This is a genomic window from Chryseobacterium sp. HNCC26DJ239, assembly GCF_057180445.1.
Genome location: NZ_JBXUGJ010000002.1, coordinates 1 through 115,343 on the forward strand (window position 1 = coordinate 1; position 115,343 = coordinate 115,343).

Consider the following 115,343-nt stretch of genomic DNA (forward strand, 5'->3'; position numbering starts at 1 on the left):
ATATGCTGATGGAATTCGTAAACTACGCCAAAAAGAATATGATAATGTCGACTTGTATAGTGATAGCGATGCTATTAAGGCCGAATTGCAAGAAAAACAAAAAGAAAAATTTATAGATTACTGTAATAGGTTGCTAAAGAAAAGACACGGCTCAAATAATAGTTCTGATTCAATTAGAACTAACTGGAGGTGTTTAATTGAATTTATTATAGAGTTTTCCGGAGATGATTTAAGATTTTCAAAAATTGATTTGAGTTTTGCTGATGATTTTAAGCTTTATCTTTTATCGGCGCCCTATCGCGGAAAAAAGAAAGGAATTCTTTCAAATAATAGTGCTGCAACGTACTTTTCTATTTTTAAGGCAATAGTTTCCCAAGCTTTTATTGATGGTTATTTTATAATTGACTTATCAGCAAAGATTAAAGGTATTGGAGAGCAAGAATCTTTCCGTGAACATCTCTCTTTGGAGGAACTTAATCTTTTAGTAAATACTCCTTGTGAAAATGATGAATTGAAAAGAGCATCTTTATTTTCTGCACTGACAGGGTTAAGACATTGTGATATTAAAAGGCTTAAGTGGAAAGAAATTGATGTTCAGTCAAATAGAATCAAAATTCAATTTAGACAAAAGAAAACAAAAGGAGTCGAGTATACACCGATTTCTGAACAAGCAATTCATTTATGCGGAACTCCGAGACTTCCCGAACAGCTAGTATTTGAAAATTTACAAGATAGCTCTTGGATTTCGAGACCTCTCGAAAAATGGGTCAAATCAGCTGGAATAACAAAGCATATAACTTTTCATTGCTTCAGACATACTTTTGCAACATTGCAGCTTTCTTTAGGAACAGACATTTATACAGTTAGTAAAATGCTTGGACACAGTAAAGTTACAACAACTCAAGTTTATGCTAAAGTAGTTGATGAACTGAAAAATGGAGCAGCTGGAGCTATTAAGCTGGATGAAAATATTTTAGAAGAAAACCAAGAAATTATACAAGCAAACTAATAAATATGAAAGTCAAAAATTTTGAATTAATATGTATGTATTTACCCATTATAGTGGTATGTATCCTTTTAGGAACTCAAGTTAGAACATATTTTATCGATAAAGGGTCCGATGAATTTACGGCAAATATCTTTTTTATAGTCGTGATTTTCGTAGGTGTTGTTATTTATTCAGGTCTAACATTGTTTTTGCATACTATCTATGAAATTATAAGCAGAATTATTACTAAAAGAAAAAATCTAGTTTTGGTTAATGAATTCTTTTCTGGACCTGTTACTATTGCTGATATTAAAGAAGATTTAAAATTTAAAGAAGTTGTAAAGTTCGATAATAAGCTTGAGATTGCATTAAGATATACAAAGGAGCAATTTGCGCTATACACATCTGTTAATGATTTAGAAAACCTATGCAGCTACATTACAAAGTATGCTAAGAAAGAAAAAATAGAAAATTTTAGCCCTGTAAGGGTTCACAAATTATCTAATATGGATTTGTATCATTTTGGCTGGAACATTTGGAAGCACTTTGATAGGCGAAATCAATATGAAGTAGCATTGTTTTTAAAAGAAGTTTTTCAACATTCACTAAAAGATGTTGAAACGGACTCAATTAAAAGTCATTTAAAAGATGATGATGAAAAAGGTATCATTAAAATAAAAAGAGATTTAAAATTTTAGTATAATAAATATCTTAACTCCTTGCATAGTCGTAGCGATTATTGAGCATTTACTAATATTTCTGAAGCTATCCATTTACGAACTTAAATGTCGGGAATATTTCAAAAAATTATAATACATTATTAATAGTTAAATTTTTTTAGAAGAAATTTTATCATAAATAGATTTTACATAAAATGAAGAATGTAGAGAATATTCCTTTTTTACTGCAACAAATTGAAGGTAAATTAAATTCGCTATCTATAGAACAGGATAAATTAGATAATCCTCTTTTTGATATAGAAGTGACCAAAAACGAAATCTTACGGATCGAAAGTGAAATTGACCCGATAAAGAAAGAACTTATATCTTATACTGATATTCAGAGGCAGAAAGAATTAATGAGGATTCGTCTAACAGAGTATATGGATGTACTCGGCAAAAATCACGATCTCCCTTTTTCAAAAAGTCAGGGGCGTATTGGAGAATTAAATTTTTATCTAAAGCCCCTTGTTGATATCAGAAGTATTTTGAACAACGATTTGACAACTGGTATCAGCGTTAATTTAGCCCTGACAAAAGATCCATCTGATGCAGTCTTTGATGCAGAATCATTTAGAGAAACTCTTTTTCAGCAAAGACATAGTATTATCCAAGCAAACAATATCTTTCAACTCTTTGAAGTGTGCAGAAATTTCCTTGAAAAGATAAAGATAAATTATAAGTAATTTTTTTATTGGATAATGTCTTCATTGTAATGGATTCGCCACTTCGGATTGTACTGAGGTGAAGTTAACTGATAGTCTAAGTAAAAATCATAATCACTATTCATTGCCAGAAATTTACTGTAAAACTCTTCTTTATAACCTGCATTATCCAAGTAGAATCCAATAGCTTGGTGATAAGGATATACAAATGATAATTTTTTATAATGATGATGTAATTTATCTGCGTCAATTAATTGCTTTACCATAGCAAATGCATTAAGGATATTTTTTGTTCCACCGGAATATAGTGGTCTTACAGTACAGTCTATAAGTGTCTTTTCAAGATTTGAAACTTTTACTCCATTAATGAAGGTTTCCATTGTAGTACTGCTTTGATTTTTAAGAAAGTAAAATGTTTTGTCTCTGAATTGCTTTATATTTTTTGTGACTCTCTGAGGTTTACTAAAAGCTAAATCTATATTTCCTTGAGTTAAGGTGTTTTTAGGACTGGAAATGCTATCGATCTCTTCTGATAAATAGATGGCGTTGTTTTCAATAGTACTTATTTGATGCATTATTAGTGCTGAATGGTGGCTAAAGTGTGTATATTTGTTATACGCATAAACCAAGTCAACAACTTCAGGATTGGAGTCATTGAAAATATATAAATCTTGTTCTAAGGTGTAATGTTTTTGAAGTATGTATTCGCTAATTTCTTTACTTAATTTTTTGAATTTGCGAAAACTCGAAATTTCCTGTACCAAATAATCAAATTCCTTTTTATTTAAAGCCTTTCTGTGAGGACTACCAGCAATATAAGCATCAACAATCTTTTCAAAATTCATTAGTACGTAGTATTATTTACTTATGTATACATAAGAAATAATACAAAGTTAGTCTTTTTTATTTGAAAAGTCAAATGGAGGAGATTTTTATTTAAAATGTCCGTTATTTCATACAAAATGTGTAATTTTGTATGAAATAACGGACATTATGAAAAAGAAACAAATAATTTTACCCAAGTATTTGGCTCTGCTGGAACAAATGGGAGAGAATATTAAACTTGCTCGAAAAAGAAGAAAATTAACTACAGAGCAGGTTTCAGAGAGAGCCGGAATTGTACGTTCAACACTACATCTTATTGAAAAAGGTGATCCAAGTGTGGCAATGGGATCATATTTTAATGTTTTGAGAGTATTGGGTCTTAGCGATGATATTTTAAAGCTTGGATCTGATGATGAATTTGGAAGAAAATTGCAAGATTTAGAATTACTGAAATAATATAATTAAATGAAATCTACTAAAGTTGACATATTTGTATATGCAGATTGGATTGACCTTCAAGGTCCTCATTTAATGGGGATTTTGTCAGCTCATCAGGGTAAAGGAAAAAAGTCCTTTAGTTTTGAATATGATAAAGAGTGGATTAAAAGTGCGGGTCAAAATTTAATAGATCCTGATCTTCAGTTGTTTGGAGGTCCACAATATCCAACCAATAAAGAAAATTTTGGTGTTTTTATGGATAGTATGCCTGATACTTGGGGAAGAACACTAATGAAAAGAAAATCTATTCAGGTAGCCAAAGAAACTGGAGAGAAAGAAAAGAAACTTTATGATCTGGATTATTTATTAGGAGTGTATGACCAAACAAGGATGGGTGCTCTGCGATTTAAGACTTCAATAGATGGAAATTTTTTAGATGATGATGAGAATAACCCTACACCACCCTGGTCATCATTAAGAGAGTTGGAGGCAGCCGTGAAAAGTTTTGAAAATGAAGATGAGCCTAAAATGAAAAGGTTATTAGCACTGCTTGTAGTTCCAGGATCTTCATTAGGGGGTGCAAGACCGAAAGCTAATGTTATGGATCAGGAAAAAAATTTATGGATTGCTAAATTTCCTTCAAAAAATGATACAATTGATAAGGCAGCGTGGGAATATCTGGCATACCGATTAGCTACTGATGCCGGAATTAATATGTCAGAAACAAAGATTCAAAAATTAAGTAACAGCTATCATACATTTTTCACCAAAAGATTTGATAGAACAAACTCCGGAAGAATTCATTTTTCGTCAGCTATGACTATGACAGGAAACAATGAAGAAAAATTAAGAGATTCAACTGCAAGTTACCTTGATATCGTTGATTTTATTACGAACTACGGTATTGATGTTAACAATAATTTGAAGGAATTATGGAGAAGAATCGTGTTTAGTATTTGTATATCAAACACAGATGATCACCTTAGAAATCACGGATTTATTTTAACCCCAAAAGGATGGATACTTTCACCAGCCTATGACATTAATCCGTCTGTGGATAAAGAAGGACTTGCTCTAAATATTGATACAGATAATAATGCTTTGGATCTTGAACTTGCTAAGGAAGTGGGCGCTCAATTTAGACTGAACGAAAATGAAATGGATGAAATCATTGAAAAAGTCATTTCGGTTGTAAGAGGATGGGAAAGTATTGCTAGCGAGATTGGAATACCCAGATCTGAACAAGAGCGTATGAGATCTGCATTTTTACCATTTGAAAATTAATCTTTTAAAATAATCTTAGTAAATAAATTTTAATTGATTAATACGTTTAGAATGAGCTATAAAAATTAAGTTTCAACAGTAGGTAAAAACTTATTGCTTAAAATGGGCTGGATTAAAAATTTCATACGGAGATTTTATCACTAAAGGTCTGGAACTTTGTGAAAATAAATAACAAGAATACTAAAGAATCAGTTTATCTTTTTTCTTGGTAATCCAATTTCATGTTCCTGTGGATAGGGATTTCGGTGAGTCATACTAACGTCTTCCCGTAGACTTCTTTCCATTTCTTTAGATTTTTCATCATCCATCGAATATCGCGGATCGGCAATCAAAGGCATTTTTGCCATTTTAGTAATGGTAATAGTAGGAAAATGATAATCTACTTCAACAGTTCCTAATAAAAGGTAGACTCCTCCTTCCTTAAAGGGAAATTGTTTTAAACTGTCGGGAAAATGTGCCGTGTCAAAATACTCACCTTCAGCATCGATCCATGTTCCGAAATACATATCGTCTTTCTTTCCAGGATGATTTCTCATCTTGATAGGAACGTGTTTCCTGGAAATTAAATATGCCAGCATTTTAACCTGTTTTTTATGATACTTCAAGAGATCTTTAACCAAAACGTGACCTCTGTATTTAGTCTTGAGTAAATCAAAGATCGAATAGGAAACTGGAAATCCTAAAATTTCAATTTCATCAAAAGCGTCTTCAAAAGGGTTTCTATCTATTGTCGGTAGCTTATAATCTTTTTGAGGTTCCTCAAATAATGATATGATCTTGCTTTTATATTGATTCTTTGAAAGTAGGAATCTTGCTTCAATTAAAAGTTCGTGTTTCTGCTTTCCGGTAAATCTGAAAGCCCCGACAAAAATTAATATCTGTAAAGTTTCAATACCAATGTTGACTCTTTTTATAAAATCTTCTAATGATCCGTAATCGCCGTTTTCTTTCCTTTCTTCCGGGATATTTACTTTGATAGAAGCTTCAAGTTTTTCAATATGCATTAGACCTAAGTACACATCTGTTCCATATAATGTTGTATGAAATTCGCTTAGGTTAATGCAGGGGTTATGAATTTTAGCACCTGACATCTTCGCCTCGTGTACATAAACTTCTGTTCGGTAAAAACCACCGCCATTATTAATAGCAGATACCATAAATTCGATAGGGTAATAGGCTTTCAGAAACAGACTCTGATAGCTCTCCACGGCATAAGAAGCAGAGTGTGCTTTACAAAAGGAGTAGCCGGCAAAAGATTCAATCTGTCGATATACTTCCTGAGAAAGCTGCTCAGGATGTCCTTTCCTTTTGCAGGATTCAAAGAAATCATCTTTTAATTTTTGTAAAGCTGAAAGTGATCGTCCTTTACCACTCATAGCTCTTCGAAGAACATCTCCATTAGCTGCAGAAACTCCACCAAAGTGCATCGCAATTTTAATGACATCTTCTTGATAAACCATAATGCCATAGGTTTCGCCTAATTCTTTTTCAAATACATCGTGGAAGTATTCAAATTGACCGGGATGATTGTGTCGGAAAATGTACTCCCGCATCATTCCACTCTGTGCAACTCCTGGACGAATAATTGATGATGCAGCAACCAATACTTTGTAATTATCACATTTTAATCTTCTCAAAAGTCCACGCATAGCTGGAGATTCAATGTAGAAACAACCAATGGTCTTTCCAATGCTCAAAAATTCATTGCACTTGACTTCATCCTTAGAGATTCTGGTATCTTCAATATCTACATTGATTCCCTTTTTTTCTTTAATTAGATTAACGGTATCTTTAATCGTTCCCAATCCTCTTTGTGAAAGAATGTCAAACTTTTCCAGACCAATATCCTCAGCTGTATGCATATCAAACTGAACAATTGGAAATTCTTTTGGAGGAAATTCTAAAACTGAATAATTTGTAATAGGTTCTTCGGAAATAAGAATCCCACAAGAATGCATACTTCTTTGATTGGGAAATCCAACTAACAACTGTTCATACTTATAAATCTCTTGAACAATTGAATTTTGATCGTGTAGTTCTCTCGGTTTTTTTGAAAGCTGATCTAGTTCATCTTTCGGCAGTCCAAAGACTTTTCCCAGTTCTCTGAATCTCGATTTTCTCTTGAACTCCACATTAGTTCCACAAAAAGCAACGTGATTTTTTCCATATTTATCAAAAATGTATTCCAAAATAGTGTCACGATTCTTCCAACTCCAATCGATGTCGAAGTCGGGAGGACTTTTACGGTTTAAGTTTAGAAAACGCTCAAAGTACAAATCTAGCTCTAGAGGACATATGTCGGAAATGCCTAAACAATAAGCTATAATACTGTTAGCGCCACTTCCTCTTCCGACGTGCATAAAACCCATACGCTTACTGTATTGAATAATATCCCAAGTAATCAAGAAGTAGCCGCAAAAATTAAGTTGATGAATAACTGTTAATTCTTTTTCAGCTCTCTCAATAGCCTGTCTGTTATTATCAGGATATCTATGAGATAAACCTTCATAAGCAAGCTGGGATAACAATTTAAAGTCATTTTCCTTGCTGTCAGTATAATATTTTTTATTCTTCGGGGTTTTAAATTCAAAATCAAAACTGCATTGACTGACGATAAATTTCGTGTTTTCAACGATTTCTGGGTAATGCTTAAACTGATCGAGAAGAGTTTTCTTACTCATAAACAACTCATCTTTTCTACAATAATCTTTTTCAGCCAGTTTTGTAAAAAGAATATTACCATCTATGGCTCGTAATATTTTATGAAGTTCGTATTCGTCATCAGTCTTAAACGTTACCGGATGAAGGATAACCATTTTATGAGTGAGGGATTTGAATTCAGAATTGATTAAAAGGTTTAACTCATCTTGTCTGATTCCGATAAACTCGTGTTCCAATAATATATCAGGTTTATTTTGTAAAGTATAAATCACAAAGCAGTTTTCTAATTGAGGATTAGATTTTGGAATTTCAATATTTTCACAATTATAATCGGTCAAAAGCCTGTTGACTTCAGCTATTCCTTTCGGGTTCTTCGCTAAGCATATATAATACTGCTCATTTTCAACTCTGACATCAACGCCTACAATAGGTTTAATGCCTTTATCTTCACACAGTTTATAAAACTGATAGATTCCCGTTACGGTATTGATATCAGTTAGCGCAAGAACTTTCAGCTTATAATCCATAGCCAGATCAACTAATTCTTCAACAGAAATAGTCCCATAACGAAGGCTATGATAGGTATGACAATTGAGGAACATAATTTTATTTATTGAGTCAAAAAACCGGAAGCCCTTCCAAGGCTTTTAGCACCAAAACGGTCTTTCATTTTATCCATGGTCTGATATAATGAGATCAGCTCTTCGGTATCTTCAAAAAGATTCATCTGATGGCTTCCGTGAACCAGTCCTGTAAACTTGACACCTACAAGACGAATTCTCATTCTTCGGGTATAAACTTTCTTGAAGAGTTCCAGAATATATTTCAGCAATGTGTGGTCTGCTGAGGTATAAGCCACCTTACATTGTTTAGTCTCTGTATCAAAGTTGGCATATCTTATTCTTACTGATACCGTTGAGGTCAGCCATTTTTCCTGTCTTAACTGGTAGCATAACTGTTCAACCATTCCGGAAAGAATACTTCTGATATTCGGAATATCGATGGTGTCTTCGGAAAAAGTTGTTTCAGTTGATATGGATTTACGCTCTGAATATTGAATCACAGGATTTAAATCAATGCCATTGGCTTTTTTCCATAACTCAGTTCCATTTTTTCCAATTAATTCCTGAAGCACATCCACTGGCATTTTAGCAAGTGTTTCAATCTTTCTTACACCTAATCTTGAAAGGAGTTCAAAGGTCACATCACCAACCATAGGAATCTTTCTGACGGATAAAGGATTTAAAAAAGGCTGTATTGCGAGCGGTTTTAATTCTAATTTACCGGCTGGCTTTGCTTCACCTGTTCCAATCTTTGAAACTGTTTTATTGGTAGACAATGCAAAACTAATAGGTAGACCTGTATTTTTCTTTACCGCTTCCGCAATTTCGGTTGTCCATTGATAGCAGCCGAAGAACTTATCCATGCCCGACAGATCAAGATAGAACTCGTCTACACTTGCTTTTTCCATAACAGGAACTTTTTCCTGAATGATTTCAGTCACCAAATGTGACATTTTGGAATAATACTCCATATCACCTTTGATAACCTGCGCTTCGGGACATAAGCGTAAAGCCATTCGCAAAGGCATCGCAGAACGAACCCCAAATTTCCTGGCTTCATAGGAACAAGATGCTACTACACCACGATCTCCGCCACCTATGATCACGGGCTGATTCTCCAATACAGAGTCTCTCAGCCGTTCACAGGAAACAAAGAATGTATCCAGATCCATATGTGCAATCGCTCGTTCCATTTGACAAAATTATCACGATTTGTAGCAAAAAATTGTATATTTGTTGCTATAATTTATAGCAATGTCAATTTTATCAGAAAACATGCGGTATTTAAGAGGTAAGCTCAATCTGTCTCAACAAAAGGTTGCCGATGATCTTTTAATTACCCGAGGCCGATATAGTAAGTATGAAGATGATGCCGCAGCGCCACCCCTTGATATTTTAGTGAAAATTTCAAGATATTATAATATCAGCATCGATTTACTTTTGACCATCAACGTCAGCAAATATTCGATTGATGAGATTATGGAGCTCCCTGACAATAGGATTGTTCTGCCTATCAGGGTTGATCAGGATGGAAACGATCAGATTGAGATTATTCCACAAAAAGCCTCTATGGGTTATCTGAACGGTTATGGAGATCCGGAATACATAGAAAGTTTGGAAACGATATCCTTACCTTTTTTAAAAGGTGGGAAGTTTAGAGCGTTTCCAGCGGACGGAGATTCTATGCCGCCTTATAAGAACGGAACTTATATTGTTGGAAAATATGTAGAAAATCTTTCTGATCTGAAAACGGACCGGACTTATATTTTCATCACCACTAATGATGGAATCAGTTACAAAAGATTCCAGTTTCATGAAGCAGACAGTATATGGGTAAAAGCTGACAATCAATTTTATGAGCCATATAAAATTCCATTATCTGAAATTAAAGAGATCTGGGAATTTGCCTGTAGTATCAATACGATAGAATATGGAGCTGATGAATTTGCAGAACGTAATATTCAAAACTTTATGACAGAGATCAAGACCGATATCAAACAGATTAAAGAAAAAATAGGAGATAAGAATTGAATTCATTTGAATAAAGCTCAAAAATAAGTTTCCTAACATTACTTCATAAAAAAAAATCTCCTAAGGGAAGCAAAAACACAAATGATGAAAAAAATCCCGTATAAACGGGCCAGATCAAATATAAATATTTTAATAGAAAATTGCAATGAGTCAGCTGAGTTTATTTGATACGGAAGAGTTTTATAAATTTCCAAAAGACCTTTTGGAATACAAGGAACATTTCCTGAGCAGCAAAGAAGCCGATGAATTGAAAGATATACTGCTGAAAACGACACCTTGGGAACAGCGAACTCAGAAGATGTATGATAAAACAGTTGTAACACCCCGCCTTACTGCTTGGTATGGAGGAAATGATAGCTCTTACGATTCAGACGGAAATGTTTCAGGAACTAATCCTTGGACTCCCGAGCTTTATACTTTAAAAGAAAGGATAGAAAAAGAATTTGGGTATCAGTTCAATGGTGTTTTATTAAACCTGTATCGTGATAATAATGATTCCGTGGCATGGCACAGAGATAAAGAAAGCCGCTATGGAAAACGACCTGTGATTGCATCAATCAGTTTAGGTCAAACCAGAAACTTTGATTTCAGAAAAAAAGACCATCATCAGAGCAAATACAGTTTGCCATTGCCTCACGGTTCGTTACTCATTATGAAAGGGGATTTACAGGAAAACTGGGAACATCGAATTGCTAAATCAACAGTAAAAATGAAAGAAAGGATTAATTTGACCTTTCGTTTAATTATTTAAATAAACTCTTACTTATCCAATTAACTTTTCCTATTTTAGAAAAAATAAGAAAGTATTAATAACCATTATTTTATGACTCAAAAAACACATCGGATTAGTTTTCATTTTTTCGATATCGGCGGCGGTGATGCTATTTTTATCAGATTTTTAGGAACAGATTCCCAATGGCATAATATACTTATTGATGGAGGATATGGTAAAGAGTACAAAAATTCTTTTGCCCCATTAATAAAAGAAATTTTGTCTTCTGGCGAACAAATTGAAAATTGGATTATCAGCCATATAGATCGCGACCATATCGGTGCCGTAAAAGGTTTTGTCGTGGACAAAAAAATTGAAAATAAACAAGACGCTGTAAAGAATTTTTTATTTAATCATTCTCCTGAGATGATAAAGGAATCTAATGGGAAAATCTCAGTCGGTGACGGGATTTTACTTAGGGATTTTTTAACTGCAAATAATCTTCTTACCACAGTGCCAATAAATACTGAAACATTACCAATTGAATGTTTTGGTTTTAAAATGACCATTCTTTCACCTACACCTGAAAAGGAAGCTGCTGCAACAGAATTGTGGAAAGAAGAAGAAAGTAATGGTAAAATTGGTAGAAAAGAAAATCAATCCGACCATAAAAAAATAATTGAAGAACTTACAGGGAATGAATTTAAACCGGATACAGATCCTGTTAATGGAAGCTCTATTGCTGTTCTTGCCGAGTTTGATAAGGTAAAAGTACTCTTATTAGCCGACAGTCATCCCTCTGATATAATTGACAGTTTAGATGCATTGGGGTATAATAAAGATCGGCCACTGCCCGTGAAGTTTATGCAATTATCACATCATGGCAGTAAAGCCAATACCTGCCCTAAATTGCTGGAAATAGTTCAGACCAATTGTTATGTGATAACTGGAAACGGTATCCATAACAGACATCCGGATAAAGAGACTATAGTTAGAATCATTACGAACGAGAGAAGAAATTCTGAAATTATCAAAATTCATTTTGCTTGTGATACTCAAGAATTGAGAAATATCTTTGAGGTCGATGACGACGCTTTTGAAAGATATACATTTGAATGTGATTATTCACAAATAGGACCTGACAGCTTAGAACTTTCGTACCTGCCCTTAACTCATAAAATATGAATGAAAATATACCACAGCTTTCTACAATCAAAATCAGATGTAACCACGAAATTGCTTCAGCAGTAATTTTCTACCCGAGTCCTGATGTTGATGACGTGTATGTCTTGACTGCAAAACATTGTTTAGAAGGTAAAAAGTTCGATAAAGAATATGTAAATACGGATATTAAACTTGAAGAGATTTTTAATCAGGAAACATCAGAATTTCATTCATACAATTTGACCGAAACAGATATTGTTATTGTGTCAGATGATGATGAGGATATGGCATTGTTGATTCTTTCTAAAAAGAATATTCTTCCACTTACAGGTAAACAATTTTTTTGTCAGGTAATTGATACTGATGAAATGGTGGAAGATTATCAAATTAGAGGGTATGCTAATTTTAATGATCAAGAGGCAGATCGATCTTTTCCTATGAAATTTATCGAAGATATCAAGAGCAATCGATATAAATTTACACTAAAGTCTGAAAATTCTCTCGATACATATTATCAACAGGCCTTGGAAAATGTTGAAGGATTGTCTGGAAGTGGCGCTTATTCTATCTTGTATGGAAAAACTTATTTTACAGGTATTATTCATACATACGAGGACGGTGGATTTTTTTTGGCGACCAAAGTTTTAGCATACAATAAGCTGATTCCATATCCTAAGTTCAGTCTGATCAATTCTATCAAACCGGAGACAGATAAAGATGTTCTCTTAAGTTATGAAGAAATGGAAAAAAATGAACAAACCACTAATTCTAGAACTAGAGAAAAAATCGGAGATTTTAATGTTCCTCGTGATAATATAGACCTCCTGCAATTGCTTAAAGAAAAGAATCTTGTAGTGGTTCATGGAAACCCGGGAGTTGGAAAATCGGCTTTGACAAAATCAGCTGTAAGTGATTTGAAAATGTCTGGAGATCGTAGTGTTTTAACTTTTACCGCTGAAAACCTGTATTGTGAAACAATTAGTGAAGCTTTGATAAAAGCCGGATGTAAAGTTAGTATCGAACAAATATTGGCAAGTCCTTTATCAAATAAGTATTTTTTAATTTGGATAGAAAGCTTTGAAAAACTAATAGAGTCAGGTAGCTCGGGAGCATTTAATGAACTACTTCAGATACTGGAAAAAAATAAAAATATAACTATAGTTTTAACAATAAGAGACTACTTATTACAGAAGTTTAAAATCGATTACTATTATGAGCTGCCAGAAAATATTGCTTATTTTCAAGTAGGTGAATTTAATGATGCTGAGGTTGAATTAATCGTTGAAAAAATTCCTGACTTACTGCCATTGATGGAAAATTCTAAGATTAAGCATCTTTTGAGAACTCCTTATTATCTTGATAAAGCTGTACGAATTATACCAGAACTATTAAGTGAGGAACACTTGGACGAGTTACAATTTAAAAGGTTAATGTGGAAATATATTGTTGAAGACAATCAATCACGACGAGGAACTGTTTTCTATGAGATTTGTCTTAAAAGATCTAGAGAAATGTCTCTTTTTACAACATATGAGAGCGATAACAGTGTGACTGCTGATCTTGTTAAAGATAATATTCTACAGTTGGATGATATGTCCGATACCAGTGCTTACAGTCCTTCTCACGACATATTGGAAGATTGGGCATTGATCAGATTTATAAGAAATCAAAAATCGGAGATTGCAAACTCAAAAGATTTTTTACTTTCGATAGAAAATACTCCCGCCATGAGAAGGGCATTCAGATTATGGATGGAAGAGTTTTATGAATATGAACCGGAAGCTTCCGTATATTTTATGCACGAGCTCTTAAGTGATGATACTTTGTCCCCTTCATGGAAAGATGAGCTACTGATTGTTTCACTTAGATCAAATCATTCCAAAGTACTACTGGATAGTTTAAAAGTACAGCTTCTTGAAGATGAAGCGAAATTGTTGGATCGCATAATCTATTTACTACAAACGAGTTGTAAAAAAATAGATCCTCAAAAAAGAAATTTTAATGATCTTCTGCCTATTGGCTCCGGATGGGATTATATAATTGATTTTATCAAAGCTAATATTAATGAAATTAAGCTGCAAAATTTTGAATTAAAACATTTGACTCTTATTGAATCATGGTCAAAACAGCTCCCTGAATTTAACCAAGGCATACTTCCATCTGGTGCAAAAAGCGCTGCTTTTCTGTTGGAAGATTTTATTTTTAGGTTGCAGGGTCGTTCAATTCAGAGGAGATTAGGCAGGAGATCTTCTGAATATTTAAAAAAATATATTAAAATTCTTTTTAAATTGACGGCAGCCGATCAGGAACTTATTGCTTCGATTATTCAAGCTTGCTTGATTCCTGAAACAGGTAATGAAAGATGGACTGATCCTGCTTTTCTACGAGAAATAAGAGCTTATATTACCGGAGGTGTTATTTCAGATCAAATTTGTCGCTTTTTCCCTGAAGAAGTTATTCAAATGGCTACTGAAGACTGGGCTCAAAAGGAAGAGAAATATGCACCGGGGAGTATTAATAGTATGCTTATTCGAGAGCCTAAAGTAAATGATTTTGGTTTAAATAAAGATTTAGAATATGATTATGGATTACCATCAGGTTATCAGACTTTTTTTTATTGGATGTTTTTGTATCACGGTGAAAAAGCTCTTGATTTCCTTATTCCATTTTTAAATGATGCTTTTGAAAAAAATTATGAAATTCTTCTGTCTTTAAAAAAGAGAGGGGTGGAAAGGATTGAGGTTGTTTTTGAAGATGGATCGTGTGGTGTATACTATGGGAATCCTGAGTACTGGTCTATGTACCGAGGATTTTCAATTTATGATAAGGTCTTAATATCAGTGCTGATGGCTTTGGAAAAGACTTTGTTAGAAATTGGGGATAAAAAAGATTTTTCAACAGCACGCATATTTTTAGACAGGTTGATAAGAGAGTCTAACAATATTGCCATTTTAGGAGTGGTCTGCAGCATTTTACAAGCATTTCCTAATTTAGTTGATGAAACTTCTGTCTCCTTATTAGGTGTCCCACTGTTTTTTAAGTGGGATTCTACAAGGTCTACTTCGGATATGATGAGAAGCAATGTCTATAATGACGAAGAATTCGAAAGAAAAGAACGAATTGCCGCAAATCAAAGAATTCATCGCAATAAGTATTATGTAGGTTTAGTTGGATTTGTGGCTGACTATATGTTTTATCAACGAGAGTATAATGAACTTTTATTCAAACAGGTCGACAGAATGTGGGAGAATGTCAAGGAAGATGATTGGCTTTTTAAAAAGTTTTTGTTTGATATGGATGCTAGAAAGTATGAATTTAAACATTTTAATCAAAAGGGATATGAAAATTATGTTCAGGTAGTTCCCGGATATGATGATACAATTAGAAATGTTGTAGAAAGTGGGAATGATTATACAGTTCCGACAGCTAATACGACTTGGGCAAGAAAAGTTTTCGAATACGAAGAAGTTGATGATCATAACTATGAAACTTGGAAAATAGGATATGAATTTATTTTGCAACTAGATGGTAGACGAGAAATTATGGTTTCTCCAGGTACTATGGCGTCTATTGCTCTTCGTGACTTTTCAAATCAACTTCAACCTGATGAAATTGCATGGTGTTGTGAAACTATTATCAATTTAGAAGCAAAAAAATTAGCGAAAACAGATCCATACGCTATTAATTTTGATTTATTGGATAATATACCTTCTCTTAAAGGATTATGCTATATTTTTAAAGTTGATATTGAGCAAGATTTAAAATTGAAGGTTAAAGAATTAATTTTCCGTTTACTTTTAAAGGGTCTTGACGCTAGGGAACGAATCGCTTTGCAGCACGCTATTTTACAGGAATTAGTATTATTTGAACCTGATTTTGTTTTAAACTGTTGGTATGGATTAGCAGAAGCCATCGTAATTCTAAAGGCACAAAATAAAGAAAGCGAGAGAAAGCGAATGTTATATCATCAAGGGAAATTAAGTGCTCGTGATTTTAATAAGTCGGAAGAAGACAATTGGTCGGAAGTACTAATTAATTCTGTTATCAAAGGAAGTATAAACATACCTGATGAAATTATCGTTTCATTAGACTTACATACTCAGTGGTACTTGGATGACATGCTTCGTATCATCCCATGGAATACGGCTCTTCCTGCTCACCACAAATTTATTCAGGATGTTCTGACACTACACACTGTTTTTTTAAATGATCCCAAATCAAGCATGCTGGATTTTTATGAAAGTAGACATGCATTTACTTTTTATTATCCACGATATCTGCTGAATCAGCCTACAGAATTATCATTACCTCTCTTAAAAAAAATACTTGATTCAAGTATAGAAACACCTGAAAAAAGTATCCCTGATGATTATTTAAAATTTATATATAAGTTAGTTGAAGAGTTTATTAGAGCAGCGATAGGTAGAATTCAACTCGAAAATTTCTGGATATTTTGGGAATTTTTGAAAGATTGGATGATCAATAACAGCAATGCGAGATTTCTACCAATTTTTCTTTTTGACATTGACTGGGTGGAGAGCTCTGAAAAATGGTCAGTATTGGATGGTAAAAGCTTATATTTCAAAGATTTTATAATTACTTTAGGATTTAACAGAATTAATTCATCGATAAAATTTTTAAGTGGCATTGCATTTTATAATTTTATGCCTAACTCAATATCATGGATTGTTCCCATGCTCCAAAGCCAAAATGCTGAACTGGTCGAGAACGATATTTTAGAAAAATTCGTTGAAAAAGCTTTTTATAAATATGGTGGTAAAATAAAAAGAGATAAAAATACTTTAGCTGACTTTCTATTTATTTTAGATTTTCTAGTCAAAAGAAGTTCTCCTAAAGCCTATATGTTACGAGAAGAATTACTTCAATTTAAATAATTAACATTTTGTCGTGAGATATTTTTGGGAAATATATTAATAAAATTGGAAAATAAATGAATACAGAAGATTTTATAAGATTGATTGAGGGTCAAACGGAAAGCCCTTCACTAGATTTTAAAGCAAACAGTCCTTGGGATTATAAGAAGCTAACAAAAGATATCTTGGCAATGTCAAATCTACCAGATGGAGGTCACATTGTAATTGGAATTGAGGAAAAGGATAATGAATTTATTAATGTAGGAGTTGACCAGAAAAATATTATCACTTACAAATATGATGAAATGCGAGATCAGGTTTCAAAATATGCAGAACCAATGGTAGATTTCAATGTCTATTTTCCGGAAGATAGAAACGAATTAAAATATGTGGTAATCAAGATCTTCTCTTTCAAAGAAATTCCAACTCTTTGTAAAAAAACTCTGGACGGAGAAATGAGAGCAAGTACTTTGTATTATAGAAATACAAATAAGAGACCTGAAAGCGCAGCCATATCAAATGTCAGCGATTTGCGAGATCTCATTGAGTTGGCAGCCGTTAGATTAATGCAACGCAGAAAAAGTTTTGGCTATACCATTCCCAATATTGACGCAGAAATATTTGACGCAGAAATAAAAGCTTTTCAGCAGACATCATCATATGAATTAATAAAATCGAAAGGCAATTGCGAAGTTTATATAACTCCTCTTCAAAAAGGTAATTTACATAGTCTTAAAAGATGTCTTGAAGTTGTCGAAAAAGCACAGGTAAAGGCGTCATGGTCATTGCCATTTATACCAAGAACGTTACACGAGGGTAGTTTAGTTACTGCTGAAAATTCTTACGAGGCTTTTTCCGATTTAGGAGCTCGAAAAGAACTGTGGAGAATGTATTTGTCAGAGAGTTTTTGCATGATTAACAGCTTTGTAGAAGACTGGCTAGAAGGTGATCATTTGAGAGGGGCTTGGGCATCAAAATTTCCTTCTGGTCAATACTTGTTTTATTATACAAGTATTATACATTATCTTACTCAACTATATGTTTTTATTGAACACTTAACAATAGAAGGATTATATAAAGAAGGTTTGAGTATTTCTATTATATTTAATGAGTTAAAAGATAGAAGATTACATTTGGACAGCGAGAATCACATGCCGCTTATGAAGATAAGAACGACAAAAACAGATAAAATCACTATTAATGAGGAATATTCACGATTAGAAATTCTGGAGGGAGGTATAAATATTTCAAGTTCTATAATTTTAAAAGTTTTAGATTACTTTAGTTTTTACCCTTCAAAAGAGTCAGTTTTACAGATTCAGAAACAGTTCTTAGAAAAAGGTTACTAAAGAAAATTACGTAAATTCAGTTCAATTTTAGAACCTATTTTAAGATGATTTTTTGAATATTTAATATGTACATCTATATTAAAGAAGTATTATAATTTGGAAAGACCAATATTGATATAAGAATTTAATATATTATTCATCTAAAAATCAAGTGTAAATTAATATATAATTTTGTTTTGAAAAAAATGAAAATTAGTTTACTGAAAAATTGAGTTAAAATTAAATTATGGTGGCAATATTATTTAAATGTACATATCTAATTTTATCTAAAAGCATCAGTTTTTTTCTATAATTATAAATGACTTAGATGTATTGTAGGTATTTTATTTTTTTGATTCGGCATAATCAAATGTATAATTTCCTTAAAATTTTAGGATAAAATATTTTTTTGGTAATTATATTTTATACATTTGCATTATGAAATTTGTAAGACTACTTTTCATCATCTATTTTGTGGCGTTATCCATAATGCCATGTCTAGATAGTGCAAATGCTCAGTCTTTTAAGCAAGATTTCAATTATTCTTTAAGTTCAAAGACACAAGAAGATTCACATTCGAAGGCAGATTCTTGTTCTCCATTTTGTTCTTGCAACTGTTGCAGAACCACGGTGGCATCTTATAAAATCGAACCAATTCTAGTTTTTTCAAGAATCGCTACTGCGTTTTTTTCTAAGAAAATCCATTTTCAGAAAAACGACTTCGCTTATTTGGTGTACGACCAAATCTGGCAACCGCCTAAAATATAATTTTTATTGATATGATGGAAGGATTCCCTTTCATCTAAATTGTCTTGGAAACTTTGCAATATCATTGCACTGTAATCCTATTCATCTTTGCATCATCTTTTAAATTCAGTTTTATACTGATTTTAACTTTGGGCAATCCAATAAAAATTAAATTCAATGTTAGATAAAATCATAAGATTTAGTATCAAGAACAAGATTGTCATTGGTATCATGACCTTGTTATTGATTATTTGGGGAGTTTGGAGCGCAACCAAACTGCCAATTGATGCTACACCGGATATTACCAATAATCAGGTGCAGATCATCACAGTATGTCCCACACTTGCTGGACAGGAAGTAGAACAACTTGTTACCTTCCCAATTGAACAAAGTATCGCAAATGTACCAGATATTGAGGAAACTAGGAGTATTTCTAGATTCGGTCTATCAGTGATTACAGTTGTTTTTAAAGAAGAGGTAGATATTTATTTTGCTCGCCAACTGGTTACTGAAAAATTAAAACAAGCAGAAGAAGAAATTCCCCAAGGTGTTGGAACTCCTGAACTTGCCCCTGTTAGTACTGGACTTGGAGAAGTTTATCAATATATCCTGCATCCCAAAAAAGGCAGTGAGAAAAAGTATGATGCTAAAGAACTGCGAACAATGCAGGACTGGATTGTGCGAAGACAGCTTAATGGAACACCTGGAGTTGCAGAGATCAACAGTTTTGGCGGTCAGTTAAAACAATACGAGGTCGCTGTAAATCCAGACAGATTAAGAGCGATGGGCGTAAGTATATCTGATATTTTTACCGCTCTCGAAAAAAATAATCAGAATACAGGAGGTGCTTATATTGATAAAAAGCCAAATGCATATTTTATCCGTGGAATCGGTTTGGTAACATCTTTAGAAGACGCAGGGAACATTGTAGTTAAAAATAATACGGGCAGTGTTCCAATCTTCATAAAAGATGTTGCTGAAGTGCGTCTGGGAAGTGCTGTGAGATATGGTGCAATGACTTTTAATGGTCAGGTCGATGCTGTGGGAGGTGTTGTTATGATGCTAAAGGGAGCCAACAGTAATGAAGTGGTGAACAGAATTAAAGAAAAGATACCAGTTATACAAAAATCTCTTCCTGCAGACGTTGTAATTGAACCTTATTTAGATAGAACCGACCTGGTTGGAAGAGCAATCGACACAGTAGAAAAAAACCTAATTGAAGGTGCACTCATTGTCATCTTCGTACTTGTTATCTTCTTGGGTAATTTAAGAGCAGGTTTAATTGTAGCATCAGCTATTCCATTATCATTACTGTTTGCATTAGGAATGATGAATGTGTTTGGTGTGAGTGCTAACCTGATGAGTTTAGGAGCGATTGATTTCGGGCTTATTGTTGATGGGGCAGTTATTATTGTGGAAGCTACCTTACATCATTTAGGCTTGAATAAATCAAAAAAAATGCTTACCCAAGCAGAAATGGATGAAGAAGTTTTTCTTTCTGCATCCAAAATCAGAAGTAGTGCAGCATTTGGAGAAATCATTATTCTAATTGTATACATTCCGATTTTAACATTGGTGGGAGTAGAAGGTAAAATGTTTACGCCTATGGCTAAAACTGTGGGATTTGCTATTTTGGGCGCTCTGATTTTATCATTGACTTATATTCCGATGATGAGTGCTTTATTCTTATCAAAAAAGATGAGCCACAAAGAAAATTTCTCTGATAAAATGATGAACAGAATTCAGAAAGTTTATCAGCCTTTATTGGAAAAAGCATTAAAAATAAAATATTGGCTGGTTGGAGGAACCGTAGCTCTCTTTGCTGTAGCAATATTTGTTTTTGGGAGAATGGGTGGTGAATTTATACCTCAGTTGCAGGAAGGCGATTTTGCATTCCACTGTATCCTTCCACAAGGAAGTTCCTTAAATCAAAGTATTGAAACTTCAATGCAGGCTTCAAGAATTATAAAACAGTTTGATGAGGTAAAAATGGTTGTTGGTAAAACTGGCGCTGCTGAAGTACCTACCGACCCAATGCCACCGGAAGCTACTGATATGATGGTTATCTTGAAACCTCAGAAAGAATGGAAAACAAAGAAAACGTATGACGAACTCGCTGATGAAATCTCAGAGAAATTAGAAGTGATTCCTGGAGTTTTCTTTGAAAAGAACCAACCTATCCAAATGCGTTTCAATGAGTTAATGACAGGTATTAGACAAGATGTTGCAGTTAAAATTTTTGGTGAAAACTTAGATTCTCTGGCAATTTATGCTGATAAGACTGCTAAGGTAATACAGTCTGTTAAAGGTTCTACATCTCCCCAAATTGAGCGTGTAAGCGGACTCCCTCAGATTAACGTAGAGTATGACAGAACCAGAATGGCCAATTACGGATTAAACATTGAAGACGTTAATAATGCAGTAAGTACAGCTTTTGCAGGTAAATCAGCAGGTCAGGTTTTTGAAAATGAAAGGAGGTTCGATCTGGTTGTAAGATTAGACAGTTTACACAGAACAAATATTGACGATGTTAGTAATCTAATGATTTCTACTGCCTCTGGAACGCAAATTCCACTCGCCCAGGTTGCTAATATTAGTTACAAATTAGGGCCTGCCCAAATCAGCCGCGAAGCGGGAAAAAGAAGGATTGTAATAGGTTTCAATGTGAAAGACCGTGATGTTGAAAGTGTAGTTAAGGACATACAATCAAAGCTCGATAAAGAAGTAAAACTTCCTGCAGGATATTATTTTACCTATGGAGGTCAATTTGAGAATCTTCAGGCAGCAAGTAAGAGATTAATGATTGCAGTTCCAGTATCGCTATTCTTAATCTTTATGCTGCTTTATTTTACATTTAATTCATTTAAGCAAGCCACTTTAATTTTTACGGCTATTCCTATGAGTGCGATTGGTGGTGTATTCGCATTATTATTGAGAGATATGCCATTCAGTATCAGTGCCGGAATTGGCTTTATTGCTTTATTTGGTGTTGCCGTTTTGAATGGAATTGTATTGATTGGAACATTTAATCAATTGGAAAAGGAAGGCGAGACCAATATTCTGAAAAGAGTAATGGAAGGTACAAAAACAAGATTAAGACCTGTTTTAATGACTGCAACAGTAGCTTCATTAGGATTTTTACCGATGGCTATTTCTACAGGTGCAGGAGCTGAAGTGCAAAAACCTTTGGCGACAGTTGTTATCGGAGGTTTGGTTACGGCGACTTTCTTAACATTATTTGTCTTACCAATGTTGTATATTATTTTTAATACCAAGATTAATTTAAAAAAGATCAATAACAAATCGGTAACCGCCATTGTGGTTTTAGGATTTTTATTTTTAGGACAGACTTTTAGTGCACAACAGGGAAGAACCATAACAGTCGAAGAAGCTACACGTACTGCTATTGAGAATAATCAATCAATCCGATCGAGAGATCTGGATATTAAAGCTACACAGGCATTGATTCCAACGTCCAAAGAGCTCCCGAAAATGAATGTGGATGCTCAATTGGGGCAGTATAACTCTAAGAAATTTGACCAATCATTTTCGATCTCCCAAACGATTCCATTTCCAACTTTGTTCAAAGCAAGAAAAGAGTTGATTGCGGAACAGATTAAAGGAAAGCAAATCAACAGGGAAGTTTCTATGAATGAATTAGCGAAACAGGTTCGAACGTATTATTATCAAATTGAGTATTTACAATTTAATAAATCCAAGCTTAGCAATCTGGATAGTTTATACAATGACTTTATCAGAGTTGCAACGGTTAGGTTTAAAGCCGGAGATATTAAAAAAATTGAAATCAATACAGCTGAAACACAGAGAGGGGAAATCAACTTATTGCTTAAACAGAATGAGGTTTATCTTACCAATGCCTATAAAAATTTAAAAACATTGCTAAATATTGAAGAGGATATTTCAGTTCCATTTGATCAGAACTATCATCCGCTACAAGCACAATATGTTTTAGACAGCAGTGCCATTGCACAGCATCCTACCGTAAAAGCTTTTTATCAGGAAATGCAGATTGCGGAAAAAAATAAGAAAGTTGAAAAATCTTTGGGACTTCCTGACTTTACCATCGGATATACTAATCAGTCATTGATAGGATTTCAAACCATCAACGGGATGGATCAGTATTTCAATGGAGGAAACAGGTTTCATTCGGCAACAATTGGTGTTTCTATTCCTTTGACATTTGGAGCTACGAAAGCAAGAATCCAGTCTTATGAATATCAGAGACAAATGGCAGAATCAAATGCAAAATTCCAGCAAAAGCAGCTTGAAGCGCAATTGCAAAATGCATTTAATCAATATCAGCAAAATGTTAATCAGTATGACTACTACGTTAATCAAGCGATTCCAAATGCTGAGAAAATTGCCAAAGCAGGACAATTAGGTTATAAAACAGGAGAAATTTCTTATGTAGAATATCTTTTTGCACTGCAGACTTCCACCAATATTCAGCTTAAATACCTGGAATCTATTCAACAGGTCAACGAATCTGTAGTTATCATTAATTCAATCATCAATAAATAGACAAATGAAAATCAAATATAGCATTGTATCTCTAGCCTTAATTTCTATTCTAGCGGTCAGCTGTGGAAAAAAAGATGCTCCGGCAGAAGGAGAAGAGAAACCAAAAACAGAACAGGCAGAAGAAAGTCACGAAGAAGCTCCGCAAACTATTGCGGAACTGACTGAAGAACAGATGAAATCTGTAGGAATCAGTCTTGGAACTTTAGAAATGAAAGATTTAGCCTCAACTATTAAGGCAAATGGTGTTCTTCGTGTACCCAATAACAGAAAGGCAACGGTCACTTCACTGTATGGAGGTGTCATTAAGACATTAACCGTTCAGATAGGAGATTATGTAAGACAGGGACAGGTTATTGCTACAATCAGTAACCCTGAATACATTCAGTTACAGGAACAATATCTGACTATTAACAGCAGAATAACTTATGCAGAGCAGGAATTCAGAAGGCAAAAGGAGCTTTTTGACAATGATGCCGGAGCAAAAAAGAATCTGCAAAGTTCTGATGCGGAGCTAAAAAGTTTAAGAACCCAGAGATCATCGTTACAAAGACAATTACAGCTAATGGGAATCAGTCCTGGGAAAGTAAGCAATGGAAACCTAAGATCAGGCTTGGTCATTACATCGCCAATCAGCGGAACAGTTAGTACGATTAATGCACAGATAGGAAGTTATGTTGATGTATCGTCACCGGTTTTGGAGATCATCGATAACAGCTCAATTCATTTGGATTTACAAGTCTTTGAAAGAGATCTTCCCAAAATGAAAGTTGGTCAGATTGTGCAGTTTAAGCTCACCAACAATCCGGAAGAAACCTTTAATGCAAAAGTGTACAGCATCGGATCATCTTTTGAAAATGAAAGTAAAACGATTTCAGTTCATGCAATGGTTACCGGGAACAAAGCTGGCTTGATTGACGGAATGAATATTACAGGAAATGTAAGCCTTGGAAATTCACAAACTCCCGCCGTTCCAAATGAAGCTATTGTAGAAGCCGATGGTAAATTCTATGTATTTGTACAAACTTCTAAAAAAGTGGAAGAGCACGCTGAAGAAAAAGGAGATGACGATCATGGTCACGGGCATGATGAAGGAGAGGCGGAACACGGTCACAAAAATGAAACCGAAGCAGGAAACCATGCAAAGGAGCAGGCTAAGAAAATGAATTTTGAAAAAATTGAAGTGGTAAAAGGGACTTCAGATATGGGTTACACAGCGATTACGCCTGTGAGTGCAATTGCACCTGATGCAAAAATTGTGGTAAAAGGCGCATTCTTCGTGAATGCTAAGCTTTCTAATGCAGGAGACCACGGACATTAATTAATCAATAATCAAGTGAAATCCTATCTTGATTTCACTTGATTTTAAAAATATTAGTTATGCCTTTAAAACAAGAATTAGAAACCCAGGGAAATTGGCTGTTCAGATACAGAAGTTTTTTGCCGATTATCGTTCTGGCGCTTGGCTTAGGAGTTTTTATCCAAAATGTTTTGCTGAAAAACGATAATGATTGTTCACTTTTCTTTGAGATGCTTTGTTTAGCTGTAAGCATTTTAGGTTTGATTATAAGAGTGTATACTGTTGGTTTTACTCCGCATAATACTTCAGGAAGAAATACAAAAGCAGGGCAGGTTGCAGATGAATTAAACACTACAGGTATTTACAGTACAACCAGAAATCCATTGTACTTAGGTAATTTTTTTATGTGGCTTGGGCTTGCGATGTTTACTGAAAATCTGTGGTTTGTAATTTCATTTGTGTTTTTTTATTGGGTCTATTATGAAAGGATTGTTTTTGCTGAAGAGCAATTTTTAGAAAGAAAATTTGGAGAGCAATATACTAAGTGGGCTGATAAAGTACCGGTTTTTATACCGAATTTATACCTTTTCAGAAATACTCATCTTAGCTTCAGTTTAAAAAAAGTTCTATTAAAAGAAAAAAACGGACTTTTTGCCATGTTTCTGATTTTTACTGTTTTTGAAATTACCGGAGAAATTATCCTAAGACATACGCATTATAATATGATTTTTATTGTAGGCTGTATTCTTACTATGATTCTATACATTATTTTAAAAGTAATAAAAAAACGTAAAACAATGTTGCAAAATAAATTTAGTCAATAATTAAAAAATCCTCAATTATGCTTTTAAACAAAAGAATTTCGGTTTGGTATTTTGTTAAACAGATTAAATTTCAGATCGTTTTGATTGTCAGCTTTGCTTTTCTAATAGGCTTTTTAGACGACATTGATTTTTTGAAAAAAATTACCATACCATTGAGTATTCCTGCACTTTTAGGAACTGCTGTCTCTTTACTTTTAGCATTCAGGACTGCACAATCTTATGAAAGATGGTGGGAAGCAAGAACCGTTTGGGGCGCTATTGTGAATGATTCAAGATCATTTATGAGATTAATAAAACAATTTTTCCCTAACTCAGAAAACGATACATCTGAGTTTGCAGAACGACATATCATCTGGCTGAATGCTTTAGGAGAAAGTTTAAGAAAAGTACCTTTTTCAATAAGAGTAAGAGAATACTTAGAATCGCAAAACATCAATGCTTTAAATATTCCCAATGCCCTTTTAGATAAACATTCTGATCACCTTAGGAAATTGGCAGAACAGGAGAATTTATCTGAATACAAATTGGTACAGATGAACGATATGGTCATCAGGTTTTGTGACAGTATGGGAAAATGTGAGCGTTTAAAAAATACTGTTTTCCCTCGTGCCTACAGCATTTTGCTGCATACATTGATTTACGTTTTTGCATTTCTTCTGCCATTTGGACTGGAAGACTCACAACTTGGTGTTGAGATTGCCACGACAATTATTGTACCTGTGATTTTTATAGCTATTGAGAAAACAGCAATCATAATGCAGGACCCCTTTGAAAATACACCGGTAGATACTCCAATGACATCATTAGCAAAAACAATTGAAATCAATCTTTTGCAAATGATCGGAGAGAAGAATGTACCAGTTAAAGAAGTGAGTACAAGCTATTATGAAATGTAGGCTTAATCTAATACAAATCTTAGTGTTATGAACGATCAGAATAAAAATATTTCGGCTTCTGCAAAACATAAAAGAAATCTTTTAATTGTCTTATGTTTAAGTGGCACTTATATGATTGCCGAAGTTATTGGCGGTTTAGCTACTAAAAGTCTTGCGCTACTTGCCGATGCAGCTCATATGCTTACTGATGTGGTCGGATTATTCCTTGCTTTTATAGCAATCAAAATTGGTGAAAGAAAAGCCGATGCACAGAAAACATTCGGCTATTACCGAACAGAAATTCTGGCGGCAGTAATCAATGCGGTAGTTCTGTTGGGAATTTCTGTATATGTATTGTTTGAAGCATGGCAAAGGTTCAAAAATCCCCCTGAAGTACAGAGCACAGCTATGATGATCGTTGCCGGAATAGGCTTGCTGGTGAATATTATCGGAATCATGATTATTAGAAAAGATTCAGGTGAAAGCCTAAATATGAAGGGTGCCTACTTTGAGGTTCTTTCTGACGCGCTTACCTCAGTAGGAGTAATGATTGCCGGAGTTATTATGTTGACGACAGGATGGTATTATGCTGATCCCCTTATTTCCGCTGTGATAGGGTTATTAATATTTCCGAGAACCTGGAAGCTCTTGAAAGAAGCTGTGAATGTTTTATTAGAAGGAACTCCAAAAGATGTCAATATAGAAGAGCTTAGAAATTCTTTGGAATCTGTAAAAGGAGTTATTAAACTTCATGATCTCCACGTTTGGTCATTGACTTCCGGCGTTAATGCGATGAGTTCCCACGTAGTAGCCGACCATCAGGAAGATCTCAATAAACTTTTGAAAAATTTGTCAGATAAAGCCACCTCTGAATTTAAAATTAGCCATACTACATTCCAAATTGAAACTGAAGGGCACCAAGAGGGGGAGGTTCATCTATAATAGCAGTTGTGCCATCTTGCATTAATAGATGAAATAAGTAAATGGGAAAATTTCTAAAACATCAAATAGACTATGAATTATAAAAATCTGGGTCTATTCAAGATGAATTACATACTTACGTATTTTTTTACGCAATTAATCATTTCAAATATTTAGATATATGAAATTAAAACAAAACTATTGGGGCAATTACACATTACTGGTTTATTCTTTTTTATTTTATCTGGTATCGTCTTTACTTCTCCGATTTGGATTTTTAGCAGTCAGTTTTCAAAAGGCTGATTTATCTCTGTTACCTATAATGAAAATTTTTCTTCTGGGATTTTTGTTTGACTTTGGAGTTGGATTATTCTTTCTGCTACCATACAGTTTTTATCTATTGATTTTTCCTCAGAAATACATAAGGTCTTTATTCAATAAAATTATTACCTACAGCACTTTTATTATTTTTCTTCTTATACATTTATTTTCATTTTTTGCCGAGGTTACATTTTGGCAGGAGTTTGAGAGCCGATTTAATTTTATTGCTGTAGATTATTTGGTATATACTTACGAAGTTATTAATAACATAAATGAGTCTTACCCTTTACCCGTTTTGATATCATCGATACTTCTGCTTATGACCTTAATATTTATTTTGTTTTACAAAAGCAAAATATTCTTTTTTTCATTTAACGGACAACATAAATTTTCGGTTAGACTAATTGTTTTTTTAGGATTTTTCTGCCTTACCATAATATACTCTTTGTTTATCAGTAATAGTTTAGCAGATAAAAGTGTCAATCGTTATCAAAATGAAATTTCTAAGGCAGGAATTTATTCGTTTTTCTCCGCCTATAAAAACAATGAAATCAATTACGATCATTTTTACAAACTAATTGATAACGAAAGCGCTTTTAAAATAGTTAGAACTGATTTGAACGATAATCAAAGATTTTTCTCAAATAACCTTTCTATAGAACGAAAAATATCCAGCAAACAAAATCTTATAAAGCCAAATGTTATAATGATAACAATGGAAAGTTTCAGCGCGGACTTTATGGGTACTTTCGGGAATAAACAAGGGCTTACTCCAAATTTAGATTCTTTAGCCGGCGGTGGCATTTTATTCTCACAAATGTATGCTACAGGAACCAGAACAGTGCGTGGAATGGAGGCTTTGTCGTTAGCTGTCCCACCAACGCCAGGCAACAGTATTGTCAGAAGAGAAGATAATGATCATCTTACAACTATAGGCTCAATTTTTAGTGCACAAGGTTACGATAACACATTTATTTATGGAGGAGATGGATATTTTGATAATATGAATAAATATTTTGGAAATAACGGATATGATATTATAGATAAGAAGAGAAATCCTTTGGCAAAAGAAAACTATCAGGCATTGAGGACGCCGATCAACCAGAAAGAAATTACGTTTGAAAATGCATGGGGGATTTGTGACGAAGATTTATACAATCAAGTGATTAAACAGGCAGACCAGAAATATAAACAAGGAAAATCTTTTTATGATTTTGTGATGACCACTTCCAATCACCGTCCGTTTACATATCCTGATGGCAAAATTGATATACCATCCGGTTCGGGTAGGGAAGGTGCAATAAAATATACAGATTATGCTATCGGACAATTCTTTAAAAAAGCTAGAAGTAAGCCGTGGTTTAAAAATACAGTATTTGTGATTGTAGCTGATCACTGCGCAAGTAGCGCAGGTAAAAATGAAATTGATATTTCCAAATATCATATCCCAGCAATGATTATAAATCTTCCGAACCAAAACTCTTTAAAAATTGAAAAAATGTGTTCACAAATTGATCTTTATCCAACTTTATTTGATTTAATGGGATGGAACTACAGAAGTAACCTTTATGGTAAGAATGTTTTGAGCGACAATTATATTCCTAGAATTTTTGTAAGTACCTATCAAAAGTTGGGATATATGGAAAACGATAAACTTGTGATATTGAGCCCTCAGCAGAAAGTGGAAGCTTATTTATATAATAAAACGCAAAATCAACAGATACCAAAGATTTTTTCTGATCAGTATATTAACAAGGTTGTCGCAAATTATCAAACTGCATATTATCTCTATAAAAATCAAGGTTTGAAACAAAAATAATCAAGTAATGTTAGATACAACATGGATATAAAATTTGAACTTATTCTTTCAGGCAAATTGCTGCTATCTATATTATTCGGCAGCATTATAGGTTATGAAAGAGAAGCAGCTCATAAAGATGCCGGTATACGAACGTTTGCTATTCTTTGCTTGGCATCTTGTCTTTTTGTTGCGGTTGCCTCTCATCTTACAGATGATAAATCAGCGATAGCCAGAATGCTTGCAGCAATTCCGGCAGGACTTGGATTTATAAGTGCTGGATTAGCATTAAAAGATAAATCAAGCAATATGCAGGGATTAACAACATCTACAGCACTATGGGCAGCGTCAGCTATTGGAGCGGCTCTTGCCTTAAATATGTTTTTATTGTCATTTTTAGCAACTGTTCTCACCCTTTTTGTATTAAGCCTGAATAAATTCAAATGGTATAAAAACTGGATTGCAAAGAAGGAGCAAAGTAAAAATTTAAAATAAAAAATTAAAAATCACTTAAAATATACTTCTATGAAACATCAACACACTTACGATGAGCAAGGTAACCAGCTTTGCTGTACGCCTCAGGAAGGCAAGATTTATAAGGATGCAGGAGCCAAAAAACTCATTGTTGAGGATAATGGCTGTTGTTCAACAAATGTAAAGAAAGAAGTACAGCATCATTCCGATGACGATGGACATAACCACGATCATGACAATAGTGATAAGAGTACTTTTCAGATGTTCCTTCCCGCAATAGTTTCATTGTTATTGCTTCTGTTGGGAATTGCGTTAGATAATTATTTTAAACCAGACTGGTTTAAAGATTGGATTCGTATTGTTTGGTATGCAGCAGCTTATGCCCCTGTCGGGCTTCCTGTTTTAAAAGAAGCTTTTGAAAGCATTAAGGATGGTGATGTTTTCTCTGAATTCTTTTTGATGAGTATCGCAACTATAGGAGCTTTTATAATTGGTGAATATCCTGAAGGTGTAGCTGTTATGTTATTTTATGCTGTAGGGGAAGTTTTTCAAACACTAGCAGTAACAAGAGCAAAAAGTAATATTAAAGCTCTTCTTGATCAAAGACCGGATGAGGTGACAATTATTGAAAATAACGAAACAAAAACTATTAAAGCTTCCAATGCAGAGATAGGGCAAACCATACAGTTAAAACCTGGAGAAAAACTTGCTTTGGATGGAGAGCTTATTTCAGATTCAGCATCTTTTAATACGGCAGCACTAACCGGCGAAAGTAAACCTGATACAAAAAATAAAGGAGAGACTGTTCTTGCAGGGATGATTAATATGAATAGTGTTGCTTTGGTAAAAATCAATACAGCTTATGAGGACAGTAAACTCAGTAAGATTTTAGAATTGGTTCAAAATGCGACTGCGCAGAAGGCACCTACGGAGCTGTTTATAAGAAGATTTGCAAGAGTTTATACTCCGATTGTTGTTGTGTTAGCAGTACTGATATGTCTTATTCCATATTTTTTTGTCGATAATTATATTTTTAGAGATTGGTTATACAGAGCTTTGATCTTTCTGGTAATTTCTTGTCCTTGTGCTTTAGTCATTTCAATTCCTTTAGGGTATTTTGGAGGTATTGGTGCAGCAAGTCGAAACGGAATTTTATTTAAAGGCAGTAATTTTCTAGATAAGATTGCCGAAATAAAAAATGTTGTGATGGATAAAACCGGTACTATGACGGAAGGAGTATTTAAAGTTCAGGAAGTCGATATTAAATCAGAATTTGATAAAAATGAAATCCTTAAGATGGTTAATGTTGTAGAGAGCAAGAGTACCCATCCTGTGGCAACTGCTATCCACGAATATGTTGGCGATTTGGATACATCAATTAATGTTGAGAATTCTGAGGAAATTGCAGGTCATGGTCTTAAAGCTGTAATCAACGGTAAGGATATACTCGTAGGGAATTTCAAGCTTATGGATAAGTTCAATATTCAATATGATGTTGATCCTTCAAAAATTGTTTACACCGTTATTGCAATTGCTTATGATAAAAAATTTGCAGGCTACATAACTATCGCTGATAGTATTAAAGACGATGCTAAAAAAACTTTAGAACTGTTACATAATTTAAATGTAAAGGCAACAATGCTTAGTGGTGACAAAACAAGCGTTGTAAAATATGTCGCAGAACAAATAGGAATTGACAACGCTTTCGGTGACCTTCTTCCTGAGGATAAAGTGAACAAGGTGAAAGAAATAAAATCCAAAAATGAGAGCGTTGCATTTGTTGGTGACGGTGTTAATGATGCCCCAGTGGTTGCTTTAAGTGATGTCGGTATTGCCATGGGCGGCTTAGGGAGTGATGCGACCATTGAGACTGCTGATGTCGTGATTCAAGATGATAAACCTTCAAAAATACCAATGGCTATTAACATTGGCAAAAAAACTAAAAGAATTGTCTGGCAGAACATCATTTTAGCATTTGTGGTCAAAGCAATTGTTTTAATTCTTGGAGCCGGAGGATTGGCAACAATGTGGGAAGCTGTTTTTGCAGATGTAGGTGTTGCATTGATTGCAATTCTAAATGCTGTACGCATCCAACGAATGAATTTCAAATAAAAATAACATAGCATTCTAATTTCACTAATCACTTAAGAAAAGTTCCAACAAATATCAATTAAAATAAAGTTCTCAAACCGAGAACAGGTTGTTTATTGAAAATATTCAACAAAACTATTTACTCTAATTTTTCAATTAATGCAATGATAATCAATATTATAAATAAGATTCCAGTTCTTTTTTTTATGCTAGTATGCAATTTGGCTTTAGCACAGGATAGCTTAACAGTAAGTGAAAAAATTGGGGATACGATTGCTGTCCAAAAACCTGAAAATAATTTTAGTTATAAGAGACTTATAGCCCCTACAAGTTTAATATCCATAGGAGCGATGAGTTTCGCTATTCCTAAAATGAAAGAATTTGATGCAGGAGTACGAAAAGAAGTAAAAGACCATAATCTTCATAATTCTACATTGGATAATTATACCCAATTCATACCTGCCGTGATGGTTTATGGATTTAATATTTCAGGTTTGAAAGGCAAGCATAATTTAAGAGAAAGAACAATTATTCTTGCAACATCGCAGCTAATATCGACAGCAATCGTAATACCTTCAAAATATTTAATTGGAGAAGAACGCCCAGATAAATCCAACAATATGTCTTTTCCGTCTGGGCATGCAGCAATTGCTTTTTCAACAGCGCAGTTTATGTATAGAGAATATAGAGACAGTAATTATTGGCTCAGTTTATCAGGATATCCATTTGCAATATTCACAAGTGTTTACAGAGTTATTAATAACAAACACTGGGTAACAGATGTAGTAGCGGGCGCTGGGGTAGGAATACTTTCAACCGAATTAGCTTATTGGCTATTTCCGAAAATCAATATGTTTTTATCAGCTAATAAAAACAAAAAATCTGTCTCTATGCTTGCCCCTCTTTATCAAAAGAATGGTCATAGCAATACTTTTGGGATTAATTATCAGATAACCTTCTAATTTAGAACATGGGATTTAAACGACGTTTTAGAAGAAAAATTATTCGAAGAGGTAAGCACAGGCTTACTTCTCAAGATCTTTTTTTTATTGTTGGCTGGCTTCTTTTTATGCTCCTTTTGGTAATTCATCAGGTATACAATTTTAATATCAAATATGTTAAGATTCATTCGCATCCTTCGGAAAAAACACACACTCATAATGACGGAAAATGACAAATTATCAACAAATTTTTTAAACCATAATATTAACCCTTTATTTAAATCAAAATGAAAAAACTTGTACTAACTCTTTTGGTAAGCCTTGTATTAAATTCTGTTTATGGACAGGCTCCGTCAAACTATTATGATGGCACTGCGGGATTATCAGGAGCTTCTTTAAAGTCAAAGTTGAAAACTATCATTACCAACGGCCACCAAGATAATGGCTATGGCAATTTGCTGACAGCTTTTCAAAGCACAGATAGGGATTATTTCTACGAAAATGATGGAACTGTAATGGATATGTATTCTGAAAATCCGACAGGAACAGATCCATATATTTATAATCATGGAGTCAAACAATGTGGAAATTATAGTGTTGAAGGAGACTGTTACAACCGAGAACATGTCGTACCGCAAAGTTTATTTAATCAGAATTTACCGATGAGATCTGATGTCCATTTTGTTACACCTACTGACGGAAAAGTCAACGGAATGCGATCAAATTATCCTTTTGGAAAAGTAGGATCAACCTCATTTACATCACTAAACGGTTCTAAACTGGGAAGTTCAGTATCTGCAGGTTATGCGGGGACTGTTTTTGAACCAATTGATGAGTTTAAAGGTGATATTGCCAGAATGATATTATATTTTGTAACCAGATACGAGACGCAGCTATCAGGTTTCAGCAGCGGAAACATATTAGGTAGTACAGCCTACCCTGGCTTACAGACATGGGAATTAAAACAATTACTCGAGTGGAATAATTTAGATCCTGTTTCTCCTTTTGAGATAGCAAGAAATAATGCGGCATTCACTTACCAAGGTAATAGAAATCCATACATCGATCGTCCTGAGTTCGTCGCTTTAATTTGGGGTGCTTATATGGGAGTTGCAGATGTAGATTTGTCAAAAAGTCTTGTGATCGTTCCTAATCCCGTAAAAGATAATAAGATTTATGTGTTAGGCGGAAAAAATCTAGGACAATATAAAATTGCTTTGATTTATAATATGACTGGTCAATTAGTACAGACAATTGAAAATCCATTTCAAAAAGATAATACAATTATTCTTACAGATCTTCCTAAGGGTATTTATATTTTGAAAACTGGCGATCTGAATACAAAGTTTATTATAAAATAAATCAATAAAAAAGATTATTTATAAAATACTGTTCTAAGTCAAAAAAATTATAATATTGGTTAGATTGTAAATTATAATATCTCCCATTAGTTGAGAAGGTTTTTATGTGTAAATATTTAATACATAAATAAAGAATAACTTTTTTGTACCATATTTGTACCATAAAAATATAACTATTTGATTTATAGTAGTTATTATATTAGAAGAAGTGAAATAAGACTTAATGAAGTCAATTTAAATAGAATCCCCGAGTGAAAACTTGGGGATTTTTTTTGACAAAAACACTACTCAACATCAGTATATCATTTTATAGTATGAAGAATGAAAAAGGAATCTACTCATTCTTATTTTACAGAACAAATACAGAGGCTTAATGCGACAAAAGATGTCGTGTTTTATTTTTCGTGGAAAAAATAATAATAAAAGCACAGATGGTTGTCTGCGCTGTAAAGTTTTTTGCCCAAAGTCGGGAGATTTTCGGAAATGGGATAAACGTAAGAAAATTTGTATAGGATTGACATTGCTCAAAGTCAGGAGACTTTTCGTAGCGGGTTTTACAAAGGTAAAAAATAACACAATTTTAGAAATTTGTTTTTAAAAGAAAAAGCCACACGAAGGGATTGACTTTGTCGAATTTCATTTCGTGCGGCAGCGAGCGGGATAGATGTAAGAAAATTTGTGTAGGATTGACATTGCTCAAAGTCAGGAGACTTTTCGTAGCGGAAGATCTATATTAAATTCATCATTATTCCGAATTTCGAAAATAAATATTGAGTATTCTCTTCTTATTCTTGTAATTTTGAATTGTGTACTGTTGTGTAATAATTAATTATTTTTACTAAAAATATTATTTTATGTAATTTAACTTAAATTTTGTTAATCTATTGATTTTTAAATTGTTAATTTACTATTGTGGATTCTTCTGTTAATTGAGTTTATCGTGTTTTTTAAATTTTTTCTTGAAAAAATTTGTTAACTAAAACTTTTGGTATGTTAATTGAATATGGTAGAACAGCAAGATATCTTAGAAGTACTTAATGTACTTTCTCCAAATTCTTACACGGGATCTTTGTATGATTCATTAAGAATTTCATTTTGATAATTACTCAACAAATAATAAACTATTATATGAAATCTACATTAGCAATTTTATCGCTTGCGATGGCGATACCTGCTGCAGTATGCGCACAGGATTCAACAGTACAGGATGTATCGTCTCAGTATCCTAATACATTTAGTTCAGGTTCTGCAAATGTGCAGAAGTTTACACAGTCTTCAAAGAGATTTAACGATTGGTCGCTTTCTGCGGGTGCGGGTGTACCTTTAATGCAATCTGCAGATTTAACTTCCATAAAAAACGGAAATGGAAAAGACCTTGTAGGATACTCTATGTATTTCAGTGTCGATAAAGCTATTACTCATGCTTTTGGTTTAAAATTACAATACGATAGAGGAGAAACTCGTCAAGGTTTTTTTAACACTAAAGATGCTGCTCCTGCAAATGCTGCAGCAACGCAGCAGGTGGGTGCAAGAACGCAGTATGATGCGATCTCAATTTTAGGAGATATTAATTTTTCTAATCTATTAAGAAGAGTAGATAACAAGTCTCCTTTCAGATGGGCACTTCACGGATATGCGGGTATTGGTACAATTGCTTACAGAGCTTATCAAAAAGACGAATTCGGACAAAGACTAATGACGGAGGTTAAGCCTTTTAAAGGTTTTGGTTCTTTCTTCGGACAAGCGGGTGCAGGTTTAAAATATAAAGTAAGCAGAAGAATTGATCTTGAAGGTAGAGTAATGTATGTTGTTACAACAGATGATCAATTTGATGGCGGAGGCGATCAGTACAGTGCAATTAATAGAAGAGAGGATCAGGTTTCTGATAATTTCTTTAATGCAACTTTAGGTTTGTCTTTAAAATTAGGAAAGCACGATTCTCACCTAATGTGGCATGATCCTTTACAAGAAATTTATTATAAGATGGATGTCTTAGCAGAGAAAAACCAAGATATTACAGTGTGCCAAAAAGGTGATCTAGATAACGATGGTGTTTGCGACGATTGGGACAGACAACTAGATACTCCTGCAGGAGCTAGAGTAGACGGTGCAGGTGTTGCTTTGGATGTAGATCTGGATGGGGTTATCGATCTTAATGATAAATGTGTAACCGTTCCTGGGCCGGTGGAAAATGAAGGTTGTCCACTGCAAGGACAAGGAAACGGTGGTACAGTTTCTGAGTCTGAAACTAAAATGGACGGTATCGAGTTCGATCTAAACTCAGACAGAATTCTACCATCAAATACACCTATTTTGAACAATGCGGTAAGCTACATTAATTCATCAGCAGGAACTTATACTGTGGTTGGAGCGACAGACACAAGAGGTTCTGAGCAATACAACCAGAATCTTTCTCAAAAAAGAGCAAGTAATGTAAAAGATTATTTAATCCAAAACGGAGTTCAAGCTTCAAAACTTGATGCAGTAGGAAGAGGTAAAAAAGATCTTAAATATCCAGAATGTGATCCGGCTTCTAAATGTCCGGAATGGAAAAACAGAGCAAATAGGAGAGTGTATTTTGAAGCAAAATAAATTACAAACTATCTAATTTTCGAAGGCAACCACAGTTTTGTGGTTGCTTTTTTTTATGTTTATTTTAAAGCTACCAATTTAAAATTTTTGGTGAGGTAAGTTTAGATTTTTGATCAATAAATAATGTTTTTTTAAAGGAATAAAATTTTTCAGCAAACTTAAAATCATGTAATGGATTTTTGAAAAAATGGATTAAATCTAAAAATACGCTCCCTTATTTTCTGAAAAAACGATTTCAAGAATCATACAAGTGGTATATTGTTTTATTGAGACAATTTAGCATTTACACTTTTGAAATTATAATCTTTAAATCTTAATGGAATTCCTATTTTATGTTAAGTATTGTTTAAGTTTATTTTAACAGAATTTTGTAATAGTTTAGAAAAAAGTAATCTTTGGGATTAAAAAAAGTGATGAAAGAGGGTTGGTTTTAAGATTTTTGTTAATGTTTTTAAGACTTTTTTGTATTTAATTTTTTGTGAAAAAGTTTCTTCTGATGCCTTTTGAACGGTTTTTTTAGAAATATAAAAATCCAGCAGGTAACCACAGGATAGGAGATTTTTTGGATAAACATACTTTTAGACAGAGCAGAATTAGTAATATGAGTGAAGCGATTAATTCCTGTTCAGAAATTAAATATTTGTTAAAGTAATGGTAGTTTTTTAAATTAAATAATAACCTGAAAATGAAGAAATCTATAGTAACTCTGGGTATATTGCTAAGTACCGCAAGTTTTGTCTTGGCGCAAGAAAAGCCAAAGACAGATCCTGTTAAAGCTCAGGATAGCATCAAATCAAATTCTAGCAAAAAAACTAAGGATATTGATGAGGTGGTAATTATCGCATATGGTAGCCAGAAAAAAGGAGAGGTTACCGGTTCTGTTGGTCGTGTAAATGCGGCAACATTTAAAGACCGTCCTATTGCAACTGTTGATCAGGCTTTAACTGGGCAAATTGCGGGTGTTAAGACAAGAGCAACCACAGGAAAACCGGGAGAACCACTTGAAATTAGAGTTCGTGGTACTGCATCTATTTCTGCAAGCAACTCACCTTTATATGTTGTAGATGGAATGGTTGTAGATGATATGGGAAATATCTCTTCTGATGATGTGCAATCGATTGAAGTACTAAAAGATGCTGCTTCTACTGCAATGTACGGATCTAGAGGTTCTAATGGAGTTGTAATTGTTACTACGAAAAGAGGAGCTTCTGGTAAACCGGCATTTACTTTTTCTCAATATTATGGAGTGCAGACTATTGAAAAGAAGCTAGATGTGATGACAAGTGCAGAATGGATGGATTTTGCGTCGGAAGCTATCAATAAAAGATGGGTTGCTTTAGCTCCTGGAAATTCGGCTTCAGATAGTTACGCCGTAAGAGCGAGTTATTTTAATTTGGCAAACAGTACAAACTATAATTTAGCCAATGTAAATTATATGGTAGACCCAAGATGGGGAACCAATCAAGTAGCAAATATAGATTGGCAAGATGCATTTTATCGCCCAGCTTCTATCCAAAATTATCAATTGGGAGTAAGGGGAGGAAGTAAAGGTTTAAAATATGCTATTTCTGCGGCTTACTTCGATCAGGAAGGTTTGGCCATTAATACAGGTTTTAGCAGATTCAACCTAAATGCTTCTATCGATGTAAATATCTCAGATAAATGGAAGGCGGGGATTTCATTAAAACCAAGTTATTCAAAAAGCTACGGTGCAACGGTAGATGGTAAGGATAATAATGCGCACAAAATGCTTTCTATGGTTCCTGTAGCAGAGCTTAGTGCAGGACTTTATACCAATTTTGGTAAAAATCTTAGATACAGATGGGCAGGATCCACCCAAAGTCCGATTGGGGTGATGGAAGAAACAACTAATGATACTGATGAATTCAGAATGTTGTCTAGCTTGTACATGTCTTATGATATTTTACCAAGTTTAAATTTCAAAATTTCTGGAGGAGCAACAAATAATTACAATATCAACACAGGATATACACCAACTTTCGACCTTATTACCAATGTTCCCGGACAGGTAAGTATTGGAAGCAGAAGAACCGTAAACTACAACCGATATCTTGGCGAAGCTCTATTTACGTATAAAAAATCTTTTGGAGCTCACAATATTAATGGGATTGCGGGTTACAGTGCAGAAAACTACAGAACAACCAATCAGTACAACAGAAATCAAGGCTTTGCTAATGATGATCTAAAAACTTTTTCTTTTACACAATCTAAATCTGTTTTAAATTCAGAATATACTGCTACAGAGTGGATGTTGGTTTCTATGTTTGGAAGAGTAAACTACAACTATAAAGAAAAATACATGTTGTCGGCAAGTGTGCGTAGAGATGGATCTTCAAGATTTGGATGGGATAATCTTTGGGGAACATTCTCTGCGTTTGGAGCGGGTTGGAAAATCGATAAAGAATCTTTCTTAGAAAACCAAAATTGGCTGAGCAATTTAAAACTAAGATACAGTTGGGGAGAAAACGGAAACAATTCAATTGGAGATTATAGAGCTTTCGGAACACTTGCAGGTGGAAATTATACTTTCGGTGGAGCGGTTTCAAACGGATATATTCCGAATACAATTCCTAACCCTAATTTAACTTGGGAAAAAACAGCTTCTTCAGACTTTGGGTTTGAATTAGGTTTGTTCAATAGAATAGATTTCAGCGCAGATTATTACATCAAAAAAACCAACGATTTATTATTGCAACAACCAATTCCTGCAGTTACAGGTTATACCACAATGTGGAGAAATGTAGGCTCTGTTCAAAATAAAGGTTTAGAACTAGATTTAAATACTAAAAACTTAACAGGAGCTTTTAAATGGAATACCAACGCGAATATTTCATTTAATGATAACAAAGTTTTAGCATTAGGTGCAGATAATGCTCCTATTTATACAGGTTTCAGTAATAGTACAAATATTATAAAAGTAGGAGAGCAACTTAATTCTTTCTATCTTTATGAAGCAATTGGAGTGCTTTCTACTGCAGATATTAATAATTCTAGTGTTGCAAAAACTACGGGTGCAATTGCGGGAGATGTAAAGTACAAGGATTACAATGGAGATGGCAAAATTGATGAAAACGACCGTCACATCATCGGAGGTCCAACTCCAAAATATTATTGGGGTATAACCAACACGTTCTCGTACAAAAACTTCGATATGTCTGTATTTTTCCAAGGTCAAAAAGGAGGATATAGCTACGCTTTATTAGGTAGAGCTATCGATAGAACAGGTATGGGAACGGTAACGAATGCAATGGGCAACTGGGCAAATCGTTGGAGGTCAGACGAAGATCCGGGAGATGGTAAAACACCAAGATTGGATGGTACAACAGGAAGTCTTTTGGATACAAGATGGTTGTACGACGCATCTTACATTCGTCTGAAAAATGTTACAGTAGGTTATAATTTCGATAAAGACCTTACGGATAAACTTAAAATTTCTAACCTTAGACTTTATGTGAGTTTAGAAAATGTTTGGAGAAAAGATAATTACTACGGTGGTTACAACCCAGAATCTGTACAGTCTGACGGAACCGATTACGGTGCTTATCCTAATGCGAAAGTGTATATGATGGGACTTAATTTTAACTTCTAAAATTTTTTTCAAAATGAAAACAATCAATCTTAAAAATAAATCAGTGCTGCCAATTAATTTTAAAACTGTTGGGAAGGCTTTAATTTTTGGAGCTTTAACTTTCGGAGCAATAAGTTGTGAAGATGATCTTAAACTAGAACCAGAAAATAATATCACTCAAACATCTTTTTACACCACAGAACTACAGATTCAGCAAGCAGTTACGGGAGTGTATTCTGCTATGGTAAATTCGTCTTCTAGAGGTGGTTTTGATCTTAACTATTATATGTTGGCTTCAGAGGTTCGTTCTAATAATTACACTGCAATTTCTCAAAATGGAGCAAGAGATTATTATGCGATCAACCGTTTTCAAGACAATTCTTCAACCGACGAGCTAGATATTCTTTGGGAAGATGCCTACCAAATGGTAACCTACGCCAATGTAATTTTAGAAAGAATAGACGCTGTGCCTTTTGCAGATAATGCTACAAAAGAGCAATATCGTGCAGAAACCAAATTTTTAAGAGCCTATGCATATTTCGAATTAATACGAGCTTTTGGTAAAGTTCCTTTGATCGATCATTCGGTTACACCAGAAGAAGCCGCAAAAATCCCTCGTACAGATCTTGCAACTTTATATAGTTTTATTACTTCTGAAATCGAAGCATCTGTAGCAGGTTTAAAAGATACTTACAACACAGCTAATAAAGGAAGGGTTACCAAAACGGCTGCTCACGCATTATTAGGGAGAATTTATCTTACAGGGTACGGTTATCCTCTAAATAACAGCTCTTATTTAGCTAAAGCAAAAACTCATTTAGCTGCAGTGATAGCAGTTGAAGGGCAATACGTAACCTTTGCGAGCAACTATGCAGATATGTTTAAAACGGCGAACGACAACAAGTACCATATTTTTGAAATTCAGCACGTAAGCGGAGGTCTTTCACAAGGTTCTTTCTTGCCTAGTTATGTTTCGCCAGGCTTTGGTACGGCAGATCCGCTGTACAATGCGCAGGGAAGTCTTTTCAGTTCATCAGAATTGGGAGTTTCAACTTCTCTCATTAATTCTTACGAAACAGGAGATTTAAGGAAAAATGCAACGATAAAAACTTCTTTCATCGCGACAAATGGGCAACCAGATAATGCAAATTATTTCATTAAATTCCGTGAAGGAGGCTTAACGCTTGCGAATAGATACGATTGGCCAATCAATTTCCCAATCATAAGATATGCAGATGTATTACTAATGTATGCCGAAGTTTTGAATTACGAAGGAAGCACAAGTCTTGCCGTTCCTTATCTTAACAGAATTCGTCAAAGAGCAGGTCTTGCTGCGTTGTCCACAACAATAACATCAGCTGAATTTACAACTGCGCTTCGAAGAGAAAGAAGATCTGAATTTGCAGGAGAAGGTATTTATTGGCATGATCTTGTAAGATGGAACATCGCGGTATCGGTTATTAACCAAGCGGCAGCAGCATTAAATTACAATTTTACCATCACCACCAATGACTATATATACCAAATTCCGCTTGCACAAATTCAGGTAGCGGGTTACGAGCAAAATCCTTAATCAAAATTTTGTCTTACATTCATAATGATAGTTCCCCGAGCGTAAGCGAGGGGAATTTTTTATTATATTTACCACTACTGAATTTAATAAATGTTAAAAATGAAAAAATTATTTCTCTTATTATTGATTGGGGTTTTTAGTTTATCCAATCTGAAAGCGCAAGAAAAAGCAGATGAGGTTTTGGCAAAAGCATTCTCACAAGCAAAAAAAGAACATAAAAAGGTTTTGCTGATTTTCCATGCTTCTTGGTGCGGTTGGTGTAAAAAAATGGATAAAAATATGCAAGTACCGGAAGTTGCTCCTTATTTTTCTAAAAATTTTGTAACGACACATCTTACGGTAATGGAAATGCCTGCCAAAAAGTCTTTAGAAAATCCTGGTGCAGACGAAATTCTTAAAAAATATGGAGGGAGTGAAGATCAAGGAATTCCATTTTTTGTAATTATAAATCCAAAAAACGAACAGATGGAAGAAAACTCTCTCAACGAAAAGAAAGAAAATCTTGGTTGCCCATCTTCCCCTGAAGAAGTAGATAGTTTCATTAAAAAACTGCAAAAAACCACCAAACTTGCAAAAGACGACGAGAAAAATATTCGAGAAGTTTTTACAGCTAAAAAATAAAACGAAGCGGCGCGAACCAAAGGTTCGCGCCGCTTCGTTTTATCAGGTTTTATTTACCAAAAAAGATTCTGTCTTGTCTTCTTTGCTCGTTGTATATCAATTGGAAATCAAGCGGCATATTCTGGTAAAGCTGCTTCCAATGGCTTATTTTACCGTGTTTTTTAAAGCTTTCAAAAGACCGTACGAATACATTTTCGATGATGTCTTTTACGTAACGATCTCCGTTTTTATAAATCATATCCATCAATTTTATGTGATGTGCAATGATGTTTATTTTCGATTCTTGAAGTAATGTCCTCAAGTAATTAATAGTTGTTTGGATAATCCCAGCGAAATTATTATTCACAGATAATTCATCTATCTCTTTTCGCAATCTAGGATAGAAAGTTTTTAAGTATTCTACTGCTATTTTCTGGTCTACAGAGGTTTTGTTCTCTTTCATTGTATTAAAAAATTTCAACTAAATTTCCTGAACCAAAAATGTACCAAAATTTATAAAATCATTGCCAAAACAAATACGGCAATTATGACAGCAATGTGCGTAAACAGGACTTCTTTGTCGTGTTTATAATGCTTGTATTTCAAAGACTTCCAACTCGAAATTCTTCTAGTTTTTGTGTTGTGGATTTTCATTTTTTTATATTTTAAAGTATTAAAATCTCTCTTTTTTATAAATAAATTATATTTGATGACTATAAATTTGTCTGGAATACGCATTTTTCAAGCCATCAGAAAGAGTTTCTATGACAACTTGTCTCTGCGTTAAGCCGCACTGCATCATATTTTGATCCAGCGAATACACAAAGACATTTTCGATGGCATATTTCAAAATAAGGTCGCCTTTAGAATAAATCTCATTCATTTTTTGAATGTACTTTATAAAAAGTGGAGTATTTCCCAATATGATCTGCTCCTTAATTTTAGACGTGAAAAGGCTGATTACGCTGTATGAGCTCACATTTTTTTCATTATTAATTTCTGTATGAAAGTTGGGAACAATTAAACTTAGTTCTTCAATAGCTGTTAAATAATTCATTTTAAAATTTTTATTCAGAATGGCTAATTACATTCCTTATTTTTAGTTTTTTATGTAAGTGTTTGTTTATGAATAATTTGTGTTGTTTTGGTTCGTTTTTTTTAAATATTCAATCCTTTCAAAATGAAAAATAAAGCATTTCACTTTGAAAAATATTTTCGCTTACATCTTCTGTTTTTTTTGTCTGTTTTAATCGTTAGATTAAATATCTTTGCACTCCTAAATATTTTTTATGTTTTCAAAAATCGTTGTACACAGAGTCGGAAATAAAATTAATGGCGAATCTTTAATTCTTTCTCAAGAAGAGCTTGAGCTGGAAGAAGGAATGGCAGAAATGCTTGAAAATTATTTTCTGGGTTCTTTTAAATCTGAAGAAACATTTCACTTTTACAGCGATACATATTTGGTAAACAACCCTGTCTACAGTGCAGTTTCAGAGATTTTTGATGACAAAAGCAAATTTCTTTGGGAGTCTGAAAATATTGCAAAACACCTTTTTGAATCTGCCGAAAACCCTAGAGTTCAAGGAGGAGAACTTTTCATTGTTTTCTTTGAAGACGAAAGAGAGGGCACAGAAAGAGTAGATAAAATAGGTATTTTTAAAACCGAAAAAAGAGATTCTTTCCTTAAAATTTTCCCTAAAAATGAATCTTTTGATATTGAAAAAGATCAAGGAATTTCTCTGTCTAAAATTGATAAAGCTGCCCTTATCTACAATAACGATAAAGAAACCGGCTATGTTTTGTCTGTGGTAGATAACAACAAAAATGGGGATATGTATTATTGGTTTGAAGATTTCTTGAAGGTAAAACAGCGTGATGATGAGTATTTCCACACACAAGAAGCCTTGTTGGTGTATAAAGATTATATTACCAAACAACTTCCACAGGAGTTTGAAGTTTCAAAAGCAGATCAGGCAGATTTTTTAAATAAATCAATCAATTTCTTTAAAGAAAAAGAAGAGTTTAAACTGGATGATTTTACCGCAGAAGTTTTGGGTGATGAGCATGTAATTGAAAGTTTTAATAATTTTAAGACTGATTATGAACAAGACATGCAGATTAATATTGCGGAAGAATTCCCGATAAGTGAAGCTGCAGTGAAGAAAACACAGAGACATTTTAAAAGTATTATTAAACTGGATAAAAACTTCCACATCTACATTCATGGAGATCGTCAAAAACTGGCACAAGGTGAAGATGAAAACGGAAAATATTACATGCTTTACTTCGAAAAAGAAGTATAAAAAGAGAAAGTTTTTCTTTATCGTTTAGTGAATTATAAAAAGTGGCTGCTTATGTATAATTTGCCATAATTTATTTTATGGTTAAATGTGGTATCTGTTTCTTAAAAATCTATTAATAAAAACTAAGCAATATTAAAATTTTAAGATAATTTACAAAATAGAATCTCAATCATATTTCTGAAACAACTTTAATAAGTATCTTTGGAAATTAATTTAGGATATGAATTTTGTTGAATGTCATGAAGAGCCCATCCACATACCTGGGCATATACAAAGTTTTGGTTACCTGATTGGCATTTGCACAGTTTCCGAAACCATCAACTTTTGCAGTCAAAACATTGGCGAAATCTTTAGTATAGACAATGCTCAAGAGCTTTTGGGTAAGAAATTGTCAGACTTTCCCGCTATTTTTAATATTCTTTCTACATCAGATATTTTCAAATTTTTGATAGATAATACCAAGCGCGAAAATGAGACCTATTTTGATAAAATTACATTAAAAGAAAAAAAATATCATTTCTCGCTGTTCAGAAACGGACAAAATATTTTCCTAGAATTTGAAAAAGTTATCAAAAATCCTCATAAAAGAATTACCAACAAGTATGATAACTTCTATGTAATTGAGGATGACTTGGGAATTTGGGATCAATTACTCAGTACACTTTCAAACATTATTAATTATGACAGAATCATGGTCTATAAATTTATGGAAGATGGTTCCGGAAAGGTTATTTCTGAGGTAAATAATGGTGTTTTGGAAAGCTACATCGGGTTGCATTATCCGGAGCAAGATATTCCCAGACAAGCAAGAGAGCTATATCTTAAAAAGAGAAAAAGAATTTTCAGCGATGTGTATTCAGAGCCGGTTCCTTTAATTAGTAAGATAGATTCTCCTATCAACCTTACTTATGCAGCAACAAGAGCTATGTCCCCAATTCATGGGCAATATATCAAAAATTCAGAGGCTTCTTCAAGCTTTAGTATTTCGATTATTATTGATGATAAGTTGTGGGGCTTGGTAACTTGCCAAAACAAAATAGCGAAACATATTGATCTAGAAGATAGAGTTCAGGCTGGTATTTTTACCGTTTTAGCTTCTAACGCGTATTCTTCATTCAAATCAAAAAAAGATCTTGAATATCGTCTAGATTTGGATGTGAAATTGAATTACTTAAAATCTGAATTTTTAAAATATAATACTCTTTTCGAAAGTCTTGCAGCTACCAAAAAAGAATTGAGGAATTTGCCTAAAGCAGACGGTTTTGTTATAATTTCAGACGGAGATAAAATCACAGACGGGAGTGTGCCTTCATGTGAAGTTACTCAAAAAATTGTAGACTGGGCTTATGAAAACAATGATAACAGCATTTTTATCAGCAACAGCTTCTTGAGAGACTATGGTAAAGAATTAGGATTGGACGATAAATGTGCAGGAATTATAATCTATTTTGTTGAAGGAAGTAAAAATGAAATTCTGATTTGGTTCCGAAAAGAATTTGACGAGCATATAGATTGGGCAGGAAATCCTGAGAAAAAAATTGATACTTTTACTCAAAATGGAGTAGATGTACAAATAGTTTCGCCGAGAAATTCTTTTCAGATTTTTAAAGAGAATATTAAAGGAAGTTCTAAAAGATGGAGTTCGAAAAGCGAAATTGCTGTAAAATCAATCAGAGACTTAATTTTAGAAACATCTCATAAGCAGTATATTACGATTAAAAAGCTTAACGATCAGCTTAAAAAAGTAAACGAGGAACTTGATAGTTTTTCATACACCATTTCGCACGATCTTGGTACACCGCTTACTGTAATGAAGCTGAATGCTCAAATGCTTTTGAAAAGTTTAAATGAAGAAGCAGAAAAAGAGAAGAAAAAAATTCAGTCGATTATCTCGGAAATTGATAATATGGCTGAAATGATGCAGAATGTACTGCAACTTAGCCGTGCTAAACACACTGAAATTCTGTTAGAAAAAATTGAAACAGAAAGCACTATCGAAAAAATTACAGAGAACGCAAAAATTACGTACAATACGCCTCACAGCAAAGTGGTGATAAAGCAATGTCCGGAAGTTTTGGCAGACCGTACTTTGCTACACCAGGTTTTTCTCAATATCATCAATAACGCGATCAAATATTCTTCTAATAAAGAGCAGCCAGTAGTAGAAATTGAAGGTTCTGAAAATGGTGATTGTATCGTGTATAAAATAAAAGACAACGGTATTGGAATTCCCGAAGAAGACAAGCATAAAATGTTTAAGATTTTCAATAGGATGGGAAATGCTAAAAAATTTAAAGGGAATGGAGTTGGGCTCTCTATTGTACACAGAATAATGAACAGGTTGGGCGGAAATGTAGATTATGAAAGCAGTAGTGATGGAACTTGCTTTATTCTTACATTTCAAAAACCAAGCATTGTAGAAAGGTAAACTACCGCAAGAAAATAGAATATGATTTCAGATTACTTAAAAAAAAATACAGCAGATCTGCACGATGCTGCTGAAAAACTGTTTAATTCTCAGAAAATTTTTGACCGTACTTTTACTTTAGATGATTATAAAAAAATCATTACCCGGAATTATATCATGTTATTGAATTCGGAAGATGAAATTTTTAATCAACTTTCAGATAAATTTTCAAAAACACTACAGCTTAGCGAAAGAAGAAAATTAAATTTAATCGAAAAGGATCTTAAAAGTTTGTCTATCGAAGATCAATTTCCAATGCAGAAAGTTCATATTTCAGCTCAAAATGAAGCGTTAGGAATGATGTATGTAATAGAAGGTTCTACTTTAGGAGGGAATGTTATTGCCAAACAACTTTCAAAAACGGAAGGGTTTGAAGGTGTAACTTTTAATTTTTTCGGCTGCTATCACGAAAATACAGGTACCATGTGGAAGAATTTTAAAGAAATTTTAGATTCAGAAGTACAAGAAGAGTCTTATGATGAGGTTTTATCAGGTGCGAAGAAACTATATCAACTTTTACTGAATCTTAATTAGTCTAAAAAATATTTTTTGTGAATATCGCATGGTTACCAAAAAATACTTATCTTTTCGGTAATTAAAATAATCAAATTTCAAAAAACAAAAAAGTACAAACAATGAAAGTAACTGTTGTAGGAGCAGGTGCCGTAGGAGCAAGCTGCGCAGAGTATATTGCAATGAAAAACTTCTGTTCAGAGGTCGTTTTGGTAGATATTAAAGAAGGTTTTGCAGAAGGAAAAGCGATGGATTTGATGCAAACCGCATCACTAAACGGTTTTGATACCAAAATTACAGGTACAACAGGAGATTATAGCAAAACTGCGGGTTCGCATGTTGCAGTAATCACTTCAGGAATTCCTAGAAAACCAGGAATGACAAGAGAAGAATTAATTGGTATTAATGCAGGTATCGTAAAAGAGGTTACTCAAAACCTAGTAAAAAATTCGCCGAATGTTATTATCATCGTGGTTTCTAACCCAATGGATACGATGACTTATCTTGTTCATAAAACTTCAGGTCTTCCTAAACATAAAATTATCGGGATGGGAGGTGCGTTAGATTCAGCAAGATTCAAATACAGATTGGCAGAAGCCTTAGAAGCTCCTATTTCTGATGTTGATGGTATGGTGATTGCAGCACACAGTGATACAGGTATGCTTCCATTACTAAGCAAAGCAACAAGAAATGGCGTTCCTGTTACAGAATTCTTAAACGCAGAGCAGCAAAACTACGTAATTGAAGAAACTAAAGTAGGAGGTGCAACACTTACAAAACTTCTAGGAACTTCAGCTTGGTATGCTCCAGGTGCAGCGGTTTCTGTAATGGTTCAGGCGATCGCATGTGATCAGAAAAAAATGATTCCTTGCTCATTAATGCTTGATGGTGAATATGGGGAGTCTGATATCTGTTTAGGTGTTCCTGCAATTATCGGAGCTAATGGTGTAGAAAGAATTGTAAATGTTTCTTTAACGCCAGAAGAACAAGCGAAATTTGCTGAGGCTGCAAAAGCTGTAAGAGAGGTAAATGGAGATTTAGGATTTTAGAATATTTTTTTCTTAAATAAGAGTAAAAATTTCGGCGCGCCCTTTGGGCGCGCCGAATTTTTTTAAGGATAATTCAGAATATTTTTATTATTTTTAATATAATAATTAATTAGGATTGGGGTATGTACGAAGTGAGCGATGAACTTATAAAAAACGGATTTAGCATTAATAGTTTACAGACAATTATTGAGCGTAATAAAGGCGAACTTACGATCAACACGCAAGAATATTATACAATTATGATTGCTTTTGAGGGGTTGGATATTAATGTTCAAGGGAGAGAATTTCCAATTGCGCAAGAAAGCATATTATTTATGGCGCCACACAGAGAAGTTTTGCTTAGTAATATCGAAAATAAAGAAATTTATGTGATTGCTTTTTCTGGTGAGTTTTATGAACAGAGTTCTTTAGATTCTTTACTTCTGAATTCCACACTTTTTTTTAATTATGAATCTGAAGTTTTCATTGCACCTCTTCTTACTGATAAAAGTATTATTAAAAAATTTCTTTTTGAAAGGTTGGTAAGGTTTTTAAACAAAAACGAAACTCTTTATATTTCTGCAGCACATCATACCGTAAAAGCATTTATTTTGGATGCGATGCTTTTTGCAGATAACAAACAAATGATTACGGCAGCCAATCCGGAGTATATTTCAAGTGTAAACAGGTTTATTGTTCTTCTGCAGAAAGACTTTAACGAACATAAAATAGTTTCGCACTACGCAAAAGCGCTTAACGTGACCTCTCGCAAACTAACCGAAATGGTAGAGCAGGTTACCGGGAAAAGCGCAAAACAAATAATCACCGAAAAAGTGGTTTCGGAATGTTTTAAGCTGTTGAAATACAGTGGTTTGACGATATCTGAAATTTCGTATCGACTAGGTTTTTCGAATGAGGGTAATTTTACTCATTTTATTAAAAAACATACAGGGAAAAATCCTAGCGAAATAAAAACATCGAGCCAGAATTTTGTAGATACAAATGTTTAATTTTGCAAAATAAAAATACTCCGCCCAAGTGGAGATTTTTTAACACAGAAAGTGGAAGTTTATAAAACACAGAGAAAAATAATTTTTTTAATGAAAAGATCAATATTTATTGCCTTAATATTCATCAGTAAAATGATGTTTTCACAAAATGGGTATCAACTAGAAATTAATCTTAAAAATATTAATGAGCAAAAGCTTTATTTAAGCTATTACAGTGGTTCATTAAGTAAAACACATGCGGTAGATTCAGCAGTAATTTCTGGGAAAAATAAAATTGTATTCACACAAAAAAAGAAAATTATTAATGCAATTTATAGATTAAGTTTTCAAAAAAATGAAAAAACAAATTATGTAAACATTGATTTAGAAAACAATTCTAATCTTGTTTTTACTTTAGATAATACTGTTCTGCGATCAATAAAAACTACAGATGCTTTAAATAAGGCTTTATTGTTGCCTCAAAGTGTCGTTAGTAGAGAAGATCGAAAAAAATATTTGGAAGTCATTCCGAAAAATTTCCCCAATTCTGCCGCTGCACTCTATGCTAAATTTGAGTTAAAAGAATTAAGCGTGCCTTCTGGCGAAAATGAATTGAAAATCTACAGAGATCACTATTTTACAGACATAGATTTGAATGATAAAAGAATTAAATTTCTTCCCAATATCTATTCTTCTTTATACAATTATGTGAAATTGTTGCCTGTAAATAATGAAAATTACAAAGCTAGTATCGATAATTTATTGAGGAATCAAAACTGTAAAAGCTTAAATTATTTGTTTTACATCAAATGGATTTACATGAATCTAGAATATTTAAGCAAATATAATTTGGGAGATTCTTATCATTATGTTTTTAATACGTATCATAATTCGGTGGAATGTATGAAGGCTGATGAAAAATTGTATCAATCGGCTGCCATGAAATTAAGGGAAATTGAAAAATTGCCTGCAGGTTCTATAATTCCTGATTTACAACTTACGGATATTAAAGATAATGATCTAAAACTAAGTGAAATTTTCCCTCAACATGACTATACTTTGCTGGTGTTTTTTGATCCAGAATGTTCTCATTGTCAGGAAAAAATGCCAGAAATACAAAAGTTTTTTACCGAAAATAAATTTTCAAAAGACGTAAAAGTTGTAGCTTTTTTAAATGTTGAAACGGACAAGCAATGGAAAAAATTTGTTGAAGATTATCATATTCAAAACTGGTTGAACGTAAAAAGCAAAGGTAGCGACATGAAGTATCAAACGGATTTAGGTGTTTTTGGAAATCCAAACTTCCTGCTTCTTGATAAACAAGGAAAAGTGGTTTTAAAAAATTACAATACAGACGAGTTTAAAATGCTGTTTAAATAGATTTCTTGCAATTGAAAACCTATTTGTAGTATCTTTATTTAAATAATCGAAATTTTAGCTTCCGCCGCATCCGCCACAACTACTGCCACAACCGCTTCCACAGGAACTGCCACCGCATGAAGAATCGGAAGACGTGCCGCAACTGGATACAAAATTGCCGGATGTTGAAGGTCTGTTTACAAAAGGAATAATTGAAGTAGCTAAAACCGTTGAACCACCCAGAAAATAAGGCCACTGCCAATCGAGATCTGCGTGTTTTTTAGGGAGAATTTCTTTGGTATAAATTCTCGGAATAGAAAATGTGATCGGCTTAAAGGAAAGATTCCGTAGATAAATTAGCAAAAAAAGAGTCAGAAAAACAGTCACAAAACTTATTTGAAATATAGGTTTATCTCGAAGTATTCCCAAAACAATACGAAGGACCCCAAGATTAACTAATACTCCAGAAATTAATACATTTAAACAGAAAACTCTTTGGAATTCTACCGAGTTTCTAAATTTTTGAAGTGTCTTTTTTGCAATATTTTCTGTGTTTTTAAAGATCGGTTTTTGTCGATTATTTTTCTGTACTCTAATAAATTTTGAAGAGCCATATTCTTCCAAATAATCGATAATGATTTGTTGTTCTTTTGTGCGTGCAAAATAGTCTTTCTCTAAAGAAATATCTCCATTTTTACTTACCGAAATACTTTTATTATCAATTAATTCGCTGATGCTTCCGTTGATGATACGATTGGTGTTTTGTTGTTTAAAATAGATTAATTCGTAGGGTTCTAGATTGAAAATGTAAGATTCAGGACTTGCTTTTTTTACCGTTTTCTTTAGGTATAAATCTGTGAAAAATTTAAGCGCTATAAAAATTGCGACTGATGCTAAAACATACGAAATGACAAAATACGGATTTCCAAATTTTAGATACAGCGGTTTTAAAATAATTGAGAAGAAAGGGTAGAGCAACCCACAACAAAACAAAAGTAAGAAATTCAATAAGCTAAAATTCATGCTTGAATTTTTTAGATTCAAACTATCATACATAGAATTTTGTTTCCAAATATCGATAGGAAGTTCTCCAAAATTATCATGATACGTTTTTTCTGTGTCGTCTTTTGCTTCTTTAAATTTTGAAAATTCTTTTTTATGATGTGTCGATGGAATATGCTGTATTTGTTTTCCTAAAATCTCACAAAACTTTTGATAAGAATGGCTAAATAAAAGATGTTGATGCCAAACAATATCTACAATTTCTGATGGTGAAACCATTTTTTGTTGCGTTGCAGCGAGGTACATAAATTTTTTGTACTCCAAAATCGCTTTGCTGGTAAAGTTTTTGGACCATTCATTTTCTGAAGCAAGACGGGTAGAAAAGTCGTATTCGCCTTTCTGTTCATCAAGGTCAAAAAGTTCTATTTTTTTCCAAAGTTCTGCATTCATAGCTTTATGATTTGCTATTTAAAGATAGTCACATTTCTTTACTTTACTATGAACAGAATGTGAATTAATTGGTTTTTCGCGTTTTTTGAGATTGTATTTAGAGAGTATTTTATAGAATTTATTTTACTTTATTTGGTCTGAAATGTAAACATTATTTGAATCTATCCTAAGTTCATTCTCTGTTTTTGTGTACCATTGTTCAAAAAGATTGTATTCTTCCTGATTTCTCTTTTGCCATACAGCGAAGTCTTCTTCGTTTCCAATTTGAAAGATATAATAGTTGTATGCGTTGAAAACTTTGTTTTCCTCCATTGTTTTAAAATAATTTAATAAAACATTAGGTGCATTTTTTTTAATTTTTGTATTTTGATACTCTTTGAGAAAGTCTTTTCTCATCTGCACGAGATTATTATAATTGAATTCATTATGCTTCATCATTGCCAAAGTAAAACTTAAGGCGAAGTTCACACATAACGGAAGCTGATTATTTTTTTCATATTTCTCAGCATCAATTACTGCTGGGCAAAACTTTGTTTCCTTTTCATTTTGTGATACAAAAATCAAGGAATTTTTATAGCCTTCATACAATAGTTCACTCATTTCCTTCGTTCTTGAAGTTGTTCGTTCAATATTCATGAAAATTTCACCATACATTAATCCTGAAAGTTTGTCATTGCTTCTTAGATATATTTTTGCTGCTCTATAATAATTTGAAGGCTGCATTGGAGCTACTTTAATTCCCTTTTCGTATGAAGCTATAGCATCATCATATTTCTTTTCAAATTCATAAACTACACCTTTCTCAAGATACAGTTTCCCTGAATTCGGAAATTTTTTTAAACCTTCGTCATAAGTCGCAATTGCTTTTTCAGGTTTATCCAGGTAATCATAATTATTTCCTAAAAGTTGGTACCAATCTGCTTTTATATTTTTATAATTTTTTACTTTTAATAATTGGTCGATGGCTTTTTGGTAATCCTTTTTGTAAGTGTGCGCCAAAGCAATTTCATAAGGGTAAGTATATTCTTCAGGGTCTATTTTTTCACAATCTTGTAATATGGCTATAGCTTCATCATATTTTTCGGTGTCTATAAGTTTTACAGCGTCATAAACTTTCTCACATTTTAATTTATTTTGAGAAAAGAAAGTATTGATTGATAACAATGTAATGCAAAAGATTGCTAATTTTTTCATGAAGTATAATTATTAGTTTAAGTAATTCTAAAAGTAACGAAATATTTGAAAGAATATGATTTACTTAAGTAAAATTTAAATAAAACTTCATATACTAAAACTTTCAAAACCCTTAAATTTGTGTTCACAAAAAGATAAATATAATGTTAAAGAAACTTTCGATTGCCGCTTTTGCTTTTATGTCGGTAATTACGCTTAATGCACAGAAGAAAAAGAATGGTTCAGAACTAGCCAGACCCAAATTGGTGGTAGGTTTGGTAATCGATCAAATGAGGTGGGATTATCTTTATCGTTATTACGAAAAATTCGGAAACGACGGTTTTAAAAGACTTTTAAATACAGGGTATTCTCTGAATAACGTTCATATTCCTTATGTTCCTACAGTTACAGCTTTGGGACATACGTCGATTTATACAGGTTCTGTTCCTGCGATTCATGGGATTGCCGGAAACGATTGGACAGACAAAAACACAGGTGAAAACATCTACTGTACAACAGATACAAGTGTAAAACCCATCGGAACGACCAATGCAAAAGTGGGAAGTCATTCACCCAAAAACTTGTGGTCTACAACTGTTACCGACGAATTGAGATTGGCGACAAATTTTCAAGGAAAAGTAGTTGGAGTTTCGTTAAAAGACAGAGCATCGATTCTTCCGGCAGGTCATACCCCAAGCGGAGCGTATTGGTTTGATGATTCTACGGGGAATTTTGTGACGAGTTCTTATTACATGAATGATCTTCCGCAATGGTTAAAAGCCTTCAATGCTCAAGATTTACCTACAAAATTGGTTGCTAATGGATGGAATACCTTGCTTCCGATTAATCAATACACCGAAAGTTCGCCCGACAATTCTGCTTGGGAAGGTCTTTTAGGAAGTGCAAAGACGCCGACTTTTCCATACAGTAATCTAGCTGCAGATTATCAAACGAAAAAAGATAACATCAGATCTACACCTTTCGGAAATACATTAACTTTAAAATTGGCTGAAGCTTCTGTGGAAGGCGAAAAATTAGGAAGCGATAATATTACCGATATTTTAGCGATTAACATTGCATCTACAGATTATGCAGGTCATAAATTTGGTCCAAACTCTATCGAAGTGGAGGATGTGTATTTAAGATTAGACCAAGATTTGGCAAACTTTTTTAAATATTTAGATGCTAAAGTTGGGAAAGGCGATTACACTGTTTTCCTTTCTGCGGATCACGGAGGTGCACATTCTGTAGGTTTTTTGAAAGAACATAAAATCGCGACAGGCTTCTTCGGAGAAGGAATGGAGAAAAATTTAACTTCAAAATTAAAAGATAAATTTGGGGTTGATAAATTGATAAACGGTGTCGATAATTATCAAATTTATTTTGATAGAAAACTGATTGCCGATAACAAACTAAATCTTGAAGACATTAAAGAATACGCAATTGAAGAACTTGAAAAAGATTCTACGATTTTGTACGCTGTTTCTACAACCGAAGTTCAGGAATCTTCAATTCCAGAGCCAATTAAACAAAGAATTATCAACGGAATTAATAGAGAAAGAAGTGGCGATATTCAGCTGATTTCACACGATTCTATGCTTCCAACCTACGCAAAAACAGGTACAACACACAGTGTTTGGAATTCTTACGATTCTCATATCCCGTTAATTTTTATGGGATGGGGAATTGAGCATGGCGAAAGTAATAAACCGTATTTCATGACCGATATTGCACCAACTGTTTCTGCATTGCTGCACATTCAATTTCCAAGTGGAAATGTAGGAAATCCGATTACGGAAGTTTTAGGGAAATAAAATTTTGTGGAGATAAAAAGCGAATCGGGCGCAGCTTTGCTGCGCCCGATTCGCTTTTTATCTTTTGTATTTTCCGGCGCGGCGAAGCCGCGCCGGAAAATACACCATTATTTACTCATCAATTTCTTCATCATCATCGTCTTCATATTGCTCCAAATAATAGGCAAAGCTGAAACCATCATCGCCTTCTTCATCTTCCGCATCTTCTAAAGTGGTAAGAAGATCTTCAAAAAGCTCCAGTTGATCGACGCTCATATTAACAAATTCTAAATGAAGAGGCATTTCCAATTCGCCTGTAATTACATCAAAAAGAGCGTCCAAATTATCTCCAAAATGCTCTGGAAGTTGTACTTTTTCTTTAAGCTGAGTGTAGAAATCTTCGTAATCTCCAATATCTGTAAAGTCGATGTATATTGTGCTCATATTTTTTTAGTATTGATGTGCAAAGATAGTAGATTTATTATCATTGAGAAACGATTGTGCGATGTCAAAAATTTAATAAAAACTCTAGTTTTTAGATTGTAAAAAGGTTTTGCATTTTTTACAAAAATCTTTTTCTTCGTTGGTTGGGTTTTTACCTTTTGCATCTCTCATAAAACAGGTTTTTTCAATACAATGAGGCAAACCTTGTGTGTGTCCCAATTCGTGAATAGCAACTTTGAATAATTGTTCTTTGCTATTCTTTGTATTAAGTCTGAAATTCGATGCAACACAAGCTTTTCCAGGACAAAATCCTAAACCCATTACTCCAAAGTCCTTAACTTTTCCTTTTGTGGTACTAATATCTTTTGAAGTCAGCCCAATCGTAACGAAATTTTCAGAAGTTCTTTTGTTTAAATAACGAATTAAAGAATCTGCTCTGTATCTATTTCTTGGTTGGTAAAACGTGCTTTTAGGTAAATCAATCGGTTCTAATACCTTTATTTTAGGATATACTTTTTGAATATTACTTGCAACAGCATCTACTTGTTCAGAAGAAATATCTGAAAAGGGCTGAATAAGAATTGTAATATTTTCATCTTTAGACGTATTCTTTTTTGTGCTTTCGTTGCAAGAAAACATTAAGAGCATTAGAATGACTACAATAAAGCAATTATTTCTCTTCAAAAGTTTTGTAATGGTCTTTGGTTAAATAAACATCACCATTTTTAGTGAAGACAATACGGTCTGCATTTCGGTTTCCACAATTGTAGTTTACATCAGCTTCATAATATTGAGCATTTTTTGGAAGCGTTTTTTCTCTGTTGCTGAAATGATCTCCACCGATGGCTCTTCCAGGAAGAACTTCACAAAGATTTCCTTTTGAAGGAATCCATCCTTGCTTTTTTGCTTCACTTTTGGTGATGTAATACTCCGGAAGTTCATGGTGTTCTTTTACATAATTAATTACTTTATTCTCTTCCGTAAGTTCATCAATATTTCCAGAAATATTTACCGAATTTTGATTGGTTTTACCTTCTGAAACTTTATAATTAGAAGCTTCTTCATGTTCCGGAATATTTTTTTTCTGAATAGTAAAGTTATTGTAAATGTACATTATACCCATTCCAAACAGAAGTCCGAGACAGGCGAAAAGTAGCGAGCGTTTTTTTGAGTCCATAATTAGAAAGTTTTTATAACAATCTAACAATGTAAAGGTTTGCTAATGAATTGTTACACTGTTAGATCGATAAATTGCTACATTATTTAGTTTCTCCAGTTTTCAGGAATATCGCAAATTGGAATAGGAACCATTTTGTGTTGAGCAGCTTTGTGCATTCTATCGAAAATTTTGAACACTTCTAAATCTCTTCCTTCGTAATCGGCTTCTGTTTTGGAGCCATAATCTTTTTGAATTTTTTCCAATTCAGGGTATGTTGCGCCAATTTGATCTTCATCGGTACGTTCAGCATCCCAAAGTCCGTCTGTTGGAATGGCATTTTGTATGCTTTCAATTAAATTTAAAGCTCTTGCCAATTCGTAAACTTCAGTTTTGTACAAATCTGCGATAGGAGAGACATCTACACCACCATCTCCATATTTAGTATAAAAACCAATACCGAAATCTTCCACTTTATTCCCTGTTCCACAAACCAAAAGACCGTGAAGTTGCCCAAAATAATACAAGGTAAGCATTCTGAATCTTGATCTTGTGTTGGCTAAAGCAAGATTGTTGCTCCATCTTCCTTCCACATGATCTTCTACAATGTCTTCAAAAGACTCGAAAACCGGAGTTAGATTGATGGTTTTTCCCTGCACATTTGGGAATTTTTTCTTTAAATCTGCAATATGATCTTGCGCTCTGTTTACCTGATCTTCTTTTTGTCTAATGGGCATTTCAAGAACCAAAACTTCTAAACCTGTCATTGCACATAAGGTAGAAACTACACCAGAATCTACACCTCCAGAAACTCCTATTACATAGCCTTTTACGCCTGCTTTTTGAGCGTAATCTTTTAACCAGTTTACAATATGATCAATTACTTTTTGTGTTTGCATTGTATATTTTTTTATTTGAAATTTTCTTTTTTAAGTTCATACCAGAAACAAATTCCGTCTGGCTCGGTAAATTCGCCTTTATTTTCAAAACCAAGTTTGGTTAAAATTTTATTGGAAGCGATATTTTCAGAATGAGCGTGAGCATAAATTACTTCCGCGTTCAACTCATTAAAACCAAAATCTAAAGATGCTTTTGCCGATTCAAAAGCGTAGCCTTTTCCCCAAGTTTCAGGGAGAAATCTGTAGCCAAGATCATAGAAATTTTGATGCCCATTAATTTCTGAAGTGTGAAGTTTCAAGCCGCTCCAACCGATAAGAAGTCCGGTTTCTTTTTCGATAACGGCTAATCTTCCCAAGCCATTGTCTTGGTATTGTTGCAAAATCATTTGCACTACTTTTCGAGATTCTTCTTTTTCTGAAAGTGGTTTTTGCCCTACATAGCGCATCACATCAGGATTAGAATCAAGAAGAAAGAGACGTTCATAATCTGTTTCAACAAAATTTCGGAGAATAAGTCTTTCGGTTTCAATGTAAATATTCATATCTGTGTTGTCTGAATGGTAAAGGATTTCATAAACTTTAACTGTCATAAAAAATCCTTTTTAAGCATAAGTTTATATTTATATCCTTATTTTTGTACACTTAAATTTCATGTAAAAATAATGAAGATTTTTAGAATTGCAGCAGTTTCCTGCCTTTTAGTTTTAAGTTTAAATTCTTGTAAAAAAGAAAAAGAAACCGAATGGAAAGTAGAAATAAAAAATCCTGCCGAAAAAGTATCTATGACGGATATTTCAAAAGAATTTTTTGATCCAAAAGTTTCGTTAGAACAGTTTAAAGCTAAATTTCCTTGGTTTCAGGGGACAGTTCCTGATGAAGATTTTGCGAAGCGCAGAACCGACGCTACAGAAATTAAAATTTATAAAGAAGTTGCTTCAAAAATAGATCAGGCAAAGCTTGAAAAAGATTTGAGCGATCTTTTTACGCACATTAAATATTATTTTCCGAAGTTTAAAACACCTACAGTTTATCTGTTTTCATCGTCTTTGCAGATGATTCAGGAGCCGCTTTTATATGATGAAAAAACGAATTTCCTTTTCGTAGATATCAGTGGTTTTATGGGGTATAAAAATGCGAATTACAAAGGCCTTGAGTTGTATTTTCAAAAATCGATGAACCCTGAAAACATCGTTCCAAAGATTTCGAGAATGTTTGCAGAGAAGATTGTTCCGTTTTCTACTGATCATCAAAAATTTATCGATTTAATGATTTACAGCGGTAAAGTAATGACGCTACAAGATGCGTTTTTGCCTGAAACTCCTGATTATTTGAAGATGGATTATACTAAAGAACAATACGATTGGGCAAAAAATAACGAGGCGAATATTTATAATTATTTCGTAGAAAGCAATTTGATTTTTGGAGACGATCATCGTTTGGCAGAGCGTTTCATTAATCCGGGACCATTTTCTAAGTTTTATACGCAGATTGATAACGAGTCTTCACCAATGGTGGGCGTTTTCACAGGATGGCAAATCTGTAAGGAATATTTCAAGAAAAAACCTGATACAAAATTGACTGATTTTATCACTAAAGATGCTACTCAAATTTTTAATGAAGCCGGTTACAAACCGAAATTGGAAGAGTAGTTTTTAAGTTGGAAGATGGAAGTTGGGAGATGGAAGATGCCGAAATTTAGAGAAAATATAAAATATTAGAATAAAATATAGAAATGAGAAAAACTCAGATTACGATAGATGTAGAGCTAGATGAAAATCACATTCCGGAAGTAATGACTTGGAATGCTCAAGATGGAGGGGTAGAAAAAGAAGAAACAAAAGCAGTAATGATTTCTGTTTGGGACGACAAAGCTTCTGAAGCGTTAAGAATCGACCTTTGGACGAAAGAAATGCCTGTAGATCAAATGAAAATGTTCATGCACCAAATTTTTGTAGGAATGGGAAATACCTACCAAAGAGCAACAGGTGAAGACGATGTAGCACAGTGGATTGAGCAAATGGCGGAAGAATTTGCGATAAAATCTGCAATAAAAATGTAAAATCAATTTGAAAATTAAATACTTTCAAATTCTCAAATTATAAAAAAAATGAACTTCAATACAAAAGTTATACACGGTGGGCAACACCACGAGTCTGCGACAGGTTCTGTAAATGTTCCTGTATTTTTAACGTCTACTTTCGCGCAAAAATCTCCGGGAGTACATTCTGGTTACGAGTATTCTAGAGCGGCAAATCCTACAAGACAGGCTTTGGAAGACTCTTTGGCAAGCATAGAAAACGGAGCGAGAGGTTTGGCTTTCGGTTCTGGTTTGGCGGCGATTGATTGTGTTTTAAAGTTATTAAATCCAGGAGATGAGGTAATTGCGGTAGACGATTTATATGGCGGAACGTACAGAATGTTTACCAGACTTTTTGAAAAATATCAGTTGAAATTTACCTTCGTAAATTTTGATGATGCTTCAAAAATTGCAGATGTTATTACAGAAAATACAAAATTAATCTGGGTAGAAACGCCAACCAATCCTTTGATGAAATTGGTTGATATTAAAGCAGTTGTAGAAGTTGCCAAAGAGAAAAATATTTTGGTAGCGGTAGACAATACTTTTGCGACGCCTTATTTGCAAAGACCTATCGATTTGGGAGCAGATATCGTAATGCACTCTGCAACAAAATATTTAGGAGGTCATTCTGATGTTATTGCAGGAGCTTTAATCGCAAAAGATGCTGAATTAGGAGAAAAACTTCACTTCATTCAGTTTGCGAGTGGCGGGATTTTAGGTCCGCACGATTCTTACTTGGTTTTAAGAGGAATTAAAACATTAGCATTAAGAGTTCAAAGACACTCTGAAAACGGAATGGCGGTTGCAAAATATTTAGAATCTCATCCAGTGGTAGACAAAGTAATTTATCCGGGATTAGAATCTCATCCGCAATACGATTTGGCAAAATCTCAGATGAAAGACTTCGGAGGAATGGTATCTTTCACCTTCAAATCAGGGAAAAAAGAAGATGCTATTAAGTTTTTAGAAAGAGTAAAAGTGTTCACTTTAGCTGAATCTTTAGGTGGAGTAGAATCTTTGGCAAATCACCCTGCATTAATGACTCACGCTTCAATACCTGCAGAAAAACGTGCAGAATTAGGCATTACAGACGATTTGGTTCGTTTAAGCGTTGGTATCGAAGATGCAGAAGATTTGATTGCAGATTTGGAAAGAGCTTTTGCTTAATAAAGAATTTTACAACAAAAGTCACAAAAGTTTTATAATTTTAAGTTTAATAAAATGCTTTAAAAAAACTTTTGTGACTTTGTAGTTAATAAAATAATGATGAGAAAAATTCAGATTTTATTATTGTTTATCGTAAGTCAGGTTGTTTTTTCTCAAGTGAAAACGACTGATGAATTGTATAAAACGGCAAAGAAATTAGACAGCCTTATTTTTGATGTCGGTTTCAACCAATGCAATCTTTCTCATTATGATGCTATCGTGAGCGACGATTTGGAGTTTTACCACGACAAAGGTGGGATTACTTCTGGAAAAGCCGCTTTCAAAGCTTCCATTCAAAATAATATTTGCGGAAACCCCAATAAAGTAAAGCGAGATTTGGTTCCCAATTCTATGAAGGTGTATCCGCTTTATGAAAACAACGTTTTGTACGGTTTTATTCAGGAAGGTGAACACGATTTTGCTGAATTTTCTCAAGGAAAATGGAATAAAGGAAGTCGTGCAAAATTTACTATTCTCTGGATTTTACAAGGTAAAGACTGGAAAATGAAACGTGTTCTCAGTTACGACCATCATTTATAATCCACTTTGTTAAAGCTAGTTTTCAATGATTAAACTTTGATAAATTTTTTTAATTAATTATGACAAGAAAAGCCGAAATCCAAGACGTTAAACAATTGGCTGAATTATTCGACCAATACAGAATTTTTTATCATAAAGATTCAGAAATTCCTGCGGCGGAAAAGTTTTTAACAGAAAGACTTCAAAACAAAGATTCAGAAATTTTTGTTGCTGAAAATGATGGGAAATTGGTAGGTTTTGTTCAGTTGTATCCTTTATTTTCTTCCACAAGAATGAAGCGTTATTGGTTGTTGAACGATTTATTTGTTAACGAAAATTTTCGCGGAAAAGGTTTTTCTAAACAATTAATTTTTGAAGCTCAGGAAATGGCAAAAACCAGCGACGCTTGCGGAATTCTTCTAGAAACGGGAAAATCCAACGACATCGGAAATCAATTATATCCAAGTTGCGGCTTTGAAATTTATGATGAAGTTAATTTCTATGAGTGGACAATTTCATAATATAACAATGTAGCAATGTAATAGTTTACCAATTTAAAAAAAATGTTACATTGCTAAACTGTTTAATTGTTAAATTAAATAATATGACTGAATTCCAAAAATATGTACAGCGCTATTTAGATTTAATTCCTTCTGAAAATTGGATGGAAGAACTCCAAATTTCTGCGGAAAAAACAATTGACGTTTATTCGAAACTTTCAGAAGAACAATCTCTTTTTGCTTATGCTGAAGGAAAATGGACTTTGAAGGAACTTCTTCTGCATTTATCGGATACAGAAAGGATTTTTCAATATAGAATTGTAGCTTTTTTGAGAGGCGACGAAAACGAATTACCGGGTTTTGATGAAGAATTGTATGCGAAAAATTGTTTTGCCAACGAAAGAACTTTAAAATCTTTAATTGAAGAGTTTCAATTCATCCGAAAATCTTCGCAAATTTTGCTGGAAACAGCCGATTCAAAAGCCTTACAAAATATCGGAACCGCCAACGGAAACCAACTTTCCGCAGAAACCATCGGAAAATTGATTGTTGGGCATAATTTCCATCATTTGAATGTGATTAAGGAGAGGTATTTGGAGGGAATGTAATATCATTTCGAGGAGGAATGACAAAGCAATCTCACTATTTAAAATAGAAAATTTCCATGGCATATATTAAAATTTTCTTGTTGTCAATTTTGGTGTTTTTCAGTATTTCTTTTATAACGGTTATTGATGATTTGAATATTCCGCCTCTAGGTTTTGTAGATAATCCTTGTACCATTAAAATTGGTTTTCCTTTTACTTATTATCATCAGTTTTTGGTTGAATCGCCAATTCCTAATTCTGGTTGGACAGGTGGTTTTATTCCAGATTATATTTTACGCTTGTCATTAGTATTGCATTTTACTATTTAAATCGGTTTTTAAACAAAAGAAAATTAGAGTTGTAATTTTAGTGTTTTTTTGGCTAAAGCCTCATAATAGGTCATCGTTAAGGCGGGCTAAAGCCCACCTCTATGGATGTAAGAATTGTATTAAATGCTTTGAAGTTTAAATTTACAAGAGAAGCTTTTATGAATAGGAACGGGCTTTAGCCCGTTTTTTTATGAAGCAATCATTAGGCTTTAGCCAAAATTTAGAAATGATTTTTTAAATTTAGCGAAAACAACACAAATGGCTTTTATTAAAATATATATTCATCTAGTTTTTTCCACAAAGAATAGGATTCCTTACTTATTAACACCTGAATTAAGAGTGAAAGTTTGGAAACATATTAAAAGTAATGCTTCTGAAAAGGGTGTTTTTTTAGAGATGGTCAATGGTTATTCGGATCATTGTCATTGTTTGATTTCTTTGGGTTCAAATCAAAATATTGAAAAAATAGTTCAATTGATTAAAGGTGAATCTTCTCATTGGATTAATAAAAATAATTTAACAAAAATTTGCTTGGCAAGAGGAATATTTTGCAGTTTCTATTTCGGAATCAATGATTGAAACAGTACGAAATTATATTAAGAATCAAGAAAAACATCATCAGAAAAAATCGTTTTCCGAAGAATATTCAGAGTTTATGGAAAAATATAATTTTTAATAGCTTTTGGCTAAAGCCAAATGATTACGTAATTTTGAAGGCGGGCTAAAGCCCACCTCAATTGATATGGAAAACATCATTAACATACTAAAATCTGGCGGAACAATTCTTTACCCAACCGATACAATTTGGGGAATTGGCTGTGACGCCACCAATATAGAAGCGGTCAATAAAATATTTGACATTAAAAAACGCGAAAAAAATAAATCTATGATTATCTTGGTGGAATCTGAAAAGAGACTTCAAGATTTGGTTGATGTGCCAGAAATGGCGTGGGAAATCATTGATTTAAGCGAAAAACCTGTAACCATCGTTTATGAAAATCCAAGAGGATTGCCAAAAGAACTGTTGGCAGAAGATGGAAGTATAGGAATTCGTTTGGTGAAAAATGATTTCTGCAAAAAACTGATTACAAAGCTTAACAAACCTTTGGTTTCAACTTCAGCAAATTTTAGCGGAGATAAAAGTCCGTTAAAGTTCTCCGATATTTCTCCCGAGATAATTGGTTTGGTTGATTTTGCAGTGGAGGAAAATAGGGAAGTTGTTTCGAAATATTCTGGTTCTTCAGTAATCAAAATCTGGAGCGACGGAAGAGTGAAAGTTTTAAGAGAGTAAATGAAAAACGCTACACAATAGTAGCGTTTTTTTATTTGAAATATTTTTTAATGATCTCGTCGTTTTCGTTATAAAATTTCAAGACAAATTCTCGGTTTACGGCTACTTTTACAAGAGTCATATCTGCAGAAGAATTTTGATCAGATTGTTTACCACTAATAAATTTGTCATTGGCATCAAGTGTATAAGAAAAACTGTCGGGCAGGTAACTAGAGCTCCCCATGATACCTTTTACCTGATCACTTTTTGGGGTAATTGTAATTGAAATTGTACTGTCGCTGTTTTCTTTTATTTCGGTTTTTGCTTCATATTCTACAATGTTAATTTTACCATCTTTCTCATAGCGAATTCTTAGGGTAGAATCTAAATAATTATTGTTTATATAAGATATAACAAAAGCTTGATAGGCAATTCCATCGGAGCCAAACCAGCCTATAACATCAAAATAAGGTTTGTTTGAAGCTGCAATATCGGCATCATAGAAAGCGGTAATTTGGTCGTACAATGGTTCTGCTCTAAAATAAAATTTATCAAGTTCATTTTTCCTATCTTCCGTAGAAAGAGAGGAATTTTTATAAATAATAGGATTTGTAGAAGTGCTGCTTACGTCATAATGTTGCCCCGTTATTTTGTTTGTTTTTGAATCTATTTCGTATATAAAAGTATCAGGATTATAGGTTACATCTTTTCCTTTAATAATTTTCACCTTTTGATTTTCTTTAGGAATGAAGGAGATTTTAGTATTGCCATTGCTAAGTTTAGTAGCATAGCAGTCTGAATAAAACTCTATTAATTGCTCATTACCCGTTCGGTCGTACAAAACACGTACACTAGAGTTTGCACGACCGTCTGTTCCATGCTCATCTGTAATAATCATAACATTGTACAATGTACCAGTAGAAGAATCTGTAAAATCTATAAAATCTGTGTATTTTACTTTTTTTGCTTGTGAAAAAAGGATTGTGAATGCGCACAGCAAACCAATGTGTATTAGTTTTTTCATAGTTATAAGTTTAGTATTAGTTTAATATAAATTTAAGTAAATTTATAGTTACTTGGTGCTCTCAAAAAAATTAATCTATTTGCTATATTTGCAGAGAATTTCTTTCAGTGAAAGAAATGAAATATTCACTTAGATAATGACTATCAATTTAAATCAAAATAAAAATCTAAAACTTTTCAAAATCATCTCAGAGGTTGCGGCTCAAAACAACCAGTCTGTCTACATTGTTGGCGGTTATGTACGAGATTTACTGATGAAAAGGAAAGCTTCTACGGACATTGATTTTGTCACGGAGCAGAGCGGAATCGAATTGGCTCAAAATGTAGGAAAGGAAATCGATCCGAAGATGAAAGTTTCAGTTTTTAAAACCTACGGAACCGCAATGATTCGCTACAAAGACCTTGAACTCGAATTTGTAGGTGCAAGAAAAGAAAGCTATAACGAAAACAGTCGCAAACCAGATGTAGAAGGCGGTACGATTGAAGACGATCAAAAAAGAAGAGATTTTACCATTAATGCAATGGCGATTTCTTTAAATAAAGACAATTTCGGAGAGCTTATCGACCCTTTCAATGGGGTTGAAGATTTAGAGAAAGAAATTTTAAGAACGCCTTTAGAACCAGCTCAAACCTATTCCGACGACCCGTTGAGAATGATGAGAGCGGTACGTTTTGCCTCCACTTTAAATTTTAAAATTGAAAAACAATCTTTAGACGCCATTAAACAGGAAGCAGAACGTATCAAAATTGTTTCTATGGAAAGAATTATGGTTGAGTTTAATAAAATTATGCTTTCTCAAAAACCCTCAATCGGTTTAAGATTAATGGAGCAAACTGGTTTAATGAAACTTATTATTCCAGAATTGGTAGATTTAAAAGGTGTTGAAGAAGTTGAAGGACAAACCCACAAAGATAATTTTTACCACACTTTGGAAGTGGTAGACAATATTTCTGAAAACACAGATAACCTTTGGCTTCGTTGGGCTGCTTTGCTTCACGATATTGGAAAAGCTCCCACAAAAAATTTCGTTGAAGGAACTGGCTGGACTTTCCATGGGCATGAGTTTTTAGGCTCAAAAATGGTGAAAACACTATTCCAAAGATTAAAATTACCTTTGGGAAGTGACATGAAATATGTTCAGAAAATGGTGAAACTATCGTCTCGACCTATTGCATTGGTTACGGATGATGCTTCAGATTCGGCTTTAAGAAGACTTCTTTTTGATGCAGGCGAAAATCTTGAAGATCTTTTCACACTTTGTAAGGCAGATATTACCACAAAAAATTCGCGCAAACAAGAGAAATTCAAAAAGAATTTTGAATATGTTGCCGTGAAAATTAAAGAAGTGGAAGAGAAAGACCAAGTTAGAAACTTCCAACCCCCGATTTCCGGAGAAGAGATTATGGCGATGTTTAATCTTCAACCAGGTCGTGAAATTGGTATTTTAAAAGAAAAAGTAAAAGAAGCCATTCTCGAAGGAGAAATTGCCAACGACAGCGAAGAAGCCAAAAACTTCGTAATCGCAGAAGCGGAGAAGTTGGGTTTGAGTTTGGTGTGAAAATAATATCAATAGAAAAAAGGCAATGGAAGTTATATTCTTTTGTCTTTTTTTATGTCCTTTTCTAAAAAATTATGCGAGTTTTTATGAGTGAATTTTTTAATCCATGTCACTTTTATTGCCTGTAAAATGTTGTATCTTAAACAAAGTTTTTCAGAATCTAATTTTCCACCTCAAATTATAAGTTACATGAAAAAAATAACATTACTTTTCATCATAAGTATTTTATTGTGGTCTTGCCAAAACAAAGTAGAAAAAGTAGAGCGAGCTTTTTATTATTGGAAAAGTGAAGGTTATGGTTTTGCCGATGAAGAAGACGAAGTTTTGAAAGAAAATGAGGTAAAAAAACTTTATGTAAAATTTTTTGAGGTAGATTTTACAGAAGAAATGGGAAATTTTCCGATTGCAAAAACAAGTTTTTCAATTTCCCCTTATAATGAATCTCAAAAAGTGATTGAAGAGATTATACCCACAATTTACATCAAAAATATTGTGTTCAAGAAAAGCTCAGAGAAAGACCTTGATAAATTAGCAGATGATGTAAATTTTTTGATTAATAAATATTCTTTAGAAAAATTTGATTCAATTCAACCCAAGGAAATTCAGATTGATTGCGATTGGACAGCTTCAACAAAAGATAAATATTTTTACTTCCTAAAAAAGCTAAAACCTATTGCAAAGAAGCAAATTTCTTGCACTTTAAGGCTTTATCCTTACAAATACCCCGATAAAATGGGAGTTCCGCCGGTTGATAAAGTAATGTTGATGTGCTACAATTTAATTAATCCTTTGGAAAGTGATAATAAAAACTCAATTTTAGATTTGAATGAGCTTAAAAGTTACTTAAATACAAAAGAAAAATATCCTTTGCATTTAGATGTTGCGTTGCCGCTTTATTCTTGGATGCAGCTCTATCAAAACAATCAGTTTACAGGAGTCTTGTATAATGTGAATGATGTAAAACCACTTTTAAAATCTATAAAACCTTTGTGGTATGAAGTTCAAAAGGATACCGTTATTAATTACGAAACGTATCTTCGAGCGGGCGATAAAATTAAATTTGAAGAGATTAAGACATCCGAAATTGAACAAGCTATTGCAATTATTAAAAGCAATGTGAAATTAGATAAAGAAATTACAGTTTCACTTTTTCATCTAGACCAAAACCAATTGAAAAATTACACCAATGAAGAAATTAATCATTTTTATAACGACTTTACTCAATAGTTTTCTTTTTGGATGCGGGTTTTATCCGTACGGAGAAGATGTGAGATTTCATTTTTTGAATCCTAATCTTTTTGGTTTTCAAGGTTATAAATCGTTCTATTATTCTTCGTTAAACTTTGGAAACACAATGTATTATCCAGAAAACAACCAATCTGATGGTAAAAATGAAGAGCTTTGGAAGAAATATTGTGGTAATAAGGTTTCAGTTTCAGATATTCATCAGGTTTTGATGCATTATACAGCTTCTCAAATTGATGCAAATGATAATAATTCTTTTGTAAAATATTTATATCAAAGGAAAGATAATGAGGCAATTAATTATTTGAAATTTGCAAAAAGCTGTGAGTATTTTAATACTTGGGTTGATGACCCTTGGGAACGAAACGAAAATACGGTGGTTGTAAACAGAAAGAAATTGATTACTAAAGCAATATTTCTTTCTGAAAATTCTAAGTCTAAAGAATTAGAAAAAAGATACGCTTTTCTCGCGCTCCGAATGGCGTTTTATAATAATGATTTTAAAATGATGAACAATATTTATCATCAAAAATTTTCTATCGAAAAACAGGATGATATTGTTGATGTTTGGGCGTTGTATTTTAAAGCGATTTCTGAAGAAAATAAAGCTTTAAGCAATGTTTATTTTGCTAAAGTTTTTGAAGAATGTCCTGAAAAGCGATTTGTTTCTTGGCAATTTTTTGAATCTAAAATTTCGCAAAAAAAAGTTCTAGAATTAGCCAAAAGTAATGAAGAAAAAAGCCAAGTTTTAACGCTTTACGGAGTTTCAAATCCTGGTAAGAATCTTAATAATTTAAAAGAAATTTACAGCTATAGCTTTCATTCCGAAGGATTGTCTTTTTTGCTGGCAAGAGAAATCAATAAACTTGAAGATTGGATTTTCACGCCATATTACACTTTATTTGATTCTTCAATTTCATATGAGAGCGACTTTATAAATGATGATTTTGAAAGTAAATCTGTTGCGAAAGTTTTGAAAAGGTCTGAATTTGACAGAAATTATGCTGCTGAAGTTTTACGCTTTATTAATTCTGTTGATGTAACCAAAGTTGAAAATCCAGAATTTTGGAAATTTGCAAAAGCTGAACTTTTGTTCATGAATAGAAGATTCGACGAAAGTTTAACAGAAATTTATCAGCTTGAAAATAAATTATCAACTCATGCTAAAATGAGAGAAAATATAGAGCAGATAAAGGCTTTAAACTTGATTGCAATGCAAAAAAAAGGTGAAGCTGAAATTCCTCAACAAACGAAAAATATTATTTTAAAATACAGAAACAATAAGCGTTTTATTTTTGCTTTAGGAAGAGAACTTGAATACCTCGGAAATACAGATGATGCAGCTCTTTTATATGCTTCTTTAGATAGACCTAGGTCTGAAAATGATTATTATGAGAATAATTTTGTCTACTACAAATCAAAGAAAAATAGTAAACAAACGTATGATGACTATTTTTATGATGCTTTTAACTACATTGATGCGGTTTATACACCAGAACAACTTTCTAGTTTTATAGAGAAAGCTAAAAAAATGGATGATAAAAAAGATAATTTCTCAAGGTATTTTAGCTTAAAAGAGTCTTCGTTGCAAGGTTTACTAGATTTGTTGGCGACAAAGTACTTAAGACAAAATAAACTTGATTTAGCTTTAGATAACTTCAAAAAATTGGGTGCAGATTATTATACTTCAAAATATTCTCCTTGGGAGAAAGAAGGAGCTGGAGTATATAATGTAGCAGTTTTTAACGAAAATCCGTTTAATAAATTAAAATATACCCCAAGTTTTGTTTCTGAGAAAGAAAGTTTTAGATTGAATAAAATCTCAATTGTTGAAAAACTGAACGATTATCTTAAAAAAGCAGAAAATCCGAAAGAAAAAGACCGAGATTATTACTATTTTTTAGTTGCAAATTGCTATTACAATATGTCGCAATATGGGAATGTTTGGATGATGAAAAGATATTTTTTGGGTTCAAGAAATTTTTCTGTTCGTGAAGATAATGAAGAGTTTAATACAACAAATTTGGCAGGAATGTATTATTCTAAAGCTTTTCAGTTTGCAAAAACAAAGAAGTTTAAAGCATTGTGCTTAAGAATGCAAGGAAGGTGTGAAAATAACAGGTTAGATTTTTTGGAAGAACAAAATGATGAGTATTTTTATAAAGACAGTATTTATATAGAGTCTCGTTTAGCTAAAAACAAATTTTATCAAAAGTTACTAAAAGAATATCCCAAAGAATATGATGATTTAATGAGTAACTGTGATTTTTTTCAGTCGTATTTTAAAGCTAGGAGATAAAAAAGTCCTTTACTATAAAAGAATTTCGGCGCGCCAAAGGCGCGCCGAAACTATTTAAAATCCTAAAAAAAAATTAATTAACAAAAGCTCCGTTGGCTCCTATTCCAGCGGTTACTTTTTTCAATTCTACACCAGAAGTGTTATAGATTGTTACTTCTGAAGGCGCAGTAAATCCTTTTACATCAGACGCGAAAATTTTCCCATCTTTTACAGCGAAACCATAAAGTGTAAAATAAGTACCACCATCTACAAAATTGATTAATGGAGTAGTGGGAGCAGTGTTTGCAGACATATCCATAGAATAAATTTTGTTAGCAGAAGAATAGTAGTATTTTCCACCTTCAATTTCTAGGTTTCTTGCGTTGTTTATCCCTGCAATAGTCGTTGTTTTAGTAATTGCTCCAGCTGCAGAAATTTCATAGATATAAGAGTCTGTGCTTCCGTCTGCGATTGCATATACATTTCCGTTATAGCTTACAGTTTTTTCAATTTGTCCGTTTGGAAGAGTAACTGTATTAATAATATCGTTGCTGGTTGTATTGATTCTTGTAAACGTATTTCCAAAACCAGAAGATGCATTTTGTACAAAAACAATTCCTCCAGCTTCAACCATTCTTTCAACAGTAGAGGTTGATGCGAAAGATATTTTCTTTACGAAAGAAAGGTCTGAAGTTTTGTAAATATTTACAAATTTTTCACCACCCCATTGGTCGTTAGAAACATAAAGGTAGCCGTTGCTAATCGTCATGTATCTTGGGCTATTTAGTTGAGCCGTAATTTCTCCCATTTTCTTGAAAGTATAGCGGTTTACAACAGTGATTTTATTGGAGTTGTTTAAAAGCAAAAATGCTCTGTCATCACTAAAGACAATAGTTTGAAGTACATCACCAAGATTTTCGTTGTTCACAGTTTTGAAAATGTCTTTTTCAGAATAGTTCAAATCTTTAGAAACAAACGTAACACTTGCTGTAGGAGTATTAAAGTTTCCTTCGTTGGTAATGAAGTACCCATTTTCGTAATTTCCTCTTGAAGGAAGTACGAATTCATCATCGCTACAAGAAATGTTGATGACAAGAATTGCAGCCAATAAAAGCTGAAACAGTTTGTTGAATTTCATAAATAGATTTTTATTGTTTTTAAAAGGTTTTATAGAATCACTCATTCAAAAAAAAGTTTTTTGTTTTAGTGATTTCATATAATTTTTTGAATTAAAATTTAATAGTTGCGTAGATGCTGTAATTCCTTTTTGGTAAAGGATAATACGCCATCGTTTCATAGATTTCATCAGTAATATTATTCACTCTGAAACCTAAAGTGTATTTCTTTAAAATCGTGCTGGAAAGTCCTGCATTTAACACAAAATAAGGGTCAATTTTATACGCATTATTTTCGTCTGATGTGGTGAATGTTTTACCATTAAACATTCCCTGCACGTAAAGTTTTAAGAATTTATATTGATAATCTACATTCCCAAAAACCTTATGAAAAGGCACGTACATCAATTGTTTTTGCGTTTCAAGATCTACCGATTTTGTGTAGCTGTAACCTGTACTTATTTTTAAAGCATGGTCTGCAGAAAAATGTTGTTCGAAACTGATTTTAGATTCCAAACCATAAGATTCTACATTTCTCACATTCCTTGGTGTCCAATATCCCTCAGAACCAGGAATCCACTGAATCATGTCTTTAATTTTCATGTAATACGGAGTCAAATTCACTTTGAATTTTCCTGCCGAAAACTCATTCGAAATGTCAGTTTGTATCGAAGTTTCTGCTTTTAAATCTAAATTTCCTCCAGGTTTCCAATACAAATCGTTGAACGATGGATATCTAAAGTTTTTACTGAAATTTACGCCCAAAGAATACCATTTTACCACGTTCCATTTTCCAGAAAAGGAATAAAGAATAGGAGATTCGATGTCTTCAACAAAATCTTTTTTAATTCCGGCTTCCAGGCGGAGGTTTTCATCCGCAAAATATCGTAACAAACCTGAAGTAGAAGCAATATTTCGGCTCACATTGCTAATTCCGGATTCATATCCTTCTCCTTTATTAATTTGAAATTCACCAATAAAATTGAAATTCAATTTTGGAAGAATGAAATAATTAAAATCGTCTTTGAAAATATAGTTTTTCCCTGTTCCCCCACTGGTTTTTGGAGCATTATAAACACCAAAATACTGGAAGTTTTCTTCTGTATAAGCTGCTTTTAAACTGTTTGAAAGTTTAGATTTAGTAATGTCGTAAACGAGCAAACTTCTAGTCGTTTGTGCGGCGTATTTGGTACGGTTTCCGTTTTCTGTAAAAATAGGGTAGTTCTGCAACGCATCGTAAAACTGACTTTGCCAAGAGATTTTTTGATGAGGCGCAACTTTATAACTGAAACCAATGTTTGCCGTAGTGTTGTAATACTTTCCGTTTCGGTTGATGTATTGCTCTTCCGGAACTTCGTAATCGTTTTCGCTGTTGAAATAATTTCCAGATGCTTTAAAACTGAATTTATCGTTGCTGTACGCAATTTTCAGATTGTTTTGATACGTGTCGAAAGACGCTACTTCACTGTGAAAACTTCCGTTAAAACCTTCATTAAAACGGAGTTCGTTATTCAGATGAATGCTTCCTCCAATAGCGCCACTTCCATAAACTACACTTCCGCCGCCAGCTTTTACATCAATTTGGTCATACCCAAAAATAGCGATGTTGTTTACGTCTCCTTGTCCTAAAAAGGTAGAATTAATATTGATTCCGTTCCAAACAAAAGCGGTTTGCTGCGCCGTTGTTCCCCGAAAAGAAGGCGATGAAACAGCACCACGACCATTTTCTTTAATATAAACAGGCGATTGAAATCTTAAAACTTCTGAAAGATTAGAAGAGTTTTTCTGAATGTCTTGTGGCGATAATGTCGCAAGCTCATGAAAAAGTTTAACCTTATTCAGCTGGCTATCGAAAACATAAACGGTGTCGATGTCTTTTTGCTGTCCGTATAAAAAGCTCACGCTGCACGAAACAGAACAAAAGACTAAAAATCTTTTAAAATTCATAATATTCACTTTTCCTCCGAAAGCAATTTTTGAGGTTTAAAATTCTGGCAGGTCTCCTGACTTTCGCTTTCTGCACCTTCCCGTTTACACAGTGGTTTTTTACAGAAATTATTTGCGCGATTTACAGTTGCGGGGACAGTTTGGGAGTTACACCCAATTCCCTTTTCATTCCAAATACGTTGGAAACCAAAATTTTTGCAAATATAGTTTTTTAAATGTTATGATTAAATTTTTGTTAAAGCATTGTAAAGCAATTGACTAAGTGAAAAAAATGTTTTTTTTGAGGCCACGAGTTTACAAATTTATGCTTTGAAATAGTTTTTTTGAGTTTTTTATTTTTTAAAACAACGGAAAGCCACGAAGTGGCGACATCATAAAGCATCGGGTAAACCCGATGAATATAAAATGCGTCATCAAGTAGCGAATTTATTTTAATTTAAATATAGAGAGCTCTAAAGCACGAAATTTCGTGATTTCAGGACATTTTTTTCTCATTATTGAAAAAAGTTCGGGAAATAAATCTTCATTAAAAGTAAGTTCTTTTAGAAGTTGAAGATAATCTAAGTAAGCTTCTGTTTTTTCTAATTTATATTTGTGCGCAGGTTCATTGTAAAGATTAAAAAAAACTTTACTATCCCAAATTGCATATTTTTCAGGGGCTATAAAATGTAATAATTTTGAAGTTCCAACTAATGAATTATTCAAAAGCTCTTTTATTTTTGCAAGTTCAGTATTACTTAAAAGAATATTAACATTTTTTTCTTTTTTAACCTTATTTAAAAGGTCTAACACTGTTTTAATATTGGTTTCTAAATTATTATCCTTTTCTGTTTTGAAGTTTAAAATTGTAGGCATCCAAGAATAAGTAAAACTCATTCCTATTATTAAATGATGTTCTTTTATTTCATCTAAATCAGCGAAATATTTTAAAAAATGCGGATATAAAATTAAATAATTATCATCTTCAGTTTTGAAGATTTCCGCTACTTTAATAAGCTTATTTAAAAGTTCTCTTTTATCTAAATTGCTCATTTTATTGCAATTTTTTAACCAATATTCCGGAAATATGTTTTATCAACGAGATTCATCTTCTACAAAAAACTTCCATCAAAATAGAAAGGCAGTAAATCTTTCACAGAACTTACTTTATATACTTCTTCGAAAAGATTAGCGAAATAAATGTCGATGTTTTCGTTTTGTTTGCTTTCATATTCCATCAAACTTTGGCGACAGTTTCCGCACGGCGGAATAGGAGGGTTTTTCTCTGAAAACTCTCGCGGACCACCCACCACGAATATTTTTTTGATTTTCTCGTTCGGGAAGTTGGCTGCAACCCAATAAATAGCAGTTCTTTCCGCACAAAGACCGGAAGGAAAAGCAGCATTTTCCTGGTTGTTTCCGCTGTATATTTCTCCGTTTTCTAATAGGACAGAACATCCCACTAAAAAATTAGAATAAGGTGCGTAAGCATTTTCTCTTGCAGATTTTGCTGCTTCATAGAGTGAGTTTTCTATTTCTGAGAGTTCGTTTTTTTGCGTAAAGTGCTCAAAATGTATGTGAAAGTCTTTTTTCATTAAAATTTAATAAAAGGAGTTAAATGTAAAACAAATTCTATTCTCTGCAAAATTTGTCAAAGAATAAATAGGATACTTTTTACGAAGATGTTTTTTTAGGCATAAGATTTTGTACTTTTAGGGGCTGTTTAATATTTTAGAATGCTAATAAAAAACGGTTAAATACGAATTAGATTTTTAATTTTTTAAAACAAAAAATTTCATGTTATATACTCCTATCACATTTAGAAATGTGGAACTAAAAAATCGCTGGGTAATGTCGCCGATGTGTATGTATAGCTCAACTGATGGTTTGGCGAATGATTTTCATTTTGTACATTATGGAAGTCGCGCTCAAGGCGGAACGGGCTTAATTATCGTAGAAGCAACCGGTGTAGAACCTAAAGGAAGAATTACCAATTATTGTATGGGTATTTGGAACGATGAGCAGGAAAAAGAACTAAAGAAAATTGTAGATTTTGTACATAAAAACAGCGAATGAAGATTGGAATTCAGCTTGCGCACGCGGGAAGAAAAGGTTCGACCTGGGAAAATAAACAGATTTCTTTGGAAGAAGGTTGGGAAACTCTGGCGCCAAGCGCGATTCCTTATCATCCAACGGAGAGAATTCCTCATGTTTTAACTGTTGAAGAAATTAAAGAACAGGTTCAAAACTTCAAAAACGCAGCAAAAAGATCTGTAAATGCAGGTTTTGATGTGATTGAAATTCATGCTGCGCACGGGTATTTATTGCATCAATTTTTATCACCACTTTCTAATGTAAGAACCGACGAATACGGAGGTAGTTTTGAAAATAGAATTAGATTTTTATTGGAAGTTATAGATGCGGTAAATGAAGAACTCAACGATAATGTAGCTTTGTTTGTAAGAATTTCCGGTACAGAATATGCCGAAAATGGTTGGGATATTGAGGAAAGTATTCAATTATCCAAAATTTTGAAAGACCATCATGTAGATTTAATTGACGTTTCGAGTGGTGGAAATATTCACGGAGTTTCTATCGAGGTAAAACCAATGTACCAAGTTCATCTTGCAGGAGCTGTGAAGAAAGAAGCAGACGTAAAAACAGGTGCAGTTGGTTTAATCACCACTTCCGAACAGGCAGAATATATTATGCAGCAGAAAGATGCAGACCTTATTTTTGTGGCAAGAGAGATTCTTAGAAATCCTTATATTGCAGTGCAAAGTTCTTTTGCGGCAAACAAAGATTGTTTCTTTCCGCATCAATATCTAAGAGCAAGATTATAAAAAAACGATTTCTACATGATCATGAAAATTGAAGATTACATGTTGCAATGTCCCAGCAAAAAGTTTTTGGGAATAGAATGTTTCGGATGCGGAACACAAAGAGCACTTGTAATGGTTTTTGAAGGAAGATTTGTAGAAGCTTTCCAGATGTTTCCGGCAATATACACGCTTTTGCTATTTTTTGCCACAGTAGTTCTCACTTTAGTGGATAAAAAAAGGAATTACGGAAATATTTTAGTTATTTTAGCAATTATTAATGCTTTAATTATGGTAATTTCTTATTTTTATAAACGAATATAAACTATACACAAAAAAAATTATGAATCAACAAAGTTTACCGAATGCAACGGCGGTCTTAGTTCTAGGGATTTTATCTTTATTAACCTGCATTTGTTATGGCCTTCCAGGTATTATATGTGGTATTATTGCATTAATTTTATATGCTAAAGACAAAAAATTATACATGGCAAACCCTTCTCTCTACTCAAATTATAGCAATTTGAATACAGGAAGAATTCTTGCGATTATTGGTCTTGTACTCAGTGTACTTTGGATAGCATATATGATTTTCATTATTACACTTATTGGTTTCGATGCATTGACTGATCCGGAATTAATGCAAGAAAGAATCAGAGATTTTCAAGGAAATTAGTACTTTAAAATATACAAAAAGACCGCTTTTCGAGGCGGTCTTTTTTTTAAAAATTTTTTTTTAGATGAATTCCTTTTTTTTCGGTTGTAATTTAAAATTTGTGCTCCCACTCCTGAAGCTGTGAAAAAATGGGGATTAAAGCGATACCTTTTTCTGTAAGAGAATATTCTACCCTTGGAGGAATTTCTTTAAATTCTTCTCTTATTAAAAGACCATCATTTTCCATTTCTCTAAGTTGGTCGGTTAAAACTTTTCTGGATATAACTGTAATTTTTAAGGCTAATTCTCCGAATCTGAGCTTTCTATCTCTTATTACCAAAATAATAATGGGTTTCCATTTGCTGCCGATTGCGACCATGGCTTTACCGAGCGGACAGCTGAATGCCATTAACTCGTTTTTTGTCATAATACAAATTAGTTTTAGTTTTTAGTTGTTATGCTAAAAGTACTAATTTTTGTTAAAATGTTACGTTTTTTTTAACAAAAAATAAATCAGCAGTTCGTTGGTTTTTATTTAATTATTTGTTGATCAGTAGTTTGTTGAATGTTTTTTACTGCTTTTTTACTGGAAAGATGCATGTTTTTCGAGGTGCCAAATTTTTATATTTGTATTCTTTAAAATTCAATCTTATGACAATACATGATTTGGTGGGGAATTTTTCTGTTCAAGGAAGCAATCAGGTGGAAAGTGATGAAGTTACTTATCATGGAATTTTAACCTTGTCTTTGGATGAAAATAATCGTATTGTCGCACAATGGATGATTGGTGATCATCTCCAAAACGGAACTGGTTTTTACAAAGATCAAATTTTGGTCATCAACTTCTATTATGAAGGAGAAAATGATGAGGTTTATAAAGGTGTCGCTGTTTATAAATGTTTAACTAAAGACATTTTAGAAGGTTTTTGGTCTGAAAAATATGGCGATCCCAACTTTTTGGGAACTGAATACTGTGTCAGAATTCCCGGAACAGAGTTTTTAAATTAATACTCGAAAAAAAAACGAAACTTTACACCTCAAACTTCTATTTATTTAGTATTTTGATTTCAAAAAATCAATTTTAATAAAATAATGATTTTCTAAAAAATAATTTCATTACCATGTGAAAGCTTCTTATTTTTAGAAAAAGTTTTACATGTTTCCAACCTTTTTCAAAATTCCTGCATCTATAAAGGTATAAAGCCAGACTATGGAATACGAATTACTTATAGCATGCCAACGGAACAACCGCAACGCACAGCGGAAAGTTTACGAAAAAATGGCGGGAAAACTCTTCTCGGTTTGCAAACGCTACCTGAAAAACGAGGAAGATGTTGAGGAAGCTCTTGCTGATACTTTCTACAAAATTTTCACCAAGCTCGATCAGCTCAAAGATTATTCAATTTTTGAAGCATGGGCAAAGAAAATTGCGGTAAATGAGTGTCTTCAAAAGTTAAGAACCCAAGAATCTCTTCACCTTTCTTTAGATGAAAACCTTGTAGAATCTGCTGAAACAGAAAATATTTCTTTTGAAAAAGACATTCTGAAACTTCTCAACTTCCTTCCGGAAGGTTGCCGCGCGATTTTCAATCTTTTTGCCATTGAAGGATATCCTCATAAAGAGATTGCAACGATGCTCTCGATAAGTGAAGGAACTTCTAAATCGCAACTCAATTTTGCGAGGAAAAAACTTCAGGAACTTTTGGTAAATCAAAACATTTAAAACTTTTAAAAAATGGAAAACAATCACGATATAGATAAAAAATTCAGTGAGGCTTCACAAGCGATGGAAGAACCTGCGACTTTTCCTGGTTTCGATAAAGTTTGGGATAAAGTTGAAGAAAAACTCGACCAAAAAGAAGAGAAAAAGAGAATTCTTCCTGTTTGGCTTCCTTACGGAATTGCGGCAAGTTTAATTATTGGTTTAGGAGCATTTTACTTCATCAATAAAAATTCGGAAGAAAAGTTCGTTCCAAGTATTGTACAAAAGGCAAAACCTATAGAGACACCATCACATCAAGATATAGCACAAATTGATAGTACGATACAATCGAATATTAAAAAGGAAATTAAAAATACTCATGATTTAAAAAAAGATGAAGATGTTTTGGTTTATATAAATTCCTCTTCTGTTGGCAAGAAAGCACCATCAATTGTTTTTGAAAATTTAAATTCTATTTCTTCAGATAAAACTCCTACACCTACAAAACCCGATAATATCGGTTATTTAGAACCTGATGGCGATGGAGTTTTAGATAAAGAAGATACTCCAACTCATGTAGGTGAAGTGGTAATCACAGGTGCTTTAGGAATACAAAGAAAATCGGAACTTACTGGTTCTACGCAAACAATAAGAAAGAAAGCTCTTTCCCAAAATTCAAATACTGTAAATTCTTCTCCTCAAATCGCAAAGGGAGATTATCAAAATAATGCTCCAACTACTAATTTAAAAAATGAATTTAGCCAAAATAATAATGCAATGTTAGCTTTGCAAGGAAGTGTTGCTGGTGTTCAAATTCAGCCTGGAGCAAGCCAAAACATTACCATTCGAGGTTCAAGATCATTATCTGGAAATAATCAACCTTTGTATATTATTGATGGCGTTCCTAAAAGTTATGAACAAATTCAGAAATTAAATCCTAAGAAAATTGAAAGTGTTGAGGTTTTAAGAGATGCTTCTGCAACTGCTCTTTACGGAAGCAGAGCGAGTAACGGTGTAATTATTGTTAAGACCAAAAAACTTTCCAGAAAAGAAAGAAAAGCATTAGAAAAACTTCAAAAAGCTCAAGACAGCATCAAAAAAGCAAAGCAACTTGAGAAAATGAATAACGAAGAATATGATGCTTTCGTGGAAAATCCTTTTGAGTTAACTAAAAATCAGTCAGTTTCTACCTTTTCGATTGATGTGGATAATGCAGCCTATTCTAACGTGAGAAGAATGATTAATAATGGAGAAATTGTAGATAAAAATGCGGTAAGAATTGAAGAAATGATTAATTATTTTAAATATTCTTATCCGCAACCGAAAAACGACCAACCGTTTTCAATCAACACGGAATACAGCGATTCGCCTTGGAATTCTAAACACAAACTTCTGAAAATTGGTTTGCAGGGAAAAAATATTCCGATGGAAAAATTGCCGACTTCCAACTTGGTTTTTTTGATTGATGTTTCAGGTTCGATGGAAGCACAAAACAAATTACCATTGCTAAAATCGTCTTTCAAAGTATTGCTAGACCAGCTAAGACCGCAAGATAAAGTAGGAATTGTGGTGTATGCAGGAAATGCAGGAATGGTTTTACCGATGACTTCCGCGAAAGAAAAATCGAAAATTATTGACGCTTTAGACAAACTTCAAGCAGGCGGAAGTACAGCCGGTGGGGCAGGAATTGAGTTGGCGTACAAAATGGCTCAGGAAAACTTCGTAAAAGGCGGAAACAATCGTGTGATTATCGCAACCGATGGAGATTTTAATGTTGGAACTTCTTCAACGGGAGATTTACAAACTTTAATTGAAGAGAAAAGAAAATCGGGCGTTTTTTTAACTTGCTTAGGATTCGGAATGGGCAATTTTAAAGACAACCGCATGGAAACTTTAGCAGATAAAGGCAACGGAAATTATGCTTACATCGATAATCTGCAGGAAGCAAATAAATTTCTCGGAAAAGAATTTTCTGGAACTCTATACGCCATTGCGAAAGATGTGAAAATTCAGATTGAATTTAATCCTGAATTTGTAAAATCGTATCGATTAATTGGCTACGAAAACCGAAAATTGAAAAATGAAGACTTTACCAACGATGCAATTGATGCAGGAGAATTAGGAAGCGGACATACTGTGACGGCTTTGTATGAAATTATTCCAGCCGATGTAAAATCTGAGTTTTTGCCTAACGAAACAGAGCTGAAATACAGCAATTCTACATCAAATTCAAATTTTGGAGACGAATTGGCAACGGTGAAGTTCCGTTATAAAAAGCCAGATGGCGATAAAAGTACAGAAATGGTTCAGGTCGTTAAAAATACTGATGTTTCGCTGAATTCTGCAAGTGAAGATTTTAAATTTGCTTCTTCGGTTGCATGGTTTGGTTTGGTGTTGAGAAATTCAAAACTGATTACGGATAAAGACCTCAAAAATGTTGAAAAACTCGCTAAAAAAGGTAAATTCAACGATTCAGAAGGGTACAGAGCCGAGTTTGTACGATTGGTAGAAGCGTATCAAACAATAATAAAAGGGGAATAAATTTTTGAAAATTTTAAATCTAAAGAACAGACATTCTAATGATGTCTGTTCTTTTTAAAAAAATAAACTTTCAATAATTATTGAAAATTCAAAAATTATAATTACATTTGTATTAGAAATTTAAAAAGAAAAGAAAATGCAACTTTCAGAAGCAAAAGAAAAATATATTCAAACTTGGGGAACATTTGCTACCAATTGGGGAATTAATCGAACCATGGCGCAAGTGCATGCTTTACTTTTGGCGGAAGGAAAACCGCTTTCTACTGATGAGGTGATGCAGAATTTGGAAATTTCTAGAGGAAATGCGAATATGAACCTTCGAGCCTTAATGGATTGGGGAATTGTGAGGAAAGAACTTGTAAAAGGCGACCGTAAAGAATATTTTGTGGCGGAGAAAGATGTGTGGTTTTTATTCAAACAAATTACAAAAGAAAGAAGAAAAAGAGAGATTGAACCTGTTATTTCTTTTTTGGAGGAACTGAAAAATATCGAAGATAAAGATTCAGAAGAAGCCCAGGAATTCATCAAATTAATGAATGATTTCAGCTCGGTAACAGGAAAAATTAACAATATAATGGATTTGGCAATAAAGAGTGACGACCATTGGTTAGTCGGGAAAATTACCAATTTATTAAAATAGGAAAGGACTTCAAAATCCTTTTTTATTTCAGATAAACTTTCAAAAATTATTGAAAATATAATATTTATAAAATGTTCAATATTCTTTCATACCTCATTTTTCTAGTCATTAGTTTTTACATCACAATTGATGTGGGAAGAAGATGTTTCAATGCTGGAAAAGTGTATTTGGAATATTTAATCAAAGACAAAGATTTTTGCCTTACAGTCAACAAAATTTTACTGAAAAGTTATTATTTGGTCAATTTAGGCTACATCGCAATTAATCTGAGTTTTTGGAACAAAATTTCAACGTTGGAAGAGCTTATCAACACTGTTTCAAGCCGCATTGGGATTATCGCTTTAATTCTCTGCGCGTTACATTTTATCAACATTACCATGCTTTATGTTTTAAGAAAAAAATTAACTATAAAATAAAAATATCATGACTGCAACTATCCTTACCCAAACGTACAATTTCTCAGCGTATATGATTTATTTGCCTATCGTTATCACGCTTACTGTGTTGGTTTCACAGTTTTTATTTAAAAATTCAAAAACATTTATGCTCGATATTTTTCATCAAAAGCAAGATGTAGCAATGGCAACCAATGCGTTGTTCAAGATTGGCTTTTACCTTTTAAACATTGGTTTTGCACTTTGTATCATTGAGTTTTTTCAAATTGAAACCGTGGAAAGATTAGTGGTTGCGCTTAGCAAAAAGATTGGAGGTTTTTCCATTTATTTAGGCGTGATGATGCTTTTGAATCTTTTATTATTCCTAAAAGGTCGTAAACATGCGTTAAACAAAGATAAAATAACAGAAAATGAAGAGTCTACTATTTAAAATTTGGATGTTTTTCGCTTTCAAATTTCAAAACAAAAGAACAAGAGGAGATTTTTTAAAATTATAAATGTGAATTATGAAAACTTTTTTGAAAGTAGACTATTATCTTCAGATTTTTTTTCTGATTGCAGGCATTATATCAGCCATAATTGGATGTTTTTTAGATTTTGGATTTATACTTTTTTATTTCATCGTTGGAATTCCTCAACTGATAAGCTTTTCTATACGAGCTTTTCAAATTTCAAAAAAAACATGGATGTATAATGTTTATGCTGTTTTTATTATTCCGGTATGGATTTCCTGGATATTCATAATAGGACTCAATAATAATACTTCGATAACAGATGTTTTTGGTTTTATTTTAATCGCTTCAGTTTTTTACAGCCCGGTTTTGGCTGTTTTATATGTGGTTGATACTTATAAATTGTATAAATCTCAAAATAATTTACCATGAAAACCCTCAAAAATCACACCCTCATTTACGACAACGAATGCCCAATGTGTAACATCTATTCTAAAGGTTTTACAAAATGCGGAATGCTTGATGAATCGGGAAGAGAGGCGTTCAGCGAACTGTCTGAAAATAACAAAAATCTAATCGATTTCAATCGTGCTAAAAACGAAATCGCTTTGGTGAATCACAACAAAAATACCGTAGTTTATGGCTTAGATTCTTTGTTGTTGATTATTGGAAACTCGTTTCCAGTGTTAGAAAAAATAGCGAGAATTCAGCCTTTGTATTGGTTTTTCAAGAAGCTGTATTCCTTCGTTTCCTACAACAGAAAACAAATTGTTCCTTCGGAAAAAGATTACCAAGAGCAATCTTGCGTTCCAGATTTTAATCTGAAATACAGACTTTTATATTTCGGTTTTGTCGTTTTCGCGTCGTCTTATGTTTTGAGTGCATTTACTTCAAAATTAGGCTTCGGATTGCAACAAAATTATACAAGAGAATTGGCGATTTGTTTAGGACAAATTCTTTGGCAAACGTTGTTTCTTAGTCTTTATTTAAATGAAAAATTGTGGGATTATCTTGGAAATATGATGACGGTTTCTTTGATAGGAACTTTGCTTCTCATTCCAGTTTTTATATTTGATTTTACTGTTCTTTTCAACCGAATTTACTTCGGAATTGTAGTATTTATCATGTTTTTAGAACATTTGAGGAGATGCAAAATTTTAAAACTAAATCTTTTTCCAACGATTTCATGGATGATGTTTAGAATGACGGTTTTGGTAATTTTAATTCTGTGGAGTCGATAAAAATTTCAAATCAAAAAAATGTCTAAAATAATTTTAAATACAAAAATTGAATCCGATATTCAAACCGTTTTTGATTTGGCGAGAGATATCGATTTACATCAAAAATCAACTTTAAAAACAGGCGAAAAAGCCATTGCTGGAAGAACTTCAGGATTAATTGAAGTGGGCGAAACTGTTACGTGGAAAGCGAAACATTTGGGAGTCGTACAAACGTTAACCACAAAAATTATGAGTATGGAAAAGCCAAATGAATTTACAGACATCATGTTGAAAGGTGCTTTTAAATCGATGAAACATCAACATTTGTTTAAACAAGAAGGTAAAAACACAATCATGACCGATGTTTTTGAATTTGAATCTCCTTTCGGTATCATCGGAAAATTTTTCAACATCATGTATCTTAAAAATTACATGAAAAGCTTCCTTTTAGAACGAAATCAATTGATAAAAGAGACAGCAGAACATATAATGAGTCACGAAGTGACGATTTACTAAAGGATAGGATGAAAGTCCTATCAAAAAAAACAAACAAAAAATCATCAAAATGAAAATCATCATCGCTGCCGGAACAGGTTTTCTCGGAACGAATCTCGAAAAATATTTCATAGAAAAAGGAAACCAAGTCACCATTTTAACCCGAAATCCAAAACGTAACAACGAAATTATTTGGGATGCAAAATCTTTAGGAGATTGGAAAATAAGTCTGGAAAATGCAGATGTGCTCATCAATCTTGCCGGAAAATCGGTGGATTGCCTTTATACAGAAAAAAATAAAAACGAAATATATTCTTCAAGAATTGAAAGTACAAAAGTTCTTCAAAAAGCCATAAATCAATGTGTAAATAAACCTAAAATTTGGTTGAATGCGAGTTCGGCAACTATTTATACACATTCAGAAACTCATTTAAACACAGAAGAAAACGGAATTATCGGCGACGATTTTTCTATGAATATCTGTAAAAGTTGGGAACAAGAATTTTTCAAAGAAAAAACTAAAAACGTAAGAAAAATTGCTTTAAGAACATCCATCGTTTTGGGAAAGAATGGCGGTGCTTTTCCTAAATTGAAAATGCTGACTAATCTCGGTTTAGGCGGAAAACAAGGAAGAGGAAATCAAAAAATTAGCTGGATTCATATTAATGATTTTTGCAATGCGATAGATTTTATCATTAAACAAGAGAATATTACGGGTGAAATTAACATCACGGCTCCAAATCCTTTATAAAATGTAGATTTTATGCGAAGTTTAAGAAAGAAAATGAAAATTCCTTTCGGATTAAATGCGCCTGTTTGGCAACTCGAAGTTGCTTCTATCTTTTTAAAAACCGAAACAGAATTATTATTAAAAAGTAGAAATGTCTACCCTGAAAAACTTATCAAAAATGATTTTGAATTTATGTACCCAACTGTAGAAAAGGCTTTTGAAGATTTACTTTAACAGTATACCGCTCATTACAGTTATTGCTTTAAGTTGTACGTAAATATTTTTACATTTAATTAAAACACATGTGTTTGTTCTCAAATACAATTTACATAATATCCAAACAGGGGTGTTTGTAATTAAATACAATTTACAGAAAGTCCAAACCGGGGTGTTTGTAATTAAATACAATTTACAGAAAGTCTAAACAGGGGTGTTTGCAATTAAATACAATTTACAGAAAGTCCAAACAGGGGTGTTTGTACTCAAATACAATTTACATAATATCCAAACAGGGGTGTTTGCAATTAAATACAATTTACAGAAAGTCTAAACAGGAGTGTTTGTTTTTAAATACAATTTATATTTAACCAAAATTAGCTTGTTGGAAATCAAATGCAACTTTCCATTCGTTCAAAGAAAATCTTTGATTTTCAAACTGATGTGCACTAAAATATTTTCAAAGATTTAATACTAAAACTTTGTGACTTATGTGTTATAATTGAGTCATCGTATATTATTTTTCAAGACTTTTTTGAACTTTTCAAAGGGAAGAATTAAGCTTCTAAGTATTTTCAAAAAATCTTTTGTGACTTTTGTGGTAAAACTAAGCCGTCACATTATTAATTTCAAATAACCCCAACTCTTATTTGAACTTTTCAAAGTACATTTTTAAGCTTCAAAGTATTTCCAAAAAATCTTTTGTGACTTTTATGGTAAAACTAATGGTTAAGTATTAATTTAGCAAAAACTAAATGTCAATGTTCATCAAAACAAAAACGAAAACCTTTTTTCTTTCCGCATTACTTACTTCCGCTACTTTTTTTTCACAGGCTCATAACGTTTCCGACGGCTATCAAAAACCAACTGACCCGCTTGTTATTCAAAACCTTGAAGAGTGGCAAGATTTGAAATTTGGACTGTTCATGCATTGGGGAACGTACAGTCAGTGGGGAATTGTTGAAAGCTGGAGCCTTTGTCCGGAAGACGAATCGTGGACACAAAGAAAGGCAGAACATGGCAAAACGTATGATGAATACGTGAAAAATTACGAAAATCTTCAAACAACATTCAATCCTACACAATTTAATCCGCAAAAATGGGCAAATGCAGCCAAAAAAGCAGGAATGAAATATGTGGTTTTTACAACAAAACATCACGACGGTTTTGCAATGTTTGATACACAACAGTCTGATTATAAAATAACATCTTCTAAAACGCCTTTTTCCAAAAATCCAAAAGCAGATGTGGTGAAAGAGGTTTTTAACACGTTTAGAAAAGATGGTTTTAAAATTGGGGCTTATTTTTCGAAACCAGATTGGCATTCAGACGATTATTGGTGGCCGTATTTTCCGCCGAAAGACAGAAACGTAAATTACGACCCTAAAAAATACCCGGAAAGATGGAATAATTTCAAAAATTTCACCTTTAATCAGTTGAATGAAATTACTTCAAACTATGGTAAAATCGATATTCTTTGGTTAGATGGAGGTTGGGTTCGTCCGTTTCATACGATTGACCCAAACGTTGAATGGCAAAAAACGATTAAAGTTGAACAGGATATTGATATGGACAAAATCGGGACGATGGCAAGAAAAAATCAACCCGGAATTATCATTGTAGACCGTACAGTTCCTGGAAAATGGGAAAATTATGTAACTCCCGAACAAGCCGTTCCGGAACACGCGCTTTCCATTCCTTGGGAAAGTTGCATTACGATGGGAGATTCGTTTTCGTATGTTCCGAATGATAATTATAAATCTTCTCAAAAAATCATTGAAACTTTGGTGAAAATCATTTCCAGAGGCGGAAATTATCTCATGAATATCGCTCCTGGTCCAAATGGTGATTATGATGCAATTGTGTACGAAAGATTAAGTGAAATTTCCGCTTGGATGGCTCAAAATCAATCTGCGGTTTTTGCGACAAGAGCAGTTGCACCTTATCATGATGGTGATTTTTACTACACTCAATCTAAAGACCAAAAAACGTTGAATGTCTTTCATTTAGAAGAAAATAAGAACTACGAATCACCATCAACATTAAGTTTTATTATTCCAGAAAATTTCAAACCTAAGTCTTTAAAAGTTTTAGGATTATCTCAAAAAATTAAATGGAAAAAAACAGGAAATTCAATTGAACTCACTTTACCTACAGAAAGAACCCAATTAAAATATTCAACCGTTATCCAGATTTCACAATAGTTGAATTTAAAAATATTCTAAAAACGACCTAGGAAATCGGAGCGTTAAGAAAATAAAATCTGTGAACGTCAAGAAAATTCTACTGTCTGAGCGAGGCAAAAATTACGTGCGAAAAAAGTAATATTCAATTCGCGCGAGTTTAGAATTTTAAGTTTACAGATTTTATTTTTAGCAGAGAGTTCCAAGTCTTGATTTTTTTGTTTCTTTTTTCATCAAGGAAAAAAGAAAATACAATTAAAAATAAAACTATCGCAATGCATTTTAAACTTCGATTTAAAATTACAGTAATTTCATTATTGAGCGTAACATGTATTACCGCTCAAAAACCATTATATAAAGACTCAAAACAACCTATAGAAGCCAGAGTTCAGGATTTATTAAAACGAATGACGCCAGAAGAAAAATTCTGGCAATGCTTTATGATTCCTAGTGATTTGGATAATGTTCCGAAAGGTCAATATTCACACGGAATTTTTGGTTTGCAGGTAAGTGCAGGAAATCAGGGAGGCGGTGCTGCAGGACAAATGTTGAACTACAATGCCAATGAAGATGCTGAAAGGTTGGCAAAAAAAATTAACGCGATACAAAAATATTTTGTGGAAGAATCTCGTTTGGGAATTCCAATTATCCCTTTTGATGAGGCTTTACACGGATTAATGCGAGAAGGTTCAACTGCTTTTCCACAAGCAATTGCTTTGTCGGCAACATTTAATCCTGAGTTGATGAAAGAAGTTTCAACAGCGATAGCTAAAGAATCGAAACTGAGAGGAATTCGACAGATTTTAACTCCGGTTGTCAATTTAGCAAGCGATGTTCGATGGGGGAGAACCGAGGAAACGTATGGCGAAGACCCGTTTTTAACTTCGTTGATGGGCGTTAATTTTGTAAGTTCTTTTGAAAATCAAGGAATTATTACCACTCCGAAACATTTTTTAGCCAATGTTGGAGAGGGCGGAAGAGATTCTTACCCTATTCATTGGAGCAGAAGATATTTGGAAGAAACGCATTTAATTCCGTTTCAAAAAGCTTTTAACCAAGGGAAAAGTCGTTCGGTAATGACGTCTTATAATTTGTTGGATGGAAGACCTTCTACAGCAAATTATTGGTTATTAACAGATAAATTAAAAAATGAATGGAATTTTAAAGGATTTGTAATCAGTGATGCGAGTGCAGTTGGAGGCGCGAATGTGTTGCATTTTACAGCAAAAGATTATGATGACGCTTCTGCACAAGCGATAAACGCAGGGCTCGATGTGATTTTCCAGACAGAATACAAACATTATCAATTGTTTATTCCTCCGTTTTTGGATGGAAGAATTTCAAAGGAAAGAATCGATGATGCGGTCGCAAGAGTTTTACGTGCAAAATTTGAACTGGGTTTGTTTGAAAACCCTTACGTTTCTACGAAAGATATTGAAACTTTAAAAAAGCTAAATCATAAACCAATAGCAGAAAAAGCAGCGATAGAATCGTTTGTTTTGCTTCAAAATAAGCATCAAATACTTCCGATTTCTGAGAATGTGAAGAAGATTTTGGTGGTTGGAACTGATGCGGTTGATGCGAGATTGGGCGGTTATTCGGGGCCGGGAAATAAAAAAGTAAGTATTTTGGAGGGAATTAGAAATTTCGTTCAAAATAAAAACATTGATATAACGTATTCAAAAGGAATTGATTGGAATTTAAAGGAATTTACCACCGTTCCAACTGAGTTTTTGTCTTTCGAAAATCAAAAAGGATTGAAAGGAAAATATTTCTCCAATTCCGACTTGAAAGGAAATCCAGCCTTTGAAAAGCAAGACGAACAAATCAATTTCAAATGGACTTTATATTCGCCAAATCCGGAAAAACTACAGCCCGACAATTACAGCGTTCGCTGGACAGGAAAACTTTCTGCGCCAAATTCAGGAAAATATCAATTGGGTTTACGAGGAAATGATGGTTTCAGACTTTTTGTGAATGGAAAATTAGTAATCGACAATTGGGAAAAACTGAGTTATTCTACAAAAACGATTGCTGTGGATTTTGAAAAAGGCAAAATCTATGATATTACGATTGAATTTCACGAGAATAGAGGAGAAGCCAACATCGAATTGATTTGGAATTACGGACTTAACGATTATCAAAAAGACTTTGATGAAGCTTTGAAAATGGCTCAAAATGCAGATTACATAATTGTTACGGCGGGAATTCATGAAGGTGAATTTCAAGACCGTTCGTCATTAAGTCTTCCCGGAAATCAGGAAAATTTTATACAAGAAGTTTCAAAATTAAAGAAACCGACAACGGTTGTTTTGGTGGGTGGTTCTGCGATAAAAACAACAGATTGGAAAGATGAAGTTGGTGCTATTTTAGACGTTTGGTATCCTGGAGAAGAAGGTGGAAATGCTGTTGCAAAGGTGCTTTTCGGGGCTGAAAATCCTTCAGGGAAATTGCCGATTACGTTCCCGATTGAAGAAGGGCAGTTGCCTTTATCGTACAACCATCATCCAACAGGAAGAGGAAACGATTATCATGATTTGAGCGGTGAACCATTATATCCTTTTGGTTTTGGAATGAGTTACACAACTTTTGAAATTTCAGATTTAAAACTTAATCAGACAAAATTTAAAGAAAACGAAACTATTGTAGTTAAAGCAACAGTGAAAAACACGGGTTCCAAAGCGGGAAGCGAAGTGGTTCAGTTGTATGTAAAAGATGTTTTGGCTTCAGTTTCAAGACCGATTATCGAGTTGAAAGGCATTCAAAAAGTGTTTTTAAAACCTGGCGAATCGAAAGAAATTTTAATTGAAGTTCCAGTAAAAGAATTGCAGTTTTTAGACGAGAAAATGAACTGGATTGTAGAAAAAGGAACATACAGAATTTTCGTAGGAAATTCTTCTAAAAACCTTCCGCTAAAGGAAAATATTGAGGTGGAGTAATATTGATTTTTAAAGATTTTCAGTGTGTTATGAGAATAGTTGTTTGATGGTAATTTCAGTTTTGGTATAATATCTGTAATATTTGCTGTGAACAAGAGTGGAATTTAAACCAAAAGTTTCATTCACAAAAGTAAAAATTATGAAAAAGTTAGTTATATCAACCATTCTTTTATTTGGATTTTCTTCAGCAGTTTTAGCACAGCGACTTCCACCTCCGCCACCGGCGCCGCCACATCCTTCCAAAACAGAGTTGTACAATAAAAAATCTCAGGAATTGGATGAAAAATACAAAACCGAGAAAAAATTAATCTTGAATCACCCTCTTGCTACCAAAAAAATGAAGCAAGACCAACTTCGTGCATTGAATGAAAGATACGCTGCAGAGAAAAAATTGCTTAGAGCAACAAGATAATGGGAAAAGATTATTAAAAATCGAAAATTTCTATAAATATATTGTTTTACGAATTTTGTAAACGAAGATAATTTTTATTGAAAGAGAACGCGTTTTGTGTTCTCTTTTTTATTTAAAATTAAACAAAAATCCGATTGCTATGTATTGTAATGTGAATTCTCTAAAACGCTGAACATCCAATATTTTTCCTTAAATTCGCATAAAATTTTAAACTAATGAATTACGATATTATTGTTATCGGGAGTGGTCCTGGTGGATATGTTACTGCAATTAGAGCAGCACAATTGGGTTTCAAAACTGCAATTATCGAAAAAGAAAACTTAGGAGGAATTTGCCTTAACTGGGGTTGTATTCCTACAAAAGCTCTATTAAAATCTGCTCAGGTTTTCAATTATATTAACCACGCTGAAGATTATGGATTAAATAAAGTAGAAGCTAGTTTTGAGTTTCCAAACGTAATTCAAAGAAGCCGTGGAGTAGCTGCTAAAATGAGCAAAGGGATTGAGTTCTTAATGAAAAAGAACAAAATTGACGTTATTTTAGGAACGGCTAAAGTACAGAAAGGAAAAAAAGTTTCTGTTACAGATAAAGAAGGAAAAGTAACTGAATATACTGGTACTCATATTATTTTGGCGACAGGAGCTCGCTCTAGAGAGTTGCCAAACTTGCCACAAGATGGTAAAAAAGTAATCGGGTACAGACAAGCATTGTCTCTTCCTGAGCAACCAAAATCTATGATTGTTGTAGGTTCTGGAGCAATCGGAGTAGAGTTTGCTGATTTCTATAACACAATGGGAACAAAGGTTACTATCGTAGAATTCTTACCAAACATTGTACCTGTAGAAGACGAAGAAATCTCTAAACACTTAGAGAAATCTTTGAAAAAATCAGGAATTGATATCATGACAAACGCTTCTGTAGAAAGCGTTGATACTACTGGAAACGGTGTAAAAGCAAACGTAAAAACTGCAAACGGAAACATCACTCTAGAAGCTGATATTTTACTTTCTGCGGTTGGTATTGCTGCAAACATCGAAAACATCGGTCTTGAAGAAGTTGGTATCCAAACAGATAAAGGAAGAGTTTTAGTAAACGAATGGTACGAAACTTCAGTTCCTGGTTATTATGCAATTGGAGATATTATTCCAACTCAAGCTTTGGCACACGTTGCTTCTGCTGAAGGTATTACTTGTGTAGAAAAAATCAAAGGAATGCATGTTGAGAAAATCGACTATGGTAATATTCCAGGATGTACTTACTGTCACCCAGAAATAGCTTCTGTTGGTCTTACAGAAAAGCAAGCAAAAGAAAAAGGGTACGAATTGAAAGTTGGTAAATTCCCTCTTTCTGCAAGTGGAAAAGCTACAGCAAACGGAAATACAGATGGTTTCATCAAAGTAATTTTCGATGCTAAATATGGTGAATGGTTAGGTTGCCACATGATTGGTGATGGTGTTACAGACATGGTTGCTGAAGCAGTTGTTGCTAGAAAACTAGAAACTACGGGTCACGAGATTATCAAATCTATTCACCCACACCCAACAGTTTCAGAAGCGATTATGGAAGCTGCTGCTGCTGCTTATGGTGAAGTTATTCACATTTAATTTTAGATTAATAAATTTAAATATTCAAAACCACAGATCTTTGTCTGTGGTTTTTATTTTTCTGTAAAATTTTTAGATTTTATTTTAGTTATTTTCTTATTTTTAATCACTAATAAGTTACAAATAATAAAAATTATGTTTAAAAAATTAGCTGCAGAAGCTTTAGGATTGGGAGATATTGGTAAAATTATACCGCCACAAGATTATGATAAAGTAGATTCTGATGATTATATCCTATCGGAAGATAATGAAAAGATTTTCTTTTTAGTTAAATCTAAAAGAGACGAATATTGCTTTACCAATAGAGCCTTAATTCATATCGACGGAGCGAGCGCTTTAGATAAAAAGAGAGTGTTGAAAAGGTATGAGTATTATCAATTTCCTTTCTCAAATATTGCTCTGCAGACTGCAGGAACCATCGATTTAGATGTTGAAATTTCCTTTAATATCGGAAACGTTCCATTAATGATTAGCGTTGCGAAAGGGCAAATCGATCAATTGAAAGATTTATATAAAGCACTTCTGGCAATTCAGCAAGTAGTTCATCATAATCATTCTTTGTTGAATTTTTCGAACGACAGTTTACAGAAAGCCGTTTCGAGCGTCGCATCTGGAAAGCAAGAAAATGTTTCGAAAAGCCAGGAGTTAAAATCTATTAATGAGTATATTTTCGAATGGAATACCCACAATTATGAAAAATACAATCAAAAAGATTTCTCATCTATTTTTGAAAAGTATATCAATAACTAAAAATAGTATTTTTATATAAGAAGACCACAGATATTTGTCTGTGGTTTTTATTTTTCAAAATAACCCAAAAGTGTAATGTGGCAATGCACTTTACTTTGTAACTTTAAGACAGGCAAAAACTAATAGTATGAAATATTTTGATTTTCATTGTCACCCTGTTTTAAAGCAGCTTTTTAATGACGTACCCAATTTGGATTCCTTCATTTCACGTACTGACGTTGCGACTATTCCAAAGTTGTGCAGCGATTTACCCAATATTATCGAAACGCAAACTCATCAAGCACAATTGGCAGAATTTAACGATGAAGTTATTGTAGGCGCAGTTTTGTATAGTGTTGAAAAAAATATTGCGGCTTCGGTAATTCCGCTAAGGAATTTCTTGAAACCATCGGCTCAGTTTAAACTTTCTGAAACTCTTTTAAAAGATATTGTAAGCAATAAATGCAGATATTTTTCAGATTTTTTGATGAATCGCACGCTTAATAATTTTTTGAAATCTTCTTCTTTTAATGTTTTAACAAAAGACAGCTTCAGCAAGCCTTTACCGAAGAATAAAGTCAATATTTTCTTCACAGTTGAAGGTTGTCATTCCTTAGTAAATTCTATTAATTTTGTTGATGATAAGCAGAAATATTCTCCAGAAGAAATCTTGGGAAATCTTGATAAAATCTTAGCTAATGCTCCTGTACTTTCGGTAAATCTTACGCATATTCAGCAATCAAGTTTATGTAATCACGCTTTTGGAATGCAGATTGCCGACGCCAATCTTTTTGTTCCACAAGGAAACGGAATGCAAAATGACGGCAGAAAAGTTGCACAAGGATTGTTTGATAGGAAAATTTGTATCGATGTAAAACACATGAGTTATAAATCTCGAAAAGATTTAATGACTGAAATTGATGGCAAAAAGTTTAAAAATATTCAACCTTTAGTATGTACTCATGCCGGTTTTACTGGACTTTCTTTTAAAGATTGGGCAGGACATATTCAGCTTAAAAAACCTGCATCCGGCGCAATTTATACAGAAATAACAAAGCCTTTTAATACCAAAAGTAATCCTAGAAGACCTGGTTTTCCAACTTTTAATGCTTCAACCATTAATCTTTTTGATGAAGAAATTGTTTGGATTGTAAAAAACGGCGGAATGATTGGAGTTTCTCTAGACAGAAGAATTTTAGGCTACGTAGACCCGAACGATACAGACCCAACAGGAATTTCTGATGGCGAAAGAATTGTAGATAAAGAGTTTTTCTCTAAAACTGAATGGGAAGCTTTAGCAATTAAAAACTCTGCGATAGGACAGAAAATTGATGACGAAAATTGTCTTTCGATGCAAGAATTATTAGAATCTCAAACGAATATTCCCTTAAGAAATGAGTATTTTTATGACCATTTGCTAAATCATATCAAACACTATTTTCAGGTGTGTAGAGACAACGGAATTTCCGTGAAAACCGCTCAAAAACAGATTTGTATCGGAACAGATTATGACGGACTTATCAATCCTTTTTTGAATATGCCCACAGTTCAGCGCATGGAAGATGTGAAGTCTTACATAAAACTCAACTTGAAATTTTTCTTAAAAGACCTTAAAGACTCAAAAAAATGGGCAGATGAATTGGATATTGATGTTTTCGCCGAAGATTTCTTTTACAATAATGGTTTAAAATTTATTAAATCTAGGTTTTAAAATATGATCCAAAAATCACTTCACAAAAACCTCTGTAAACTCAAAACTTTTCCCGTTAAATAAACCTTTATCACTAAGTTTCAGTTCAGGGATTACCAACAGTGCCATGAACGATAAACTCATGTATGGCGCTCTTAGTTTGCTTCCCAATTCTTTGGCGCGTCGGTCTAGTGAAATGTAAGATTCTGCAACTTGTTCTGCAGAAAGATTGGTCATAATTCCGGCAATTGGAAGTTCAAGAACCATTTCTTCACTTTCTGTGGCAAGAGAAATTCCGCCTTTTGCTTTAATGATGGCGTTTACAGCTTTGCACATATCTTCGTCGTTTGTTCCTACAACAACAATGTTGTGGCAATCATGGGCAACATACGAAGCAATTGCTCCATTTTTTAAACCGAAATTTTTAATGAAAGCAGTCGCAATAGGAGCATCAAAATAACGATTGACGACGGCAATTTTTAAAATATCTTCATCGGTATTCGATTCTGCGAAACCGTTTGCAGAAAGCGTTTCAGCATGTATTTCATGAGTAATTAATTGTCCGTCTAAAGCTTCAATTACTCTAATTTTATCACTTTCAGCTTTAATTTTAAAATCGGCAGGTTGCTTTATCGAACAATCAAAATTATTGATAATTTCAGATTCTATGGTTGGGATAAAAGATTGTCCGTTTTCTGAAACAATTTCCCCGTTAATGTAGGTTTTTAAGATGTTAAAGTCTTCGATGGTATCAATTTCGATAAAATCGGCAGAATCATCAATTTGCAAAAGTCCGATAGGTAAATTGTAATGCTTCACCACATTATAAGAAGCTGCACGAAGTACATCATAAAGATTATGGCCAAGTTTCAAAGCTCTTTTTACATGGTCATTAATGTGTGCTTCAAGTAAATTATCGGGATGTTTATCATCACAACAAAACATAATTTGCTCCGGAAAGTCTTTCAACAAAGGAATTAAAGTTTCGAAATTCTTTGCAGCACTTCCTTCTCTAATCATCACTTTTACACCATGTTTTAATTTTTCTAAAGCTTCGGTGTAGCCAAAACACTCGTGGTCGGTAGAAATTCCTGCATTAAAATAGGTTTTCATATCGTCTCCCATCAAACCAGGAGCGTGTCCATCAATGGGTTTGCCGTGTTTTTTAGCAAAATCTAATTTTTTTAAAACTTCTTCATCTTTGTAAATTACACCGGGAAAATTCATCATTTCGGCGAGATAAACGATTTCTTTTCGACTCAAAAGCTGGTTAATGTCATCCGAATTAATCACTGCTCCTGCTGTTTCAAACTGCGTTGCAGGAACGCAAGATGGCGCGCCAAAGTAGAAATGAAAAGGAACTTTTTGCGCGTTTTCAATCATAAAATCTACTCCCTGAATTCCCATCACATTCGCAATTTCGTGAGGGTCAGAAATGGTTCCGACAGTTCCGTGTTTTACAGCAATTTTTGCAAATTCCGAAGGAATTAGCATACTGCTTTCGATGTGAACGTGCGAATCGATAAATCCAGGTAAAATATAGTTTTCGAGTTTTTCGTCAATTTGAGCAATGCTAAAAATCTTTCCATCGATTATTTTTACTTCTGCAGGAAATGTTTTTTTCGCAACGATGTCGATGAGATTGGCTTTTATGGTAAATTCCATTATGTTAAATAATTCTTTGAATGAAATTACTAAATATTCTTTAATTGCGCTTCATTAGCTTGAATCTATTTTACATAAAGTCTCATTCTCGCTTCATATTCAGGTTTTACTTTTATGAATTTCCAGATTTTTTTATCGTCGGGATTGCTTATTCGGTAATAAATGATTTTGTCGGCAGAATATTTAAAGTAAGGATGGTTTTTCAACCACTCTTCAGGCGCTTCTACCAAAGAATATTTCTGAACTTTCGATGTGTCGAGTGGGGCAATATCCAATAGTTTTTGCATTAAATCTTTATCAATATTATAAGTGTCTAAAATCTGCTCTTTCGTCATAAAACCACCCAGTTTTTTTCTAAAACCAATCATAGAACCCGCTGCTTTTTCATCAAAACCAAACTCGAGAAGTTGTTTGTAAGTTATTGAATTTAAATCTGTTTTGCTGAAATCAGTTTTGTTGTTTTCTATTTTTTTCGGTTCCAGTAATTTGGGCTGCGAAAGTCTGATAAAAGGCTTCATCTCATTGAATTTTTCTTCATTAATGACGAAACAGTTTTTAATATCTTCAAGGCTTTTAAAGCTTCCTTTCAGGTTTTTGTCGCGGTAATTAACGATTACATTCGCCTGTTTTTCAGAAAATCCGAGTTTTTCCCAATCTTCTTTAGTTAAAATATTAGGGTCGAAAGGTTTGTAATTTATTTTTTCTCTAATCGTATCTCGTTTAAAGCGATTCTTAGCAAATTTTGCAGGTGTTTTTTGTGGAAGAATGAGGTAAGGCTCAAGTTTTGCGTAATTTTCTTCGCTAATGATGAAGCATTCTTTAAACTTTTCCTTGCTCACGAAACTTCCGCCAAGATAACTTTTATATTTTAGAATTGCAGCCGATTGTTTTTCAGAAAAACCTAAATTTTCCCAGTTTTTTTGAGAATACAAATCTGGGTTGAATTTCCCCGAAATTTTAAGCTTCTTTTTGAAATAATCGCCTTTGCTAAATAAATTTTGATGGCTGGAAGATGCTTCTGGAAGCAAAATATAAGGCTCAATTTCACTATATTTTTCAGGAGAAATTGAATAACATTTTTTCAGTTGTTCTTTTGAGGTGAAAGTTCCGCCAACAATTTGTTTGTACTTTAAAATAGTGGCTGTTTGTCGTTCAGAAAAGCCTAGTTTTTGCCATTGTGTGGAAGATAATTCGTTTGGGTCGAATTCTGTAAGATGTAGAATTGACGTATTTTCGCTAACAAACGTTACTTCAGGAAATTTTTCGTTGATTTTGTTTGTATATTTTTGAAAACCAAGAAGCGTAAGAAGAATTACGCCAAGAAACGCCATCTTTTGATAGTAAGCTTTTTTCATCATTTTATGTTTTGTAATATTCTCTTTACTAAAAAGTTGAATATTCTGTGCTACATAAAGTTATGAAATATTTTAACTCAAAATGAATTGAAATGAAAAAAGTTAATTTCTCGTATGTTTCTCATTGCTCTACAAAAAAATCTTCATCAAGATGTTTAACCTCATATGTTTGTTTTATTTGTACGCCCACATTGAATTCATGCATTAAATCGACTAATCTATTTCCATCGATAAGAATTATTTTATGATGAGCATTTTTAGCTTTTTCTTCAGCTCCTTTATCGAAAAGTGATGTAGTTACGAATACTCCTTTATTCGTATCTCCACTCATTGCGCCAATAAAGTTTCTAATATCTTTTTCGCGAACTTTATTTTCTGTAAATCTTTTTGCTTGAATATAAATCTTGTCAAGACCTAGCTTATCTTCATTAATAATTCCATCAATTCCACCGTCACCAGATTTTGAGGTTTCAACAAAATCTCCATAACCCATTTTTTTCAAAAGTCGTAGCACAACTTTTTCAAAATAGTATGGATCTATGGTTTTTAGTTTCTCTAAAAGTTCATTTTTTATTTCTCTTTCAATTTGATAGAAACCTTCGTCTATTAAATCTTGAGGTGAAGCACTTGAAATTTGTTTTATTTCACTTTTGTGTGTTTGTTTTTCATTTTCTGTTTTGTAAAAATCGTGTAATGATGTTTCTTCTTCTAAATCTTTTAGATTTAAAATTGATTTTTGATTTAATCCTTTTTCAGTGATTTGTACATTGCCTCTTGAGGGATAATGAATATAACCACCCTTTTTTAGATATGATTTTCCCCAAGCTATTCGATTATTAATAAGTATTTCTCCAGATTTTGTTTTTTCTTCTAATAAGTCTTTAGGTAATTGAGAATAATATTTCTCAATTACTTTTTTTTGCATTTCTCTTGTATGAATAATTTCTCTATTAGATAAAATTTCCAAAATAGGATTAAACGTTTCGTGGAATTTTGGTATTTCTTGGTTCATTATTAAGTTTTTTGTTAAGAGAAATTATGCACAATTCCCAAATTTAAGAATTCCTGTAATATAAAATATTCCATTATTATAATTGTCCTGTACGACTGTTAGAATTTTTTAAAATAGAGAATGAAAGTTTAACCCAAAATTAGAATAGGTTAAAATATAAATAGAGTACGAAAGAAATAATTAGAGAAAATTTAAAACTATTCTTCAGGTCTGTCTGCAAGAGATTCTTTCAGCTTCAAAAGTTCCGCTTTTACAAACTCGAGACGATCGATTAAGGTGATGGTTTCAGAGATTTTTGAATTGGTGGTTAAAGCGATTTTCGCCCCATCCAAAGTATAGCCTTTTTCTTTTACCAAATGATAAATGATTTGAAGATTCTTGATGTCTTCCGGCGTGAAATAGCGATTTCCTTTTTTGTTTTTTTTAGGCTTAATAATTGGGAATTCTTGCTCCCAATATCTTATCAATGAAGTGTTTACGTCGAAAGCTTTAGCAACTTCGCCGATTGAGTAATAAAGTTTGTCTGGTAAATTAATCTTCATTGTATTGAAACTGAAAATTCAAAGATAAATATTTTTTAAACTACGTCGCAAATCGTAAATTGTAAACTTTAAAATTTGAAGAATGAAAAATAAATGGAGTTTGAGTTTTTTAGGTTTAGCTTTAATGTTAGTTAATTGTAATTCAGTAAATTATAATAGTATGTTGAATGTTGGAGAGGAACCGAAATTAATTTCAAAAGAATTCAGTTTTACTGAAGGTCCGGCTGCTGATAAAGCCGGAAATGTTTACTTTACAGACCAACCAAACGACAAAATCTATTTTTGGAATGCAAAAACCAATCAAATTGAATTGTTTTTAGACAAAACAGGTCGCGCCAACGGAACTTATTTTGATGAAAACGACAATTTAATTACCTGTTCAGACGACCAAGGTGAAATTTGGAAAATCGCAAAAAACAAATCGGTAGAAGTGATTTCAAAAGGTTTTCAAGGGAAAAGATTAAACGGACCCAATGACCTTTGGCTAGACCAATTTGGCGGAATGTACTTCACAGACCCTTTGTATGAAAGAGGGTATTGGAAGAACTTCAAACAGGAAATTCCTGAAAAAAACCTTTATTACAGAAACAAAAACGGGCAAATTTCTAAGCTAGAAACCTTCGTTCAACCTAACGGAATTGTGGGAAGTATTACCTTAAAAAAGCTTTATGTTTCAGATATTGATGCTAAAAAAACGTATGTTTTTGATATTTTAGGAGAAGCAAAACTGTCTGAGAAAAAGCTTTTTTGCGAAATGGGTTCAGACGGAATGACTTTAGACAAGCAAGGAAATTTGTACCTTACGGGAGATGGTGTGACGGTTTTCAACAAAAAAGGAGAGAAAATTCATCATATCAAAATCGCAGAAGATTGGACGTCTAACGTAACTTTCGGAGGCCAAAAAAATAATATTCTTTTCATAACCGCTTCAAAATCTGTCTACACTTTACCGACGAAAACTACGGGGATTAAGTAGGTTAAGGTTAAGGTTAAGGTTAAGGTTAAGGTTAAGGTTAAGGTTAAGGTTAAGGTTAAGGTTAAGGTTGCAAATTATTCTCATCCTAAACCTTAGCCTCTGCCTCATCCTAATAAGCAATCTCCATCTTCACTTTCTTGCCTTTCAGCTTTTCCGTGCTTAGTTTTTTAAGCAAATCTCTTACTTTATTTCTTGAAACAGCAACGTAAGAAGTGGTGTCTTTTACTTCAATTAAACCGACGTCTTCCTTCTGTAATTCGCCTTTTTTAAGCAAATATCCTACGATATCTACTTTGTTTACTTTATCTTTTTTTCCTGCGCTTATGTAAATCGTTTGGAAAGGTGTTTTCCCAGGAACTTTCGTGAAATCTTTCACGTCATCCACCGGAACATCGTTTTTAATGAAAGGGAAATTTTCTTCCTCTGTCATAATTAAATACACAAAACCTTTAGCATTCATTCTCGCAGTACGCCCATTTCTGTGGATAAAAGCGTCTTCTTTTGATGGAAGTTGGTAATGTACAATCGATTCTACTTCGGGAACATCCAAACCTCTCGCTGCCAAATCTGTCGTAATTAAAACTCTTGCAGAATCGTTTCTGAATTTCAGCAACGCGCGTTCTCTTTCGTCTTGTTCCATACCGCCGTGGAAGGTTTCTCTGTCGATTCCTTTTTGGTGTAAAAGTTCAGATATACGGTCAACAGCTTCACGGTGATTGCAGAAAATAAGGGTTCTTTTGTTGCCGATTTTACAGATAAGATGAAATAAAGTATCGAGTTTTTCCTCGGAAATCGTCATTACTTTTCTCAGCTGAATATCGGGTTTATTTTCTCCTAATTTTAGGAAATCAACCATTTTTTCATTTTGAAGTCCGGTAAATTTTGGAATTTCGTCCATTGCAGTCGCCGAAGTAAGAATTCTTTGCGAAAGACTTCTTAAATTTCCGATAACATAATCCATATCTTCTTGGAAGCCCAATTCCAAAGCTTTATCAAACTCATCCAAAACCAAAGTTTTAATGGTTGATGCATCGAAATTTTTATTCTGAAGATGATATCGAATTCTTCCCGGCGTTCCAATTAAAACTGCGGGAGCTTCAATTAAATTGTTTACCTCAATCTTTTTATCGTGACCGCCGTAGCAAACTGTCACTTTAAAATCTGTTCCCATCGCCTTGAAAACCTGCTCAATTTGCAACGCCAATTCTCTCGCCGGAACCAGGATAATCGCCTGAATTCCTTTTGCTTCTTTCTTTAAATTCCTTAAAACAGGAAAAAGAAAAGCCAGCGTTTTCCCAGAACCTGTCGGAGAAAGCAAAATGACATCGTTATTGTTTTCGGTAGCTTTAAAAGTAGATTTCTGCATCTGATTCATTTCCTGAATCTGAAGCTTCTGATAAATTGATTGTAAATCCATGCTGCAAAGGTAGGGGATTTTGGGAGGAAAACTGTAAAAGTCTAATGAAGAGAGTTTAATTGAGGTTTTTTATTGATGATTTTAACTTATTTTTATCACTTTAATATTTTCAAAAGGTTCTTTTTTGTGAGCAAATTGTAAGTTGTCAAATACAATCCCTGATTTTCCTTTAATTATTTCAGTATTCACTATTGTTTCTAAAGATTCAATTCCCGCTGCACTAATACCGTAATAATCTAAAATAATAGAGTCATTCTTTTCGAAAAGAGCTTTTATATCAAGAATTTTTGTTTTGTTATAACTTAAATTATTGTATTTCTCATTTGGATTAAGGGAGAGCTCTTCAACAACTCTCTTTGCAATTTCTTTGTCAATTTTAATTTTATTTATCAAATATTTATTAACAGTAATTGGATTAATGAATTCTAAAATAGAATTTTGCAAATAACGTTTAGCCCACGGTAAATCAAATTTTTGCTTTTGAAATTTTTTGATTAATTCAATAGTTAGGTCAAAACCTAGAGGTTGTTTTTCATTATTAAAATTTGGAATATAAATTTTGATTAAACTCCCTCTATAAAGTTTAAATTCTGGAATTTGAATTCCGTTAATTTCAAATTTTTTATTGTGAAAAATAATGTCTTCCATTATTTATTAATCCTTTAGTTACGAATCATTTTTTTATTAAAATTATAAAATAATACCCAATATGCAGACAAACCCCGACAAAAAGAGGAAAGTGTCAACATATTGATGATTTTTTAAGGTACAAATTTAGACATAAAAAGCCATAAAACAGCCATTGAGTGCCAAAGATGACGCTCTAAATCGTACCCCCTTCTTATGTAGTCAAAAGGAGGACACAAAAAGAGCTAAAATGGCTGTATTTGACTTATAACCGACTGATATTGTCCACCCTGCAAACCGCTCATTTTTAGAGGTTGAATTTAATTTTACAACTATAAAAATGAAGCGTATGAGAAGTACATTCAAAGTCCTTTTCTTTCTGAAAAGAGACAAGCAAAAAAAAGACGGAAGTGTACCTGTATATTGCAGGATTACTATTGACGGAAAAGAATCCCGTTTCGGAATGAAGAAGAATATTGACCCGAAACTCTGGAATGTGAAAGAAGGAAAAGCAACGGGAAAAAGTACAGAATCTTCAGAAATCAATGCACTGCTTGAAAAAACAAAAGCCGGAATCCATAAAATTTACAGAGATATTCAAGAGCGTGAAAATGCAGTTTCTGCCGAAAAAGTAAAGAATATTTTTCTTGGAATCGACAGTAAACAATATATGCTACTGAAAGCATTTGATGAACACGTTGAAGAAAAATTTAATCTGATAGGTAAAAGGATTGTAAAATCAACCTATCATAGATATTACTATCTGCGAATCAGGTTATCGGAATTTCTTACAGAGAAATATCATCTTTCTGACATTCCGCTTCGGGAAATTAATTACCAATTTATCAGAGATTTTGAGATGTATCTGTTGACGGTTCGTGGAAACAAGCAAAGTACCATTGCTCAGTATTTAATCAATCTGAAGAAAATAGTCGAGCTGGCTTATAAAAATGAATGGATTTTCCGGAATCCGTTTATCAATTATAAAATAGAAGATGAAAAATCTGAACGAGGTTATCTGACACAAAGAGAAGTTGAAATCTTAATGAATTGGAAACTGGATAAAAAGTTGGAACAGACAAGAGATGTTTTCATTTTCTGCTGCTTTACCGGTTTATCCTATATTGACGTCTTTAAATTAACCAAAGAGCGAATCAATTTATCTATTGACGGACAGCAGTGGATTATGGGAAAACGTGAGAAAACTGATGTGGATTATTTTATTCCAATGATGGAAATTCCTAAAAAAATTCTAGAAAAATATAAAAACGAAATATTCAAAGATGGGAAACTCCTCCCTGTAAAAGTAAGTTTAACCGTGAATCGTCATTTAAAAGAAATTTCAGAAATCTGCGGAATTAATAAGCATCTTACATTCCATTTATCACGCCATACTTTTGCCACTTTAACGATGTCAAAAGGTGTTTCTTTGGAAAGTGTGAGCAAGATGCTGGGACATAAAAACATCCAAACCACCCAAATTTATGCTAAAATGACTACCGAAAAGGTTGGCAGAGATATGGCAATCTTTGCAGAAAGCATCAAGGAAACTGAAAGAAAATTTGTGGTGAATTTTTAAATAGATTTTGTTTTAAATATGAAAAACGGAAATGGTTTTTTTTAAGCTGTTTCTGTTTTTTTGAATTATCACAAAGAAGGATGTGTTGGGAATGTTTTGCTGAGCAATTACTTAGTAATTGCTTGTCAATTGTGTCATTCGTTTTACAAATCTATTTTCGCTTTCAATTAAATTGTCCATTGTCTGATTTTCGTCAACATAAATTCCATCCACAATAAAACGTACATTGTTGTTGTCGTTTCCGTATAGTGAGTTTGAATGAGATTTGTCTAAGTTTAATTTTTTTGATAATGGATAAATAAGACCGCTTGCAATTAATTCATTTTTGTAATAACCCGAATACGAATGTATTTGATGCAAATCTGCTCTATCAACATCTTTGCTCTGCATTTCTATTCTCTTAAATTTTGCATCAAGAGCAATAATTTTTCCACTCGTCTTATGTTTCATTATTAAGTCGGGAAAAAAAGACCTGCGATAAAACTGTTTTTGGTAAATCGGAAGTTCAACCTGTCCACTCACAAACCATTCGGGAAAATTTCTACACAAAAGTTTTTCAAGATAGATTTCATATAATTCAGCAATGTCAAAAAGATAGCCACTTGTCGTTAAATTTTGTTTTTCATAGTCTGGTATTAAGTCTTTATTCAACAAAATAATTTCTGCATACTCCAAAACCTTTTTGAAACCACGATACATTGGATTGTTTATAGATTGATGTCTTTTGGCTTTTTGTATGGTTTCATAGTTCACAAAACTCCCTGAATATTGTTGTTTTAATAATTGGCTTAGTCCAAGCAAACGACTGTGAATTTCTTTTCCAAAAATACTTTCTAATTTTTTCAATGCTAAGTATAGGACATCTACAATTTCTTGAACATATATTCGTTCTCTAAAAGTTGTTGTCAATTTCCCTTGAAACGGAATATCTCTTTTTAGGTAGTCATTGAAATTTATACTACCTCTCACTTTTTGGCTTCGCTCCTGCTGTTTTTGGTATTGCTGTGGCAAACCCAAAACAACAGCTTTTTCTAATGACTGAATAAATAAGTGAGCAATTATAAATAAGAACTGATTTTCAGTTTCATCTTTTTTAGCTTGTGTTTCTTCATTATCTACATAAATGTCATTTACGAAGTTGAGCATACGCTTTAGAAAAGTGTCACCATACCTTGTTGTAATATTTATTTTACAACCTTTATGAAATAAAACTCCAGCATACAAACCTGTTTGAATATAGTATTCTTTTTCTGTTTTTTCCTTGGAATATAATTTTAAAATTAGTCGTTCTTCGTCTTGATCAAAGTGAAAAGGTTTGCTTTTGAAGTTAAATACTTTGACTTGTTTTAATTGCTCTGCACCAAGCTTTAGCTCATAGACTGAAGAAAACAGTTTTTGTAAATGTTTAACTCCCGATTTTTTTACATCAAAAGACTTACTCAAAGCCGATTCTAAAATCGGAGCTTCTTCGTAAAAATTATGATTGACAGGAACGCTAATTCTCATTTTACTTTATTGTTTCTTTGAATTTATTCAAGGCTTCATCTAATTTGCTATCTAATTCGCTTTCAGCAAATACTGCTCTTAGGTATTCTTTCAATGTTGGTCGCAAGTACAAGTTGAATAGAATTTCAATATTATTTGCCGTAATTTCTTTACGTTTAGCAATGTCCCCAATCTTCATAAAAAAAGAATGACCAAATTCATACGATTTTCCCAAACCTAAATCGTTAGAAATATAGTTGTTCAATTTTTCACAGGCTTTTACGTACTGACCGATATTCTGAAACTCTTCTTTTCCTTTGAAACGTGTTTCTTCTTCAATTACTTCATAATCACAATCTTTTCTAATCCATTTAAACCTTCTACGAAGAGCTAAATCAAAAGCATCGATACTTTTGTCTACATCGTTCATCATTCCGATAAAAAACACATTTTTAGGAACTCCAAATTTTACTTCATTATTATCAATTTCGTAAGCCAAATCTTTAAATTTATCATCCTCTTTGATTAAATCCTCAATAAGTGTGGAGTATTGTGTTCTAATTAGGTTTTTGTTGTTATTATTTTCGAAATCGTGTCGGTAATCTTTTTCTAATAACGACAATGTTTCACCAAATACAGTTGAAAGATTAGCACGGTTTATTTCATCTACTACGAAGTAAAAATCTTTCTTAGGATGTTTTTTCGCTTTGATACAAAAGTTCTTAAAGACTCCATTTACCAATTCAAAACGAATGTTTCCGTCTTTTGAAACTCCTTTTGGTTTGATACCTTCAATAAAATCTTCGTAAGTAAATGATGGATGAAATTGCAAAACTTCGTATCGGGATGTATCACCTTGACATACAAAATCTAAACTGTTTTTTGCAGAAAATGTTTTGCCTGTTCCTGGTGGTCCATACATTATAACATTCGGATTATTGGTATCCGCAATGGCTTTAGAGTTTACAAATTTCCACAAGAAACGAGAAAGCAAAACAAGTTCATTTTTATCTTGTTCGTTTACTTCTAAAAGATTCTTTGCAATAATACAGACTTGATGATTTTTTGTAAAAATACCTTCGGCATCACCATCAATAAACTCATTATACAATTCTTCTAACCATTGTGTAGAATAGATGTAAAGAAAGTCTGATAAATTATCTAACACCGCCAATTTCATTAAAATTTGTTTGGCACTATAGCTTGTATTTTCAACCAATTGTATTTTTTCTAATGGATCGGTTTGTGAGACAATATTTTTTAACAAACCTTTTATGTTCTCGTTGAAATAGTTTTCTGCTTCTTGTCGACTTGCATTTGATTGATTGATACTTTTGATGTGATATGTTGTGTTGTCATCATTTAATTTCACTTCAAAATTAAAAGCAGTGCCAGGCTTTGAAGAACCCAAAACAATTCTTGTAGTTCGTTCTAAGAAATTACATAAATAGCCTCCCGGCATTGTTGCTGAGGAACTGCTCAAAGTATTTGTATAATCATCCAAATTCAATGTATCATTTAAGATTTTGTCCTTGTATAATTGCCATTCTGCAATCCTTTTTTCAACTTGGTCATTGTTGAATTTTCTATCTTCCTCTTTTGTTTCAGACTTAAGCTTATTCCAAAGCGCTTTGATTTGAGTTTGTCGTTCGGCTGATAATTTTATGTTTTCCATCAATTGTTTGATAATTTGTTTTTCTAATTCCGCAGCTAACAAGTTTACAATCTTCTTGTCTGCTTGAACTTCATTAGGTTTTAAATGATATAGTGTTGCAGGTTGTTTTGATTCCCCCCAAGTACTGTCATTAAAATCAAGCCCTAATTTATCAAGCCGTTCTTTCGGAATTGTAAACTTTAATTTTCGGTTTTGCGCAGTTTCAGGTGTTCCGTCTAAATATTCATATTTTGCTTCTGCATCTACAAAACCACACAAGAAAAATTTTTTATTTGAGTTTTGTCCTTGTGCAATTAATATGACATCACCAATTCGGATGTCATTTTTGAAGATTTGCCCAAAACGATGTCGATCATCATACCCAATAAATGCTCTCTTTAAATTATTAATGGCATTTTTCCATTCTGTTTCATCTGCACCATTCATTACGTTTGGTGATAGTACCCAATACTTTCTTTTCATTTAATTTGTCACTTTTCCTTTGTCACTAGTATTCCTCAATCCAAAAAATCGATTATATCTGTAGTTAAAACTTTACTTTAGGCTTTAAAGTTTCATCAATAAATTGGTTCGGTTTCCATTTTCTATCAATAAGTTTGTCCAAGACAAAATTATCAAATGCTGATAGACCTGTTGCAATTGTTGTCCCTATTCCACCAGCTCCTAAAACATCTAAAGTGATTCCAATGCCTTCAAAAATAACAAATCTTGCAGTTTTTGTTGGTAGTTTATCACTTAAATCTTTCTCTAAAATTGCTTTGTTATATTCACCAAGTAGATTCTTCTCTTCTGGAATTTTTTCTAGCCATTCTCTAAATTCATCTGACTTTTCTAGGATTTTTATTAAATCTTTCCGAGAAATAACCCCTTCATTAAATGCATTACCTAATGAGTAGCAATTTTCTAAGATGTAATCTTCAAATAAATTAATTTCATTCTCAGATTTACCTCTCTTTTTTATTATTTCAGAAATTTCTATTTCTATAAATTTTGAATACAAATCAGAAGTTACAATTTCGCTTTCTAAATCCGAAGAAATATAAATATCTCCTTTAGATTCTGCAATTGCTAACAAAAAGCCACTAAAATCTACTGGAGAAGTATTTTCTGGGTTTTGTTTTCTAAATTCCTTTGTTAGATATTCTAAGTCAATGTTAGAATTAACCTTATATGTATCAAAACCCACGAAATTCCCATCTTGGATTATCTCAATTTCAATTGATTCAGGTAATTTGTAAAAAGGTGCAACTGCATTAAAATAAGTAGGAATTTGCTTTTTTAACAATTCTATATTTTGAAAATCTTTGACTATAGTTTTATCAAAGTCTTTAGGATATTCATAAAGCGGAATTAAAGAAGAGAATTCATCAGCAAATGCTAAATTCTTTATACTGTTTTTTCTTTCCTTTCTATCAATTTCATATAAAGTAGAATGTGCATTTATATTCTGTCCCTTAAAAGTGCTAATTCCGTATTTTCCATCAGGAGCAATTACAGAACCTAGCATATTATTCCTGAATTTAACTTCAAGCCTTCCACTTAAAATTAATTCTTTTAATGTGTCAGATCCAAATTCTCTAAATAAAATTTCTAACTCATTTCTATGAACCAGCAAAACTACTTTGCCATAATATAACATTGAATCAATTAGAAAAGCAATGTCGAGATTTGAAGAATAGGATTCCTTATTTTTTATACATATTTTTTTAAACATAAGCTGGATATAGTTTTACCCAAATATACTAATGTTTTCAATTTGTAAAAATTTTAGGAATTGACTGTAAATAGAGTTTTTTAGTATATAGCTAACCTATTAAAAATAATGTAAAATGTAAAATATCTTTTAAAAATTATTTTTCACTCTAAAAAGTAAAATGTTTAATGTTTTCACAAATATTTTCCTTCTCATTAATTATAGCTACACTATGCCTTGCTCTTGTTAATGCGACATAAAATTTTGAACGGCTTGTTTCTGCTAATTCTACACTGTTGTCTTTTAGCCAATCAAGAAACGGTTTTGTTGGATAAATAAGAATTCTGTCAAATGATATTCCTTTTGATTCTCCAAAATTCATAACTCGGTAATTATCATTTACGATGGTTCTTCTCGTATCTCTAAGCTGAACAGGCTCAAATTTTTGCAAATAATTTTCAATGTCCTGTTTTTTGATAAAAAAGACTCCACTATGTTCAGTGGTTATATTATTGCCTGATGCAGTAGCTTGAAAATTTGGAAATAATTTGTTAGATAAGTCGCAAATAGATTTGTTGCATCTATAATTCGTCATCAACAAAGTATCATCTTTTATCAGGTTATCAATTCGGTCTGTGAAAAAATTGATAATATTTGCTTTTTTAAACTTTTTGTTTTTAGGGGCACTATTGGTTGAGTATGTTCCTTGTCTTGGATCACCAACCAACTGAATTGTAGAACTACAATTGAAGAATAATTTCAGCAATTCTAAATCGTAACCTGCCAAGTCTTGAACTTCATCAATAAAAATATGAGAATAAATTCGTGAAAGACGGTCAATTACATTTCCGTTTGATTTCTCATTGCAACGAAACACAAATTTTGAAAGTTTATCAGAATAAATTTTTAATCCATTCGTAAAATAATGTTGCTCAAATTCCTTTTCTTCCCCGAAGTAGATTGGATTTTTACATTTATTACAATTAGAATTAACCAACTTTACCTGTTTGCATTCTTGACAAGGATTTCTATACGCCTTCAATCCTGATTGACTATTTACCAAAATCAATCCTTTGATTTTTTTTTCAAACAATACACCTTGAAACGGTCTAACACCGTGTTTTAACAAAAATGAAAACCAAGTTTGAACAGTAATGTTTTCGGGAATTACCTTATTTTTTTCAATAATTTTTTTTCTTATTTCTTCCTCGTTTGCCTGCGTGTATGTAGTAATAAGAATTTTGCCTTCTTTCTGTTTCAGAGCTTCATCTACCAAAAAAGTTGTTTTACCTGAACCTGCCGCAGCGATTAATAGTCTATTATTGGTCTGTTTTGATTGCATCTAAAATATATTGAGGAAAGTTCAACGTTTCTTGAGTTTCAAAAATTTTCAAAGCACATTCAGTTTTATTAGCTTTCATATACTTTTGCAAATCATCATCGCTTTGATAAGCAGTTTCAAATATTTTGTTCAATGCTTCACGACTATTAGCTTTCAAAAATTTTGGTTCAAGTGTATTGTAATTGAAATCTTGAATACTTCCTGTATCAATATCTAAGTCAAAACAGATTTTGATATTTTGTTTGGCATTATTGCCCAAGTAGTTTTTATATTTGTTCTTAACTGCTTCAATATTTCCGTCATTGTCAGTAACAACCGCAACATTTGCCCCAATTTTTTCCGATATTTCTAAAAATCGTAAAAATGAAGTCCCAACTGAAATTACGTCTATACCTTTTTCAATTGGAAGTTTTCCCTCATTGTTATGCACAAATGCTTTCTGAATAACCAACTCATCAGAATCACCCTCCACCAAAATAGCTTTCTTACATAAAATCAAACGTAAAGTGTCATAACCAGACAACTTTTCAAAAAACTTATAAGTACCTTCTGAAAGTTCGTTTAATCTTACCGTTTTCTTGTCATTTAACAAAATCAAATGTTCAAGTCCTAATTTATTGGCTACAAAACTGCTGTGGGTAGAAATTAAAATCTGCTTCTCTCCGCTATCATTTTTTATATCGTGAATTAGTTGATTGAGTTTTGAATAAGATAAATGATTTTCAGGTTCTTCTAACAAAATAATGTTAGCTTCTTTTGCTTTTTTGTGTCCTAAAGCTAACTTAGTCTTTACCAAGCATTGTTCCCCTTTTCCGATGTAATGAAATGGAACATCTTCTAAATATGTCATCAAGCTATTTTCCCAAGCATTTTTTGATGACAGCTCAACTGAAAGTTCAACTTTCTTGTCTGAAATTTTTGAAGCTATTTTTATTTTCTCATTAATCTTTTTGATTGCTTCTTCACCCATAAAAGATTCTTTCATTCTTCTGTGGGCTTGTGATATTTCTACAATTTCGTTTGATTCTAAAAACTCTTTTATAATTCTGGAAATATAAATATCAGAACCGTTTTGCAGTTTATTACTTGAGGAGTCAATTAAAGCCGATTTTATAGGAATTGTTCTTGGTGTTATGTTTTCATCTCTTGAAAAGCTTGACCAAGAAACGTTATAGTATTCTATCGGTAAAGTTTTTATTCCGCCAAGTTTTACTAAATCCTCATATTCTCGTTGATAATTTTCATCAAACTCAACTTTCAATGAAAATCCACTTATTTTTGCTTTTTCACTGTTTCCGTCTCCTTCAAATTCAGGAGCTCCTTTACCTTCAATAAATACTTCAATTAAAATTTTTGGGAGTGGTTGAGCAGTATTATTTTGTTCCAAACCTTGAATGTATTCGGCAACAACTTCGTTATTGAATACATATTGCGATAATTCATTTCTTAAATATTTACCATTATACAAACCTGTCAATGCAAGATGTATAGCTTCAATGATTGTAGATTTTCCTGCTTCGTTATTACCCACAAGAATATTAACTCCTTTGTTTAAATTAAGTTTAAACGAACCTTTGAAGGTTTTAAAATTTTCTATGTGGATTTTGGTGATATTCATATTTGATCAAAATGTTTCATTTTTGGCTTCTTCATTGTTAAAAAGATTAACCACTCCTCAAAACAAAAGTATTAAATAATAATCACCTGTAAAAAATAATACAGGGTTCAATCACTGACCCATAAAAAATAATGCAAGGTTCAACAACATACCTGTAAAAAATAATGTTGGGTTCAATCACTCACCCATAAAAAATAATGCAAGGTTTAACAACATACCTATAAAAAATAACGTAGGGTGCAAATCAACCACCTATAAAAAATACTATAAGGTTCAGCCACCAACCAGTAAAAAATAATGCAAGGTTTAACCACATACCTGTAAAAAATAATACAGGGTATTAATTTCATACTCTGAAAATCAGATTTACAAAAATAAGAATTGATAATCAGTGACTTATTAGAATCAGGATAATTGCATTATCCTCTTTTCAGAACTCTGAAAAAATCAGCCTTATTAATGAGCAAGATGTGTCTTTGTATATACAAACTTTTCAAGTTTTATATCCAAAGACGATCTTGCCTTTTTTGCAAAAAGGGGGAAAAACTGCGGGACTTGTTTTTTGGATAAATCAGGTATAAGAGTCCAAATTAGTCCAATTTATTCTTTTATAGTCCACACCTAATCCAAACTAATCCAGACTAGTCTTATTCAGTCCAACGCCTTTGAATACTATTGTTTTCACGATTTTGATATTCCAATTTTGCAGAGGAAATTTTAATCAAAAAAAACAGAATGAAAACAATGCTTTATTTTTTTCTGCCATTTATCGGAATGTCAATTCAAGGACAGGTTGGCATCAACACCCAAAATCCTGAAGCGACATTGGAGGTGGTAGGAAAACCAAATGATACTAATCATTTTGACGGAATCATTCCTCCCCGCATTACAGGAAATCAATTAGCAGCAAAAATATATTCAATTGCTAAAAAAGGAGCTGTTGTTTTTGCCACATCTCCCGCTTCCAATTTATCGGGTCAAGTCATTAATATAAAAGAATCTGGATTATACTTTTTTGATGGTGCTATATGGCAACCTTTTTCAAAAGAGCCAACAGAATACCAAGTGATTTTATCTTTTGACTCAAACAGCACTTCAAGCCTTAACGCAACATCATCTTGGTCGCCTCCCATTAACTATTGGGCAAGTACCAATAAATACCTCACAGCAACAAAAACATATACCATCGGAACTAAAAATTTCGGAGGACTTAAAGGCTCCGTTCTTTTTCGAAAGCTTTTGGGGTCAGTTAATATACGATTTCAGATATATCGTTCGTATGATTCTGCACCTGTAACTGGAAATGCGTTTATGAATATTTCAGACATATTCAATGATATTGGATATTTTCCTTATCAAATCGTTTTGCTGCACACCGAAAATTCTACACAGCATTTTCCAGCTTTACTCGAAAACTATTCCATACAAATTCCACAGGCATCTTTAAATGCAATGTCCACCACGTATTACACGTATGGAGAAGTCCAAGGCTATTCTAATTCTGTTAAACCAATTCCTTAATTCCTAAAATGCAAGGCAAAGGAAAAGAAGGATTGATTCTCATAAGAATTCAAAAAAGCCGAAAGGAAAACTGGAAAAAAATCTGCTTAGAAAAACAAATTTCCTTAACCAATTTAATCATTGATTCGGTAGAAGACAGAATGATGGATAATGAGAGGAGAAAAGTATTAGCGTTCATTGAAAAACAAGACAACATCTTTGTAAAAATCGAAACCAATATCAATCAGATTGCAAAAATGGTGAATGGTCAAAAGTTTATTTCAGAGAATGAATTACAGAAATTTTCCAACCAGTTGACTGAAATCGCAAAGTTGAAAGCCCAGCAGAATGAAGTTTTTATCTATATCTATTCAATGCTCGGAAAATGATTGTGAAAATAATGAAACCCGCAGGTTCCAATTTCCCTGGAATACAATACAATGATAAAAAAATAGATAAAGGAAAAGGCGAACTGATGCTTATGAAAAATTTTCCTTCATTCATCAACGAATCGAGTAGTAAGGAAGACGTAAAATCTTATCTGGCTTCGGTTTCCATAAATGAAAAAGTAAAGAAACCACAGTTTCACGCCGCTTTATCTACAAAGTTCAGGGAACACTCTAAAGAAGAGCTTACCCAAATTGCCGAAAAGTTTATGGATGAAATGGGTTACGGGAATCAGCCATTTATCGTGGTTTTTCACAACGATACCGAAAATAACCACGTTCACATTGTTTCAACCAGGGTGGATAAACAAACAGGGAAAAAGATTAATGACAGTTACGAAAAGGTGAAATCACAAAGAGTTTTAGCTAAAGTAATGGAAAAGACATACGGAATAAGCAATGTAGAAAATATTAATATGCTTCTGAGTTACCGGATCAATTCTTTAAAACAATTGGAACTTTTACTAGAAAGAAATGGATTCCGGTTAGCTCAGAACAAAGAAGACGAAAACAAATTTGACATTCTCAAAAACGGAGTCTGTGAAAAAACGATTACCGGAAATGAGATCGTTTTTGACAATAAAAAGAATGAAAACAGGACAAAACAGATCAAAGCCATTCTATCGAAATACAAGGAGCTTTATTCGCACAATGTTTTCAAAGTCGAAGACCGCAGAAAACACGAAGCAATGCTTCCTGAAGAAAAGCAGAATCAAGATAGGAAACCAAAAATTGAATTTGAAAGCGAGCTACAGAAAAAACTGAAAGACACTTTTGGGATTGATATCCTATTCCATCATAAAGACGGACAGAAACCTTTCGGATATTCTTTGATCGATAATAAAACCGGAATAGTGTACAAAGGAAGTGAGATTATGAAAATGAATGATTTGTTTGAATTTTCTTCCCAAATAATGGACAAAAGACTTTTTGAACGATTGAAAGATTTTAACATTCCGGACAAAGAAACAAAGGCAG

The 115,343-nt window shown here is 33.1% G+C and carries 97 protein-coding genes, 2 pseudogenes and 1 riboswitch (1 of these 100 running past the window's edge); of the genes and pseudogenes, 69 read left to right on the top strand and 30 right to left on the bottom strand.

Going from position 1 to position 115,343, the window contains the following annotated elements:
- The 3 genes from AC2A1D_RS03680 to AC2A1D_RS03690 form a co-directional block, all read left to right on the top strand.
- Positions 1-1,009 (top strand): tyrosine-type recombinase/integrase (locus tag AC2A1D_RS03680; protein ID WP_484042329.1); only part of this gene is annotated, 1,009 nt, incomplete at its 5' end.
- 5 nt (positions 1,010-1,014) lie between these two features.
- On the top strand, positions 1,015-1,686 hold the full coding sequence (locus tag AC2A1D_RS03685) for a hypothetical protein (RefSeq protein WP_002977238.1): 672 nt from the start codon (positions 1,015-1,017) through the stop codon (positions 1,684-1,686).
- Positions 1,687-1,862: 176 nt separating this feature from the next.
- Positions 1,863-2,393, top strand: a complete 531-nt coding sequence (locus AC2A1D_RS03690; RefSeq protein ID WP_002977239.1) for a hypothetical protein — start codon at positions 1,863-1,865, stop codon at positions 2,391-2,393.
- 5 nt (positions 2,394-2,398) lie between these two features.
- Here the strand turns inward: AC2A1D_RS03690 and AC2A1D_RS03695 are convergent, their stop codons facing one another.
- Positions 2,399-3,217, bottom strand: a complete 819-nt coding sequence (locus tag AC2A1D_RS03695; RefSeq protein ID WP_002977242.1) for a hypothetical protein — start codon at positions 3,215-3,217, stop codon at positions 2,399-2,401.
- A gap of 148 nt (positions 3,218-3,365) precedes the next feature.
- On the opposite strand from AC2A1D_RS03695, the gene AC2A1D_RS03700 reads away from it, so the two are divergent.
- On the top strand, positions 3,366-3,653 hold the full coding sequence (locus AC2A1D_RS03700; protein WP_002977244.1) for a helix-turn-helix domain-containing protein: 288 nt from the start codon (positions 3,366-3,368) through the stop codon (positions 3,651-3,653).
- Between the two features lie 9 nt (positions 3,654-3,662).
- Positions 3,663-4,919, top strand: coding sequence for a type II toxin-antitoxin system HipA family toxin (locus AC2A1D_RS03705; RefSeq protein ID WP_002977248.1), 1,257 nt, complete (start codon positions 3,663-3,665; stop codon positions 4,917-4,919).
- Positions 4,920-5,107: 188 nt separating this feature from the next.
- On the opposite strand, the gene AC2A1D_RS03710 is transcribed toward AC2A1D_RS03705, so the two are convergent.
- Together AC2A1D_RS03710 and dinB are read right to left on the bottom strand one after the other, a co-directional pair.
- Positions 5,108-8,182, bottom strand: coding sequence for a DNA polymerase III subunit alpha (locus AC2A1D_RS03710; RefSeq protein ID WP_002977358.1), 3,075 nt, complete (start codon positions 8,180-8,182; stop codon positions 5,108-5,110).
- An 8-nt stretch (positions 8,183-8,190) separates the two neighbouring features.
- Positions 8,191-9,336 (bottom strand): DNA polymerase IV, encoded by a 1,146-nt coding sequence (gene dinB, locus AC2A1D_RS03715; RefSeq protein ID WP_027383735.1) that lies wholly within the window; start codon positions 9,334-9,336, stop codon positions 8,191-8,193.
- A 61-nt stretch (positions 9,337-9,397) separates the two neighbouring features.
- On the opposite strand from dinB, the gene AC2A1D_RS03720 reads away from it, so the two are divergent.
- From AC2A1D_RS03720 to AC2A1D_RS03815, 20 genes are all read left to right on the top strand, one after another.
- Positions 9,398-10,174, top strand: a complete 777-nt coding sequence (locus AC2A1D_RS03720; protein WP_027383734.1) for an XRE family transcriptional regulator — start codon at positions 9,398-9,400, stop codon at positions 10,172-10,174.
- A gap of 145 nt (positions 10,175-10,319) precedes the next feature.
- Positions 10,320-10,925: an alpha-ketoglutarate-dependent dioxygenase AlkB family protein gene (locus AC2A1D_RS03725; protein ID WP_002977361.1), complete on the top strand. Its 606-nt coding sequence runs from the start codon at positions 10,320-10,322 to the stop codon at positions 10,923-10,925.
- 72 nt (positions 10,926-10,997) lie between these two features.
- Positions 10,998-12,071, top strand: a complete 1,074-nt coding sequence (locus AC2A1D_RS03730; RefSeq protein ID WP_002977362.1) for a ComEC/Rec2 family competence protein — start codon at positions 10,998-11,000, stop codon at positions 12,069-12,071.
- Complete coding sequence (locus tag AC2A1D_RS03735; protein WP_484042330.1) at positions 12,068-16,945, top strand: NACHT domain-containing protein; 4,878 nt, start codon at positions 12,068-12,070, stop codon at positions 16,943-16,945. Before AC2A1D_RS03730 ends, AC2A1D_RS03735 begins: the two co-directional genes overlap by 4 nt.
- Positions 16,946-17,001: 56 nt before the next feature.
- Complete coding sequence (locus tag AC2A1D_RS03740; protein ID WP_002977365.1) at positions 17,002-18,273, top strand: ATP-binding protein; 1,272 nt, start codon at positions 17,002-17,004, stop codon at positions 18,271-18,273.
- A gap of 417 nt (positions 18,274-18,690) precedes the next feature.
- Complete coding sequence (locus tag AC2A1D_RS03745; protein WP_050791101.1) at positions 18,691-19,020, top strand: DUF6660 family protein; 330 nt, start codon at positions 18,691-18,693, stop codon at positions 19,018-19,020.
- 156 nt (positions 19,021-19,176) lie between these two features.
- Positions 19,177-23,541: a CusA/CzcA family heavy metal efflux RND transporter gene (locus tag AC2A1D_RS03750; protein WP_002977367.1), complete on the top strand. Its 4,365-nt coding sequence runs from the start codon at positions 19,177-19,179 to the stop codon at positions 23,539-23,541.
- 4 nt (positions 23,542-23,545) lie between these two features.
- Positions 23,546-24,859, top strand: a complete 1,314-nt coding sequence (locus AC2A1D_RS03755) for an efflux RND transporter periplasmic adaptor subunit (protein WP_002977368.1) — start codon at positions 23,546-23,548, stop codon at positions 24,857-24,859.
- A gap of 59 nt (positions 24,860-24,918) precedes the next feature.
- Positions 24,919-25,662, top strand: a complete 744-nt coding sequence (locus AC2A1D_RS03760; protein ID WP_002977370.1) for a methyltransferase family protein — start codon at positions 24,919-24,921, stop codon at positions 25,660-25,662.
- Positions 25,663-25,679: 17 nt separating this feature from the next.
- Positions 25,680-26,558: a bestrophin family protein gene (locus AC2A1D_RS03765; protein ID WP_002977372.1), complete on the top strand. Its 879-nt coding sequence runs from the start codon at positions 25,680-25,682 to the stop codon at positions 26,556-26,558.
- A 27-nt stretch (positions 26,559-26,585) separates the two neighbouring features.
- Positions 26,586-27,479, top strand: a complete 894-nt coding sequence (locus AC2A1D_RS03770) for a cation diffusion facilitator family transporter (RefSeq protein ID WP_002977374.1) — start codon at positions 26,586-26,588, stop codon at positions 27,477-27,479.
- Between the two features lie 160 nt (positions 27,480-27,639).
- Positions 27,640-29,598: an LTA synthase family protein gene (locus tag AC2A1D_RS03775; RefSeq protein WP_484042331.1), complete on the top strand. Its 1,959-nt coding sequence runs from the start codon at positions 27,640-27,642 to the stop codon at positions 29,596-29,598.
- A 21-nt stretch (positions 29,599-29,619) separates the two neighbouring features.
- On the top strand, positions 29,620-30,072 hold the full coding sequence (locus tag AC2A1D_RS03780; protein WP_002977378.1) for an MgtC/SapB family protein: 453 nt from the start codon (positions 29,620-29,622) through the stop codon (positions 30,070-30,072).
- Positions 30,073-30,102: 30 nt separating this feature from the next.
- Positions 30,103-32,163, top strand: a complete 2,061-nt coding sequence (locus AC2A1D_RS03785; protein ID WP_002977380.1) for a heavy metal translocating P-type ATPase — start codon at positions 30,103-30,105, stop codon at positions 32,161-32,163.
- 185 nt (positions 32,164-32,348) lie between these two features.
- Positions 32,349-33,104: a phosphatase PAP2 family protein gene (locus AC2A1D_RS03790; protein WP_484042332.1), complete on the top strand. Its 756-nt coding sequence runs from the start codon at positions 32,349-32,351 to the stop codon at positions 33,102-33,104.
- 266 nt (positions 33,105-33,370) lie between these two features.
- On the top strand, positions 33,371-34,444 hold the full coding sequence (locus AC2A1D_RS03795; protein WP_002977387.1) for an endonuclease: 1,074 nt from the start codon (positions 33,371-33,373) through the stop codon (positions 34,442-34,444).
- 1,128 nt (positions 34,445-35,572) lie between these two features.
- Positions 35,573-37,036 (top strand): OmpA family protein, encoded by a 1,464-nt coding sequence (locus AC2A1D_RS03800; protein WP_484042333.1) that lies wholly within the window; start codon positions 35,573-35,575, stop codon positions 37,034-37,036.
- Positions 37,037-37,721: 685 nt separating this feature from the next.
- Positions 37,722-40,646 (top strand): SusC/RagA family TonB-linked outer membrane protein, encoded by a 2,925-nt coding sequence (locus AC2A1D_RS03805; RefSeq protein ID WP_484042334.1) that lies wholly within the window; start codon positions 37,722-37,724, stop codon positions 40,644-40,646.
- A 13-nt stretch (positions 40,647-40,659) separates the two neighbouring features.
- On the top strand, positions 40,660-42,198 hold the full coding sequence (locus AC2A1D_RS03810) for a RagB/SusD family nutrient uptake outer membrane protein (RefSeq protein ID WP_484042335.1): 1,539 nt from the start codon (positions 40,660-40,662) through the stop codon (positions 42,196-42,198).
- Between the two features lie 99 nt (positions 42,199-42,297).
- Positions 42,298-42,819 carry a thioredoxin family protein gene (locus tag AC2A1D_RS03815; protein WP_484042336.1) on the top strand — a complete coding sequence of 174 codons (522 nt, stop codon included), beginning with the start codon at positions 42,298-42,300 and terminating at the stop codon, positions 42,817-42,819.
- A 49-nt stretch (positions 42,820-42,868) separates the two neighbouring features.
- On the opposite strand, the gene AC2A1D_RS03820 is transcribed toward AC2A1D_RS03815, so the two are convergent.
- From AC2A1D_RS03820 to AC2A1D_RS03830, 3 genes are read right to left on the bottom strand one after another with little or no spacing between them, the layout of a single operon-like run.
- Positions 42,869-43,261, bottom strand: coding sequence for a DUF7674 family protein (locus AC2A1D_RS03820; protein ID WP_484042337.1), 393 nt, complete (start codon positions 43,259-43,261; stop codon positions 42,869-42,871).
- Positions 43,262-43,311: 50 nt separating this feature from the next.
- Complete coding sequence (locus AC2A1D_RS03825; RefSeq protein ID WP_484042338.1) at positions 43,312-43,452, bottom strand: hypothetical protein; 141 nt, start codon at positions 43,450-43,452, stop codon at positions 43,312-43,314.
- A gap of 46 nt (positions 43,453-43,498) precedes the next feature.
- Positions 43,499-43,855: a DUF7674 family protein gene (locus tag AC2A1D_RS03830; RefSeq protein WP_484042339.1), complete on the bottom strand. Its 357-nt coding sequence runs from the start codon at positions 43,853-43,855 to the stop codon at positions 43,499-43,501.
- Between the two features lie 232 nt (positions 43,856-44,087).
- Here AC2A1D_RS03830 and AC2A1D_RS03835 point away from each other — a divergent pair, with 232 nt between their 5' ends.
- The 6 genes from AC2A1D_RS03835 (at position 44,088) to AC2A1D_RS03860 (ending at position 51,478) form a co-directional block, all read left to right on the top strand.
- A complete protein-coding gene (locus tag AC2A1D_RS03835; protein WP_484042340.1) occupies positions 44,088-45,101 on the top strand; it encodes a nucleoid-associated protein in 1,014 nt (337 codons plus the stop codon).
- Positions 45,102-45,321: 220 nt separating this feature from the next.
- Positions 45,322-47,529, top strand: coding sequence for an ATP-binding protein (locus AC2A1D_RS03840; protein WP_484042341.1), 2,208 nt, complete (start codon positions 45,322-45,324; stop codon positions 47,527-47,529).
- Between the two features lie 21 nt (positions 47,530-47,550).
- Complete coding sequence (locus AC2A1D_RS03845) at positions 47,551-48,102, top strand: biliverdin-producing heme oxygenase (RefSeq protein WP_484042342.1); 552 nt, start codon at positions 47,551-47,553, stop codon at positions 48,100-48,102.
- 101 nt (positions 48,103-48,203) lie between these two features.
- Positions 48,204-49,130, top strand: a complete 927-nt coding sequence (locus tag AC2A1D_RS03850; RefSeq protein ID WP_484042343.1) for a malate dehydrogenase — start codon at positions 48,204-48,206, stop codon at positions 49,128-49,130.
- Between the two features lie 122 nt (positions 49,131-49,252).
- Positions 49,253-50,119 (top strand): helix-turn-helix domain-containing protein, encoded by an 867-nt coding sequence (locus AC2A1D_RS03855; protein ID WP_484042344.1) that lies wholly within the window; start codon positions 49,253-49,255, stop codon positions 50,117-50,119.
- A 90-nt stretch (positions 50,120-50,209) separates the two neighbouring features.
- Positions 50,210-51,478: a peroxiredoxin family protein gene (locus AC2A1D_RS03860; RefSeq protein ID WP_484042345.1), complete on the top strand. Its 1,269-nt coding sequence runs from the start codon at positions 50,210-50,212 to the stop codon at positions 51,476-51,478.
- A gap of 54 nt (positions 51,479-51,532) precedes the next feature.
- Here the strand turns inward: AC2A1D_RS03860 and AC2A1D_RS03865 are convergent, their stop codons facing one another.
- Entirely contained in the window at positions 51,533-52,909 is a 1,377-nt protein-coding gene (locus tag AC2A1D_RS03865) for a glycine-rich domain-containing protein (RefSeq protein WP_484042346.1), read from the bottom strand.
- A 123-nt stretch (positions 52,910-53,032) separates the two neighbouring features.
- Positions 53,033-54,103, bottom strand: coding sequence for a tetratricopeptide repeat protein (locus AC2A1D_RS03870; protein WP_484042347.1), 1,071 nt, complete (start codon positions 54,101-54,103; stop codon positions 53,033-53,035).
- A 143-nt stretch (positions 54,104-54,246) separates the two neighbouring features.
- Between AC2A1D_RS03870 and pafA the strand changes: the two genes are divergently transcribed.
- Positions 54,247-55,896, top strand: coding sequence for an alkaline phosphatase PafA (gene pafA / locus AC2A1D_RS03875; protein ID WP_484042348.1), 1,650 nt, complete (start codon positions 54,247-54,249; stop codon positions 55,894-55,896).
- 111 nt (positions 55,897-56,007) lie between these two features.
- Here pafA and AC2A1D_RS03880 read toward each other — a convergent pair whose 3' ends face one another.
- The 5 genes from AC2A1D_RS03880 to AC2A1D_RS03900 form a co-directional block, all read right to left on the bottom strand.
- The gene (locus AC2A1D_RS03880; RefSeq protein ID WP_484042349.1) at positions 56,008-56,319 is read right to left on the bottom strand and encodes a barstar family protein; all 312 of its coding nucleotides are present in this window, start codon (positions 56,317-56,319) and stop codon (positions 56,008-56,010) included.
- Positions 56,320-56,403: 84 nt separating this feature from the next.
- On the bottom strand, positions 56,404-56,958 hold the full coding sequence (locus tag AC2A1D_RS03885) for a matrixin family metalloprotease (RefSeq protein WP_484042350.1): 555 nt from the start codon (positions 56,956-56,958) through the stop codon (positions 56,404-56,406).
- A gap of 31 nt (positions 56,959-56,989) precedes the next feature.
- Complete coding sequence (locus AC2A1D_RS03890; protein ID WP_484042351.1) at positions 56,990-57,496, bottom strand: ribonuclease domain-containing protein; 507 nt, start codon at positions 57,494-57,496, stop codon at positions 56,990-56,992.
- A gap of 86 nt (positions 57,497-57,582) precedes the next feature.
- The gene (nadE, locus tag AC2A1D_RS03895; protein WP_484042352.1) at positions 57,583-58,374 is read right to left on the bottom strand and encodes an NAD(+) synthase; all 792 of its coding nucleotides are present in this window, start codon (positions 58,372-58,374) and stop codon (positions 57,583-57,585) included.
- Between the two features lie 11 nt (positions 58,375-58,385).
- Positions 58,386-58,964: a GNAT family N-acetyltransferase gene (locus AC2A1D_RS03900; RefSeq protein ID WP_484042353.1), complete on the bottom strand. Its 579-nt coding sequence runs from the start codon at positions 58,962-58,964 to the stop codon at positions 58,386-58,388.
- Positions 58,965-59,036: 72 nt separating this feature from the next.
- Here AC2A1D_RS03900 and gldB point away from each other — a divergent pair, with 72 nt between their 5' ends.
- From gldB to AC2A1D_RS03945, 9 genes and pseudogenes are all read left to right on the top strand, one after another.
- A complete protein-coding gene (gene gldB / locus AC2A1D_RS03905; RefSeq protein WP_484042354.1) occupies positions 59,037-60,023 on the top strand; it encodes a gliding motility lipoprotein GldB in 987 nt (328 codons plus the stop codon).
- Between the two features lie 83 nt (positions 60,024-60,106).
- Positions 60,107-60,433 carry a gliding motility protein GldC gene (gene gldC / locus AC2A1D_RS03910; RefSeq protein ID WP_484042355.1) on the top strand — a complete coding sequence of 109 codons (327 nt, stop codon included), beginning with the start codon at positions 60,107-60,109 and terminating at the stop codon, positions 60,431-60,433.
- Between the two features lie 36 nt (positions 60,434-60,469).
- Entirely contained in the window at positions 60,470-61,621 is a 1,152-nt protein-coding gene (locus tag AC2A1D_RS03915) for a cystathionine gamma-synthase (protein WP_484042851.1), read from the top strand.
- Between the two features lie 96 nt (positions 61,622-61,717).
- On the top strand, positions 61,718-62,200 hold the full coding sequence (locus AC2A1D_RS03920) for a nuclear transport factor 2 family protein (RefSeq protein ID WP_484042356.1): 483 nt from the start codon (positions 61,718-61,720) through the stop codon (positions 62,198-62,200).
- 59 nt (positions 62,201-62,259) lie between these two features.
- Positions 62,260-62,700, top strand: coding sequence for a GNAT family N-acetyltransferase (locus tag AC2A1D_RS03925; RefSeq protein ID WP_484042357.1), 441 nt, complete (start codon positions 62,260-62,262; stop codon positions 62,698-62,700).
- Between the two features lie 83 nt (positions 62,701-62,783).
- The gene (locus tag AC2A1D_RS03930) at positions 62,784-63,287 is read left to right on the top strand and encodes a DinB family protein (protein ID WP_484042358.1); all 504 of its coding nucleotides are present in this window, start codon (positions 62,784-62,786) and stop codon (positions 63,285-63,287) included.
- Positions 63,288-63,343: 56 nt separating this feature from the next.
- Positions 63,344-63,595, top strand: a complete 252-nt coding sequence (locus tag AC2A1D_RS03935; protein ID WP_484042359.1) for a hypothetical protein — start codon at positions 63,344-63,346, stop codon at positions 63,593-63,595.
- 258 nt (positions 63,596-63,853) lie between these two features.
- Positions 63,854-64,271 (top strand): annotated as a pseudogene (gene tnpA / locus AC2A1D_RS03940) (IS200/IS605 family transposase).
- A 60-nt stretch (positions 64,272-64,331) separates the two neighbouring features.
- Entirely contained in the window at positions 64,332-64,886 is a 555-nt protein-coding gene (locus AC2A1D_RS03945) for an L-threonylcarbamoyladenylate synthase (protein WP_484042852.1), read from the top strand.
- A 31-nt stretch (positions 64,887-64,917) separates the two neighbouring features.
- Here AC2A1D_RS03945 and AC2A1D_RS03950 read toward each other — a convergent pair whose 3' ends face one another.
- Positions 64,918-65,889 (bottom strand): hypothetical protein, encoded by a 972-nt coding sequence (locus tag AC2A1D_RS03950; protein WP_484042360.1) that lies wholly within the window; start codon positions 65,887-65,889, stop codon positions 64,918-64,920.
- Between the two features lie 136 nt (positions 65,890-66,025).
- Here AC2A1D_RS03950 and AC2A1D_RS03955 point away from each other — a divergent pair, with 136 nt between their 5' ends.
- The 3 genes from AC2A1D_RS03955 to AC2A1D_RS03965 all read left to right on the top strand — a co-directional run bounded on the left by AC2A1D_RS03955 (position 66,026) and on the right by AC2A1D_RS03965 (position 70,991).
- Positions 66,026-67,447: a CCA tRNA nucleotidyltransferase gene (locus AC2A1D_RS03955; protein WP_484042361.1), complete on the top strand. Its 1,422-nt coding sequence runs from the start codon at positions 66,026-66,028 to the stop codon at positions 67,445-67,447.
- 189 nt (positions 67,448-67,636) lie between these two features.
- On the top strand, positions 67,637-68,674 hold the full coding sequence (locus AC2A1D_RS03960; RefSeq protein WP_484042362.1) for a hypothetical protein: 1,038 nt from the start codon (positions 67,637-67,639) through the stop codon (positions 68,672-68,674).
- The gene (locus tag AC2A1D_RS03965) at positions 68,634-70,991 is read left to right on the top strand and encodes a hypothetical protein (RefSeq protein ID WP_484042363.1); all 2,358 of its coding nucleotides are present in this window, start codon (positions 68,634-68,636) and stop codon (positions 70,989-70,991) included. The genes AC2A1D_RS03960 and AC2A1D_RS03965 overlap by 41 nt, the downstream gene beginning before the upstream one ends.
- A 73-nt stretch (positions 70,992-71,064) precedes the next feature.
- On the opposite strand, the gene AC2A1D_RS03970 is transcribed toward AC2A1D_RS03965, so the two are convergent.
- The 4 genes from AC2A1D_RS03970 to cdd form a co-directional block, all read right to left on the bottom strand.
- A complete protein-coding gene (locus AC2A1D_RS03970) occupies positions 71,065-72,108 on the bottom strand; it encodes a DUF5074 domain-containing protein (RefSeq protein WP_484042364.1) in 1,044 nt (347 codons plus the stop codon).
- Positions 72,109-72,199: 91 nt separating this feature from the next.
- Positions 72,200-74,032, bottom strand: a complete 1,833-nt coding sequence (locus tag AC2A1D_RS03975; protein WP_484042365.1) for a TonB-dependent receptor plug domain-containing protein — start codon at positions 74,030-74,032, stop codon at positions 72,200-72,202.
- Positions 74,033-74,061: 29 nt separating this feature from the next.
- Positions 74,062-74,238: riboswitch (cobalamin riboswitch) on the bottom strand.
- A 220-nt stretch (positions 74,239-74,458) separates the two neighbouring features.
- On the bottom strand, positions 74,459-75,064 hold the full coding sequence (locus tag AC2A1D_RS03980; protein WP_484042366.1) for a hypothetical protein: 606 nt from the start codon (positions 75,062-75,064) through the stop codon (positions 74,459-74,461).
- Positions 75,065-75,123: 59 nt separating this feature from the next.
- Positions 75,124-75,606, bottom strand: coding sequence for a cytidine deaminase (gene cdd / locus AC2A1D_RS03985; RefSeq protein ID WP_484042367.1), 483 nt, complete (start codon positions 75,604-75,606; stop codon positions 75,124-75,126).
- A 202-nt stretch (positions 75,607-75,808) separates the two neighbouring features.
- Between cdd and namA the strand changes: the two are divergent.
- From namA to AC2A1D_RS04000, 3 genes and pseudogenes are all read left to right on the top strand, one after another.
- Positions 75,809-76,854: pseudogene (gene namA / locus AC2A1D_RS03990) on the top strand (NADPH dehydrogenase NamA).
- A 15-nt stretch (positions 76,855-76,869) separates the two neighbouring features.
- Entirely contained in the window at positions 76,870-77,154 is a 285-nt protein-coding gene (locus AC2A1D_RS03995) for a DUF2752 domain-containing protein (RefSeq protein WP_484042368.1), read from the top strand.
- 19 nt (positions 77,155-77,173) lie between these two features.
- The gene (locus AC2A1D_RS04000) at positions 77,174-77,506 is read left to right on the top strand and encodes a CCC motif membrane protein (RefSeq protein ID WP_484042369.1); all 333 of its coding nucleotides are present in this window, start codon (positions 77,174-77,176) and stop codon (positions 77,504-77,506) included.
- A 91-nt stretch (positions 77,507-77,597) separates the two neighbouring features.
- On the opposite strand, the gene AC2A1D_RS04005 is transcribed toward AC2A1D_RS04000, so the two are convergent.
- Positions 77,598-77,912 (bottom strand): winged helix-turn-helix transcriptional regulator, encoded by a 315-nt coding sequence (locus AC2A1D_RS04005; RefSeq protein ID WP_484042370.1) that lies wholly within the window; start codon positions 77,910-77,912, stop codon positions 77,598-77,600.
- A 224-nt stretch (positions 77,913-78,136) separates the two neighbouring features.
- On the opposite strand from AC2A1D_RS04005, the gene AC2A1D_RS04010 reads away from it, so the two are divergent.
- From AC2A1D_RS04010 to AC2A1D_RS04090, 17 genes are all read left to right on the top strand, one after another.
- Complete coding sequence (locus tag AC2A1D_RS04010) at positions 78,137-78,493, top strand: hypothetical protein (protein WP_484042371.1); 357 nt, start codon at positions 78,137-78,139, stop codon at positions 78,491-78,493.
- 202 nt (positions 78,494-78,695) lie between these two features.
- The gene (locus AC2A1D_RS04015; RefSeq protein WP_484042372.1) at positions 78,696-79,208 is read left to right on the top strand and encodes an RNA polymerase sigma factor; all 513 of its coding nucleotides are present in this window, start codon (positions 78,696-78,698) and stop codon (positions 79,206-79,208) included.
- Positions 79,209-79,220: 12 nt separating this feature from the next.
- Entirely contained in the window at positions 79,221-81,728 is a 2,508-nt protein-coding gene (locus AC2A1D_RS04020; RefSeq protein ID WP_484042373.1) for a vWA domain-containing protein, read from the top strand.
- Positions 81,729-81,864: 136 nt separating this feature from the next.
- A complete protein-coding gene (locus AC2A1D_RS04025) occupies positions 81,865-82,368 on the top strand; it encodes a GbsR/MarR family transcriptional regulator (RefSeq protein ID WP_484042374.1) in 504 nt (167 codons plus the stop codon).
- Positions 82,369-82,439: 71 nt separating this feature from the next.
- Positions 82,440-82,784, top strand: a complete 345-nt coding sequence (locus tag AC2A1D_RS04030; protein WP_484042375.1) for a hypothetical protein — start codon at positions 82,440-82,442, stop codon at positions 82,782-82,784.
- A gap of 7 nt (positions 82,785-82,791) precedes the next feature.
- On the top strand, positions 82,792-83,193 hold the full coding sequence (locus AC2A1D_RS04035) for a hypothetical protein (protein WP_484042376.1): 402 nt from the start codon (positions 82,792-82,794) through the stop codon (positions 83,191-83,193).
- A gap of 76 nt (positions 83,194-83,269) precedes the next feature.
- The gene (locus AC2A1D_RS04040; RefSeq protein ID WP_484042377.1) at positions 83,270-83,647 is read left to right on the top strand and encodes a hypothetical protein; all 378 of its coding nucleotides are present in this window, start codon (positions 83,270-83,272) and stop codon (positions 83,645-83,647) included.
- Positions 83,644-84,456, top strand: a complete 813-nt coding sequence (locus AC2A1D_RS04045; protein ID WP_484042378.1) for a DCC1-like thiol-disulfide oxidoreductase family protein — start codon at positions 83,644-83,646, stop codon at positions 84,454-84,456. The genes AC2A1D_RS04040 and AC2A1D_RS04045 overlap by 4 nt, the downstream gene beginning before the upstream one ends.
- Positions 84,457-84,474: 18 nt before the next feature.
- Entirely contained in the window at positions 84,475-84,951 is a 477-nt protein-coding gene (locus AC2A1D_RS04050; protein ID WP_484042379.1) for an SRPBCC family protein, read from the top strand.
- 49 nt (positions 84,952-85,000) lie between these two features.
- On the top strand, positions 85,001-85,681 hold the full coding sequence (locus AC2A1D_RS04055; protein WP_484042380.1) for a TIGR01777 family oxidoreductase: 681 nt from the start codon (positions 85,001-85,003) through the stop codon (positions 85,679-85,681).
- Positions 85,682-85,693: 12 nt separating this feature from the next.
- The gene (locus AC2A1D_RS04060) at positions 85,694-85,894 is read left to right on the top strand and encodes a DUF1731 domain-containing protein (RefSeq protein ID WP_484042381.1); all 201 of its coding nucleotides are present in this window, start codon (positions 85,694-85,696) and stop codon (positions 85,892-85,894) included.
- A 743-nt stretch (positions 85,895-86,637) separates the two neighbouring features.
- Positions 86,638-88,080, top strand: coding sequence for an alpha-L-fucosidase (locus AC2A1D_RS04065; RefSeq protein ID WP_484042382.1), 1,443 nt, complete (start codon positions 86,638-86,640; stop codon positions 88,078-88,080).
- 254 nt (positions 88,081-88,334) lie between these two features.
- On the top strand, positions 88,335-90,998 hold the full coding sequence (locus AC2A1D_RS04070; RefSeq protein ID WP_484042383.1) for a glycoside hydrolase family 3 N-terminal domain-containing protein: 2,664 nt from the start codon (positions 88,335-88,337) through the stop codon (positions 90,996-90,998).
- A gap of 139 nt (positions 90,999-91,137) precedes the next feature.
- Complete coding sequence (locus AC2A1D_RS04075; RefSeq protein ID WP_484042384.1) at positions 91,138-91,410, top strand: hypothetical protein; 273 nt, start codon at positions 91,138-91,140, stop codon at positions 91,408-91,410.
- A gap of 215 nt (positions 91,411-91,625) precedes the next feature.
- Positions 91,626-93,014, top strand: coding sequence for a dihydrolipoyl dehydrogenase (lpdA, locus tag AC2A1D_RS04080; RefSeq protein WP_484042385.1), 1,389 nt, complete (start codon positions 91,626-91,628; stop codon positions 93,012-93,014).
- A 135-nt stretch (positions 93,015-93,149) separates the two neighbouring features.
- A complete protein-coding gene (locus AC2A1D_RS04085; protein ID WP_484042386.1) occupies positions 93,150-93,764 on the top strand; it encodes a PH domain-containing protein in 615 nt (204 codons plus the stop codon).
- A gap of 127 nt (positions 93,765-93,891) precedes the next feature.
- Positions 93,892-95,454 (top strand): amidohydrolase family protein, encoded by a 1,563-nt coding sequence (locus AC2A1D_RS04090; protein ID WP_484042387.1) that lies wholly within the window; start codon positions 93,892-93,894, stop codon positions 95,452-95,454.
- A gap of 15 nt (positions 95,455-95,469) precedes the next feature.
- On the opposite strand, the gene ade is transcribed toward AC2A1D_RS04090, so the two are convergent.
- The 4 genes from ade to AC2A1D_RS04110 form a co-directional block, all read right to left on the bottom strand.
- On the bottom strand, positions 95,470-97,098 hold the full coding sequence (gene ade, locus AC2A1D_RS04095) for an adenine deaminase (RefSeq protein ID WP_484042388.1): 1,629 nt from the start codon (positions 97,096-97,098) through the stop codon (positions 95,470-95,472).
- A gap of 65 nt (positions 97,099-97,163) precedes the next feature.
- Positions 97,164-98,456: a helix-hairpin-helix domain-containing protein gene (locus tag AC2A1D_RS04100; protein ID WP_484042389.1), complete on the bottom strand. Its 1,293-nt coding sequence runs from the start codon at positions 98,454-98,456 to the stop codon at positions 97,164-97,166.
- Positions 98,457-98,574: 118 nt separating this feature from the next.
- Positions 98,575-99,465: a restriction endonuclease gene (locus AC2A1D_RS04105; protein WP_484042390.1), complete on the bottom strand. Its 891-nt coding sequence runs from the start codon at positions 99,463-99,465 to the stop codon at positions 98,575-98,577.
- A 197-nt stretch (positions 99,466-99,662) separates the two neighbouring features.
- On the bottom strand, positions 99,663-100,007 hold the full coding sequence (locus AC2A1D_RS04110; protein WP_484042391.1) for a MerR family transcriptional regulator: 345 nt from the start codon (positions 100,005-100,007) through the stop codon (positions 99,663-99,665).
- An 82-nt stretch (positions 100,008-100,089) separates the two neighbouring features.
- Here AC2A1D_RS04110 and AC2A1D_RS04115 point away from each other — a divergent pair, with 82 nt between their 5' ends.
- A complete protein-coding gene (locus AC2A1D_RS04115; RefSeq protein ID WP_484042392.1) occupies positions 100,090-100,983 on the top strand; it encodes an SMP-30/gluconolactonase/LRE family protein in 894 nt (297 codons plus the stop codon).
- Positions 100,984-101,092: 109 nt separating this feature from the next.
- Here AC2A1D_RS04115 and AC2A1D_RS04120 read toward each other — a convergent pair whose 3' ends face one another.
- On the bottom strand, positions 101,093-102,400 hold the full coding sequence (locus AC2A1D_RS04120; RefSeq protein WP_484042393.1) for a DEAD/DEAH box helicase: 1,308 nt from the start codon (positions 102,398-102,400) through the stop codon (positions 101,093-101,095).
- 81 nt (positions 102,401-102,481) lie between these two features.
- Complete coding sequence (locus AC2A1D_RS04125) at positions 102,482-103,048, bottom strand: hypothetical protein (protein ID WP_484042394.1); 567 nt, start codon at positions 103,046-103,048, stop codon at positions 102,482-102,484.
- 328 nt (positions 103,049-103,376) lie between these two features.
- Here AC2A1D_RS04125 and AC2A1D_RS04130 point away from each other — a divergent pair, with 328 nt between their 5' ends.
- Positions 103,377-104,606 (top strand): site-specific integrase, encoded by a 1,230-nt coding sequence (locus AC2A1D_RS04130; protein ID WP_484042395.1) that lies wholly within the window; start codon positions 103,377-103,379, stop codon positions 104,604-104,606.
- Positions 104,607-104,717: 111 nt separating this feature from the next.
- Here AC2A1D_RS04130 and AC2A1D_RS04135 read toward each other — a convergent pair whose 3' ends face one another.
- The 5 genes from AC2A1D_RS04135 to AC2A1D_RS04155 all read right to left on the bottom strand — a co-directional run bounded on the left by AC2A1D_RS04135 (position 104,718) and on the right by AC2A1D_RS04155 (position 112,419).
- A complete protein-coding gene (locus AC2A1D_RS04135) occupies positions 104,718-106,112 on the bottom strand; it encodes an McrC family protein (RefSeq protein ID WP_484042396.1) in 1,395 nt (464 codons plus the stop codon).
- Position 106,113: 1 nt separating this feature from the next.
- Entirely contained in the window at positions 106,114-108,228 is a 2,115-nt protein-coding gene (locus AC2A1D_RS04140) for an McrB family protein (protein ID WP_484042397.1), read from the bottom strand.
- A gap of 64 nt (positions 108,229-108,292) precedes the next feature.
- The gene (locus AC2A1D_RS04145; protein ID WP_484042398.1) at positions 108,293-109,480 is read right to left on the bottom strand and encodes a hypothetical protein; all 1,188 of its coding nucleotides are present in this window, start codon (positions 109,478-109,480) and stop codon (positions 108,293-108,295) included.
- 148 nt (positions 109,481-109,628) lie between these two features.
- A complete protein-coding gene (locus tag AC2A1D_RS04150; protein WP_484042399.1) occupies positions 109,629-110,801 on the bottom strand; it encodes a UvrD-helicase domain-containing protein in 1,173 nt (390 codons plus the stop codon).
- Positions 110,779-112,419, bottom strand: a complete 1,641-nt coding sequence (locus tag AC2A1D_RS04155) for an AAA family ATPase (RefSeq protein WP_484042400.1) — start codon at positions 112,417-112,419, stop codon at positions 110,779-110,781. The genes AC2A1D_RS04150 and AC2A1D_RS04155 overlap by 23 nt, the downstream gene beginning before the upstream one ends.
- 735 nt (positions 112,420-113,154) lie before the next feature.
- Here AC2A1D_RS04155 and AC2A1D_RS04160 point away from each other — a divergent pair.
- The 3 genes in view from AC2A1D_RS04160 to AC2A1D_RS04170 are tightly spaced (at most 8 nt apart) and all read left to right on the top strand, a layout consistent with a single transcriptional unit that may run on beyond the window.
- A complete protein-coding gene (locus tag AC2A1D_RS04160) occupies positions 113,155-113,940 on the top strand; it encodes a hypothetical protein (RefSeq protein WP_484042401.1) in 786 nt (261 codons plus the stop codon).
- Between the two features lie 8 nt (positions 113,941-113,948).
- Entirely contained in the window at positions 113,949-114,308 is a 360-nt protein-coding gene (mobC, locus tag AC2A1D_RS04165) for a plasmid mobilization relaxosome protein MobC (protein ID WP_484042402.1), read from the top strand.
- A protein-coding gene (locus AC2A1D_RS04170) for a relaxase/mobilization nuclease domain-containing protein (RefSeq protein ID WP_484042403.1) crosses the window boundary here: on the top strand, positions 114,305-115,343 show its 5' portion. 407 nt of this gene lie beyond the right edge of the window; the window shows 1,039 of its 1,446 coding nt (coding positions 1-1,039); the start codon lies at positions 114,305-114,307; the stop codon falls past the right edge of the window. The genes mobC and AC2A1D_RS04170 overlap by 4 nt, the downstream gene beginning before the upstream one ends.

Excerpts from the sequence above, each read along its gene's own strand:
- AC2A1D_RS03685 (WP_002977238.1), top strand. The coding sequence starts at position 1,015 with ATGAAAGTCAAAAATTTTGAATTAATATGTATGTATTTACCCATTATA.
- AC2A1D_RS03690 (WP_002977239.1), top strand. The coding sequence starts at position 1,863 with ATGAAGAATGTAGAGAATATTCCTTTTTTACTGCAACAAATTGAAGGT.
- AC2A1D_RS03695 (WP_002977242.1), bottom strand. The coding sequence starts at position 3,217 with ATGAATTTTGAAAAGATTGTTGATGCTTATATTGCTGGTAGTCCTCAC.
- AC2A1D_RS03700 (WP_002977244.1), top strand. The coding sequence starts at position 3,366 with ATGAAAAAGAAACAAATAATTTTACCCAAGTATTTGGCTCTGCTGGAA.
- AC2A1D_RS03705 (WP_002977248.1), top strand. The coding sequence starts at position 3,663 with ATGAAATCTACTAAAGTTGACATATTTGTATATGCAGATTGGATTGAC.
- AC2A1D_RS03710 (WP_002977358.1), bottom strand. The coding sequence starts at position 8,182 with ATGTTCCTCAATTGTCATACCTATCATAGCCTTCGTTATGGGACTATT.
- dinB (WP_027383735.1), bottom strand. The coding sequence starts at position 9,336 with ATGGAACGAGCGATTGCACATATGGATCTGGATACATTCTTTGTTTCC.
- AC2A1D_RS03720 (WP_027383734.1), top strand. The coding sequence starts at position 9,398 with ATGTCAATTTTATCAGAAAACATGCGGTATTTAAGAGGTAAGCTCAAT.
- AC2A1D_RS03725 (WP_002977361.1), top strand. The coding sequence starts at position 10,320 with ATGAGTCAGCTGAGTTTATTTGATACGGAAGAGTTTTATAAATTTCCA.
- AC2A1D_RS03730 (WP_002977362.1), top strand. The coding sequence starts at position 10,998 with ATGACTCAAAAAACACATCGGATTAGTTTTCATTTTTTCGATATCGGC.
- AC2A1D_RS03735 (WP_484042330.1), top strand. The coding sequence starts at position 12,068 with ATGAATGAAAATATACCACAGCTTTCTACAATCAAAATCAGATGTAAC.
- AC2A1D_RS03740 (WP_002977365.1), top strand. The coding sequence starts at position 17,002 with ATGAATACAGAAGATTTTATAAGATTGATTGAGGGTCAAACGGAAAGC.
- AC2A1D_RS03745 (WP_050791101.1), top strand. The coding sequence starts at position 18,691 with ATGAAATTTGTAAGACTACTTTTCATCATCTATTTTGTGGCGTTATCC.
- AC2A1D_RS03750 (WP_002977367.1), top strand. The coding sequence starts at position 19,177 with ATGTTAGATAAAATCATAAGATTTAGTATCAAGAACAAGATTGTCATT.
- AC2A1D_RS03755 (WP_002977368.1), top strand. The coding sequence starts at position 23,546 with ATGAAAATCAAATATAGCATTGTATCTCTAGCCTTAATTTCTATTCTA.
- AC2A1D_RS03760 (WP_002977370.1), top strand. The coding sequence starts at position 24,919 with ATGCCTTTAAAACAAGAATTAGAAACCCAGGGAAATTGGCTGTTCAGA.
- AC2A1D_RS03765 (WP_002977372.1), top strand. The coding sequence starts at position 25,680 with ATGCTTTTAAACAAAAGAATTTCGGTTTGGTATTTTGTTAAACAGATT.
- AC2A1D_RS03770 (WP_002977374.1), top strand. The coding sequence starts at position 26,586 with ATGAACGATCAGAATAAAAATATTTCGGCTTCTGCAAAACATAAAAGA.
- AC2A1D_RS03775 (WP_484042331.1), top strand. The coding sequence starts at position 27,640 with ATGAAATTAAAACAAAACTATTGGGGCAATTACACATTACTGGTTTAT.
- AC2A1D_RS03780 (WP_002977378.1), top strand. The coding sequence starts at position 29,620 with ATGGATATAAAATTTGAACTTATTCTTTCAGGCAAATTGCTGCTATCT.
- AC2A1D_RS03785 (WP_002977380.1), top strand. The coding sequence starts at position 30,103 with ATGAAACATCAACACACTTACGATGAGCAAGGTAACCAGCTTTGCTGT.
- AC2A1D_RS03790 (WP_484042332.1), top strand. The coding sequence starts at position 32,349 with ATGCTAGTATGCAATTTGGCTTTAGCACAGGATAGCTTAACAGTAAGT.
- AC2A1D_RS03795 (WP_002977387.1), top strand. The coding sequence starts at position 33,371 with ATGAAAAAACTTGTACTAACTCTTTTGGTAAGCCTTGTATTAAATTCT.
- AC2A1D_RS03800 (WP_484042333.1), top strand. The coding sequence starts at position 35,573 with ATGAAATCTACATTAGCAATTTTATCGCTTGCGATGGCGATACCTGCT.
- AC2A1D_RS03805 (WP_484042334.1), top strand. The coding sequence starts at position 37,722 with ATGAAGAAATCTATAGTAACTCTGGGTATATTGCTAAGTACCGCAAGT.
- AC2A1D_RS03810 (WP_484042335.1), top strand. The coding sequence starts at position 40,660 with ATGAAAACAATCAATCTTAAAAATAAATCAGTGCTGCCAATTAATTTT.
- AC2A1D_RS03815 (WP_484042336.1), top strand. The coding sequence starts at position 42,298 with ATGAAAAAATTATTTCTCTTATTATTGATTGGGGTTTTTAGTTTATCC.
- AC2A1D_RS03820 (WP_484042337.1), bottom strand. The coding sequence starts at position 43,261 with ATGAAAGAGAACAAAACCTCTGTAGACCAGAAAATAGCAGTAGAATAC.
- AC2A1D_RS03825 (WP_484042338.1), bottom strand. The coding sequence starts at position 43,452 with ATGAAAATCCACAACACAAAAACTAGAAGAATTTCGAGTTGGAAGTCT.
- AC2A1D_RS03830 (WP_484042339.1), bottom strand. The coding sequence starts at position 43,855 with ATGAATTATTTAACAGCTATTGAAGAACTAAGTTTAATTGTTCCCAAC.
- AC2A1D_RS03835 (WP_484042340.1), top strand. The coding sequence starts at position 44,088 with ATGTTTTCAAAAATCGTTGTACACAGAGTCGGAAATAAAATTAATGGC.
- AC2A1D_RS03840 (WP_484042341.1), top strand. The coding sequence starts at position 45,322 with ATGAATTTTGTTGAATGTCATGAAGAGCCCATCCACATACCTGGGCAT.
- AC2A1D_RS03845 (WP_484042342.1), top strand. The coding sequence starts at position 47,551 with ATGATTTCAGATTACTTAAAAAAAAATACAGCAGATCTGCACGATGCT.
- AC2A1D_RS03850 (WP_484042343.1), top strand. The coding sequence starts at position 48,204 with ATGAAAGTAACTGTTGTAGGAGCAGGTGCCGTAGGAGCAAGCTGCGCA.
- AC2A1D_RS03855 (WP_484042344.1), top strand. The coding sequence starts at position 49,253 with ATGTACGAAGTGAGCGATGAACTTATAAAAAACGGATTTAGCATTAAT.
- AC2A1D_RS03860 (WP_484042345.1), top strand. The coding sequence starts at position 50,210 with ATGAAAAGATCAATATTTATTGCCTTAATATTCATCAGTAAAATGATG.
- AC2A1D_RS03865 (WP_484042346.1), bottom strand. The coding sequence starts at position 52,909 with ATGAATGCAGAACTTTGGAAAAAAATAGAACTTTTTGACCTTGATGAA.
- AC2A1D_RS03870 (WP_484042347.1), bottom strand. The coding sequence starts at position 54,103 with ATGAAAAAATTAGCAATCTTTTGCATTACATTGTTATCAATCAATACT.
- pafA (WP_484042348.1), top strand. The coding sequence starts at position 54,247 with ATGTTAAAGAAACTTTCGATTGCCGCTTTTGCTTTTATGTCGGTAATT.
- AC2A1D_RS03880 (WP_484042349.1), bottom strand. The coding sequence starts at position 56,319 with ATGAGCACAATATACATCGACTTTACAGATATTGGAGATTACGAAGAT.
- AC2A1D_RS03885 (WP_484042350.1), bottom strand. The coding sequence starts at position 56,958 with ATGTTTTCTTGCAACGAAAGCACAAAAAAGAATACGTCTAAAGATGAA.
- AC2A1D_RS03890 (WP_484042351.1), bottom strand. The coding sequence starts at position 57,496 with ATGGACTCAAAAAAACGCTCGCTACTTTTCGCCTGTCTCGGACTTCTG.
- nadE (WP_484042352.1), bottom strand. The coding sequence starts at position 58,374 with ATGCAAACACAAAAAGTAATTGATCATATTGTAAACTGGTTAAAAGAT.
- AC2A1D_RS03900 (WP_484042353.1), bottom strand. The coding sequence starts at position 58,964 with ATGACAGTTAAAGTTTATGAAATCCTTTACCATTCAGACAACACAGAT.
- gldB (WP_484042354.1), top strand. The coding sequence starts at position 59,037 with ATGAAGATTTTTAGAATTGCAGCAGTTTCCTGCCTTTTAGTTTTAAGT.
- gldC (WP_484042355.1), top strand. The coding sequence starts at position 60,107 with ATGAGAAAAACTCAGATTACGATAGATGTAGAGCTAGATGAAAATCAC.
- AC2A1D_RS03920 (WP_484042356.1), top strand. The coding sequence starts at position 61,718 with ATGATGAGAAAAATTCAGATTTTATTATTGTTTATCGTAAGTCAGGTT.
- AC2A1D_RS03925 (WP_484042357.1), top strand. The coding sequence starts at position 62,260 with ATGACAAGAAAAGCCGAAATCCAAGACGTTAAACAATTGGCTGAATTA.
- AC2A1D_RS03930 (WP_484042358.1), top strand. The coding sequence starts at position 62,784 with ATGACTGAATTCCAAAAATATGTACAGCGCTATTTAGATTTAATTCCT.
- AC2A1D_RS03935 (WP_484042359.1), top strand. The coding sequence starts at position 63,344 with ATGGCATATATTAAAATTTTCTTGTTGTCAATTTTGGTGTTTTTCAGT.
- AC2A1D_RS03950 (WP_484042360.1), bottom strand. The coding sequence starts at position 65,889 with ATGAAAAAACTAATACACATTGGTTTGCTGTGCGCATTCACAATCCTT.
- AC2A1D_RS03955 (WP_484042361.1), top strand. The coding sequence starts at position 66,026 with ATGACTATCAATTTAAATCAAAATAAAAATCTAAAACTTTTCAAAATC.
- AC2A1D_RS03960 (WP_484042362.1), top strand. The coding sequence starts at position 67,637 with ATGAAAAAAATAACATTACTTTTCATCATAAGTATTTTATTGTGGTCT.
- AC2A1D_RS03965 (WP_484042363.1), top strand. The coding sequence starts at position 68,634 with ATGAAGAAATTAATCATTTTTATAACGACTTTACTCAATAGTTTTCTT.
- AC2A1D_RS03970 (WP_484042364.1), bottom strand. The coding sequence starts at position 72,108 with ATGAAATTCAACAAACTGTTTCAGCTTTTATTGGCTGCAATTCTTGTC.
- AC2A1D_RS03975 (WP_484042365.1), bottom strand. The coding sequence starts at position 74,032 with ATGAATTTTAAAAGATTTTTAGTCTTTTGTTCTGTTTCGTGCAGCGTG.
- AC2A1D_RS03980 (WP_484042366.1), bottom strand. The coding sequence starts at position 75,064 with ATGAGCAATTTAGATAAAAGAGAACTTTTAAATAAGCTTATTAAAGTA.
- cdd (WP_484042367.1), bottom strand. The coding sequence starts at position 75,606 with ATGAAAAAAGACTTTCACATACATTTTGAGCACTTTACGCAAAAAAAC.
- AC2A1D_RS03995 (WP_484042368.1), top strand. The coding sequence starts at position 76,870 with ATGATCATGAAAATTGAAGATTACATGTTGCAATGTCCCAGCAAAAAG.
- AC2A1D_RS04000 (WP_484042369.1), top strand. The coding sequence starts at position 77,174 with ATGAATCAACAAAGTTTACCGAATGCAACGGCGGTCTTAGTTCTAGGG.
- AC2A1D_RS04005 (WP_484042370.1), bottom strand. The coding sequence starts at position 77,912 with ATGACAAAAAACGAGTTAATGGCATTCAGCTGTCCGCTCGGTAAAGCC.
- AC2A1D_RS04010 (WP_484042371.1), top strand. The coding sequence starts at position 78,137 with ATGACAATACATGATTTGGTGGGGAATTTTTCTGTTCAAGGAAGCAAT.
- AC2A1D_RS04015 (WP_484042372.1), top strand. The coding sequence starts at position 78,696 with ATGGAATACGAATTACTTATAGCATGCCAACGGAACAACCGCAACGCA.
- AC2A1D_RS04020 (WP_484042373.1), top strand. The coding sequence starts at position 79,221 with ATGGAAAACAATCACGATATAGATAAAAAATTCAGTGAGGCTTCACAA.
- AC2A1D_RS04025 (WP_484042374.1), top strand. The coding sequence starts at position 81,865 with ATGCAACTTTCAGAAGCAAAAGAAAAATATATTCAAACTTGGGGAACA.
- AC2A1D_RS04030 (WP_484042375.1), top strand. The coding sequence starts at position 82,440 with ATGTTCAATATTCTTTCATACCTCATTTTTCTAGTCATTAGTTTTTAC.
- AC2A1D_RS04035 (WP_484042376.1), top strand. The coding sequence starts at position 82,792 with ATGACTGCAACTATCCTTACCCAAACGTACAATTTCTCAGCGTATATG.
- AC2A1D_RS04040 (WP_484042377.1), top strand. The coding sequence starts at position 83,270 with ATGAAAACTTTTTTGAAAGTAGACTATTATCTTCAGATTTTTTTTCTG.
- AC2A1D_RS04045 (WP_484042378.1), top strand. The coding sequence starts at position 83,644 with ATGAAAACCCTCAAAAATCACACCCTCATTTACGACAACGAATGCCCA.
- AC2A1D_RS04050 (WP_484042379.1), top strand. The coding sequence starts at position 84,475 with ATGTCTAAAATAATTTTAAATACAAAAATTGAATCCGATATTCAAACC.
- AC2A1D_RS04055 (WP_484042380.1), top strand. The coding sequence starts at position 85,001 with ATGAAAATCATCATCGCTGCCGGAACAGGTTTTCTCGGAACGAATCTC.
- AC2A1D_RS04060 (WP_484042381.1), top strand. The coding sequence starts at position 85,694 with ATGCGAAGTTTAAGAAAGAAAATGAAAATTCCTTTCGGATTAAATGCG.
- AC2A1D_RS04065 (WP_484042382.1), top strand. The coding sequence starts at position 86,638 with ATGTTCATCAAAACAAAAACGAAAACCTTTTTTCTTTCCGCATTACTT.
- AC2A1D_RS04070 (WP_484042383.1), top strand. The coding sequence starts at position 88,335 with ATGCATTTTAAACTTCGATTTAAAATTACAGTAATTTCATTATTGAGC.
- AC2A1D_RS04075 (WP_484042384.1), top strand. The coding sequence starts at position 91,138 with ATGAAAAAGTTAGTTATATCAACCATTCTTTTATTTGGATTTTCTTCA.
- lpdA (WP_484042385.1), top strand. The coding sequence starts at position 91,626 with ATGAATTACGATATTATTGTTATCGGGAGTGGTCCTGGTGGATATGTT.
- AC2A1D_RS04085 (WP_484042386.1), top strand. The coding sequence starts at position 93,150 with ATGTTTAAAAAATTAGCTGCAGAAGCTTTAGGATTGGGAGATATTGGT.
- AC2A1D_RS04090 (WP_484042387.1), top strand. The coding sequence starts at position 93,892 with ATGAAATATTTTGATTTTCATTGTCACCCTGTTTTAAAGCAGCTTTTT.
- ade (WP_484042388.1), bottom strand. The coding sequence starts at position 97,098 with ATGGAATTTACCATAAAAGCCAATCTCATCGACATCGTTGCGAAAAAA.
- AC2A1D_RS04100 (WP_484042389.1), bottom strand. The coding sequence starts at position 98,456 with ATGATGAAAAAAGCTTACTATCAAAAGATGGCGTTTCTTGGCGTAATT.
- AC2A1D_RS04105 (WP_484042390.1), bottom strand. The coding sequence starts at position 99,465 with ATGAACCAAGAAATACCAAAATTCCACGAAACGTTTAATCCTATTTTG.
- AC2A1D_RS04110 (WP_484042391.1), bottom strand. The coding sequence starts at position 100,007 with ATGAAGATTAATTTACCAGACAAACTTTATTACTCAATCGGCGAAGTT.
- AC2A1D_RS04115 (WP_484042392.1), top strand. The coding sequence starts at position 100,090 with ATGAAAAATAAATGGAGTTTGAGTTTTTTAGGTTTAGCTTTAATGTTA.
- AC2A1D_RS04120 (WP_484042393.1), bottom strand. The coding sequence starts at position 102,400 with ATGGATTTACAATCAATTTATCAGAAGCTTCAGATTCAGGAAATGAAT.
- AC2A1D_RS04125 (WP_484042394.1), bottom strand. The coding sequence starts at position 103,048 with ATGGAAGACATTATTTTTCACAATAAAAAATTTGAAATTAACGGAATT.
- AC2A1D_RS04130 (WP_484042395.1), top strand. The coding sequence starts at position 103,377 with ATGAGAAGTACATTCAAAGTCCTTTTCTTTCTGAAAAGAGACAAGCAA.
- AC2A1D_RS04135 (WP_484042396.1), bottom strand. The coding sequence starts at position 106,112 with ATGAGAATTAGCGTTCCTGTCAATCATAATTTTTACGAAGAAGCTCCG.
- AC2A1D_RS04140 (WP_484042397.1), bottom strand. The coding sequence starts at position 108,228 with ATGAAAAGAAAGTATTGGGTACTATCACCAAACGTAATGAATGGTGCA.
- AC2A1D_RS04145 (WP_484042398.1), bottom strand. The coding sequence starts at position 109,480 with ATGTTTAAAAAAATATGTATAAAAAATAAGGAATCCTATTCTTCAAAT.
- AC2A1D_RS04150 (WP_484042399.1), bottom strand. The coding sequence starts at position 110,801 with ATGCAATCAAAACAGACCAATAATAGACTATTAATCGCTGCGGCAGGT.
- AC2A1D_RS04155 (WP_484042400.1), bottom strand. The coding sequence starts at position 112,419 with ATGAATATCACCAAAATCCACATAGAAAATTTTAAAACCTTCAAAGGT.
- AC2A1D_RS04160 (WP_484042401.1), top strand. The coding sequence starts at position 113,155 with ATGAAAACAATGCTTTATTTTTTTCTGCCATTTATCGGAATGTCAATT.
- mobC (WP_484042402.1), top strand. The coding sequence starts at position 113,949 with ATGCAAGGCAAAGGAAAAGAAGGATTGATTCTCATAAGAATTCAAAAA.